Raw genomic sequence first — 115,004 nt, forward strand, 5'->3', positions numbered from 1 at the left:
GGGGGGGGGGGGGGGGCCGATGGGGGGCGACGGTGGTCCGAGGGGGCGTGCCGGGGTCGGCGGCGGAAAATTTGGAATGCCGCAAAAGGGGCGGCGCTTCGAAACCCGCATGCCGGTCGGTATGTCGATCGCCTTCCGATGGTCGGATCCCGAGGACTTCATCTGCTGTTCACAAAGCGAACGTCCTGAATTGCCCGTCGAATCAAAGGAGACCAGGGGGAGGGCTCTCGGATTTCGGCGCTCCGGATGTGGAAACCGCAGGGCCTAACGTCCTGCCCATGAGTGGGTTGGACACACGGCCGGCAGCGCAGGTCTCGGACACGGTGGGAGGAGTCCCCGACGGGGACGGCGTACGCGGCAAGGGGCTGAGCGGGAACTCCGTCGGGCTGCTCGGCAGCGCCGTCATCGGTCTGTCCACGGTCGCTCCCGTCTACTGCCTGACCTCCACGCTCGGCTCCACCGCCGGGGAGGTCGGCCTCCGGATGCCGGCCGTCTTCCTCGCGGGCTTTCTGCCGATGCTGCTGGTCGCCTTCGCCTACCGCGAGCTGAACAAGGCCGTCCCGGACTGCGGCACCTCCTTCACCTGGACCGTGAAGGCGTTCGGGCCCCGGCTGGGCTGGATGTGCGGCTGGGGCCTCGTCATCGCCACCATCATCGTGCTGTCCAACCTCGCGGGCGTGGCGACCTCGTACTTCTGGCTGCTGGCCGGGGAGCTGACCGGCAGCGAGCACGTGGCGGCGCTGGAGGGGAACAAGGCCGTCCACATCGTCACCTGTCTCGCGCTGATCGCCGTCGCGACCGCCGTCAGCTACCGCGGGATGCAGGCCACCAAGGGCGTCCAGTACGCCATGGTGGGGCTCCAGTTGGCGGTGCTCGCCGCGTTCGTCGCCATGGCGTTCGCCAAGGCCGGCTCGGGCGGGCCCGACTTCTCCACCGGCGCCCACTTCTCCCTCTCCTGGCTCAACCCGTTCGCGGTGCAGTCCTTCGGCGCCTTCACGGCCGGGCTCTCGCTGTCGATCTTCATGTACTGGGGCTGGGACACCTGTCTGACCGCCAACGAGGAGACGACCGGCAGCGCGCGCACCCCCGGCCGCGCCGCCCTCATCGCGATGGTGGTCCTCGTCGGCTCCTACCTGGTGACCGGTGTGGCCGCGCAGATGGCCGTCGGCTCCGGCACCCGGGGTCTCGGCCTGGCGAACCCGGACAGCTCCGACAACGTCTTCGCCGCGCTCGCCGGACCCGTCATGGGCCCGGGCCTGGGCATCGCGCTGTTCGTCGCGGTGCTCGCCTCCGCCGTCGCGAGCCTCCAGACGACGTTCATCCCCGTGGCCCGCACCGTGCTGGCCATGTCCGCCTACGAGGCGCTGCCCGCCTCCTACGCCCGGGTCCACCCGCGCTTCCGCGTCCCCGGCCGGGCGACCGTCACCGCCGGGGTGGCCACCGGCGTCTTCTACACCGTCATGACCCTCGTCTCCGAGCACGTCCTCACCGACACCATCTACGCGCTCGGCCTCATGATCTGCTTCTACTACGCGCTCACGGCCTTCGCCTGCGCCTGGTACTTCCGGGCCGAACTGCGGCGCTCCGCCCGGGATCTCGCCTTCAAGGGGGTCTTCCCGGTGCTCGGCGGTGTGCTGCTGACCGCCGTCTTCCTCAAGACGCTGACCGACATGTGGAACCCGGCCTACGGCAGCGGCTCCGCCGTCTTCGGGGTCGGTTCCGTCTTCGTCATCGGCGTCGGACTGCTCGTGCTCGGCTTCGTCCTGATGCTCGTCATGCGGCGGCGCAGCCCGGCCTTCTTCCGCGGCGAGGTGCTCACCCGGCAGACGCCGGCGCTGGTCGTCGAGGAGTGAACCCCGGCCGGGCGCCGCGCTGTCCGCGCACGGCGGGGAACGCGCGGCGCCACCGGCCGGCACAGGCCCCACCCTCCGCGTTGTGGGGGCGGGGGGTGGGCCGCACGCTCAGTGCTCGTGGCCCGTGCCGCGCAGCTCCGCGAGATCCTGGGCGGCCTGGGCCAGCAGCCGGCGCATCGCCGTCTCGGCGCCCCGCGGATCCCGGGCGCGGACGGCGTCCAGCACCGCACGGTGGCTGGGCACCGGGTCCACCGGATGGTGGCCGGGGCCGTGCACCAGCCGGTCGCGCGCGGCCAGCCCGGTGGTGATCACCCGCTCCATGCGCTCCAGCAGTTCGTTGTGGGAAGCGGCCAACAGGGCGCGGTGGAAGGCGAGATCGGCCTCGACCGCCTCCTGCGCGCCGTCGTCCGCCGTGCCCATGGCCGCCAGCGCGTCGTCCAGCGCCGCCAGGTCCTCCGCGGTGCGGCGCTGTGCCGCCAGCCGCACCGCGGCCGGTTCGACGATGCCGCGCACCTCCTCCAGATCGCGCAGCAGCGGCAGGGCGGCGGACGTCTCCGCGCCGGCGCCCGGAGCGGCCCCCGTGGACGCGCCCGCCGAGGCCGTCGCGATCTGGAACTGCCAGCGCAGTACGTCGGCGTCGAGCAGATTCCAGTCCGTGCGCGGCCGTATGAAGGTGCCCCGCTTCTGCCGGGCGTCGATCATCCCCTTGGCCGCGAGCACCTTCAGCGACTCGCGCAGCGCCGTGAGGCTGACGCCCAACTCCTGCTGGAGCGCCGTCAGATCCAGCGTCGTGCCCTCGGCGAGCGTCCCGCCCAGCACCCGGTGCGCGAGGGCCTCCACGGTCTGGCCGTGCACTCCCCGGCGCGCATAGCCCGGCATCGGGCACCTCTCCTTCTGATCCTGCTGTTCCCGCCGTCCGGCGCGGTTCCGGACGCCGTCAGGCCGACGACTTTACGACGCTCCAGCCGCCGTCCACGACCAGCGAGGCCCCCGTCACGAACGACGCCTCGGGCGAGGCGAGATAGGCGACGGCCGTGGCCACCTCGGCGGGATCGCCCAGCCTGCGGGCCGCCGTCTGCGCGGCGCTCGCCCTGCGGGCCTCCTCGGGCACCCTGTCCCACAGCCGGGTGAGGACGGGCCCGGGCAGCACCGTGTTGACCCGCACCTCGGGCCCGTACTCGACGGCGAGCTGCGAACCCAGCGACAGCAGCCCGCCCTTGGCCGCGGCGTAGGCGGGATGGCCCGGGATGCCGTGCCGGGCGTGCACGGAGGAGACCAGCACGACGCTGCCCGCCGTCTCCTCCACCGCCCACCCCGTCCGCAGATCGGGCAGGCACGCGCGGAATCCGAGGAAGGCGGCGGTCAGGCCGACGTCCAGCTGGCGGCGCCAGGAGTCCGGCGGGGTCTCGTGCGCCGGGGCCACCTCGACGGCGACCGCGTTGGAGACCAGCACCGAGACCGGCCCGGAGGCGTGCGCGGCCCCCAGGATCCGCGCCCAGCCCTCCTCGTCGGCCACATCGGCGGCGACGGCGACGGCGCTGCCGCCCTCCTCGGCGACGGAAGCGGCCACGGCACGGGCCCGGTCCGCCGCGATGTCGGCGACGACGACCGTGGCGCCCTCGGCGGCCAGGCGGTGCGCGGTCGCGGCGCCGATGCCGGCCCCCGCGCCGGTGACGACGGCCGTGCGCCCCGCGAACCGCCGGGCGTGCGGCGGAGTTCCGGAAGAAACCATGAGGTCGAGAGTGCGGCGCGGAAACGAGGCCGTCAAGAACTATTCATAAATAACGAGTTCTTGTACGGTGCGGCGTCATCACCGACGAGTCGCGAGGGGCAGGCACCCATGACCGCAGACCGCACCCGCATCCACTTCGGTGGCGACTACAACCCCGAGCACTGGCCCGAAGAGGTCCGCGCCGAGGACATCCGGCTGATGAAGGAGGCCGGCGTCTCGATGGTGACGGCCGGGATCTTCTCCTGGGCGCTGGTCGAACCCCGGCCCGGCGCCTACGACTTCGACTGGTTCGACCGCGTCATGGACGACCTCGGCGACGCCGGTGTCCGCGTCTGCCTCGCCACCATGACCGCCTCACCGCCCCCGTGGCTGACCGACCGGCACCCCGAGATCCTCCCGGAGACGACGGAGGGCGTACGCAAGTGGCCCGGCTCCCGCCAGCACTGGTGCCCCTCCAGCCCCGTCTACCGCGAACACGCCGTCCGGCTCGCCACGCGGGTCGCCGAACGCTACGGCACACACCCCGCGTTGGACACCTGGCACGTCGGCAACGAGTACGGCTGCTCCAACCCGGTCTGCTACTGCGACGTCTCCGCCGAGGACTTCCGCCGCTGGCTCGGCGCACGCTACGGCGACATCGACGCGCTCAACGCCGCCTGGTCCACCACGTTCTGGTCCCAGCGCTACGGCTCCTTCGCCGAGATCCAGCCGCCGCGCACCACCCCGACCCACGCCAACCCCGCCCAGCGGCTGGACTATCTGCGCTTCTCCAGCGACGCCCTGCTGGAGTGCTACCTGGCGGAGAAGGAGGTGCTCGACCGGATCACGCCCGGGGTGCCGGTGACCACCAACCACATGCCGCTGCACAAGCCCGTCGACCGCTTCGCCTGGGCCCCGCACGAGGACGTCCAGGCCCTCGACTACTACCAGGACCCCTTCGAGGACGCACCGCAGGTACGCGCGGGCCTCGCCTTCGACGTGGCGCGCTCGGCAGGCGGCGGGCGCCCCTGGATGCTGCTCGAACAGGCACCGGGTGCCGTCAACTGGCGGGCCCGCAACAGCCCCAAGCCGCCCGGCACGATGCGGCTGTGGAGCTGGCAGGCGGTGGCGCAGGGCGCGGACGCCGTCCTGTACTTCCAGTGGCGGCAGTCCCGGGGCGGCGCCGAGAAGTTCCACTCCGCGATGGTCCCGCACGGCGGCACCGGCACCCGTATCTGGCGCGAAGTGTGCGCACTGGGCGGCGAGTTGGGCTCGGTCCCGGAGCTGGCCGGCACCCGGCAGACGGCGCACACCGCGCTGCTGGCCGACTGGAACAGCTGGTGGGCGCTGGAGCAGGGCTCCCACCCGTCCTCCGCCTTCGACCACAGCGAGACGATGCTCCGCCACTACGAGCCCCTGTTCTCCGCCGGGGTGTCCTGCGACGTGCTGCCGCCCGACGCCGACCTCAGCGGCTACCGGCTGGTCGTCGTGCCGAACCTGTATCTGATGAGCGAGGAGACCGGCGCACGGCTCACCGCCTACGTACGCGGCGGCGGGCACCTGTTCGTCTCCTGCTTCTCCGGCATCAGCGACACGTGCGACCGGGTGCACCCCGGCGGCTATCCGGCGCCCCTGCGCGAGGTGCTGGGCCTGCGCGTCGAGGAGTTCTGGCCGCTGGACGAGGGCGCGGTCACGGCGCTGCGCGGCGACTTCGCCGGCGAGGCCGACCTGTGGTCGGAGGTCATCGACCTCGAAGGGGCCGAGGCCGTCGCCGAGTTCGACGGCGGCGAGCTGGCCGGCCGGCCGGCGCTGACCCGGCACGCCCTCGGCGACGGCGTCGCCTGGTACGCCGGTACCCGGCCCGCGCCCCGGCTGATGCGCGCCCTGCTGGACCGGGTCCGCGCCGAGGCCGGTGCGGGCCCCGTGCTCGACGGGCTGCCCGAGGGCGTCCAGGCCGCCGTCCGGGAGAGCACGGACGGCGCGCGCCGGTTCGTCTTCCTGCTGAACCACACCGAGGCGCCCGTCGAGGTGCCCCTGCCGTACGCCTGCCGGCGGCTGGTGCCGGCCGGTCCCGCGGCCGTCGAGGAAGAGGCCACCGCGGTGCCGCTGCCCGCCCGGGGCGTCGCGCTGCTGCGCGCCTGAGCGGTGCGGCGGCGCCGCGGACATGTGACAAGGAGGTCAGATGCCCACCCGAAGAAGGCTCCTGGCGTGGGGCGCGGCGGCGGCCGCGGCCGGGCCCGGGCTCGCCGCCTGCGGTGAGACGGCCGGCGCCGCGCGCATGACCAGGGCGAGCCGGCGCAGGCCCGGACAGCGGGCACACCTGGTGATGTGGACGTGGGTGCCGCTCCGGAAGGCCGTCGCGCTGTGGAACCGGAAGCACCCCGACATCCAGGTGACGGTGCAGATGGTGCCCGCCAACACCTCGGGCGGATACCAGAAGATGCACTCGGCGGTGCAGGCCGGTAACCCGCCCGACCTCGCCCAGATCGAGTACTGGGCGCTCCCGGAGTTCATGCTCTCCGGCGCCCTCACCGACATCAGCGCCTACGGGGCCGACACGCTCAAGGACCGCTACGTCGACTGGCAGTGGCAGCAGGGCGTCTTCGCCGGCGCCACCTACGCCATGCCGCAGGCGTCCGGCCCCATGGGGTTCTTCTACCGCAAGGACCTCTACGAGAAGTGGGACGTGGAGGTGCCGCGCACCTGGGACGAGTTCCGCGCCGCCGCGCGCAAGATCAAGAAGCGCAGCGGAGGCTCGTACATCAGCGCCTTCCCGCCGGCCAACGCCCAGTGGTTCTCGTCCTTCCCGTGGCAGGCCGGGGCGCGCTGGATACGCACCGAGGGCGACACCTGGATCGTGGACCTGACCGGCGAGGAGTCCCGGCGCGTCGCCGACTTCTGGAACGGGCTGCTGCGGGACGGACTGGTGCTCCCCACCCAGGATTCGCAGAGCGCGTTCTTCAAGGCGCTCCAGACCGGGCGGCTCGCCAGCTGGCCCGGAGCCCAGTGGCAGGACGCCCTCATCCGCGGCAACGCGCCCGGCACCACGGGCAGATGGCGGGTCACCGAGCTGCCGCAGTGGGAGCGCGGCGCACACGCCTCGTCCAACTGGGGCGGCTCCGCCACCGCGATCATGCAGGGCACCCGGTACCCGCGGGAGGCGCTGGAGTTCGCGCACTGGCTCAACAGCGCCCCGGAGAGCATCGATCTGCTGGTCGCCGCCGGCTACGGCTGGCCCGCGGCGAAGCTGGAGCTGGCGGGCTCGGCGCTGGGCAGACCCGACCCGTTCTTCGGCGGCCAGCGCTACAACGACGTCTTCCAGCGCTCCGACCGCCATGTCGACACCAGCTGGCGCTTCTCCCCGACGACCACCCAGTCCTACGCGCGCATCCAGGACAACTTCGGCCGGGTGCTCGCCGGGCACGGGGGCCTGCGGGACGCGCTGCGGGACGCCGAGCGGAGCTTCGTCGACGATCTGCGGGCCAAGGGGCTGAAGGCGAGGGCCGCCTCATGACGACGACCGGCCGACCCGCGCGGCGGCGTTCGGGGCGCACCGCGCGGCCCGACGGCAGGGCGTGGCGGTTCCTCGCCCCGTTCCTGCTCGTCTACGTCTTCGCGATGATCCTGCCGATCCTCTACGCCGTCTACCAGAGCATGCTCACCGTCGAGCGCTCCGGCCCGACGGGTCTGGGCAAGCCGTCCATCGGCTTCGCCGGGCTCGACAACTACGCGCTCGCACTGGACCAGACGGCCTTCGTCGAGAGCTTCGCACGGGTGCTGCTGTTCGGCATCGTGCAGGTGCCGGTGATGCTGCTGCTCGCGCTCGTCCTGGCGCTGCTGCTCGACCAACTGCCCGACCGCTGGGCGGGGTTGCTGCGCTCGGCGTACTTCCTGCCGTACGGCGTGCCCGGCGTGATCGCCACCATCCTGTGGGGCTTCCTGTACGTGCCCGGCATCAGCCCGATCGGCGAGGTGCTCGGCGAGTTCGGGTTCCAGCCCGACTTCCTCGGCTACGACAACGTGCTGTGGTCCATCGCGAACATCGTCGTGTGGGAGTTCGCCGGCTACAACATGCTGATCATCGTCGCGCAGCTGAAGTCCATCCCGCAGGAGCTGTACGAGGCCGCGAGGATCGACGGGGCCGGGCCCTGGCAGACCGCGCTGCGCATCAAGATCCCGCTGGTGCGGCCCGCCCTGATCCTCACCTGCGTCTTCTCCATCATCGGCACCATGCAGCTGTTCTCCGAACCGCTGGTGCTGAAGAAGATCGCCCCCGCCGTCACCCAGGACTACACCCCGAACCTCAGCGCCTACTTCGACGCCTTCGCCAACGCCAACATGTATCTGGCCGCCGCGAAGTCGGTGCTGCTCGCCGTCGCCGCGATGGTGCTGTCGTTCGGCTTCCTCAGCCTCGTCAACCGCAAGCAGAGGAGCGAGCGGTGAACGCCACGACCGCGCCCCGCACCGGGCCCGCAGCGCCCGCACCGGCCGCCTCCCGACCCGCTTCGCGCCCGGCCCCGCGCCGTACGTTGCGGCCGGGGCGCATCGTGCTGGTCGGCGTCGTGACCCTGGCGGCGCTGTACTTCCTGCTGCCTGTCTACTGGCTGGTGATCGCCGCCACGAAGTCGAACGCGAGCCTCTACGGCAGCTTCGGCCTGTGGTTCGACGCGCCCCGGCTGCTGGACAACCTCGGCAGGGTCTTCTCCTACGGCGGCCACATCTATCCGCGCTGGGCGCTCAACTCCCTGCTGTACGCGGGGGTCGGCGCCGTGCTGGCCACCCTGCTGTCGGCCGCCGCCGGGTTCGCGCTCGCCAAGTACCGCTTCCGCGGCCGGGAGGCCGTCTTCAAGTTCGTGCTGGCCGGGGTGCTGCTGCCGTCCACCGCACTGGCGCTGCCGCTGTATCTGATGTTCAGCAAGATCGGTCTGACGGACACCTACTGGGGTGTGCTGATCCCCAGCGTCGTCAGCCCGTTCGGCGTCTATCTGTGCCGGATCTACGCGGAGTCGGCGGTGCCCGACACCGTGCTGGAGGCGGCCCGGGTGGACGGGGCGGGGGAGGAGCGGATCTTCTTCACGGTGGTGCTGCGCCTCATGACGCCCGCGCTGGTCACCGTCTTCCTGTTCCAGTTCGTGCACATCTGGAACAACTACTTCCTGCCCCTGGTGATGCTCTCCGAGGACGACAAGTACCCCATCACCCTCGGCCTGGTGACCTGGCAGCAGGCGGCCGACCGGGTCCCCGAACTGACGCAGTACACCATCGGGGGCGCCTTCGTCTCCGTCATCCCCCTCGCCGTCGCGATGCTCGTCCTCCAGCGCTACTGGCGGACCGGACTGACCGAGGGCAGCGTGAAGGAGTGAGCAGTGAAGATCACCCGGGTCGAGACCTTCGCCGTGCCGCCGCGCTGGCTCTTCTGCCGCGTCGAGACGGACGACGGCCTCGTCGGCTGGGGCGAGCCGGTGATCGAGGGCCGCGCCGAGACCGTCCGTACGGCTGTCCACGAACTCGCCGAGCAGTTCCTGATCGGGGCCGAGGCGCTGCGCATCGAGGACCACTGGCAGCTGATGACCAAGGGCTCGTTCTACCGCGGCGGGCCCGTCCTCTCCTCCGCCGTCGCCGGCCTCGACCAGGCGCTGTGGGACCTGGCGGGCAAGGCGTACGGCGCGCCCGCGCACCAGCTGCTGGGCGGGCCCGTGCGCGAGCGTGTCCGCGCCTACTGCTGGGTCGGCGGCGACGAACCGGCCCAGGTGAGCGAGCAGATCACCGCCCAGCGCGAGGCCGGGTTCACCGCCGTCAAGATGAACGCGGCGGGCCGCACCGGCCGGCTGCCGGACGGCGCCGAGCTGCGCGCGCTCACCGCCCGTGCCGAGGCGGCCCGCGAAGCCCTCGGCCCGGCGGGCGACTTCGCCGTCGACTTCCACGGCCGGTTCTCCGTCGCCGGCGCGCTGAAGGCCGTGAGGGCGCTCGAACCGTACGGCCCGCTGTTCGTGGAGGAGCCGGTGCTGCCCGAGTACACCCATCTGCTCGGCCGGGTCGCCTCCGCCACCGGTACGCCCGTGGCCACCGGGGAGCGCCTGTACTCGCGTACGGAGGTGCTGCCCGCCCTCCAGGCCGGGGTCGCCGTGCTCCAGCCCGACCTCTCGCACGCCGGGGGGCTCTCCGAGTGCCGCCGTATCGCCGCCCTCGCCGAGACCTGGGACGTGGTGGTGGCCCCGCACTGCCCGCTGGGCCCGCTCGCCCTCGCGGCCTGTCTCCAACTCGCCTTCTGCACCCCCAACTTCCTCATCCAGGAGCAGTCGATAGGCATCCACTACCACGGCGGAGCCGAGCTGCTGGACTACGTCGTCGACCGGGAGGTGTTCCGGTTCCACGAGGGGCATCTGCTGCGGCCGACGGGCCCCGGCCTCGGCGTCGAGGTGGACGAGCGGGCGGTGCGCGCGGCGGACGGCCGTGCCCGGCCCTGGCACAACCCGGTCTGGCGGCAACCGGACGGCTCTTTCGCCGAGTGGTGAGGACGGTTCCGTCGCCGAGTGGTGAGAAAGGGGAGAGGGGAGGAGGGGACGGAAAAGAGGGGCGCGATTTCGATGCACCGCCAAGGAATCGGATCTTCAACTTCCGGAAAAATTCTTCGTTGTGATATGCGCCACAGTGAATGTTCTTGAGAGTCGCCGGTGCGCTGTTCCTATAGTGGCCGCGACGAGAAAAGATCAGTGTGCCCGAGGATTTCCGGATCCTTCCCTATGGCGGGCCGGTGACGTGCCGTTTCGCGTCGACGACCTGCCGGGTCCGGGAAACCGCGGTGCAGAATTCGGGATTCCGTTCTCCGGAGCGGACGCCGGAATCCGCGGTTGTTCTCCGTGCCGCTGAAACGGCCGGGAAAACCCGTGGGCGCCCGGGATTTCCTCGTCGCCGCCCAGGGGAGGGGCCGTCGCGTCCGGGACGGGTCCCGACCGCCGTGGGGTACGCCGCACACGGCGGCCCCGCGCCCCTGTCGCCGGGCGAGAGCGTCAGGGAGGGCCCGTGACCGACCACCGCACCCGAACGCCCGTCCCGCTCGCCGTGCGGAGCGCCGCCTGGTACCTGCCGGAGCGCGAGGTGCCGGTGGACGAACTGGCCGTACGGGACGAGACCGAACGCACCACCCGCGCCGCCATGGGGATCGAGACCGTACGGGCGGACGAACAGCTCGGCGCCGTCGACCTGTGCGAGCGGGCCGCCCGCACGGCGCTCGACGGCGCCGGGATCGGGGCGGACGCGCTGGACGCGCTCGTGATGGTCGAGTCCCGCGCCCCCGAGACCCTGCTCAGCTCCGAAGTCACCCGGCTCCAGGACACGTTGGGCGCCTCCCGCGCCACGTCCTTCACCGTCGGCGGGCTCGGCTGCGTCTCCGTGACGCCCGCGCTGCTCGCGGCCCGCGGGCTGCTCGCCGCCGACCCGGACGTGCGGTACGTCCTCGCCGTGCACGGCAGCAAGCCCGCCGCCGCGACCCGCTACCGGCATCCGGTCACCGTCAACGGCGACGGGGGACAGGCGCTGCTGCTGGACCGCGGGCCCGGCCGCGTCCGCGTCCTGGACCTCCTCCAGCGCACCGACGGACGCTACTGGGACCTCTTCCACGTCGCCTACCGCGATCTGCCCACCGAGCAGTGGCGCGAGGAGTGCACGGACGCCGGCACCTACTCCTTCCGGCTCGCCCTGGAGACCCGCAGCCGGTTCGCCGCCCTGCTGGAGGAACTCCTGGGCCGCAACGGGCTCGGCCGCGCCGACATCAGCGGCTACGTCAGCCACAACCTCTCGGCCGGCAGCTTCACCTTCACCGAGGAGTCCCTGGACATCGCGCTGCACCCGGTGTGCCGGGAGAACCTGCGCCGCTACGGGCATCTGGGCCCCAACGACGTCTTCCTCAACCTGTACACGGCCCTGGAGCGCGGGGAGTTCGCGCCGGGCGACCGCGTCGTCCTCCTCAACGCGAGCCCGGTGGCCGCCTGGAGCCTGGTGCTCGTCGAGGTCGGCCCGGAGGGGCCGGGGGGATCGCGCGGTCCGGGGGAGGGCGCGCGGTGAGCGCCGCGGGCGACACCGCCGTGGCGGCCGTGGCAGCGGCGGCCGAACTGGCCGCCGAGGCAGGCGGGTCGGCCGCCGCCTGGGACAGCGCGGGGCGGCTGCCCGTCCCGGTGCGCCGCCGGATGGCCGAGGCGGGGCTGTTCGCACCCGACGTGGCGCCCGAGTACGGCGGCGCCGGCCTCGGCCCCGCCGAGCTGGGCGAGGCGGCCGCCTCGCTGGGCGGGGTGTGCTCGGCGCTGCGCGGCCTGCTGACGGTGCAGGGCATGGTCGCGGCGGCGCTCGCCCGCTGGGGCACCCGCGCCCAACGCGCCGACTGGCTGCCCGCGTTGACGAGCGGCGCGCTGACGGCCGGGTTCGCCGCCACCGAACAGGGCGCCGGCAGCGCGCTGGGCGAGGTCGGCACCCGGATCGAGGAGAGCGGGCCGGGCCACCTGACCGTCACCGGCCACAAGAAGTGGATCACCTTCGGCGAGGACGCCGATGTCCTCCTGGTGCTGGGCACGCTCGACGGCAGGCCCGCCACCGTCCTGGTGGAGGCCGACCGGGGCGGCGTGACCCGCGAGCCGGTGCGCGGCCAACTGGGCATGCGCGCCGCCGGGATCGCGCACGTCACCTTCGACCGGACGAGGGTGCCGCGCGACCGGCTCGTCGCACCGCCCGGCGCCGGCCTGAGCCATGTCGCGGCCACCGCGCTGGACCACGGCCGGTACACCGTCGCCTGGGGCTGCGTCGGCATGGCCGAGGCGTGTCTCGCGGACGCCGCCGCACACGCCGCGAGCCGCCGGCAGGGCGCCGAGCGCCTCGCCGACCACCAGCTCGTCCGCTCCCTGCTCGCCCGCGCCGCCGTCCGCACCGCGGGCGCCCGCGAACTCGCCGCCCGCGCGGGCCGCTCCAGGGCGCCGGGCCCCGGTCGCGGGGTCACCGAGACCATCGTCGCCAAGTACGCGGCGGCCGAGGCGGCAGCCGACACCTCCCGGGACGCCGTGCAGATCCTCGGCTCCGCCGGCTGCGAGCCCGACAGCAGGTGCGGGCGCCACTTCCGGGACGCCAAGGTCATGGAGATCATCGAAGGAGCACAGCAGGTGTCCGAACTCCACATCGCCGAGCGCCTCCTGCGCCGGCACGGGTCGGGCGCGCGGCCCGCCGCGCCGGACGCCGCCGACGGACGGAGGCCCGTATGACCGCCGCCGACGCCCCCGCACCGGCCGCGCCGCCCGTCGTCAAATGCCTCGTATGGGACCTGGACGACACCCTCTGGGACGGCGTCGTCCTCGAACAGGACGAGCCGGAGCCCTTCCCCGAGGCCGTCGGCACGCTCCGCGCCCTCGACGAGCGCGGCATCCTGCACGCAGCCGCCAGCCGCAGCGACCCCTCAGCCGTCTCCCGGCACCTGGCGGGACACGGGCTCGACGACTGGTTCTGCGCGGTACAGGCCGGCTGGGGCGCCAAGTCCGAGGCGGTGCGCCGGATCGCCGAGGCGCTCAACATCGGCCTGGACACCGTCGCGTTCATCGACAACGACCCCGCCGAGCGGGCCGAGGTCGCCGCCGTGCTGCCGATGGTCCGCTGCTATCCGGCCGAGGACGCCGGACGCCTGCCGGAGCGGCCCGAGTTCCGGCCGGAGCACGTCACCGCCGTCGCGGCACAGCGCCGCCGCCTCTACCGCACGGAGTGGGAGCGCCGGCAGGCCGAGGAGGACTTCGCGGGCAGCAGGCAGGAGTTCCTGGCCACGCTCGGCCTGGTGATGGAGGTCCGGCCGGCCGGCGAGGAGGATCTGGCCCGGGCCAGCGAACTGACCGTGCGCACCCACCAGTTGAACAGCACCGGGCTCACCTACGACGTGACCGAGCTGCGCGAGCTGAGCGGCTCCCCCGACCACGAGGTGCTGGTGGCGCGGCTGAGCGACCGGTTCGGCGACTACGGCGTCATCGGCCTGGCCGTCACCCGGCTCGACGGGGACGACGCCGTGCTCCGGCTGATGCTCATGTCCTGCCGGGTCGCCTCGCGCGGCGTCGGCGGCGTGCTGCTGGGGCATCTGGTGGGCCGCGCCCTGGAGTCGGGCCGCCGGCCCGTCGCCCACTTCGTGCCCACGGACGTCAACCGGAACATGCTGGTCACCCTGCGCTTCGCGGGCTTCGCACCGGTCGGCGAGGAGGACGGGCACACGGTGCTCGCCGTGGACCCGCGTGGCGCGGTGCCCCGCCCGCCCGGCCACACCCGGATCGTCGAGGCCCGGTGACGCGGCGGCACCCGGCCACCCGGCCGGCCGAGGACATCCCGAGCGGACGGAAGGAGCCCGGCGTGGGCGAATGGACGGACACCACGGACAGCACGGACAGCGGGGCGGCGGTGCCGGTGCCGCGGACCATCGGCGTCGTCGGCGCCGGAACCATGGGGGTCGGCGTCGCACAGTGCTTCGCCGCCGCCGGGCACACCGTGGTGGTCGTCGACCCGGTGCAGGAGGCGCTGCGCAGCGCGCCCGGCCGGCTGCGCGACGGGGTGCGGGCGGCCCGGCTGCTGCGCCGGCGCGACGCGGCGGCCGGTGCCGCGCCCACCGCCGACCCGGAGCGGGTGACCTGGTCCGGCGAGCTGTCCGTGCTCGCCGACGCCGGGTTCGTCGTGGAGTGCGCCCCGGAGAAGGAGCCGGTCAAGGAGAAGGTGCTGCGCGAACTCGACGCGGTGTGCGGCCCGGAGACGGTCTTCGCCTCCTGCACCTCGTGCATCCCCGTCGCCCGGCTCGCCTCCTTCACCGGACGGCCCGACCGGGTCATCGGCACCCACTTCATGAACCCGGCGCCCCTCAAGGACGCCGTCGAGGTCGTCCGCGGCCCGGAGACCGCGGAGCGGACCCTGCGGCTGACGCTGGCCGTCCTCGACGGTCTCGGCAAGCACGGCCTGGTCGTCCGCGACGCCCCCGGCTTCGTGACCAACCGGGTGCTGATGCTCACGCTCAACGAGGCCGCGACCGTGCTCGACGAGGGCACGGCGGACGCCGACACCGTGGACCGCGTCTTCCAGGACTGCTTCGGCCACCCGACCGGCCCGCTGCGCACGGCCGACCTCATCGGCCTGGACACCGTGCGCGATTCGCTGCTGGTGCTGCTGGAACACACCGGCGACGAACGGTTCCGGCCGTGCCCGCTGCTGTCCCGCCTCGTCGCGGACGGGCGGACGGGACGCAAGAGCGGGCACGGCTTCTTCTCCTACCCGGTGCGCACGCCGCGCCCGGCGTGACCGCTCAGGACCGGGCGTCCTCGGCGGCCGCCCGGTCCTGTTCCTCCTGAGCGGCCAGCAGCGGCGCGAGGAGCGCGGTGATCTGCTCCTCGGCCGCGTCCTTGGTCACACCGAGGCCGCTGAGCACCCCCGTGCCGTCCTCGAACTCCAGCAGCGCCAGCAGGAGATGCTCGGTGCCGACGTAGTTGTGGCCCAGCCGCAGGGCCTCCCTGAAGGTGAGTTCGAGCGCCTTGCGCGCACCGGCGTCGAAGGGGACGAGCGCGGGCGGCTTGCCCTCCTGCACCGGCGGCAGGGCGGCGGTGGCCGCTTCCCGCACCCTGTCCGGCGGGATCTCCAGGGCGTCGAGCGCCTTCGCGGCGAGGGAGCCCCGGTCGGCCAGCAGGCCGAGGACGAGGTGGGCGACGTCGATCCGGTGGTACCCCTCGGCGTGTGCGGCTTCCTGGGAGGCCACCACGGCCTCCCGCGCCCGCGTGGTGAACCGGCTGAACCCCTGCGAGGGATCCAGCGTCTCGGCGGGATCGGACTCCTTGGTGACGAAGCGCTTCTGCGCCGCCTGGCGGGTGACGCCCATGCTCTTGCCGATGTCCGTCCAGGAGGCCCCGGAGCGGCGGGCCTGGTCGACGAAGTGGCCGATCAGATGGTCGGCGACCTCGCCGAGGTGCTCGGCGGCGAGGACCGCGTCGGAGAGCTGTTCGAGGGCGTCGGTGTGGACCTTCTTGATGGCCTCGATCAGTTCGTCGAGGCGTACGGGATACGGGGTGCGAGTCGATTCGCTCATGCCGCAACCGTAGGTTGACAGCAGGACCACCGTCAACCCTTGGTTGACATGTGCTCAGTCCACTTCCGCCCCGGCGAACACCGCGTCGATCTCCGCCCGGTGCGCGGTCCCGCCGGCCGGGGCGGGGGACGGACCGGCGCCGGGTGCGACGCCGAGCAGAAAGGCCGCGTGCGCCGCGTCCACGGAGACCAGCGTCAGCCGGAGCGTTCCGGTGCCGCCCCGGCCGTCCCGGGTGCGCAGGGTCACCGTGTGCGCGCGATGCCCGTCCACCTCCGTGCGGTGCGAGGAGAGCGGCCGGGAACCGCCGTCGGGGAAGAAGAAGGCGGCGTTCGAGCGGGCGGCGCGCTCCGCGGCCGAGCGGAGCCGTTCCCCGGACACCGCGGGGGAGCGGCCGGCCGCGACGAGACCGCCCGGGTCCCCGCGCCCGCCGGCCGTGACGGACGAGGTGAAGGCCGGCACCAGGTCGTCCGGCGCACTCCGCGTCCAGCCCTCCGGGACCGGGTAGGAGAGCCCGGCCCGGCCGTCCGTCACCCGCGGCCGGTCCGCGAGCGGGCCCCGCTGCTCGCCGGCCACCAGCCACCGGCCCAGCGTGACGGCGCCCGCCAGTGCGAACACCACGGCGCCGACGACACCGGCCACCGCCGCCCGCCGCCTGCCGTGCAGCACCCGCAGCAGCGCCGGGCCGTCCGCCTCGGGGCCGCCGCCGGTCCCGGCGGGCGCACCCGGCGCGGGCTCGTCGGGCGCGGTGCCGTCGGGCGCCGGGGCGCCCGGTACGGGATCGAGGGGTGCGGGCGCACCGGACGCGGCGTCGCCGGGTACGGGCGTGCCGGGTGCGGGATGTGCGTGTGCGCACGGGTGCGGTGCGGGCCCGTGGGTGTGCGTGCCCGGGAGCGGCGCGGGGGCCACGGCGGTGCGGCCGTGCCCCGGTGCCGGTCCGGGGGCGGGGACGAGGACCTCCGGGTGGGCGAAGCCGTGTCCCGCCGTGGTCGGGCACCGGCCCCGGTCCGGCGCGTAGTCGTGCACCGGTGCCTCCGGGTCCGCCGCGGCCCCCGGCTGCCGTGCCCCGGGCGCCGCTCCGTCCGCGCGGCCGTGCGCCGGGGGCGGCGGTCCGGGGTGCGGCGGGTACGGCGGTCCCGGAACCTGGCCGGGCGGCGGGGACGTGGACATGGCTCCAGGGTCCCCGGCGCCGTCGCTCAGCGCCTGAGTCGGACTACTCAGCGCTCCTACTCAATCGGCCTGCCCCGTAAGGGAGTTCAGGATCCGCCGCGCCGACCGGCGGCCCGCGCGGCGACGGCCGGTACCGCGCACACGGCCGCCGCCGTCGCGGCCCGCGCGGCGCGGCGGCCGGCGCCGGGACGCGGCGCCGGACTCGCGAACACCTCCTCGGGCGGGGTGTCCGCCGGCCGCTCCTCGCCCCGGTGCGCCGCCCTCATCAGCTCCGCCAGATGCAGGGCGGCGCGGCCCGTGCCGGCGTGGTCGAGCTGGGTGCGGCAGGAGAAGCCGTTCGCCACCACGGCCGTGCCGGTGTCCGCCTCGCGGACCGCGGGCAGCAGCGCCTGTTCGCCGCACTCCAGGGAGATGCCGTACTTGCCGTCCTCGAAGCCCCAGGAGCCGGCCAGCCCGCAGCAGCCGCCGGCCAGGTCGCGGGTGCGCAGGCCCATGCCCTCCAGCAGTTCCCGTTCGGCGGCCACACCGCCGGTGGCCCGCTCGTGGCAGTGCCCCCACAGCAGCGCGGTGCCGCCCTGCGCCATCCGCGGCGGCTCGATGCCGAAGTCCCGGAAGAACTGCGCGAAATGGCGTGCCCCGGCCCGCAGCCGGCGTGCGTCGTCGTCGTGCGGGAGGACCGAGGACAGCTCGTCCTTGAAGACGGCCAGACAGCTGGGCTCCATGCCCACGACGGGCGTGCCGGCCCGCAGATGCGGACGCAGCACGTCGACGACACGGCGCAGATAGCGCTCGGCGGCGTCCAGGAAGCCGTAGTCGTACAGCGGGCGCCCGCAGCACAGATGCCGGTCCGGCATGAGGACGCGGCCGCCCGCCGCCTCGATCGCCTCGACGGCCGCGACGCCCACCCCGGTGTGGAAGTGGTTGGTGAAGGTGTCCGGGAAGAGCACCACGGGACGGCCGTCCGGGTTGGCGGTGCCGCGCCGCCGGTACCAGGAGCGCAGCGTCGTCGGCGCGAACCCCGGCAGCGGGCGCCGCCGGTCGATACCGGCGACGGCGCGGGCCAGCCGGGCGGCGCCGGGCGCGTGGGTGGCCGCGTCGGCCAGCTCCGGCAGCCACGAGGCGGCCCGGGCGGCCTGGTCGATGAAGCCGAACGCGTAGGCGTACCGGGGGCGCCAGCGGCGCAGCGACCGGTAGTGGTGGTGCAGGAACTCCGCCTTGTAGCTGGGGATGTCGACGTCCACCGGGCAGTCGCTGGTGCACCCCTTGCAGGCCAGACAGAGATCGAGCGCGTCGGCGACCTCCGTGGACTGCCAGCCGTCGGTGATCACCTCGCCGCGGAGCATCTCGTACAGCAGCCGCGCCCGGCCGCGGGTGGAGTGCTTCTCCTCCCGGGTGACCTGGTAGCTGGGGCACATCGTCTGCTGGTCGGCGGCGCGCGGATTGCGGCAGGCGCCGACGCCGACGCAGCGCTGGGTGGCGTGGGCGAAGTCGTCGTCGTCCGCGGTGAGATGGAGCGTCGTGCGCGGGTGCGCGTGGTGCGTGTCGGGGCCCAGCCGCAGATCCGCGTCCAGCGGGTAGGGATCGACGACCTTGCCCGGGTTCATCCGCGCCTGCGGGTCCCAGATCAGCTTGAACTCCCGCATGGCGTCGAGGAGTTCGCCGCTGTACTGCCGGTTCAGCAGCTCGCCGCGCTGCTGCCCGTCCCCGTGCTCCCCGGACAGGGAACCGCCGTAGGAGCCGACGAGGGCGGCGGCCTCCTCCAGGAAGGAGCGGTAGCGGGCCACCCCCTCGGCGTCCCGCAGGTCGAAGCCGATCCGGGAGTGGATGCAGCCCTGCGCGAAGTGCCCGTACATCGCGCCCCGCAGCCCGTACCGCTCCATCAGCCCGGTCAGCTCGCGCACATACGAGCCGAGCCGCTCGGGCGGGACGGCGGAGTCCTCCCAGCCGGGCCACTGTTCGCCGGACGGCGGGAAGGCGGTCGAGCCCAGCCCGGCCTCCCGGACCGCCCACAGGTCCTGGGCCGGCACCGCCCCCGCGGGGTCCTCGTCGGCCACCGTGATCCGGTCGCCGGCGAACCCCTCGGTCCGGCGCAGCCACGCCGCGAACCCGCGCGCCTGCTCCGTCGCCTCGTCGTCGGTGTCGGCGCCGAACTGGACGAGCAGCCAGGCGCCGCCGCCCGGCTCCGGCAGCTCCCGCAGCGAGCGCGGATTCATGTTCTGCCGCTGCTGATCGGTGATCAGCTCCTTGTCCAGGGCCTCCAGGCCGACCGGGGCGAAGTGCTCCATGAGCCGCGGCACATGGTCGGCGGCCTCCGCGATCGAGCCGTACTCGACGGCGACCAGCCTGCGGCACAGCAGCGCCGGGGTGAGCAGCAGTTCCGCCTCCAGCACCGTGGCGCAGGTGCCCTCCGTGCCGGCGAGGGCCCGTGCGACGTTGAAGCCGTTCTCCGGCAGCAGCTCGTCCAGGTTGTAGCCGGAGACGCGGCGCGGCATGGTGCGCACCGAGGGGAAGCCGGCCCGGATCGCGTCCGCGTACCGGTCGCGCAGCGCACGCAGCCGGGCGTAGATCTCGCCCTTGCGGCCCCCGGCGGCGATGATCGCGTCCAGGTCCCGCTCCTCGTCCACCCCGACCCGGAACCGGTCGCCGCCGTAGGTGACCACCTCCAGCGCGTGCAGATTGTCGCTGGTCCGCGGCCCCGGGCCGTACAGCTGCGACTGGACGGAGTGGATACCGCAGGAGTTGTTGCCGATGTTGCCGCCGATCGCGCAGCGGGAGTGCGTGGAGGGGTCAGGGCCGAACACCAGCCCGTGCGGCCCGGTGTGCCGGTTCAACTCCTCGTTGATCACGCCGGGTTGGCAGGTGACGCGGCGCGCCCGGGTGTCCAGCCGGCCGATGCGCGTCAGATACTTCGAGTGGTCGACGACGACGGCGTGGTTGACGGTCTCCCCGGACAGGCTCGTGCCCCCGCCCCGGTCGAGGACGGGCGCGCCGTACCGGTGGCACAGCCGGTGCACCGCCACGACGTCCTCGGCGGTGCGCGGCACGACGACACCGATCGGCACCTGTCGGAAGTTGGAGGCGTCGTGCGCGTACAGCGCCCGCGAACCCGCGTCGAAGCGCACCTCGCCCTCCACCTCCGCGCACAGATCGCGCGCGAGCCGCCCGACGGGCAGCACCGTCCGGCCGCCGGGCGGCCCGGGCTCGGCCGGCTCCACCTCGACGGGCACCCGCAGCGTGCCGTCCCGCGGCCCGTCGTCGCCTTCCGCTCCCGTGAACCTGGCCATGCGCTGCCTCCTCCTGCTCCTGGCGGGCCTCCGGTTCCCCGGCGCCCCCGGCCGTCGCTGTGCCGCCTGCCGTCCGGCTCAGCCGGGGCGTCTGCCGTGCACCCGGTAGGGCTCGGCGTCGGACCAGCGCACCTCCAGGCCCAGCCCCGGGCGGTCCCGCGGCGGCCGCAGCACCCCGCCCTCCGGCCGCGGTACGCCGTCGAACAGCAGGGCCTCGATCCGTACGTGGTCGTGGAACCACTCCAGGTGGCGCAGCCGTTCGACCGCGCAGAAGCCGTGCGCGGAGACGGCGGGCGCGCAGTGCGCGGACAGATCGACACCGCGCGCGGCACACAGCCCCGCGACCCGCAGCAGACCGGTGACGCCGCCGCAGCGGGTGAGGTCCGCCTGGAGGCAGTCGACGGCGCCGGCGTCCAGCAGCGCCGTGAAGTCGCCCAGCACGTTGCCGTACTCGCCGGCGGCCACCTCCTGACCCGGCGGCCGCGCCGCGCGCACCTGCCGCAGCCCCTCCGGGTCCTCCGAGCCCACCGGCTCCTCGAACCAGCGCACATCCCACTCGTCGGCCAGCCGCACCGCCCAGCGCCGCGCCTCCCGGCGCCCCAGACCGCCGTTGGCGTCCACGAACAGCTCGGTGTCCGGGCCGATCGCCGCGCGGACTGCCGTCAGCCGCTCCGCGTCCCGCGCCGGATCCCGCGCGATCTTGAGCTTCACCCGGGGCACGCCCTCGTCCGCCCAGCCGGCGAGCTGCTCGGTGAACCGCCCGGTGGAGTAGTTCGTGAAGCCGCCGCTGCCGTAGACGGGCACCCCGTCGTGCACGGCGGGCAGGGCGCGGAAGAGCGGCACGTCCAGCAGCCGGGCGCGCAGATCCCACAGGGCGATGTCCACGGCCGACAGCGCCATCGCGCCGGCGCCGGAGCGGCCGGCGTTGCGGACCGCGGCGTTCATCCGGTGCCAGAGGGCTGCCGGCGCCCGGGCGTCGCCGCCGCGCACGGCCGGCGCGAGCAGCGAGGCGGCGAATCCGGCCACGGCCGGCCCGTCCCCGTAGGTCCAGCCCAGCCCGCAGCGGCCCGCGGCGTGCACCCGCACGAGGACCGCCGTCGTCGCCTCCCAGCGCAGCGTGGCGTCCTCCTCGACGCCGTCCGGGCCGTCGGTCGGCACCCGGAAGGCGTGCACGTCCATGCCGTCGACCGGTACCGGGCCCGGGGCGTCGTCCCGGAGCTCGGCGGTGTCCGCCGGCGGCGGTCGTGTGCTCGGCGCCAGGGGTCACCCTCCGTGGTTCTGTGTGGTTCTGTGTGGTTCCCGGTGGTTCCCGGTGGTTCCCGGTGGTTCCCGGTGGTTCCCGGTGGTCTTCCGGGGTCCTTCGTGCTCCTCGGTGGTCGCGCCCGGTGTGCGCCCTGCGTGACGCCGGTGCGGGCGTCCGCGGGCGGCGACGAGCGCCCCCGGCTGGCGGGGTACCTCCCGACCGCCGGACGAAACGGCGTCCTGTTTGCGCCGTGCGGCGCCGTGGGACCCGGGGCACCGGACCGAACGTCACCGTGCGGATGGGGAGCACCATGGCCCAGCAGGTAGCCGACTACGTTCTCGAACGCCTCAGCGACTGGGGGGTGCGGCGCGTCTTCGGATACCCCGGGGACGGCATCAACGGCATGCTCGGCGCGTTCGACCGGGCGGACGGGGACCCCGAGTTCATCCAGGTGCGGCACGAGGAGATGGCCGCCTTCATGGCGTGCGGGCACGCGAAGTTCACCGGCGAGGTGGGCGTGTGCGCGGCCACCTCGGGGCCCGGCGCCATCCATCTGCTCAACGGGCTGTACGACGCGAAGCTGGACCACCAGCCGGTGGTGGCCGTCGTGGGCCAGCAGAAGCGCATCGCGCAGGGCACCCACTTCCAGCAGGAGGTGGCCCTGGAGCATCTGTTCGCGGACGTCAGCGAGTTCTGCCAGATCTGTATGGACCCCGGGCAGGTGCGGCACGTCATCGACCGCGCCTTCAAGACGGCGCTGACCACCCGCGGTGTCGCCACGATCATCCTGCCCGAGGACGTCCAGGAGGCCGAGGCACAGCCCTCGCCGCCCAAGGAGCACGGCGCGGTCTTCTCCAGCGTCGGATGGTCCCGGCCGCGGGTGCTGCCCAACAAGGACGAGCTGCACAAGGCCGCCCGCGTCCTCAACGAGGGCAGCAAGGTCGCCCTGCTGGTCGGACAGGGCGCCGCCGACGCGGAGGAGGAGGTTCTCCAGACGGCGGACCTGCTCGGCGCCGGTATCGCCAAGGCCCTCCTCGGCCGGGACGTCGTCCCCGACGAACTCCCGTACGTCACCGGGCCCATCGGCCTGCTGGGCAGCAAGGCCAGCGACGACATGATGCTGAACTGCGACACGCTGCTCATGATCGGCAGCAGCTTCCCGTACGGCGAGTGGCTGCCGGACGAGGGCAGTTGCCGCGGTGTGGAGATCGACATCGACGGCCGCATGATCGGGATCCGCTACCCGATGGAGGCACACCTCGTCGGCGACTCCAAGGAGACCCTGCGGGAGCTGATACCCCTCCTGGAGCGCAAGGAGGACCGCTCCTGGCGCGACCAGGTCGAGGAGAGCGTGCGTACCTGGAACACCGTGCTGGAGAAGCGGGCCGCGCAGAGCTTCCAGAACACCATCAACCCGCAGGCCGTCGCGCACGAGGTCTCCCCGCTGCTGCCGGACGGCGCCATCCTCACCGCCGACTCCGGCTCCGCCACCAACTGGTGGGCCCGGCACATCAAGCTGCGCAAGGGCATGCACGCCTCGCTCTCCGGCACCCTCGCCACGATGGGCCCGGGAGTGCCGTACGCCATCGCCGCGCGCTTCGCCCACCCGGACCGGCCCGTCATCGGGTTCATCGGGGACGGCGCGTTCCAGATGAACGGCATGAACGAGATGCTCACGGTCAAGCGGTACGCGGACCGGCTCACCGGCTCGGCGCCCCTGATCTTCTGCGTCTTCAACAACCAGGACCTCAACCAGGTCACCTGGGAACAGCGCGCCATGGGCGGCGACCCCAAGTACCCGGGCTCGCAGGACATCCCGGACTTCCCCTACGCGCAGTACGCCGAACTCGCCGGGCTCAAGGGCATCCGGTGCACGGAACCCAAGGAGGTCACCAACGCCTGGCAGGAGGCGCTGGCCGCGGACCGCCCGGTGGTGCTGGAGTTCGTCGTCGACAGCGAGATCGCGCCCATTCCGCCGCACGTGATGAAGGACCAGGCCGTCAAGACGCTCAAGGCCGGGGTGAAGGACCCGCAGCGCGCGGGCATCGCCGCCCGCGGCTTCCGGCAGAAGCTCACCGAGATGTACGAGAACCTGCCGGGCCGCAAGAGCGACTGAGGACGCCCGAGGACGCTGAGGAGACGGAGAGGCGTCCGGGCCGCACCCACGGCCCGGACGCACACAGGGAGGAGCAGCACCATGGCGGCCACGCGGAAGGGCGAGGGGCGCCGGGTCGTCGTCGTGACGGGCGCGAGCGCCGGCGTCGGCCGGGCCACGGCCCGCGCGTTCGGCCGGCGGCACGACGCCGTCGCGCTGCTCGCACGCGGCGAGCTGGGACTGCACGAGGCGGCGCGCGAGGTGCGCGAGGCCGGGGGCACGGCGCTCGCCGTGCCCACCGATGTCTCCGACCCGGACGCCGTGGAGGCGGCGGCCGACCGGATCGAGCGGGAACTCGGCCCGCTCGACGTCTGGGTCAACACCGCCTTCAGCACGGTCTTCGCGCCCGTCACCGACATCCGGCCCGAGGAGTTCCGGCGGGCGCTGGAGGTCACCTTCCTCGGCACCGTCAACGGCACCAGGACCGCGCTGCGCCGGATGCTGCCACGCGGCCGGGGCACCGTCGTCCAGGCCGGCTCGGCCCTCGCCTACCGGGGAGTCCCGCTCCAGGCCGCCTACTGCGCCGCCAAGCACGCCATCCAGGGCTTCCACGAGTCCCTGCGCTGCGAACTGCTGCACGAGCGCAGCCCGGTCCGGGTCACCATGGTGCAGCTGCCCGGGCTCAACACCCCCCAGTTCGACTGGGTGCTCTCCCGGCTGCCCCGCGCCCCGCGCCCGGTGCCGCCCGTCCACCAGCCGGAGGTGGCCGCCCGCGCCCTGGTGCACGCGGCCGCGCACCCCGGACGCCGCGAGTACTGGACCGGAGCGGCCACCGTCGCCACCCTGCTCGGCGACAAGTTCGCGCCCGGACTGCTGGACCGCTCCCTCGCCCGCACCGGCTACGCCTCCCAGCAGCGGGAGCACCCGCCCGCACCGGACCGCCCCGTCAACCTGTGGGAACCGGCCGACGGCCCCGGCGGCACCGACCACGGCGCACACGGCGCCTTCGACGACGAGGCCCGCACCCGCAGCGCCCAGTCCTGGGCCTCCCGGCACCACGGCACCCTCGCGGGCCTCGCCCTGGCCCTCACCACCCTCGGCGGCTACGCGGCCCGGCAGCTCAACAGGGCCCGCAGCGCCGGGGGTTGACCACCGCGCTGGCGCCCGGCGGCGTCGCCGGGCGGCGAGGGGAAGCGCAGGGGGAGCCGCTCCCGGCCATCGCGCTGAGGACTCAACCAGCGCCGAGGCTTCACCGGTGCCGGGGCTTCACCCGTGCTGGGCGTTCACCAGCGCCGGGGCTTCACCAGCGCCGGCTGGCTTCACCCGTGCCGGGGGCCCACCAGCGCCGGGATTTCACCATCCCGGGGACGTCGTCAGCCCCGGGGATGTCGTCAGCCCCGGGGATGTCGTCAGCCCCGGGGATGTCGTCAGCCCCGGGGATGTCGTCAGTGCCCGGGCTTCACCGGGTGCCCGCCCCGCCGGGGGGTTCCGCCAGGCCGGCGGCGGACTCCAGGAGCGCCGCGTGCACGAACGCCTGCGGCAGATTGCCGCGCAGCTGCCGCTGCCCCACGTCGTACTCCTCGGCGAACAGTCCGGGCGGACCGTGCGCCGACCGGGTGCGCTCGAACCACCGGGCCGCCGCGACCGGCAGGCCCTCCCGGTGCGTGGCCAGCGCCATCGTGAACCCGCACAGCAGAAAGGCGCCCTCGGCCTCGCCCAGCGGCCGTGCGTCGTGCCGGAAGCGGTAGACGAACCCGTCCCGCGTCAGCTCCCGTTCGATCAGCCGCCGGGTCCTCCGCGCTCCCGGATCGTCCTCGCCCAGCCCCCGCCGGGCCAGCGGCGCCAGCACCGAGGCGTCGGGACCCGCGTCGTCCGCCGCCCGGCCCCAGGCGCCGTCGGTCCGCAGACAGCGGCGGGACGTCTCCCGCAGGATCGTCGTGGCCAGTTCCTCCCAGCGCCCGGCCGCCGGGCCCGGCACCTCTCGCGCCAGCGCCCGCAGCCCGGTGACGACGCTCAGCCGCGAATGCGTCCACCAGCGCTCCTCCAGCTCCCACAGGCCCGCGTCCGGACGCTGCCAGTACCGCTCGACGGAGGCCACCGCCACCTCGGCGGCCCGCAGCGCGTCCTCGTCGAGCCGGTCGTGGCGGGCGGCGGCGGCCAGCAGTTGGAGCACCTCGCCGAAGGTGTCCAGCTGGAACTGGCGTGCCGCCTTGTTCCCCGCCTCGTCCCCGCCGCCCGGATAGCCGGGCAGGCCCAGATGCCGCTCGTCGGGGACCTCGCCGCCGTCGGTGGTGTACGCCGGGCGCAGGGCCTCGCCGTCGTCCAGCACCCGTGCGGTCGCGAAGCGGACGGCGTCGTCCAGCAGCGGATGCGGTCCGTGTGCCGCGACCGCCAGCCCGGCGTACGCCTGGTCGCGCAGCCACACGTACCGGTAGTCGTAGTTGCGCTGCGCGTAGGCGCGTTCGGGCAGCGAGGTCGTCGCGGCGGCGACCATGCCGCCGCCCGCTGCGGTCAGCCCGGTCAGCACGGCACACGCGTGCCGGGCCGCGCCCGCCGGGGTCAGCCCGGTGCCGCACGGCGCCCTGTCGCGCCACCAGCGTTCCGTCGCCGCCCACCACCCGGCCGCGTCCAGGCCGTGGCCGCCGCCGGGCGCCGGCCGGTTCCGTGCGGTCAGCTCCAGCACGAGATCGTGTTCCTCGCCGCGCGCCAGGACCCGCTCGGCGCACAGCCCGCCCCCGGGCCCCGGCCGTGCCTCGGGCAGCCCCGACCAGCGCACCGTCAGGGACTCGCTCCGCGCATGCCACACCCCGCCCTCCAGCCGAGGGACGGAGAGCGCCTCACGGCCGAAACCCGGCCGCGGGTCCAGCTCGACCCGCATCCGCGCCTCGCCCTCCACGACCCGCAGCCGGCGCAGCAGCACCACCCGGGCCGGGTCGGCGGGCACCGCCAGCGCCTCCCGGCACTCGACGATGGCGTGCGTCGTCACCCAGCGGCTCACATGGACGAGCGTGCCGTCCTCGTAGTAGCCGCCCCACACGTGCCAGTCGTCCGCCGGCCGCACGGTCCAGACCCCGGGGCCGCCGAGCAGCGCGGAGAACACGGCCTCGTCGGCCCAGCCCGGCGCACACAGCCACACGATCTCCCCGCGCGGTGAGACGAGCGCTCCCCGCTCCCCGTCCCCGAGGAACGCGTAGTCGCGCAACGCCCAGGGCGCCGGCGCCCCGGGAAACGGTTCGACCGCCGCACCACCCGCCGTACGCGCCCCACGCGCCAGACGCCGCATCCTCACCTTCCCGTACTCGCCTGCACCTGCTGCACGCCCGTGCACCCGCGGCCCGCGGCGGCGCACGGCCCGGCATCCGGGGCCGACGACGTGCGCCGCCCGCCGGGGGCACGCGGCACGCCGTCGCGCACCGGAGGCCCGGGGCGCGCTGTCTCACGCCGAGACCCGCCGGCTCGGGCCCGCACCCATGGGGGTACGGGCCCGCGGCCGAAGCCCGTCGACGGGTGTCCGGTGCCGCCCCGGCGGCCGGGGCGGCGGCAGCGCCCGGGAGCGGGGGGCACGCCCGGGGGCGCCGTCCGCCGCCGCCGGTCACCGACGGCCGTCGCCGGGTACCCACCGTCCGGTACGGGACACCCGCTGTCGGTGCGCGCCGTCCGCACGGGACAGCGGCTGTCGGCGGGAGGCCGCAGGGGGACGCCGCAGGGGGACGCCGCCGGGGACGAGGAGCGTGGGTGAGGAGCGCGGGCGAGGAGCGCGGCCGGGGTTGGCCGTGCCGCCTGCGGGTTTCCGCGTCCGCCGCACCGGCTACGCACGTTCCCGCCGACGACGGGTACCCGGGGCCCGGACCACGGGTACCCGGGCCCCGAACGAAGGAGGCGAGCGATGCCACCCGAGAACGCCGAGCACGCCGAACGCCCCGAGCGCCCCGAGCCCGCCGAGCGGAGGGAACACGAGCCCGTGCCGCCGCGCCGCGGCTGGGACGAGCCCAAGCTCGGCAAGGCCGACACCCAGAACGTGTCCGGGACCGACGCCCAGCAGCCCGAGATCGCTCAGGGCCCGGCAGAGGGGCTCGAACCGGGGGAGCGGGTCGCACGCGGGGCCTGGCAGCCCCCGGTGGCGGAGGACGCGCCCCCGTCCCCGGGCGGCGCACCCGACGGGGAACCCTTCACCGACGCCGAGCCCGCCGGCACCCACGACCCGGGCGTCAGTCCGGAGGACGAGGGCATCCCCAACCTCCAGGACGGCACCCCCGAGCAGCAGTGGTCGAGCGACCCGCAGCAGGAGTCGGTGCCCGGCGACCTGCCGACGGCGGGCACCCGCGCCGCCCCGACACCGGCCGAGTCCCGCGAGGGCGAGAGCCTGGACGAGCGCCTCGCCCAGCAGGAACCGGAGGCCGACCCCCGCGCCGCGGCCGAACCGGGAGCCGGACGGGACATCGGCACTCCGGGCGTCCCCAGCGAGACCTCCGGCCGGCTCTACGAGGAAGCCGAGGCGATGCCGCCCCGGCGGCAGGACATCCACGCGGAGGAGACCGGCAGCAACGGCCTGTCCGCCGAGGAGGAGGCGACCCGCACCCTCAGCGAGGACGAGGCCGAGGCGCCCGTCGCCGAGGACGAGACCACCGGCCCCGTGGGCGAGGGCCCCCGCGAGACCCCCACCCGCAACCCCTGACCCGGGGTCTCCCACCGCCCGTTCGGCCTCCTGCACCGGGACGCACGGCCCGGCGCGGGCGTCCCGGGCCCGGTCGTCCCGGCGTCCCGTTTCGCCGATCACCGCCCGGGCACCCGGCAGCGACACCGGCTCCCGAGCCATGACCCCGATCCGCAGGAGGACGTATGTCCGTCCGCACCGTCGAGCGGCGCACCCCGGGCGTGGCCCGGTGCCTCGGCGCGGCCGACACGGCCCGGGTGCTGACCCGGGTGCTGCTGCCGACCGTGCTCGAAGGGCCGGTGCTGCGCCGGCGCTGGGCCATGGCGCTCGCGGAGCGCTTCCAGTGGGAGGCGACGGCCGTCGCCACGGTGCGCGGCCTGTTCGCGCGGCGCGGTTCGGGACCGCTGCTGATGCGGGCGTTCGGCCGTCGTCTGGCGCTGGTCGGCGATCCGGACCATGTACGCCGTGTACTGGAGGGGACGCCCACGCCGTTCAGCCCCGCCTCGGCGGAGAAGCGTGCCGCGCTGGACCAGTTCCAGCCGCACGGCTCGCTGATCTCCCAGGGGCGGGTCAGGCAGGAGCGGCGCCGGGCCAACGAGGCGGCGCTGGAGCCGGGGCGACCGCTGCACCGGGCCGCGGGCCGGATCGCCGCGGTGGCCGGTGCGGAGGCGGCGGCCGTCACCCGGCAGGCCGCCGGGCGCGGCGTGCTGGACTGGGACACGTTCGCGCGGGGCTGGTGGCGGGCGGTCCGCTCGATCGTGTTCGGCGAGGCCGCCCGGGAGGAGGCCGAGCCGGTCCGCACCCTGGAGCGGCTGCGCGCGGCCGGGAACTGGGCCTACCTGTCGCCGCGCAGGCGTGCCCTGCGTGACCGCTTCGTGGCCGGGCTCCGGGAGGCCGTGGGCCGCGCCGAGCCGGGCAGCCTGGCGGCGGCGCTGCCGGATCCGGCCGGTACGGAGCCGGACGTCGACCCCTACGGCCAGGTCGCCCACTGGCTGTTCGCCTACGACGCCGCCGGCATGGCGACCTTGCGGACGCTCGCCCTCCTCGCCACACACCCGGACGCCGCGGCCCGCGCCCACCGCGAGGCGGCACAGGCGGTACGGGGAGCCGGGGCGGGCCCGGCGGCGCAGTCGGCGGGTCAGCCCGCTGAACTGCCGTTCCTGCGGGCCTGTGTGCTGGAGTCGGTGCGGCTGTGGCCGACGACGCCCCTGCTGCTGCGCGAGAGCAGCGACGAGACGGACCTGGACGGCGCCCATCTGCCGGAGGGCACGGCGCTCGTCCTGTTCACGCCCTATCTGCACCGCTCCGTACCGGCGGGCGCGTACGCGCACAGCTTCGCGCCGGACATCTGGCTGGACGGCACGGCGGCGGCCAACCCCGCGCTGGTGCCGTTCAGTTCGGGGCCCGGCCGCTGTCCCGGCCGCGACGTCGTGCTGTCGACCGCGAGCAACTGGCTGGCCGGGGCGCTCACCGCGGGCCCGGCACACGGGCTCGTCTCCCGGACGCGCCCCGTCCCCGGAGCGCCCCTGCCCGCGACCCTGGACCACTTCGGCCTCCGCTTCACCGTCCGCGGCTGAGCAGCCCGAGGGCGCCGGCGGAATCGCTCACGGGACCGGAGGCATCGGTCCGGGACCGGAGGCATCGGTCGCGGACGGCACCGAGTTCACGGACGGCGCCGAAGTTCACGGACGGCGCCGACGGGGAGCGGTCAGCGACGGGGAGCGTGTCGGCGCAGGTCCGCCCGGCCGACGCGCGGTGCCGCGCCGGTCGGCCGGGCGGTTCAGTGGAGTCCGGCGGTTCAGTCGGCTCAGTCCGCGGAGAGTGCCGCCAGCAGTTCGCCCGTGTCCGGGGTGGGGAGCGACCGGGCGACATCGGCCTGGGCGACCATGCCGACCAGTGTGGTGCCGTCGATCACCGGAAGGCGCCGCACCTTGTGCTCGGTCATGGTGGCCATGGCCTCCTCTGCCGAGTCGTCCGCCCCGACGGTGACGGCCTCGGCCTGCTGGAGTTCGCCGGCCTTCGTCGTCGCGGGATCCTTGCCGGCCGCGAGCACCTTCACCACGACGTCGCGGTCGGTGAGCACGCCCTTCAGCTTCTCGTCGGTTCCGCAGATGGGCAGCGCGCCGACGCCGAGCTGCGCCATCCGCTCGGCCGCCTGCTGGACGGACTCCTCGCTCCCGACGCACTCGGCGCCGGGGCTCATGAGATCGCGGGCCGTCGTCATCTCGCTCATCCTTTCGTGCCGTTCGGTGTCCGTACGGGCGTCGCACGCTCAGCTGCCACGCTCACGTACGCGGCCACGCGTCCCGGGTCTCCGCCGTCGCGCCCCTTTAAAACCGGCGCGCGCGGCGGAAAGCGGCGCGCGCGGCGTCCCGGGCCGGGGCCCGCGGGGGACGGTGCACCGCGGCCGCCGGGCCGACGCGGACGGCCGGGCGGGCCCCGAGGCAGGGGCCGTGCACTCGAAAGGATGAGGAACGGACGGAGGGATGGCGCGGTTCCTGCCGGTGCCCTCATCCTCACAAAGGGAGCACCCCGGTACGCACGACGCACCTTCCCGACCGGCGGTGCACCACCGGAAGTTCGGCAGGGCGCCGCCGGACCCGGCCCGGCACGCACTTCCCTTTCCCCACGTGATCCCGCACACCGCGTCCCCGCACGGGCAAGGCCGCCCGCGGGTGCCGACAGCGAAGCACTCCCCGGCCGGTGCCGCGAGCGGATGCTCCTGCGGGCGTGCCGACAGGGGGCAGCACCGACGCCTCCACCGCACGCGGCGAACGGAGGTGGCACGGCGTGGAACCCCGGCTCCTGGCGGCGCTCGTCCTCGCGATCCTCACCGTCGTGGTGATCGTGCTGCGCACCCGCCTCGACGCCTTCTTCGCCCTGCTCTTCGCGGCGCTGGTGACGGGGTTCGTCGCGGGCGCGCCGGTGGCGGAGGTCGTCGAGGCGGTCACCACGGGCTTCGGGGACACGCTCGGGTCGATCGGGATCGTCATCGGACTCGGGGTGGGCCTCGGCAAGATCCTTGAGGTGTCGGGCGCGGCCGACGCGCTGGCCCGCGCCTTCGTACGGGCGCTGGGCACGGGCCGGGAGGACTGGGCGATGGGCGGCACCGGTGCGCTGGTGGCCATCCCGGTCTTCTGCGACTCCGGGTTCGTCATCATGAACCCGCTCGCCCGCTCCATCGCCCGCAGCAAACGCGCCGGCTACGTCACGCTCGCGCTCACCCTCGGCTGCGGCATGACGCTCACCCACCATCTGGTGCCGCCGGCTCCGGGCCCGCTGGGCGTCGCGGGCATCCTGGGCGCCGACGTGGGCGGCCTGGTGCTGGCCGGGCTGGCCTTCACCGTGGTGCTGCTGCCCGTCGTGGTCGGGTACGCGCGGTGGATCGGGCCGAAGCTGGAGGGCTCGCTGCTGCCGGAGGTGCGCAGAGCGGTGTACGGCCGGGCACCGTCGGGCGGTTCGTGCGCGCCGGCCGGGGAGGGGGAGAAGGAACCGGACGGCGGGCCGGCTCCCGCGCTCGGTACCCCGCCCCGGGACGGTAAGCCGCACCGGGTGGGGCCCCTGCTGGCCATGGTGCCCCTGCTGGTCACTCTCCTGCTCATGATCGCCAACACGGTGGTGACCGCGGTCGGCGAGCGGGGTGCGGAGTCCGGCGGGGACACCCCGCCCTCGGCCGCGCAGTCGGTGGTGATGTTCCTCGGCAGCCCCGTCGTGGCGCTGCTGGTCGGCCTCGTGCTCGCCGTCTATGTGCTGCTGCCGCGCTGGACGCCCCGCAGCCAGGTCGACAACTGGCTCTCGGAGGCGGCGTCCTCGGCCGGGCTCATCATCCTGGTCACGGGGGCGGGCGGGGCGCTCGCCGAGGTGCTGCGGGGGTTCCACGTCAGCGACACCCTGGCGGCGGTGATCGCCTCCTGGGGGCTGCCGGGCGTGCTGGTGCCCTTTCTGGTGGCCAGCCTCGTCCGGCTCGCGCAGGGTTCCGGAACCGTCGCGATGATCACGGCGGCCTCGGTGTCCGCGCCCCTCGGCCCGGAGCTGCACGTCTCTCCGCTGCTGGCGGCCATCGCGTGCTGCACGGGCGCGATGGTCTTCAGCTACTTCAACCACTCGTACTTCTGGGTGGTCACCCGGCTCACCGGGCTCGACGGCACGGCGGCGCTGCGCGGCTGGTCAGGCATCACCACAGCGGTCTGGCTCGCTTCACCGCCGCTGCTCCTGGCGGCCGGGACCTTCGTGTGACCTGCCGGCGGGCCGCCCGCCGCCCTCCCGCTACGGAAGAGACGCCCCGCCCGTCGCGTTGAGGATCTCGCCGGTGATGTACTGCGCGTCCTCCGAGGCGAGGAAGACATAGCCGGGCGCCATCTCGGCCGGCTGCGCGGGGCGTTCCCAGGAGCTGCCGGCGCCGAACTGAGAGGTCGACGGGAGCGTCGAGGGGATCAGCGGCGTCCACACCGGGCCGGGCGCCACGGCGTTCACCCGGATCCCCCGGTCGGCCACGTCGGCCGCCAGGCCGTGGGTGAAGGTGACGATCCCGCCCTTGGTCATGGCGTAGTCGAGGAGATGCGGCTTGGGCCGGTACGCCTGCACCGAGGTGGTGTTGATGATGCTGCCGCCCTGGGGGATGAGCGGCAGCGCCATCCGGCACAGCCAGAACATGCCGTACAGATTGGTGCGCACCACCCGGTCGAACTGCTCGGTGGAGATCCCGTCGATACCGTCCGGCTGCGCCATCTGGTACGCCGCGTTGTTGACGAGCACGTCGATCCGCCCGAACTCCCGCTCGGCGCGCTCCACCAGCCGCCGGCACGCGGCCTCCTCCCGGATGTCGCAGGGGACGGCGATCGCCTGCCGGCCGGCCGCGGTGACCAGCCGGGAGGTCTCCTCGGCCTCGCCGGTCTCCTCGGGCAGGTGGGTGAAGAGCACGTCGGCGCCCTCGCGGGCGAAGGCCAGGGCGACGGCCCGGCCGATGCCGGAGTCGCCGCCGGTGACGACGGTACGGCGGTCGGTCAGCCGTCCGCTGCCGCGGTAGCTGTCCTCGCCGTGGTCGGGCCGGGGCCGCATCTCCTCGGTGCTTCCGGGATGCGTCTGCTCCTGCTCGGGGAAGCCGGGCCGGGGGTGCCGCTCGGAGGGGTGGGATTCCGGGTCGCGCGGGGTCATGGCGTGCTCCTGTTCTCCGGGGTCTCGGTACGGCTTCTTCCGGGTTCCCGGACGGCTTCTCCGGGGGACGTGGACGGCTTCTCCGGCCCTTGCTGTGCCTGCTGCGGTGGCGCCGCGCGGCCCGGTGCGGGCCGCCGCCGGGCGGCGTGCGGCGCGGGACCGGCGGCCGGGGGCGCGGCACGGATCGCCCCCGCCGCGGCGGCCCGCACCGCCGGCACCCGGTCGGGGTCGGGGCACGGTTTCAGGACACGGGCTCAGGACACGGGCTCAGGACACGACGGCAGCGGCGGGGAAGCGGTCCCACACCCGGTGCCGGGAGAGCAGCTCGACGATCTCCCCGAGCACCGCGCGCGGGTCGTCGTCGGTCACCACGCCCGCCGAGCCGGCGGCGCAGCCGGCCGCGGCCAGCACGTCGGCGGCGCCCGCGCCCCAGCCGCCGAGCGGCTTCGCGTGCCGGTACGCCTCCGAGAGCAGGTGCAGCACCCGCGGGTCGGTGTTCGCGCCCTCGCCGCCGCCGGTCGCCGGGCCCAGCCCGGCCTTGGCGTCCCGCGCCCCGTAGGCGTCGGAGCCGCGGGCGGGCGCACCGGCCACCAGCAGCGCGTCGAACTCGGTCGAGCGGGCGTTCGCGAACGTCCGCTGCACGGTGACCGGTTCGCCCCCGTCACCGTCGAACCGGCCGCCGGCCGGCGCGATGACGAGCGGCACCATGCCGCCCGCGTCGACCGCGTCCCGGACGGTCCGCACGGCGTCCAGGCCGGAGCCGCCGTCGGTGATGATGCCGATGATCCGGCCCTGCGTCGGCCAGCTGTTGCCGACCTGGGAGAGCGCCGGGCTCGGGTCGACCTCGGCGAGGCGTCCGGACGGGTCGGGGGCGGGCAGCCCGAGCCCGTCGGCGACCTGGGAGCACAGCACGGGGTCGATGTCGGCCAGCGTCCGCAGCACCCGCTCCTTGACGGTGTTCTCGTAGCACTTGCTCAACTCGAAGGTGTAGGCCGCCACCACGTGCTCCCGCTCGACGGGGGTCAGGCTCAGCCAGAACCGGCGGGGCTGGCTGGTGTGGTCGGCGAACGAGGCGGGCACCTCGCGCACCTTGGCCGCCTTCGGCGTCTCGACGGGAACCTCCACGTAGCCGCCCTGGGCCGCCGCGGCCTGGAACGGGCAGCCGCCGTCCAGGGAGTTGGGGTGGTACGGCGCCACGCCCTGGTGCACCCCCGTCTGGTGCAGCCCGTCGCGGAGCATGTCGTTGACCGGTGCGTGGGTCCGGTTGACGGGGATCTGCGCGAAGTTGGGGCCGCCGAGCCGGGTGAGCTGGGTGTCGAGGTAGGAGAAGAGCCGGCCGGCCAGCAGCGCGTCGTCGGTGATGTCGATGCCGGGGACGAGGTGGCCCGGGTGGAAGGCGACCTGCTCGGTCTCCGCGAAGAAGTTCGACGGGTTGGCGTTCAGCGTCAGCAGCCCGATGGGCTGCACGGGCGCCCACTCCTCCGGGACGATCTTCGTCGGGTCGAGCAGATCGATGCCCTCGAAGGTCTGCTCGGGGGTGTCGGGGAAGGTCTGGATGCCCAGCTCCCACTCGGGGTGGGCGCCCGCCTCGATGGCGTCGGCCAGGTCCCGCCGGTGGAAGTCCGGGTCGACCCCGTTGATGATCTGGGCCTCCTCCCAGGTGAGGGAGTGCACGCCCAGCTTGGGCTTCCAGTGGAACTTCACCAGGGTCGTACCGCCCTGCTCGTTGACCAGCCGGAAGGTGTGGACGCCGAAGCCCTCCATCATCCGGAACGAGCGCGGGATGCCCCGGTCGGACATGTTCCACAGCGTGTGGTGCGCGGCCTCGGTGTGCAGGGAGACGAAGTCCCAGAAGGTGTCGTGCGCGCTCTGCGCCTGGGGGATCTCCCGGTCGGGGTGCGGCTTGCCCGCGTGGATGATGTCGGGGAACTTGATGGCGTCCTGGATGAAGAAGACCGGGATGTTGTTCCCGACCAGGTCGAAGACGCCCTCCGTCGTGTAGAACTTGGTTGCGAACCCGCGGGTGTCGCGGACCGTGTCGGCGGAGCCGCGCGAGCCGAGCACCGTCGAGAAACGGACGAAGACCGGGGTCTCGACGTCCTTGCCGAGGAACGCGGCCTTCGAGACCGAGGTGGCGGACCCGTAGCCGCGGAAGACACCGTGCGCGGCGGCGCCGCGGGCGTGCACGACCCGCTCGGGGATCCGCTCGTGGTCGAAGTGCATGATCTTCTCGCGCAGGTGGTGGTCCTGCAACAGCACCGGGCCGCGGTCCCCGGCCTTGAGCGAGTGATCGGTGTCCGGCAGCCGCAGCCCCTGCGCCGTCGTCAGATACGGGCCCGTCTGCGCGCGGACGTTCGCGTCGGTGTCCACTTCCTCGCCGGTGGCCGAGTACGGCTCCGGCTTCGTCTGGTCGGCCTTCGGCGGCAGGGGGCCGCGCGGCTCGGTGGGCTCCTCCAGCTGCGGTGGCTCGACGCCGGGCCGGCCGGGGATCTCCGGCTCGGAGCCGTTGCCACCTGCGCTGTGCTGTCCGTGGGGCGGGCGCGCTGCCATGGCGGTTCCTCCTGCTGCGGTGCTGATCGGACCCCGCAGGGGTACCGCCGGGTGCCGGGCTGAAACGGGGCGCGCCCGGGGATACGCCGCGCCGGGTGACGGCACGACTCAAGCGGCGTACCACCACGGGACCTCCGGCACCCGGCCGCGGCTACGGCAGCCGTACCTCCAGGCCGCCGTCGTCCGCCGTCCTCGTCTCGAAGACCGGCTGCGGCGCGGTGGCGGGGCCGCCCACGTTCGCCCCGTCGGCGAGCCGGAAGACGCTGCCGTGCAGGGGGCAGGTGACGCAGCCGTCCGCGACGCGGCCCCCGGACAGCGCGCCCGACTGGTGGCTGCACCGGTCGGCCAGCACCCGCACCCGGCCCCCGGCCTCGTCCGGCTCCCGCACCACCAGCAGCGGCACCTCGCCCAGCAGGAACCGGGACGGCTCACCGACGGGGAAGTCGGAGACCGAGCCCAGCCGGTGCCAGCCCTCCGGGACGACGTGCGGCACCGGCTCCGCCTTGTTGACGCCGACGGCCTGACGGTAGGCCAGATGACCGCCGATCATCCCGCCCACGCTCGCCGCCGTCATGCCCGCGTAGCCCAGCGCCCGGCCCCGCCACCGCCGGCCCCGCAGCCGTGCCACGAACGACGCCGCGTACAGGCCGACGGCCAGCGAGTTGGCCGCCGCGTGCACGACGCCGGTGCGCTGCTGTTCGGGGCGGGTGTCGGCCCAGTCCGTCCAGCCGGCGAGCGCCGCCGGCAGGGCCGCCAGCACGCCGGTGCCGACGAGCACCCGCCCGGCCCGTTCCGTTCCCGGCAGCAGGTCGAGCACCCCGGCCGACAGCCAGGCGCCCATCGGCACCTGCACCAGCAGGGGGTGGAGCGGATGCCCGAGCCAGCGGCCGCGCAGCAGGTCGCGGACGGTGCCGAGGGGCAGCGCGTGCACCGCGTCCCGCAGCGGGCCGGTGACGGAGTCCAGGGCGTCGGCCCGCGCCAGCGCGTCGACGGGGGCCGAGAGCGGCAGCTGTTCCAGCCGCCCGGTGAGGGTGTCGGCGCCGGGCGCCCCGCAGGCCCCGGCGGTGTCGGTGGTGTCGGCTGTGTGGTCCTTCGTGTCCTCGCGTGCTGTCGGATGCATATCGCTCCGGTTGCCTCACCCGGCGGGCGACAAACGGGCCGCACCCCGAGCCACTCGGTCGGCCCCGGGCCGCCGGAGGCCGGTGCGGTGCCCCGGGGCCGGGCTCCGTACGCCGTGGGCAAGTACGCGCGGTGCCGCCGGAGTTCGGCGGGCGCGGCGCGTAAAGGGCGCGCGCCGTTCCGCTCCGGGTGGTTAGCGTCGGGCCCATGAGCGAGCAGCAGGAGCACGGCTCCGGAGGACGTGCCGGGACCCACCCGGCCCACCCGGCCCCCGAGGCCGACGAGGCCCGCGCGGTCCCCGAGGTCTCCGGGACCCGCGAAGCGCGCGAGGCCCGCGAGATCAACAGGGCCAACTGGGAGGACCGGGCGGACGTGCACGCCCGCAGCGCCTTCTACGACCTTCCGGGGTTCCGGGCGGGCGCCTCCACCCTGCGCCCCTACGAGCCGGGCGAGGTGGGCGAGGTGGCGGGCCGCAGCCTGCTGCACCTCCAGTGCCACATGGGGCAGGACACGCTGTCGTGGGCCCGGCTCGGCGCGCGGGTGACGGGCCTGGACTTCTCCGCCCGGGCCGTCGCCACCGCGCGCCGGCTGGCCGCGGACACCGGGCTCTCCGGGCGGGCCCGCTTCGTCGTCGCGGACGTCCACGAGGCCGCCCGTGCGCTCGCCGGGGAGCGGTTCGACATCGTCTACACCGGGATCGGCGCTCTGGTGTGGCTGCCCGATCTCGACCGCTGGGCCGGGACCGTCGCCTCGCTGCTGAAGCCCGGGGGCTTCCTCTACCTCGTGGAGCTGCACCCGGTGGCCGAGGTGCTCGGCGACGACGGACGCACCGTGGAGTACGACTACTTCGACCGCCGCGCCCAGGAGTTCGACTCCCCGCACAGCTACACCGGCACCGACCACGAGCTGACCAGCACCCGGTCGGTGCAGTGGCAGCACGGCGTCGGGGACGTCGTCACCGCGCTGGCGCGCGCGGGGCTGCGCGTGGAGTTCCTGCACGAGCGGCCCAGCACCCTCTTCGCACGCTTCCCGGTGCTGGAGCGGGACGGCGGCGAGTACCGCTACCCGGCGGGCGTGCCCGGCGTCCCGCTCTCCTACTCCCTTCGCGCGAGCCGCTGAGGACGGCCGCCCGGCCGCGGGGGCGCGGCGGGGCGGCCGGGCGTGCTCAGGCCACCTGTTCGAGCGTCCGGTCGCGGGGCGCGAAGAGCCAGTACAGGGCGGCGGGGACGGCGAGCCCCACCAGCCAGGAGATGTCGGCACCGCCGAGCGGGGCGACGAGCGGGCCGGTGTAGAAGTTCGTGGCCAGGAACGGGAATTGGGCGGCGACGCCGATCCCGTAGATCGCCAGTGCCCGCCACCGCCAGGCGCCGTAGCGTCCCTCGGGGTCGCTGAGCGCGGGCAGGTCGTAGCGCTCCTTGGCGACGAGGTAGTAGTCGACGAGGTTGATGGCCGACCACGGGGTGAACGCCGTGAGCAGGAAGAGCAGGAAGTCCTTGAAGGACGACAGGAAGCTGTCCTTGCCCAGCAGCGCCACGATCGTCCCGGCGATCATGATGCCCGCGATGTAGGCGGCGCGTCCGGCGGGGGAGAGGGTGCGCCGGCCACGGAATCCGCTGACGCCGGTCACCACCGACATGAAGCCGCCGTAGGTGTTGAGCACGTTGATGGTGAGCTTGCCCAGCGCGATGACGAAGTACAGACAGGAGGTCGCCAGCGTGCCGGTGCCGCCGAGGCCGACGATGTAGCCGACCTCGTGCCCGACGAACGCGTCACCGGCGGCAGCGGCGGCCAGCGCGCCGAACGTCATGGACCACTGCGAACCGAGCGCCGAGCCGCCCAGCGTCCACCAGAACGTGGCGCGGGAGGAGGTGGAGCGCGGCAGATAGCGCGAGTAGTCGGCGACGTACGGGCCGAACGCCAGCTACCAGGAGGCGGACAGCGAGATCGCGAGCAGGAACATCGGCAGCGAGAAGGAGTGGTCGTCCAGCAGCGTGCCCAGGTCGGCGCGCTGGAGCAGCCGGATGCCGAGGTAGACGAAGGTGAGGGCGCACACCAGCCCCGCGATGCGGCCCAGCGCGTGGACGACCCGGTAGCCGATGGCCGCGGCCACGCCGGTGATCAGGGCGAAGAGGACGATCCCGGCGGTGTCGCCCAGGTGTGTCAGTTCGCCGACGGCCTGCCCGGCCAGCACCGTGCCGCTGGCGAAGAACCCGATGTACATCACGATGACGAGCAGCAGCGGGACGACGGCGCCGCGCACCCCGAACTGCGCCCTGCTGGAGATCATCTGGGGCAGGCCGAGCCGTGGGCCCTGCGCGGAGTGCAGGGCCATCACGGCGCCGCCGAGCAGATTGCCCATCAGCAGTCCTATGAGGGCCCAGAGGGCGCTGACGCCGAACACGACGGCCAGCGCCCCGGTGACCACGGCCGTGATCTGGAGGTTGGCGCCCAGCCACAGCGTGAACTGGCTGAACGCCGTGCCGTACCGCTCCTCGTCGGGCACGACGTCGATCGACCGCCGTTCCACCACACCTGACATGCGCAGCCTCCACTCGCCCCCCGGAACCCCCTTGCATGGATCCATTCAGACTGGGGGTCGAGTGAATGCACGTCAATCACAGGACGGTAAAACCCGACGTCGCGGAGGCGTCCGGCCATTCAGGCCCGGTGCACGATCCGCCCGTCGACGACCGTCAACGTGACCGGCGTCTCCGCGAGTTCACCCGGCGGGACGGCCAGCGGGTCGGCGGCGAACGCGGTGAGATCGGCCCGGAATCCCTCCCGGACGCGGCCCGCCCGGTCCTGCTCGCCCGCGACGAGTGCGGCGGTGACGGTCATCGCCTCCAGCGCCTCGCGCGCGGTCAGCGCCTGGTCCGGGGCCACCGGATCGCGGTCGCCGTGGCCCGGCAGCCGGCGCAGCCGGGCGGTGGCCAGGACCTCGCGCGGGTCGAAGTGCGCGATGGGCCAGTCCGAACCCAGCACCAGCGGCGCACCGGCGTGCAGCAGATCCGCGCACCGCCAGGCCCGCGACGCCCGCTCGGTGCCCAGTCGGGTGGACCAGTTGTCGCTGTGGTCGGCGCGGGTGTACTGCACATGGCTCGGCTGCATCGAGGCGACGACGCCACAGGCGGCGAACCGGGCGATCAGCTCGTCCGGCGCGGTCTCGATGTGCTCGATGCGGTGCCGCGAGGCGCGGCTGTCCGGGGAGCTGTGCGGCGCCAGGCAGTCGAGCGCGTAGCCGACGGCCGCGTCGCCGATGGCGTGGGTGGCGGTGGGCACCCCGGCACGGGCGAGGGTGTCGACGGCCGCGGCGTACTCCTCGGGCGGCAGCCAGAACGGCTTCGTCGACTCGCCGTGGCAGTCCGGGTGGTGCAGCCACGCGGTGCCGTTGTCGATGGTGCCGTCCATGAACAGCTTCACCCCGGCGACCTGCCACAGCCGGCCGCCGGTGCCCTGGAGCCGGACGATCTCGGCCAGCCCGTCCGCGTCGACACCGGGCTGTGCCCAGGGCGCGCACCGCAGCCGGAGCGTCAGCCGGTCGCGCTCCTCCAGCAGGCGCAGGGCGGGCAGGCTGCCGTCGGAGAGGTCCATGGCGTGCCCTGCGGTGAGGCCGCAGGCGTTCATCCGGGCGGTCAGCGCGGCCAGTTCGGCGGCGACCTCCTCCGGCGCGAGGGAGGGCGCCGCACGCTCGACGCACTCCTTGGCCGGGTCCTCCAGCAGCTCGCCGGTGGGCACGCCGTCCGCGTCGCAGACGATCTCCGCGTTGCCGGCGAGCGCCACAGGACCGGTCACACCGGCCAGTTCGAGCGCCCGGCCCGAGGCGAGCGCGGCGTGCCCGTCGAAGAGGGTGAGCAGCGCCGGGGCACCGTCGAGGACGTCGTCGATCAGGTCGCGGTGCGGGCGCCGGCCGCCCAGGATGTTGGGGTCGAGGCCGAAACCGCGGATCCAGGCGCCGGGTTCGGCGGTGCGCCGCGCCTCGGCGAGCGCGGCACGCAGCGCGTCGGTGTCCCGGCACACCGACAGATCGAGGCCCCGGGCCATCAGGGCGCCGTGCACGGGGTGCATATGGCCGTCGGTGAGCCCGGGGGTCAGCGTCGTGCCCGTCCCGTCGATCACCTCGGTGCGGGCGTCGCACGCCTGCCGGACCTCCGCGTCGTCGCCGACGGCGATCAGGACGCCGTCGCGCACGGCGAGCGCGGAGGCCGCGGGGCGGCCGGGGTCGAGGGTGTGGACGGTGGCGCCGAGGACGGCGAAGTCGGCACTGATGCGGGACACGTTGCTCCTTGCTGTGGTGCGGGGCGGCGCCGGGCCGGCGCCGCCGTGGGTGACGGCGGAACCGCCGTCCGGTCAGGGGGCGTGCGGCGGCCGGGGCCCGGCGGCGGTGCCGGCCGGGTCCGTGGCACGCGAGGGGGAGGGGGCGGCCGGCGCGGAGGCGTCCGCGTCCGCGCGGGAGCCGTCCTGGGCGGGCGCCTCGCCCAGCCCGAGGGCGCTCAGATCGCGTCCCGGGCGGCGGGCGAAGGCCCAGGCGCCGAGGGCGGCGAGCGCCAGGACGAGGGCGGTGCAGACCCAGTAGGTGTCGCCGGGCGGCGGCTGGTCGGGCCGGACGTTGCCGTAGACGCCCCAGCCGATGACGGCGACGCCGACGAGCGGCACGCACAGATGGCGCACCGGCCGCAGCCCCCGGCGGTCCGTGCGCCACAGGTACAGCGGCAGCCCGACGAGCGTCACCAGCACGCTGATCAGCAGCGGGACCGTGCCCATGCCCGCCTCCCAGGAGGAGACGGTCGCCGGGGGCGCGTCGGTCACCAGCGGCGGCACGGCGATGCACGCGCCGATCATCCCGACCCACAGCAGGGTCGCACCGACCGGGACACCGCGCCGCCGCGACGCCCGGCCCAGCGCGCCCGGCAGCATCCCCGCCCGCGCGGCGGTGAACGAGATCCGGGACATCGCGGTGAGCGCGGCGACGAGACAGGCGACCGAGCTGATGGCGCCGACCGCGGCGAGCACCGCGTGCGCCTGCGGCAGGTAGTGGCCGGCGAGTTCGAGGAACGGCGCCTCGTTGGCGGGGTCGCCGAACCGGTCGGCGCCCGGCCCCGCGCCCTTCCAGCCCGCGTAACCGGCCAGCCCTGCCCAGGTGGACAGCGTGTACGTCACCCCGACGACCAGCACGGACACGAGCACGGTGACCGGCACCACGCGGCGGGGGCTGCGCAGTTCGGCGGCCATGCTCGCGGAGTTGTCCCAGCCGACCATGCCCGCGACGGCGAGCGGGAAGGTGAGCCCGCTGAGCCCGGCGAGCCCGCCCGGGTCGCCGCCGTCGGCGTGCAGCGGAACGGTCGCGGCGGAGCCCGAACGCACCAGCAACAGCGCGGCGAAACCCAGCAGTACGGCGATCTGGACCGCGGCCAGCACCGAGGAGACCAGGCTGGAGGCGACGATTCCGCGCAGCACGACGGCGGCCGAGAACACCAGCACGGCGAGCGAGAGCACCAGCCACCAGGCGCCGCCCAGCCCGAGCGAGGCGGTCATCCAGTGCCCGGCGAAGACGGCGACGGCACCGATGGTCAACGGCCCGGAGAAGAGCGTGCAGTAGAAGACGCCGCTGGAGAGCCGGACCCCGAGCCCGGGCGAGACGGTGCCGAAGGCGTGGTACGCGTACGCGACGAACGAGCCCGGGGAGACGATGCGCCGGGCGAACTCCGCGACCGTGACGGCACCGGCCAGCAGCCCCAGCGTGGCGAGGAGGAAGGCCCACGGTGCCTGGGTCCCCATGGCCGCGACGACCGCGGGCGCGGTCAGGAACGCCCCGTTGACGGGCGCCATGTTGGAGAGGGTGACACCGAGCGCGCCACCGGGCCCGATGGCGCCTGCCCGCAGCCCGCCGTCGCCCTCGGGCGGGGGCTCCGCCGCGGTGCCGGTGGCGGCGGCGCCGGACGCACGGCCGGGCCCCGGGGCGATGCCGGACGGCGGTGCGGGGGTGACGGGTTCGGCGGCTGGGGTGGGGTCGGGGTGTCGGTTGCCCACGGGTCCTCCGGGTTCGGTGCGGCACACGGTGCGGAGGGGCTCGTGCGCCGGAGGGGCGGCGGGAGCGGCGCCACGGCGGGAGCGCGGCGAGCCGGCCGGCCAACATCGTTAGTTAGCCTGATTAGCTTTGGGGGAACGTACCCCCACGACCGTCGCCAGGGAAGAGGTCGGCATGAATTTCCGTTGCGGATCGAAGGTGTGACGACGGAACCATCCGGCGATCGCGTGCCCGACAACGGAATCCGCAGAACGGTACTTCTGCGGGGCGGCGGTGGTTCCCCACGGGGGCTCCCTACAATCGCCTGGCCCGCCGTCCCCTCCCGTCAGGAGCAACCGTGCCCCGCCCGCCCCGGCTCTCCCGCACAGCGGCGGTGACCACGGCGCTGCGCATCCTCGACGAGGAAGGCCCCGGCGCGCTGTCCATGCGCCGCCTCGCCCAGCGCCTCGACGTCACCAGCCCCTCGCTCTACAAGCACTTCCGGGACCTGGACGACCTCCTGGACGCCGTCGCCGACGCGGTCGCCCGCCGGATCAACGCCGCCATCACCCGCGAGACCGAGCACCTCGACGGATGGCGTGCCGAACTGTCCGTGGTGGCCCGCTGCTACTGCCTCACCTTCCGGCGCCATCCGCACACCCTGGCCCTGGTGATGCGCCGCCCGCTGCGCAGCCGCGCCTCGCTCGCGGGGATCGACGACATGCTGGCCGTCCTGCTGGGCCGGGGCTGGGGCCTGCCCGAGGCGACCCGGGCCCTGCTGCTCGTCGAGTCGTACGCCATGGGCGCCGCGTTCACCGCCGCCAGCGCCGGTTTCGCCGCCGACTCCGCCGAACTCGCCCGCCACCCCGCGCTGTCCGCCGCACTGAGCGGCTCCCACCCCGATCTCCGGCTCGGCACCGACGACTTCGAGCACGGCCTGACGATGCTCCTCGACGGCATCGCCCGCGACCTCGCCCCGAAGGCCGCCCGGGAGACCGCGCCGGATGCGGGCACTGCCCCTGGAACCGCGCCGGACACCGCCCCGGCCGACGGCCTCTGAATCGCCGGGCCGTGCGTTCGTCCGACGGCGACCGGCAGGCCGGGCCGCCCCGCCGTCCGAGGTCCCGGGCCGAACGGCGGCCCCCCGCACGGTGGTTGCGACGACGGCTGCCGGGTACCGTCTCTTGCTCCGGCCGTTCAGGTGTGCGGGGACGGGGAGATGCGCGCCCCGGCTCCGTGCGCCCTCGTCCGACCGACGGCCCGAGCCGAGAAGGAGCAGCATGGCCCCGGAACCCCGCGCCCACGAGGCCGCCGACCTCGTGGACACCACGGTCCCGCACTCGGCGCGCATCTGGAACTACTGGCTGGGCGGGAAGGACAACTACCCCGTGGACCGGTTCGCCGGCGACGAGTTCGCCCGGATCTTCCCCGGCATCGTCGACGCCGCCCGCGGCGCCCGGCACTTCCTCGCCCGCGCCGTACGGCACCTGGCGGGCGAGGTGGGCATCCGCCAGTTCCTCGACGTCGGCACCGGACTGCCCACCGTCGACAACACACACGAGATAGCTCAGCGCGTCGCGCCCGAGTCCCGCATCGTCTACGTCGACAACGACCCGCTCGTCCTGGCCCACGCGCGCGCCCTGCTCACCTCCACACCGCGGGGCGCGACCGACTACATCCACGCCGATCTGCGCCGGCCGGCCGACATCCTCGAAGCGGCGGCCAGGACCCTGGACTTCGACCGGCCCGTGGGGCTGATGCTGCTGGGCGTCATGGGGCATGTGCCGGACGACGCGCAGGCGCGTGCCCTGGTCGCCGAGCTGGTCGAGGCGCTGCCGCCCGGGAGCCATCTCACGCTCAGTGACGGCACCGACGTCAGCGCCGAGCGCCGCAAGGCCCACAACCGCTACAACAGCAGCGGGGCGGCCCCCTACGAGCTGCGCTCGCCCGGAACGCTGCGTGAACTCTTCGACGGGCTGGAGCTGTTGGAGCCCGGTGTGGTGCCGGTCACCGAGTGGCGGCCCGACCCCGACCCGGCCCCACCGGCACCCGTCACCACCTACGGCGGGGTCGCGCGCAAGCCCTGAGCTGTTCCGGCGGCGGGTGTGCCCGGCCCCGGCAGGGCCGGGCACACCGAACGCGCCGGTTACCAGCTGGACTTGCGGACCCCCGGCAGAAAGCCGGCGTGCGCCTGCTCGCGCAGCCGGATCCGGGACAGCCCGAAGGCCCGCAGATGCCCGCGCGGCCTGCCGTCGACCGAGTCCCGGTTGCGTACCCGGGTGGCGCTCGCGTCCCGCGGCTGGCGGGCCAGCTCCCGCTGCGCCGCCGCTCGCCGCTCGGGCGGGGTGTCCGGCCGGCGCACCAGCTCCTTCAGCTCCGCCCGCCGCTCGGCGTACCGGGCGACCACCGCCCGGCGCTTCTCGTTCTTCACGATCTTGCTCTTCTTCGCCATCAGACCTTCTCCCCGCGTGCCCGGATCCGTGCCACGGCCCGCTCGATGCCCATCGCGTCCACGGCCCTGATCGCCTTGGCGCTCAGGGTGAGCCGTACGTGCCGCCCCTCGCTGGGCAGCCAGTAGCGCTTCGTCTGGATGTTGGGGTCGAAGCGTCGCCGGGTGCGCCGGTGGGAGTGGGAGACGTTGTTGCCGAACGTGGGCCGCCGGCCGGTCAGTTGGCAGTGCGCTGCCAAGGGGGACCTCCTCGCTAGATGAAAATGGTTCCCGTTTCTGTGTATCGTAGCGTTCGCGGCGACCACGCGGGACCGGCCCCGTCCGGCCGGCCCGCCCGCACACCGACACCCGCCACCGACCGCGCCCGGAGCACACGATGAAACCCGGTATCCATCCCTCCTACGGCCCCGTCGTCTTCCGCGACGCCGCAGCGGACTTCGCCTTCCTCACCCGCTCCACGGCCACCAGCGACCGCACGATCGTCTGGGAGGACGGCCACACCTATCCGGTGATCGATGTGGAGATCTCCTCGGCGAGCCATCCCTTCTACACCGGCAGGCAGCGCGTCGTGGACACCGAGGGACGCGTCCAGCTCTTCGAGCGGCGCTACGGGAAGCGCGGCCGGGCGTAGCCCCACCGACCGGCGACCAGGCATGCGGTCGCCTGCCGTGTCCGGCGACGTGGCGCCGGCGCGGCCGACGGGAGCGGGCCGAACCTCGGCCGGCCCGCTCCCGTCCCTCCTCCGCGCGCTCTGCCGCCTTCTCCGCGACGCGTCCCTCCCGCACGGCCGGTGAATCCGCTGGGCCTCCGCCGCCCGACGGGGGACACTGCGGACATGTCCACCGACCTTTCGGAGTCCGGCGCTTCGGAGCACCGCGCCTCGGGCTCCGGCGCGTGCAGGGAGCCGCGTGGCCCGCTGTGCACCCGCGCCTCGCTCGTCGCCGCACTACGAACACTCGGGCTGCGCCCGGGGGACACCGCCTTGGTGCACACCTCGCTCAGCGCGCTCGGCTGGGTGTGCGGCGGGGCGCCCACCGTGGTCCGGGCGCTGCTCGACGTCCTCGGCGACACCGGCACCCTCGTCGTACCGGCACACTCCGGCGACAACAGCGACCCCGCGGAGTGGAGCGCCCCGCCCGTCCCGGAGTCCTGGTGGCAGCCGATCCGGGACGCGATGCCCGGGTACGACCCGCACACGACGCCCACGTACGGCGTCGGCATCGTCCCCGAGACCGTCCGCACCTGGCCCGGCGCCGTCCGCAGCGCCCACCCGCAGACCTCGTTCGCGGCGCTCGGGGCGCGCGCCCGCACCGTCGTCGACGGCCACGCGCTCGACTGCCGGCTCGGCGAACGCAGCCCGCTGGCCAGGCTGGAGGAGGCCGGGGCGCGCATCCTCCTGCTCGGCGCGGGCTACGCCTCCTGCACGGCCTTCCACCTGGCCGAATACCGGGTCCCGGCGCCCCGTACCGAGGTGTCGTTCGCCGTGGCCACCCCGCTGGGGCGCCGCTGGACGACCGTTCGCGACACCTCCGTCAGCGCGGACCGCTTCGACGAACTCGGCGCCGCGTTCGAGGCCGTCCGCCCCGTCGCCCGGGGCCGAGTGGGCGCCGCCGACGCCCGGCTGTTCCCGCTGCGCGACGCCGTCGCCTTCGCCCGCGACTGGCTGGCGGAGCACCGGGCGAGGGGCTGAGCGCGCCGCGGGGCCCGGCCTCGGTCTGCCCCCGGCTCGTCCTCGGGCGGGGCCTACTCGCCGAGCAGGCAGAAGAGGGCGCCCGCAGGGTCGCGGAGGGTGGCGGCGCGGCCCTCGGGGGCCTCGCGGGAGGTGGAGATGACCTCGCCGCCGGCGCGGACGGCGGCGGCCAGCGCCTCGTCGAGGTCGGCGGAGCGGAAGAAGACGTCCCAGCGGGTGCGGACGTTCGGGTCGGGGGCCGCCTCGACGCCGCCGCCGCGCAGCCCGGCGACGGTCTGCCCGTCCACCAGCAGGTGCACCTCGTCCTGCGCCTCCTCGTAACCGACGCCCTGGTTCGCGTTCTTGGACCACTCCAGGGCCTCGCCGTAGAAGACGGCCGCGGCGAACGCGTCCGGGGTGCGCAGCTCCAGCCACGCGGGTGCCTGGCCGGCGCCGACCGTCCAGCCCTCCGGCACCTCGCCCTCCCACAGGCCGAAGGGCGCGCCGTAGGGGTCCGCGGCCACGGCGGCCCGGCCGTCGCCGACCCGCAGCGGGCCGACGGCGACGGTCGCCCCGCGCTCGTTGACGCGTTCACCGGCCCGGTCGGCGCTGTCGACGGAGAAGAAGACGGTCCAGCGGACCGGCAGTTGACGGGAGACGGACGTCTCGTTGAACCCGGCCACCGGCTGGCCGTCCCGGGTGGCCACCCGGAACTCCGGGCCCAGCTCGCTGTCCTGGAAGGACCAGCCCAGCACCGGCCCGTAGAACTCCTCGGCCGCCCGCTGGTCCCCCGTGGTGAGACTGACCCAGCAGGGCACCCCGTGGGTGCCGGGGACGGAATCCATCGGTTGCCACCTCTCAGTCGCCTCGCCGGCCCGGCACGTCGCCGGGACGTACGGCCCGGGTACGACGCTCCGTGCGCGGCGCGCACCGTATGTGACGACGGTCGGTCCGGCAGCCCGGCGCCCGCGGCCGGGGGACGCGTCGGGGCACCCGGACGGAGCAGCCGCGGGCTCGCTGCCCGCGCGCCGGGGTGCCCCGGGCGGCGCGCGGCGAAACCCGCCGACGGCCCGGGCCCGGCGGGTGTGACGCCGGTCCGGTGCGGCACCCGGGAGGGCGGGCCGGGTCGCTCCGGGTCGCCGTGCGGCGGCGGGGGCGGCACGGTGGGAACGTCCCGGAGGAGAGGCCCCGGGAACCGACCGAGGAGGAGTCGTGGCCGCAGGGAGGAGCGCAGGCGCCGGCCGGACACGGGAGCGCCGGTTCGAGCTCTTCAGGAAGGGCGCGCGGAACCAGGGCGTGCCGGCCCGTCGCGCGAAGGAGATCGCCGCCCGCGCGGTCCGCAGGGCCCCGGCGTCGGCGGACGGAGGCGCTCCGGAGGAGGTGCTGCCACCCGGAGCCGGGGCGGAACAGGCACCCGGAGCGGGTGCGGACCGGGCGGCGCGGCAGCAGCCGGGCGGGCCCACCCGGGACGAGCTGTACGACGAGGCCAGGCAGCGCGGCGTCCGGGGCCGCTCGCGGATGACGAAGCGGCAGCTGCGCAGGGCGCTGGGCCGGTAGCCCCGGCGTACGGGCGGACGGCCCCGCCTCGCCGAGTCGGCCGCCGCGGAACCGCCGCGGAACCGGCGCGGTGCGGACGCAGAACCGGCGGGGCACGGACACGGAACGGCGCCGCGAGGCGCCTCGGACGACCCCCTGGACGACCCCTGACGACCCCCGGACGACCCCCGGATGACCCCCTGGATGAGAGGTGCCGAGGACATGATGGCTCACCCCGACACCCTGCGAGAGCTGCTCGCACGCTACGAGGCCCTGCGGATCCACATCCGGCGGCGGCCCGAGGACCCCGAGCGGCGCCGCGAGATCGACGACGTCTCCTACACGCTGTGCGTCTCCACCGCGACGTGCGACATCCGGGAAGCCCTGGCCGCGGCCCGTCGGCACATCGGCGCTGCCGAGCCCACCTGAGCGGGCCCGGCCCGGACAGCGGCCGGTACCGAACGCGGGCCGCCCCGGGGCCCGTCGGCCGTCAGCGCCGTCGGCCGTCGGCCGTCAGCCGTCAGCCGTCGGCCGTCAGTCGTCGGCCGTGGGACGTCGAGGGTGCTGCACCAGCGCCTCGCCCGCCGCCGCCACGACCGCGTCGGCGGTCGCCGCCAGGGCGGGGGAGTCCAGCTTCCACTGCTGCCAGAACAGCGGTACGTCGATGGTCCGGTCCGCGTCCAGTGCCGTCAGCGTGCCGGCCGCCAGCCGGGGCAGCGCCTGCGGTTCGGGTACGAGGCCCCAGCCCATGCCGGCGGTGACCGCGTCCACGAACCCCTCCGAGGTGGGGACGTGGTGCCGCAGCCGGCTCGCGCCGCGCCGGCCGCCGGTCAGCCGTCGTACGAACCGGTCCTGGAGGCTGTCGCGGCGGTCGAAGCAGACGACGGGCGCGTCCGGCAGCAGCCGGCGCAGCGGGGTGCCGGGCCGGCCGGCCAGATGCCGCTCGACGAACGCGGGGGCGGCGGCGGGCAGATAGCGCAGCCGGCCGAGGCGGCGGACGGAGCAGCCGGCGACCGGCTGCGACGAGGACGTCACGGCGGCCATGACCGCGCCCTCGCGGAGCAGCGTCAGGGTGTGGAACTCGTCCTCGCGGTGCAACTCGAAGCAGATGTGCAGCTCTTCGGGCACCCGGGTCAGCGCGTCGAGGAACCAGGTGGCGAGCGAGTCGGCGTTCACCGCGACCGGCAGCGGGGCGGGCTCGGCGGGGTCGCCCGCGCCGAGTTCGGCCCGCGCGTCCCGCTCCAGCCGGGCCGTCTGGCGGGCGAGGCGCACCATCACCTGCCCGGACTCGGTCGGGCGCACCGGCTTCGTACGCGTCAACAGGACCCGGCCGGTGCGCTGTTCGAGGGCCTTGACGCGCTGGCTGACGGCGGACGGCGTGACGTGCAGCGCGGCGGCCGCAGCGTCGAAGGTGCCCTCGTCCACGACCGCGAGCAGGGTGCGGACCTGGTCGAGGGGAAGCTCCGGCATGCTCATCGTGCCAGGCTATCCGCCCACGGAGTTCAGCAGAGCTTAAGCAGCATGAGAATCTTTAACTGTACTCAGCCTGTTCCGCTCCTTAGCGTCGCCGGTATGGGAACAGCACTGGCCTCGGCCGCCGCCGGATTCGGCACCGGACTCTCGCTCATCGTCGCCATCGGCTCGCAGAACGCCTTCGTCCTGCGCCAGGGCATCCGCCGCGAGGCGGTCCTGCCCGTGGTGGCGCTGTGCACCGTGTCCGACGCGGTGCTCATCGCGGCCGGGGTCACCGGGATGGGAGCGGTGGTCACCGCGTGGCCGCCGATGCTGACGGTCGTCGGCCTGGCGGGCGGGGCCTTTCTGCTCGGCTACGCCGCCCTGGCCGCGCGGCGCGCCGTGCGCCCCTCGTCGCTGACCGCCGAGGGCGGCGCGGCCGTCTCCCGGCGCCGGGCCGTGCTCACCTGCCTCGCGCTGACCTGGCTCAACCCGCATGTGTACCTGGACACCGTGCTGCTGCTCGGCTCCGTCGCCGCCGGACACGGCCAGGCACGCTGGACGTTCGGGGTGGGCGCCGCGCTCGGCAGCCTCGTGTGGTTCTGCGCGCTCGGATACGGGGCCCGGCTGCTGAGCGGCTTCTTCGCGCGCCCGGGCGCCTGGCGGGTGCTGGACGGGCTGATCGCCGCGACGATGGCCGTCATCGGCGGCACGCTCCTCGTCGGCGCCCTGCGCTGAACCCGCGGTGCCGAACCCCGTCGCGAGCACACCGCGTTCCGCCGCACGGCCCGGAAGAACCGCGCGGGACCGGGGAGTTCGCCCCCGCGCCACGTACCGGCGGACCGGCCGGGATACTGACACGATGCACGCCGATGACTCAGCGCCCCGAGACCAGGACGACGGCGGGCCCGGCCTGTACGCCGTCAGCGATCTGCACATCGTCTACGACCAGAACAAGGAGTTCCTGGAGAGCATCAGACCCCGTACGCCCGAGGACTGGCTGATCGTCGCGGGTGACGTCTCGGAGACGGCCGACGAGATCGCCTGGGCCCTGCGCCTGCTGGCCGCCCGGTTCGCCCGGGTGATCTGGGTGCCGGGCAACCACGAACTGTGGACGCCCAAGGGCGATCCGAACCAGCTGCGCGGCGAGGAGCGGTACCGGCATCTCGTCGCCGTGTGCCGGGAGGCGGGGGTGGTGACGCCCGAGGACCCGTTCCCCGTCTGGGAGGGCGCGGGCGGACCGGTGACCGTCGCGCCGCTCTTCCTGCTCTACGACTACTCGTTCCGGCCCGAGGGCACCTTCTCGAAGAAGGAGGCGCTGGAGTACGCCTACGAGACGGGCGTGGTGTGCACGGACGAAGTGCTGCTGCACCCGGACCCGTTCGCCACCCGGGACGACTGGTGCCGGGAGCGGGTACGGGTCAGCCAGGAGAAGCTCGCCCGGCTGCCGCAGGGCAGTCGCACGATCCTGGTCAACCACTGGCCGCTGGTGCGCGACGACACCCGGATCCTGCGCTACCCGGAGTTCGCGCAGTGGTGCGGGACGACGCTCAGCGCGGACTGGCACGTGCGGTACTCGGCGGCGGCCGTCGTCTACGGCCATCTGCACATCCCCCGGACGACCTGGCACGACGGGGTGCCCTTCCACGAGGTCTCGGTGGGCTACCCGCGGGAGTGGACCCGCTCCTGGCACCCGGACCCGGCCCTGCGCAGGATCCTGCCGGCCGGATGAGCCGCGCGGGTGCGCCCGCCGGGCGGGCGGGCGCACGGCCGTGCGGACCGACGGCACGCCGCCGGTCCGGTCAGCGGCGCGCGGGGGTGCTGACCGCGCCCAGCAGCGCGCCGGCCATCGCCTCGTGGCCGAGCGCGTTGGGGTGGACGCCGGCCGCGTCCACCGCCTGGAGCGGCTCGATCCACCGGGTGCCCTGCGGCTTGCACATGTCGTGGCCGACGGTGGGCCCGTAGGTGTCCAGGTACTCGGCGCCGCCCGCCGCCGCCCGCTCGGCCAGCATGCCGTTGAGCCGCTTCTCGGTGTCCCGCAGCCAGGGGGTGTCGCCCTTGGCCATCGGGATCGTCTCCGGGCAGTTGGTCCCGTCGTCCGGCAGCAGATCCGGGTAGCCGACGACCACCACGCGGGCGTCCGGGGAGCGTTCGTGGATGCCGCGCAGCACCTCGTCGATCCGGGCGGCCTTCTCCTGGATGCGGGCGGCCAGCTCGTCCTCGCCGCCGAGCGAGTAACTCGCCTTGCAGGGCGACCCGTTGGGCACGAGGGCGCCGAGCACCACACAGCGGGCGACGATGCCGCCGAACCCGATGTCGTTGCCGCCGATGGTCACGCTCACCAGGTCCGTGTCCTCGGTGAGGGCGTCGAACTGCGGCGGCGCCGTGCCCTGCGGTCCCGTCATGTTCTCGGTGGTGGCCCCGCCGCAGGTGACATCGGTGAAGGAGCCGGGCGCGAGCTGTGCCGCGACGAGCGACGGGTAATTCCGGTCGGAGCGTGCGCAGTTCTGGTCCGTCTGCTCCGGGATACCGGCGCCGGAGGCGTAGGAGTCGCCGAGGGCGACGTAGTGGGCGTAGCCGACGGCGGCACCGTGCTGCGGCGCGGAGCGCGCACCGTCCGGCTGCGCGGCGGCTACCGCCGAGGTCACAGAGCCGCAGGCGAGCGCCCCGGCGGCGACCCCGGTCGCCCCGGCCCGCACCGCGAGGCGCAGCCGGCCCCGGGAGCGGCGGGCGGGGGAGGGACGAAGAGAGGCGGAGCCGGTGCGCACGGATCTGGAGCCGGGCATGAGGCACCTCACGGTCTCGTAGCGGTGGACAGGGGGGTACCGACCGGCCGGTAGCTGTACCGAGCAGTAAGCCTGGCCATGCGGACGACGAACCGTCAAGAGGCGTGCACCGTACGTGTATTGTGCCGTGCGGGCGCGAACAGCGCCGCCCGTTGGGCGCGTTGGGCGCGGGCGAGCGGCAGCGGGAGCGCATCCCGAGAGCGTGGCGGGAGGCGGGGCCGGCGTCCCGACCGGGGCGGGTCCGTCAGGGCGCCGGGGCGACCAGCGCGGTGCGCAGCCGGTCGACGGTCCGCCGATCGAGACCGAGGCCGCGCGTCACATAACGGTCGAAGCCGCCCCACTCCGTGTCGACGGCGTCCAGCGCCGCGGCCAGATAGCCGGGCAGCACCTCCGTGACCGCCGCGGCGATGCGCGGATCGCCGCCGCGCGCGGTGAAAGCGGAGACGTACGGGGCGAAGGCGGCCCGCACGGCCGGGTTGACGGCGAGATGGGCGGCGCGCGCCGTCGCCCGGTCGGCGCCGAGCAGCAGCAGGACGACCGTGGCGCCCCAGCCGGTGCGGTCCTTCCCCGCCGAACAGTGGAACAGCAGCGGGCGCCGCCGTTCGTCGGCCGCCGCCTCGACCAGGGTGCGGTAGGCGGCGCAGGCCCCGGGCGAGAGCACCATCTCCCGGTACGCGGCGGCGAAGACCTCCTCGACCCGGCCGCCGCCCAGCTCCCGCCCCGCCGCCGCCGGGTCGGCCAGCAGACTTCCCAGGCGGGCCGGTGCGCTGCGCCGGGCCGCGCCGAGCACATCGGCCGTGACGAGCCCGGCGCCCCGAGGCAGCACGTCCGGTGCCGCGCCGCGCTCCTCGTCCGTGCGCAGATCGACGACCGTACGGATGCCGAGCCCGGTGATGCCGGTGTCGCCCGCGGGGTCGAAGCGGTCCAGGGCGCCGGAGCGCAGCAGGAGGCCCGGGGCGACGACCCGGTCCGCACCGGCGTGGACGAGCGGGATGCCGCCCAGGTCGCGCACGTTGGCGACGGTGAGCGCGGACAGCGGGGTCCCGGTACGGACCTCGGGGCCGGGGCCGCTTTCGTGGTGCCGCGGCTCCTCCGAGCCGGAGCGGGCGCCCGGCATCAGCGCCCCTCCCGACCGGTTCCGCCGCCCCCGGCGTCCGACCCCTCGTCCGCGCCCTTCTCCGGCCCCCGTGCCTCCCGCGTTTCCTGCGTCTCCCGCATGTCCGTCGTCTCCTGCGTGCCGTCCGCCCCGCCCGTCTCCTCCGCTCCGTCCACGAGGTGGGGCAGGCCCTCGGGCAGGACGTCGCCGGGGGCGGGTGCCGGGGCGGCGGCCTCCTCGGGCGGGACCCTGCGGAGGGTCAGGATGGCGATGTCGTCCTGCGGTTCCGCGTGGGTGTAGGTCCGTACGTCGTCTCGCAGCTCGCGGGCCAGTCGGCCGGGGGAGGGGCACGCCTCCGAGGTGAGGGCGGCCAGCCGCTCCGCCAGCGGATAGAACACGCCGTCCGTGCCGCGTGCCTCGCTCAGCCCGTCGGTGTACAGCAGCAGGGTCGCCTCCTCGGGGAAGTCGAACCAGAAGGCCGCGCGCTCCTCCTCGACCAGCGAGGCCAGGCCCAGCGGGACGTGTGCGTCGCCCAGGTACACCTTCTGGGGGCCGTCGGGCGCGCCCACCCGCCACGGCAGCAGATGACCGCAGTTGACCGCCTGCGCCCGGTCGTCGCCCTCGTCGTCGACACAGATGATCAGCGCGGTGACGAAGCGTTCCGGCTCGCCGGAATGCCGGGCGTAGGCGTTGTAGCGCAGGACCGAGGTCTCCAGCGCGTCCGCCAGCCCGGACAGCGTGGGCTGACGGTGCGCCGCCTCGCGGAAGGCACCCAGCACGGCGATCGCGATGCCCACCGCCGACAGGCCCTTGCCCTGGACGTCCCCGATGAGGACGCGGGTGCCGTACGCGGTGTCGGCGGCGTCGTAGATGTCCCCGCCGAACAACTTGTCCTCGTGCACCGGCTCGTAGACGCCGTCCACGACGATCCGGCTCGTCAGCTCCGGCAGCGGGTGCAGGATGTGCTGCTGGATGACGGCCGCGGTCGAACGCAGCCGGATCAGTTCCCGCTCGTGCATCAGCCGCCAGCGGCAGCCGTACACCGCCAGCACACCGAAGACGACGGTGAGGAGCACCAGGAGGATGCCCTCGATGTCGTGCTGCGGATCCCGGCCCAGCGAGACGAGGGCGCCGGCGGTCGCCCACACCGAGGCGGCCACCGTCTGCCGGACGGTGCCGACGCCCGCGCCGATCGCCGGCAGAAAGATCAGCAGCCCGATCAGCCGGACCTCCGAGCCCGCCACCAGGCTGGGCAGGAGGACCAGCACGGTCAGGCCGACGACCCACAGCAGGAAGGCGCGGGTGGAGAGGGTCCGGGGCTGACCGCCCGGCGAGCTGGGGTCCGGAACTGCTGCTGCCACCAGCCCACCTTGACCCGGCACCGGTTCACCGTGCGAGCCGACACCGGCCCGGGGCCCGCGCTTCGCTCTGCTGCACGGGCCGCCCCTCCGCCTCGGGGCCGGACGCTCCCCGGACCGTCAGCCTCCCGGGGGCAGCGCCTCGCGCAGGGCCCTGTCGAGGCAGACGGCGAGCGCCGCATCGGTGGCCGGGCGGCGGCACGCGCTGCTGCCCCCGGCCGCCGCGCTGCCCGGTTCCTCGCTGCCGTCCCCGAACAGCGGTCCGAGCCGGGCCGCGAACGTGCCGGTGAAGGCGCCGTACAGCGGCGTGCGGGGGCGCTGGACCGCGTGTTCCAGCGCGGGCAGCAGCGTCCGGGCCGCGTACGCCGGACGGCCGTCCCCGTCGAGCGGCATCCGGCTGGTCCGCTCGCCCCGCGCCCCCGGCGACCCGCCGCCGCCCTTGCCGGCGCCCCGCCCGGCGTCGTCGTCCTTGCCCGCGTCCGCGCCCGCCCGCGTGCCCGTGCCGGCGCGCGTGCTCGGGTCCGGGTGCGACCGGGGCGCGCGGGCGCCGCACTCGATGTTCGCGTCCGTGTAGGCCGAGCGGCGTGTGGCGGCGAACCCGGCGTCCAGCAGACAGCGCTCGCTGACCTTGTCGGTGAGGAAGCGGATGAGGTCGGCGGCGGCGCCCGCGCGCGGCGAGTCGCTGCTGACGGCGAGGTTCTGGCCGCCGAGCACCGCCTTGCCGGGCAGCGGCGCGACACCCAGCCGGGAGGCGGGCAGCGCCTGGTGCAGCGTGCGGTAGGCGTACGGCCAGTGGCGCAGGAAGGCGGTGCGGCCGGCCTCGAAGTCGTTGAGTGTGTCGGCCTCGTAGGAGCTGGTGGCGTCCGCGAGCGTGTAGGCCCCGTCGGTGCGGTCCTTCAGCTCGCCGAGCCCGTCCTCGATCCGGTCGGGGTCGGAGGCGTAGCGGCCCTCCGCGTCGACGAGGCCGCCGGCGCCGACGGAGGCGAAGGCTTCGACGGCGTTGACGGTCCGGCCCTCGTAGGGCGCGAGCTGTGTCGTCCACCCTTTCGTGTAGGAGTCCGGCAGACCGTCGGCCGTGTCCACCGTGCGCACGAGCGACCTGAGGCGGTCCCAGGTGCGCACCGTGCCGCCGAGATCGGGGTCCTTCACGCCGGCCTTCGCCAGATAGTCCTTGCGGTAGTACAGCAGCCCGACATCGCTGTTGAAGGGGACGGCGACGACGTCGTCCTTCCAGCGTCCGGTGCGGGCGACGGCGTCGATCATGTCCCGGTCCAGCAGTTCCTTCGCCAGCGGACGGATCACCCCGGCGGCGGCGAACTCCGGTACCCAGGTCACGTCGAGGTTCACCACGTCGTACTCGGCGCTGCCGGACTGGAGCGCGCCGAGCAGCTGGCTGCGCTGCTGGTCGGCAGCGCCGGGCAGTTCGACGAGCCGGGCCGTCCAGCCCGTCCGCCGCTCCTCCTGGCGCTCGTTCCACGCGCCGATGAGCTGCTGGCGGATGCCGCCCTTGCCCGTGACGTCCCGGCCGCTGGCGATCACGATCTCGCCCGGCGTCGCCGCACCCGGCGCGCCGCTCGCGCCGCCGCCGGACCGGCCGTCCGCCGTGCAGGCCGCGGTGAGCAGCGTGAGCAGGGCCGGCAGCAGGACGCACGCCACGCGGCCGGGACCGGTGCGGGCGCCCCGCCGACGGGAGCCCCGCCCTCGTCCGTGTACCGGTCCCCGTCCCCGTCCTCTCATCGCCGTCCCCCCGCCGTCCCCCGTCGCCCCGGTCGTCTCATCCCGTCTCCCCCGAACCCGTACGGGCCACCTCGTCGCGCAGCCGCGCGGCCAGATCCGTGCTGCCGCCCGGGTCCAGGCAGCGCCCGCCCCCGGCCGCGGCCAGGCGCGCGTCCGGCTCCCCGGGGGCGCAGCCGGTCTGGTCGAGCGTCGCCACGACGAGGGGTACGCCCTCGTCCTCGACGGCCTGCTCCAGACCGCGCAGCCGTGCGTCGTCGGTCAGCCGCCCGTTGTCCTCACCGTCCGTCAGATACACGACGGCCTGCGGATGGTCGTCGTCCCGGCCGCGGTCGGCCAGCTCCCGCACCGCTGCCTCCAGCGCGCGGTCGGGCTCCGCCTCGTGGTCGGTGACCCGGGCCCGGTCCAGCGCTTCGGCGCCCTCGGCCCTGGTGTGGCTGCCGAACGACAGCAGCTCGCGGTACGGGCGGTCGCCGCCGGGAGCGGTGGAGACGGCCCACACGCCGAACCTGTCCTTGGTACCGAGGGCGGAGAGCGACTGCTTGAGGATGCCCGGCGCGCCGCCGGGGCCCTCCCACAGATCGCCCATCGACCCGGAGGAGTCCAGCAGATACAGCACCCGGCCGGGCCCGTTGGCGCTCCGGTAGCCGCGCAGCGCGGTGTCCAGCGCGGCGGCGTCCGGCGAGGCCGACGGCGGCACGGGCCGCCGGAGCGTTCCGGGCGCCGGGGCCCGGCCGCCGTCCCGGTCCCCGCCCGGCGGCGGCCGGAAGCCGTCCTGGCGCAGGACCCGCGCGCCGCCCCGGCCGGTGAACCAGTCCTCGAAGCGGCGGATCGCGGCGTCGCGCTCCGCGCGGTCCCGGTCCGCGTGGTCCCAGTGGACCGGGACGAGGACCGGGGCGAGGGCCGGCACATCGTCCGGGTAGGCGGCCACGCGCCGCTCCCGTGTGGTGGCCGAGCAGTCCGTCGCCGTACGCAGCAGATGCTCGGGGACCAGCACGGCGGTGCGCGCGTCGGCACCGCCGTCCTGCGGCAGCGCGCACATCAGCGCGCGCCCGGTCCGGGACGGCGGCCCCGGCTGGGCGATCCGGCGCTCGGCACGCGCCGGGGGCTCCCCGCTCCCGCCGTCCGCGCCCCCGCCGTACAGCGCGACCGTGGCGAGCAGCGCGGCGTCGGTGAACTCCGGGTCGGGCCTGCGCACCTCCGTCCGCTCCGAGGTGCCGCCGTCCGCCGGCGGGGCCTCCAGAAGCTGGGCCAGCGGCCCGGTCCGCCGCTCCGGCGCCGGTGCCCGGTCCTCGGGGAACGCGAGCACCACCGGCGAGCGGGCGAGCGGCTCGGAGACCCGGCCGAAGGAGGCGGCCTGCGGCGCCGTGCCGCGACGGGCGCGGTCGACGTCGGCGGCCGACCCGGGGATCCACACATCGGGCTGCGGGCCGACGTCGCGCTGCGGATCGAAGTCGTCCCGGCCGGACGGCTCCTGCCAGGCGCGGGACATCTCGCCGAAGGCCCGCACGGTGTCGCTCGCCTTCGCCGCGTGCACCGAGATGCCGCTGCGCCGGCACCCCGCGTCGGTGAGGTTGCCGTCCGAGGTCAGGAACGCGTCCGCCGCCCTGCGGACGGTCGGCTCCAGATCGGGGTCGGTGAGCACCCGCAGCTCCAGCGGCGGGGAGCAGGCGCCCGCCTCGCCGGTGCGCGCCAGCAGCAGCCCGGCACCGACGGCCAGCGCGGCGACGACGGCGGCCCCGGTGAGCAGGACGGCGGTGTACCGCGGCGTCCGCCGCCCCGCCCGCGCCGCGAGACCGCGCGGCAGCCCCCTGGCACGCCGCCACAGCCTGCCCGGCCACACCGCCACCGCTCCCCGGAACCGGCGGCCGGGCCGCGCGTCGGCGGGCGCCCGGCCGGCGGCCGGTGGCAGCGGCCGGTCGGTGGCCAACAGGACGTCGCGGTCCGGGGTGCCCAGCCAGGTCCGCGGCTCCCACGGGGCCTTGCGCAGGGTGGTGTGCCGGCGCGGCATGCGCTGCGACAGCTCCGCCGCCAGCGTCCGGAACGACACCTCGGCGCCGGGGGAGGGGCCGTGGGCGTCCCGCACCCCGTGGGTGAGCACGTCGACGAGTTCGCGGGTGAACGGGGTCGGCGAGTCCGGCCCGCCCGCGTCGACACGGTGGTTGGCCTGGACGCCCGCGAGCAGCGAGAACCGCTGGTTGCGCTCGTGCGCTTCCAGCACCAGGGCGGCGTTGCCCGCGAAACAGCAGTCGAGGACGATCACGATGTGCTCGGCCCGGGAGGTGGACAGCACCCCCAGCACATGGCTGAAGGAGAGGGCTCCGGGGAAGACCGAGCCGGCGCCGGGGATGGTCCGCGCCGGCGGCGTCTGGAGCCACAGCTCGTCGCCGCTGTTGGGCACGGCGCCGTGCCCCGCGAAGTAGAACAGCAGCAGCCCCTCGGCCGACCGGGCCGCGTCGTCGAGCTGCTCGCCGAGATCGTCCACACCGTGCGGCCGGAAGTCGCAGATCTGCGCGGCGGTGAAGACGTTGCCGCCGGCCAGGGCCTGACGGAGCTGCGCGAGATTGTGCCGGACGGCCAGGAGATTGCCGGGGACACCGCCCTCGACATCGCCCGCGTGGTTGTCGTACCGGGGGACGCCCACGAGCAGGGCCCGGTTCCTGCGTCCCCTGGGGTCGTACGGCGCCACCGGACTACTCCTCGCCGTCGGCTCGTGCGGCCCCGTCCTGTTCGGTGTCGTCGGCGTCGTGCGGAGGCGGGTCGACGGTGACCTCGGGCGGCTCGCCGGGCTCGACCGATCTGCGGTTCGCCCGCCAGGCGCGGACGCCGTCCACGACCTTGCCGTACAGGTCGTTGACCGCGGGCTGCGCCGCCAGCGTGAGAAGGACGATCACGATCTCGGAGCCGGCGCCCATCGCGGTGCCGGGCGCACCGGCGGCCGGGCGCACCTCGATCCGCAGCCGCTGCTCACCGGCGTCGCCCCGGGTCAGCGGCTCCAGCCCCGGTTCACGCTCCAGCCATCTCTTCAGGGCCTCGACATCGCTGTCGGCGACCGTCTCCTGATCCAGGGCGACCCGGATCGTACGGTGTTCCCCACGCTCCCCCTGCGTCATAACTCACCATGATGGCACCGGAGTTGACAGATCGGCAGGTTCCGGACGCCGTCGTGGCCGTACCGGGACCGGACGGGCGCGCGCACCGCACCGGCCGGGGCAGGGCCCGGCGGCGGAAGGTCAGCGGTCCCGGCCCGGCGGCAGGTGCGGGTTGTCCTCCCGCTGCCAGGAGGTCTCCAGCGGCTCGGGGCTGTGCAGCGGAATGCCGGGATGGGTCTCGCCGGTGGGCGGCCAGTCGGGGCGCTGCTCGGCGGGCAGGGAGCGCAGGGCCTCGCTGACGCTGGTGTGGACGGGCAGCACCTCCGTGCTGCCCGTCAGCGCGAGGACGGAGGCCAGGCGGCGCCCCACGCAGGCCAGCATCAGCCGTCCCTCGCGGCGGTGCAGCAGCCAGCGCAGCGCGAGCAGGCAGTTGAGCCCCCGGGAGTCGCAGAAGACCAGCGCCGTCACGTCCAGGACGAGATAGCGGTAGCCCGACGCCACCACGGCGCCGATCCGGTCGAGATAGAACTCCTCCGATGCCCGGTCCAGCTCGCCGCTGAACCGCAGCACCGCACACTCGTCCTTGACAGCGAGCGGGGTGATGGCCAGCCGGTCGTCTTCCCGCGACCTCACTCCTCCTCCGTCCCCCGACGCGCTGCCGGTGATCCGTCGCCCACCCGGGTGGCAGGTGACAGCCCGAGTATCCCAAACCCTCCCGGGGGAACCGGCCATCGCCTCCCGTTCCGGACCGGCCGGTACTTCGGCATGTACGCGTCCCCTTCCTCCGGTGCCGACGTTTCCTGCGTGAAATACCGGCGGGCCCCGAAGAGGCATGAAGGGGAAACGGCCGGGTAACTGAGACCACATCCGTTCGGGCGTGCCACCCGGGAGTCGCCCGACGGACGGTGCGGTGTCGCGAGCCGTCACCATCGCCCACAGAAAGCCCCCGATTCGTGGGCCCGGCCACGGGATTGGTGTGGTGAACGTCTCAGCGAGGCGTGCGCTTCGGATCCGCTCCCGCGGCAATTCACCTTACGAAGACGGGAGAAGGACATGGATCAGGTAATGGCTCTGCGCGACAACGGGCGTCCCCCGTTGGTCACCACTCGGACACAAGGTCTTCACAGCAGCGGCCAGGCCCGCCGGATCACCAGGGCTTTTCTGTCCTCCCTGTCCCCGCCTCCGCCGGCGGAGTCCGCCGAGTCGGTGCTGCTGGTGGTGTCCGAGCTGGTCACCAACGCGCTGCGGCACGCGCAGGGTGTCACGGAATTCCGGCTGGGCGCCGCGCACGGAACCGTCACCGTCGAGGTCGCCGATCCGAGTTCCGCGCTTCCGGCGGAACGCGCGCCGGGCTCTCTCGACGAGGCGGAACAGGGGGGTTTCGGCTGGCCCATCGTGCGCCACCTGGCGAGCGACATCACCATTCGGCTGCGGCACGGCCAAGGAAAGATCATTCACGCCGGTATTCCCCTGCTGGATCCGGCCGTTTGACGGAGCGAAAGATTCCGGCCGACCCGGTTTCCTGCCTCCGGAAAATGCAGGCGCGGAATTCCGTCCGGCCCGGTGAAGACCGGGGGAATATGCCGGACGAGGGGCCGTGGCGGGACGGATTCCCCGGTGGGGCGAGCATCCCCGGATCAAACCTCCGGTTGCGGCCCGTGTCGAATACCGGGGATTTTCCCGCCGCCCGCGACGGATTCACGCCCCCGCCGCCCCGGCGGGCTTCCCCCGTCCCCTGCGCCGCGGGGGCGTCCTCCGCGGGGCCCGCGTGGGGCCCGGGCCGGCACCGCGCCGCGGGTGGGCGGCCGCCGGCCCGGCCGCCGGCTCAGCGCCGGGAGTTGCCGAACAGCAGCCGGTAGACGATGAGCAGGACGAGCGCGCCGGCGATCGCGACGCCCCAGGTGGTCAGGTCGAAGAACTGCCGCTCCACCGGGCGGTCGAAGAACGTGGCGGAGAGCCAGCCGCCGATGAACGACCCCGCGACCCCGATCAGCGTCGTACCGATGAGGCCGCCGGGATCGCGCCCCGGCAGGATGACCTTGGCTATGGCGCCGGCCAGCAGGCCGAGGATGATCCAGCTGATGATGCCCATGGGAGCCCCCCGTTCCGTAGGAGAGATGCGTTTCTACTTATCTGTAGAAGCTAACAGGCCCTCCGGTGGTTCCCTCCCGGCGCCCGACCGCCCCCGGACGCACGTACGTTGCCCGCCGCCGCGCGGGCGCCGCCCCCCGGCACCGGCCCCGCGAGTGCACCTGCTGGGCCGGATGGCCGGGTTCCCGGGGCCGTGCCGGGCGGCAGCGGCGACGGTGGCTCTGCGGTGCGTTTATCGCACCAATGTCGAGCGACCCGGGAGAGCCCATGAGCAGACCCACCGTCAGCAAACCCTGTAGCAAAGCCGTTACGTGCCACCGCACCACGCGGCGCCTCCGATACGCCGCGGCCCTGGTGGCCGCCGCGACCGCGCTCGGCGGACTGGCCGGGTGCGGCGAGTCCGGCCGGTCCGCTCCCGGCGCGGGCACCGGGGGCCACGCCGAGGCGGGCCGGGAGGGGAGCGGCGCGGTGCGGCAGGAGCAGCAGCAGGCCCGGCACGGCTTCACCCTCGTGGCCACCGGCGACCTGCTCGTGCACGACTCGATCATCCGGCAGGCCAAGGCCGACGCGGGCGGCTCGGGCTACGAGTTCGGCCGGATGATCTCCGCGGCGAAGCCCATGGCCTCGGGCGCCGACCTGGCGATCTGTCATATGGAGACCGTGTACGGGCCGGACGGCGGGCCCTTCTCCGGCTACCCGCTCTTCGAGACGCCCCCGCACCTCGCCGCCTCCGTCAAGAAGGCCGGATACGACTCCTGTTCGACCGCGTCCAACCACACCCTCGACGCGGGCAGCAAGGGCGTCGGCCGGACCTTGAAGGCGATGGGCGCCGCCGGGCTCCGGCACGTGGGCTCGGCACGCAACCCGAAGGAGGCCGCCGCACCCGTCATGCTCCGGGCAGGCGGCGCGAAGGTCGCACAGCTCGCCTACACCTACGGCACCAACGGCATCCCTGTGCCCAAGGACAAGCCGTGGCTGGTCAACCTCATCGAGCCGCGCCGCATCATCGCGGACGCCCGGGCCGCGCGCCGGGCGGGTGCCGACGTCGTGGTCGTCAGCATGCACTGGGGAACCGAATGGCAGCAGGAGCCGGACGCCCTCCAGCGGTCGGTCGCCAAGAAGCTCACCGCCGCACGCTCCGGCGGACGCCGGGACATCGACCTCATCCTGGGCACCCACGCGCACGTGCCGCAGGCGTACGAGAAGGTGAACGGGACGTGGGTCGTCTACGGCATGGGCGACCAGATCGCCGGAAAGATGAACGACCCGCGCGGCACGATGGGCTCGGCGGCCCGCTTCCGGTTCGAACCGCCGGACGAGCGGGGCGGCGGCGACGCGAAGCGGAACGGCACCGGCGGCGGGGCCTGGCGGGTCACCAGGGCCGGGTTCACCCCGTTCCTGATGGAGACCTCGCCCCGGCACACCCTCGTCAACCTCGCGGCGAAGGGCAGCCGGGCCGCGGGGAACGCCGAGCGCGAGCACGCCTACCGCACCATCCGGAAGGCCGTGCTGAGCCGGGGCGCCGCGCGGGACGGGCTGCGGATGATGCCGTAGGCGGGGCGCACCCTGACGGGAGGACGAGGCGCCGACCGCGCCGGCGTCCCGCCTCTCACCTGCCGCCTCGTGCGCCGCGCCCCGGCCCGGCGATCGGCGGGGATCCGCCGGGGCCGGAGCCGGGGCGGTGGCCGGGGCCCGGGGTCAGGCGCCCTTCTCGCGTCTCCCGTCGTGCCCGTCGTGCCCGTCGTCGCCGTCCTGCCCGCGGCCGGTGTCCGGCTCGGCCTGCGCGCCGTCGGGCGGTGCGGTGCCGGGCGGTGCGGTGCCGAACGCCTCGACGAGGCGCTGGGCGGCCAGGGTCGCGGTCAGCGTGCCCTCCCTGACGTGCTCCTCCAGCAGCGGCGTCAGCCGCCGGACCTCCGGGTGCCGGTGCAGCCGGCCCAGCAGCTCGTCGTGGACCATCGACCAGACCCACTCGACCTGCTGGTCCCGGCGTCTGGCGGCCAGCTCGCCCGTCGACTCCTGTGCGGCGCGGTGCCGCTCCAGCCGGTCCCAGAGCTCCTCCAGGCCCGTGCCGTCCCGGCCGCTACAGGTGAGGACCGGCGGGTTCCAGGTACCGGCCGGCTCGCCCGTGCCCGGCGGGGCGCCCCGGGGCGGCTTCGGTGCGGGAGGCCGCATCAGCCGCAGGGCGCCCGCCAGTTCGCGGGCCGCCGAACGTGCGTCCCGCTCGTGCGGGCCGTCCGCCTTGTTGACGGCGACGACGTCCGCCAGCTCCAGCACGCCCTTCTTGATCCCCTGCAACTGGTCGCCGGTGCGGGCCAGGGTCAGCAGCAGGAACGAGTCGACCATCTGCGCGACCGTGGCCTCCGACTGGCCGACGCCGACCGTCTCCACCAGCACCACGTCGTACCCGGCGGCCTCCATCAGGATCATCGTCTCCCGGGTGGCCTTCGCCACGCCGCCCAGGGTTCCGGCGGTGGGGGAGGGCCGCACGAAGGCGTTCGGGTCGGCGGACAGCCGCTCCATCCGGGTCTTGTCGCCCAGGATGGAGCCGCCGGTACGGGTGGACGACGGGTCGACGGCGAGCACCGCGACGCGGTGCCCCCGGCCCGTCAGCAGGGTGCCCAGCGCGTCGATGAACGTCGACTTGCCGACACCCGGCACCCCGCTGATCCCGATCCGGCGTGCCCCGCCGGCATACGGCAGCAGCCGCGTCAGCAACTCCTGGGCCAGCTCCCGGTGATCCTCCCGGCGGGACTCGACGAGGGTGATGGCGCGGGCGATCGGGGCGCGCGAGCCGTCCAGTACACCCTTGGCGTAAGCATCGATGTCGATCTTCGGCGGCATGCGCTCACCACTCGTGACCGAGCGAGACCGCCAGCTCGCGGACCAGGTCGTAGGCGGCGTCCGGGATCACCGTGCCGGGCGGGAAGACCGCGGTGGCGCCCGCCTCGTGCAGGGCCTGGACATCGGCCGGCGGGATCACCCCGCCCACGACGATCATGATGTCGTCGCGGCCGGCCGCCGCCAACTCCTCGCGCAGCGCCGGGACCAGCGTCAGATGCCCGGCCGCCAGCGAGGAGACGCCCACCACGTGCACATCCGCCTCGACCGCCTGGCGGGCCACCTCGGCCGGCGTCTGGAACAGCGGGCCGACGTCGACGTCGAAACCGAGGTCGGCGAAGGCCGTGGCGATCACCTTCTGGCCGCGGTCGTGGCCGTCCTGGCCCATCTTGGCCACCAGCAGCCGGGGGCGGCGGCCCTCCGCCTCCTCGAAGGCGTCCACCAGTTCACGGGTACGCGCCACGCTCGACGCCTCTCCTGCCTCCTCGCGGTACACACCGGAGATCGTACGGATCTGGCCCGCGTGCCGCCCGAACACCTTCTCCAGGGCGTCCGAGATCTCGCCCACCGTGGCCTTCGCCCGTGCCGCGTCCACCGCCAGCGCCAGCAGATTGTTCTCAGGACCGCTGCCCGGACCCGCCTCCGCCGCGCGCGTCAGCGCCTCCAGTGCGCCGCGGCAGGTCGCCTCGTCGCGCTCCGCGCGCAGCCGGCGCAGCTTGTCGATCTGCGCGGCACGGACCGCGGAGTTGTCGACCTTGAGGACCTCGATCTGCTCGTCGTCGTCCACCCGGTACTTGTTGACGCCGATCACCGGCTGGCGGCCCGAGTCGATCCTGGCCTGGGTGCGGGCCGCGGCCTCCTCGACCCGCAGCTTCGGGATGCCCGCGTCGATGGCCTTCGCCATGCCGCCGGCCGCCTCGACCTCCTCGATGTGCTGCCAGGCGCGGGCCGCCAGATCGTGCGTCAGCCGCTCGACGTAGGCGCTGCCGCCCCACGGGTCGATCACCCGGCAGGTGCCCGACTCCTGCTGGAGCAGCAGCTGGGTGTTGCGGGCGATCCGCGCGGAGAAGTCCGTCGGCAGCGCGAGCGCCTCGTCCAGCGCGTTGGTGTGCAGCGACTGCGTGTGGCCCTGCGTGGCGGCCATCGCCTCGACGCACGTACGGGTGACGTTGTTGAAGACGTCCTGCGCGGTCAGCGACCAGCCGGAGGTCTGCGAATGGGTGCGCAGCGACAGCGACTTGGGGTTCCGCGGGCCGAACTGCCGGACGAGCTTCGCCCACAGCAGCCGCGCCGCGCGCAACTTGGCGACCTCCATGAAGAAGTTCATGCCGATCGCCCAGAAGAACGACAGCCGGGGCGCGAACGCGTCCACGTCCATGCCCGCGTCCAGGCCCGCGCGCAGGTACTCGACGCCGTCGGCCAGCGTGTAGGCCAGCTCCAGGTCGGCCGTGGCCCCGGCCTCCTGGATGTGGTAGCCCGAGATGGAGATGGAGTTGTAGCGCGGCATCTTCTGCGAGGTGTACGCGAAGATGTCGGAGATGATCCGCATCGAGGGCTGGGGCGGATAGATGTAGGTGTTGCGGACCATGAACTCCTTGAGGATGTCGTTCTGTATGGTCCCCGCCAGCTTCTCGGGCGGTACGCCCTGCTCCTCCGCCGCGACGATGTAGAGCGCCAGCACCGGCAGGACGGCGCCGTTCATCGTCATCGACACCGTCATCCGGTCCAGCGGGATCCCGTCGAACAGCTGACGCATGTCGTAGATCGAGTCGATGGCCACGCCCGCCATGCCGACATCGCCCGTCACCCGGGGGTGGTCGCTGTCGTAGCCGCGGTGCGTGGGCAGGTCGAAGGCGACCGACAGCCCCTTCTGGCCCGCCGCCAGGTTGCGGCGGTAGAAGGCGTTGGACTCCTCGGCGGTGGAGAAGCCCGCGTACTGCCGCACCGTCCAGGGCTGGTTGACGTACATCGTCGGGTACGGGCCGCGCAGATACGGGGCGATGCCCGGATAGGTACCGAGGAAGTCCAGCCCCCGCAGATCCGCCTCGGTGTACAGCGGCTTGACGGTGACGCCCTCGGGGGTGTGCCAGGCCAGCTCCTCGACGCTGCGCCCCGTGCGCTCCTTGACGGCGGCGCGCCAGCGCTCCTCCGCCCCCGGCGGCGCGGCCGCCGGCCCCTCCCCGGTCTCCAGCGGGACGGTCGTGAAGTCCGGTACGGCGTCCGGCTGCTGCGCCGCGGACGATCCGGTCATGACACCTCCAGGAGGTCGAGAAGGGCGGAGAGGACGGCCACCGCGTCGCCCCCCGCGTGGAGATACGTTCCGATGCCGGCCGCCCGGTACTCCTCGGCCCGGTCGGCGGCCGGACGCCCGGCCAGCAGGACCTCCCGGGCACCCGCGGCGCGCAGCGCGGCGGCCGTGGCCGCGGCCTCCCGCCCGTACCGCTCGTCGCCGCCGCACAGGCATGCCGCCTTCGCCCCGCTGCGGGTGAACGCCTCGCCGGCGTCGGCCGGTTCCACCGTCACCGGATCGTGTACGGGTTCGATGCCGCCGGCCCGCAGCAGATTGCCCACGAAGGCCGCGCGCGCGGTGTGTTCGGCCGCCGGGCCCAGCGCCGCGAGGAACACCCGCGGCCGGGAGCCGGTCGCCGCCAGATGGGCGTCGGAGCGGGCCCGCAGCGCCTCGAACGCCTCGTCCCGGCGCACCCGCGGCAGACCGCCCGAGGGCGGGGCCGGGGCCGGCTCACGGACCGGCAGCTCCTCCTCCAGCAGCGGGAACTCGCTGACGCCGGTGACCGGTTCACGGCGGTGGGCCAGCGCGGCCGACCGCGCCGCCCAGCTCTCCTCCAGCCGCTCGGCCACCAGCCCGTCGCGCAGCGCGGCAGCGGCGCCGCCCGCCCGCTCGATCTCCTGGAACCAGGCCCAGGCGGCCCGGGCCAGCTCGTCGGTGAGCGACTCCACGTACCAGGAGCCGCCCGCGGGGTCGATCACCCCGCCCAGATGGGACTCCTCCAGCAGGATGCCGGAGGTGTTGCGCGCGATCCGTCGGGCGAACGCGTCGGGCAGGCCCAGCGCGTGGTCGAAGGGCAGCACGGTCACCGCCTGTGCGCCGCCCACCCCGGCGGCGAGCGTCGCCACGGTGGTCCGCAGCATGTTCACCCAGGGGTCGCGGCGGGTCAGCATCACCGGCGAGGTCACCGCGTGCTGCCGCTGCGCCCCGGCGCTCTCCGGGCCGCCGCAGACCTCCACCACCCGGGCCCACAGCCGGCGCGCGGCGCGCAGGGCCGCGACGGTGGTGAACTGGTCGGCCCCCGCCGCGTAGCGGAACTCCAGCTGCTCGCAGGCTGCCGCGACCGTCCATCCCGACGCGGTCAGATCCCGCAGATAGGCCACGCCGGTGGCCAGCGCGCAGCCCAGCTCCTGTGCGGGGGAGGCGCCGGCCTCGTGGTAGGGGAGGGCGTCCACCACATAGGTCCGTACGCCCGGTCTCGTCCCGGCGCACTCCCCGGCCAACCGGGCCGCCGCCTCGCGCAGTCCGGCCACCCGCGCGTGCTCGCCGGTGCGCGCCGCCCAGCCGAGCGGGTCGGCGCCCAGCGCGCTCCCGGCCGCCGGGGGAGCGGCCGTGCCCAGCGCGTCGTGCAGCGCGAACAGTTCGCGCGCCGCCGCCTCGAACGCGTCTCCCGCGTCCAGGACGACGGGCGCCAGATCCAGGTACACACCGTCCAGCGCCGCCGCCAACTCCCGCACGGGAAGGCCGCCCTGGCCGAGCGTCAGCCAGACGGAGGTGGCGCCGTTCTCCAGGTCGGCCAGCACGGCCTCGCGGGTGCCGGCGGCGTCGGGCCGCGCGTGGCGCTGGCGGACGTCCCAGCCGTGTGCGGCGTTTCCCTCCGGCGTCGCGGCCCGGGTGAAGGGCCCGCTGCCGGGCAGCGGGCCGGGCGTGCCGGCGGGGGCGTCGTCGCGGGTGTAGAGCGGGCGTACGGTGATGCCGTCGGACAGTGCGGTGGTCAGGGCCGATTCGGGCGCGGAGTCGTCCGGCTCCTTCCCCGACTTGCGCAGGACGCCCGCGACGAGCTGCTGCCACTGCGCGTATGTGGCGTCGGGGAAGTCCGTGGCCAGGGAGAGTCCTTGTTCAGGCGGGACCGTCATGGCCGCAGATTAGGAGAGCACCGCACACCGTCGCAGCGGCCCCACGCTGTGACCTTGGACTCTTTGACGGCCGGGCGGCGCCGGTACGCCCGGATGCAGCACGGTTTCCGCTGGTCGTCCGGGCATCTCGCGCAGGTGTACGGCCGGGCCGTCCGGGCCGGGGCCCGAACCGCGGCTCAGCCCGCGGAGTTCTCCCCCGCGAGGCGGCCCCACACCAGCGCCGAACCGATCGTAGCGCCGGGCGAGACGATGGGCGGGCCGATGACGGCCCCGGTGGCGTTGCCGGCGGCGAACAGCCCCGGCACCGGCTCGCCCGTCCAGCGCAGCACCCGGGCGTGGTCGTCGGTGCGCGGCCCGCCCTTCGTCCCGACGAGCCCGGGCAGCACCGGCACCGCGGCGAACGGCGGCTCCGCGACCGTCCCGAGGTTGGGATGCGGCGCCCGAGGGTCCCCCGAGCAGCGGTCGTAGAGGGACGAGCCGCGCTGGAAGTCGGGGTCCGTGCCGCGCTCGGCGTAGGCGTTGAACCGCTGGATGGTGCCCGCCAGCCCGCCGGGGTCGATCCCCAGCCGCTCGGCCAGCTCCGCCTGGGTGTCCGCGGCCACGGCGTGCGGCGGCAGTTCCTCGCCGGGCCGGGCGCCGGCGAACGGGTAGCGGGCGCGGTGCTGTGCGTCGGCGATCGCCCAGGCCGGGACGTTGCGCAGCCGGCCCGTCGTGGGGTCCGTCTCGGCGAAGGCGAGCGCCGCGTTGTGGCTCGACTCGTCCACGAACCGCCGCCCGGCCGAATTGACCCAGATGACGTGCGGCAGCATCCGTTCGCTCAGCACGAGTTCGGCGCGGGGCGTGCCGTCCGCCCAGGCGGCGCCCGGGTGTTGGAGCACCGGCCAGCTCCAGCTCTCGGCGGGGTGGGCGAGCGCCGCGCCCGCCGCGCCGGCCAGCCGCAGCGCGTCCCCGCGCGCGACGGGCGGGGTGACCGGGTGCGCCTCGGGGCCGCCCAGCAGCCGGGCCCGGAGCGCCGGGTCGTGTTCGAAGCCGCCGCAGGCCAGCACGACGCCGCGGCGGGCGGAGAAGGTGCGTCCCCCGGCCCGGACGCCGGTGACCCGGCCGTCGCCCCCGGCCGGTCCGCCGGGCCCGCCCGGCCCGTCGCCCGGGACGCTCCCGCCGTCCTGGAGGAGGCCGGTCACCCGGTGGTCGCGCAGCAGCGTCACCCCGGCCGCGAGGCAGCCGCGCAGCAGGCCGGTGACCAGACCCTGGCCGAGCGCCACCAGGCCGGCCGCGGTGCGTTCGGCGATCAGCTCGGCGGGCGGGGTGCCCCCGGTCAGCAGCCGCAGCCGGCCGATCTCCTCGTTGGTGAGGACGGGCCGGAAGAACGGCGGCGGCCAGTACAGCTCCTCCGGGGAGCCGAGGCCTGCCAGCTCCACCGGGGCGACCTCCACGTTCCGCCCGTTCGCCCGGCCGCCGGGCGCCTCGGCGAACGAGTCGGGCAGGTCGATGGTGCGGAACTCCAGTGGTGCCAGCTCCTCCAGGAGCCGGATGGTGCCGGGCGCGGCGCGGACGAACGCCTCGGCGAGATGGGGTTCGCGGCCCCGGGTGTGGCCGCTGAGGTAGGCGAGGGCGTCCTGGTGGCTGTCCTCGATGCCGAGCGCGGCCATGTGGTGGTTGCCGGGCGCCCACACCTGTCCGCCGGAGACGGCGGTGGCGCCGCCCCAGCGTGCCGAGCCCTCCAGCACGGTCACCCGTGCCCCGGCCGCGGCGGCCACCAGGGCCGCGCTCAGCCCGGCGGCACCGGAGCCCACGACGACGACATCGGTGTCCGTTTCGCTGTCCATCGCTCGCCTCCGAGGTGATTGCCCGGTGCGTCCCGGTACCAGCCCGTCCGGAAATTCCATCCCGAAAGTCCGTCCCGAAGTCCGTCCTGAAAGTAGCACCGGGACCGGCTGCCGGGCGGTTGCGCGGATCCCGCCGCCCCGGTCCGCTTCCGGCCTTCTGCTAGTAGGCTGCAATTGCGAAATATGGGCAACAAGTGCAAGCGGGCAGGCAGTGAGCAGGCCGGCGAGTGGGAGAGGTGAGCGATGGGAGCGAAGGCACCCGTCGTGCTCGGCATCGAGTCCTCGTGCGACGAGACCGGCGCCGGGCTGGTGCGCGAGGGCAGGCTGCTGGGCCAGGCGCTCGCGTCGAGCATGGACGAGCACGCGCGGTTCGGCGGTGTCGTGCCCGAGATCGCCGCCCGGGCCCATCTGCACGCACTCGGCCCCGTCGTCCGGGCCGCCCTGGACGACGCCGGGCTGGCGCCCGAGGACATCGGCGCCGTCGCCGTCACGACCGGGCCCGGGCTGTCCGGGGCGCTCCAGGTCGGCGTCGCGGCGGCCAAGAGCTACGCCTACGCGCTGGACGTCCCGCTGTACGGCGTGCACCACCTCGCCGGACACGTCGCCGCCGACACCCTGGAGCACGGGCCGCTGCCCGACCCCTGTGTCGTGCTGGTCGTCTCCGGCGGTCACACCTCGCTGGTGCTCGTCCGGGACCTGGTGCGCGAGCCGATCGTGCACCTGGGCGACACCGTGGACGACGCGGCGGGGGAGTGCTTCGACAAGGTGGCGCGCGTCCTCGGCCTCCCCTACCCCGGGGGCCCGGCCATCGACCGTGCGGCCCGCGACGGTGACCCGCGGGCCCTCGCCTTCCCCCGGCCGATGACGGGCCCCCGGACCCCCGCCGCGCACCGGTACGCCTTCTCCTTCTCCGGGCTCAAGACGGCGGCGGCCCGCTGGGCCGAGCGCCACCCCGGCGGGAGCGTGCCGGACGCCGCCGCCTCGCTCCAGGAGGCGGTCGCCGACGTGCTGACGCGCAAGGCGCTGGACGCCTGCCGCGCCCACGGCGTCGGCACCCTGGTGGTTGTCGGCGGAGTGGCCGCCAACTCGCGGGTGCGCGCGCTCGCCGAGGAGCGGTGTGCCGCAGCGGGTGTGACGCTGCGGGTGCCGCCGATGCGGCTGTGCACCGACAACGGCGCCATGATCGCGGCCGTCGGCGATCTGCTGGTGCGGGCCGGGGCACCCGCTGTCCCGCCCGGGGTGTCCATCGACCCGTCGGCGCCCCTGGAGCGCGCGGCGCTCGCCCCCGGCGCGCCCGCACCGGCCGCCGCCTGAACCCGCGCGCCGGGTCGCGCCGCCGTGCGCCGTCCGGTCCCGCGTGGTCCGCCGCGCGCCGTTCGTCGTGCGGGAGTGCGGGCGTGCGGGAGTGCGGGCGGCGTGGTGCGGTGGCCGTGCGGGCGCCCGGCCGCCGCCCGAGCCGTCCCGTCCTCCGAGCCGTCCCGTCCCGCCGCCGAGCTTCCCCGGCCCGCCCCCGACACCGGCCCGCCGCCCCCGCCGTCCCTCCGAGCCCCCGCCGCCTGCCCGTCGACTCCCTTCCCGTCGTCTCGCCGCCCGTGTCTCCCCGCCCGCCGCCCCCGTCCGTACCGGAGTACGCCTTGCTCACCGCCGAGATCCGCCGCCGTTTCCTCGACCACTTCGCCGCGCGCGGGCACACCGTCGTGCCCTCGGCGCCGCTGCCGACGCCGGACCCGACGCTGCTGTTCGTCAACGCCGGCATGGTGCCCTTCAAGCCGTATCTGACGGGTGAGACGACGGCGCCCTGGCCGCGCGCCGTCAGCGTGCAGAAGTGTGTGCGCACCCTCGACATCGAAGAGGTCGGCAAGACCACCCGGCACGGCTCGTTCTTCCAGATGAACGGCAACTTCTCGTTCGGCGACTACTTCAAGGAAGAGGCCGTCGCGCTCGCCTGGGAGCTGTCCGTCACGCCCGTCGCCGACGGCGGTTACGGGCTGGACCCCGGCCGCATCTGGGTCACCGTGCACCACGGCGACGACGAGGCGGCGGCCCTGTGGCGGCGCGTCGCCGGGCTCCCCGACGCGCGCATCGTGCGGCGCGGGGACGAGGACAACTTCTGGTCCATGGGCGTGCCCGGACCCTGCGGGCCCTGCTCCGAGCTGTACTACGACCGGGGCCCCGCGTTCGGCCCGGACGGCGGGCCCGACGTGGACGAGGACCGGTTCATGGAGTTCTGGAACCTCGTCTTCATGCAGTACGAACGCGGCGAGGGACCCGGCAAGTCGGGCTATCCGGTGCTGGGCGAGCTGCCCCGGCGCAACATCGACACCGGCATGGGCCTGGAGCGGATGGCGGCCCTCCTCCAGGGCGTCGACAACATCTACGAGACCGACGAGATGCGGCCCGTCCTCGACCACGCCGCCGCGCTCGCCGGCACCCCGTACGGCCGCGACGCCGCGTCCGACGTCCGGCTGCGCGTCGTCGCCGACCATGTGCGCACCGCGCTGATGCTGCTCGCCGACGGCACCGCGCCCGGCAACGAGGGCCGCGGCTATGTGCTGCGCCGCATCCTGCGCCGGGCCGTGCGCGCCGTGCGGCTGCTCGGCCACGAGGACCCGGCGCTGCCCGAACTGCTGCCCGTCGCACGGGACCGCATGGCGCCCGGATACCCCGAGGTGGCCGACGACTTCGAGCGGATCTCCCAGCTCGCCTACGCCGAGGAGGACGCGTTCCGGGCGACGCTGCGGTCCGGCACCACCGTGCTGGACACCGCCATCGGCGAGGTCAAGTCCCGCGGCGGGCGCACCCTGCCCGGCGAGCGGGCCTTCCTGCTGCACGACACCTACGGCTTCCCGCTCGATCTGACCCTGGAGATGGCGGCGGAACAGGGCGTCGAGGTGGACCGGGAGGGCTTCACCGCGCTCATGACCGCACAGCGCGAGCGCGCCCGCGCCGACGCACGGGCCCGCAAGTCCGGCGGAGTGGCCGACGCCGCCGCCTTCCGTCCCGTCCTGGACGCGCACGGGCCCACCGACTGGCGGGCCTGGGACGAGCTGACGACCGACTCCACCGTGCTGGCCGTGCACGGACCCTCCGGCGCCGCGCTGCCCCTGGCCCGCGAGGGCGAGATCGTCACCGTCGTGCTGGACCGCACCCCCTTCTACGCCGAGTCCGGCGGGCAGGAGAGCGACGCCGGGCACCTCGTGGCCGCCTCCGGCGAGGCCGAAGTGCTCGATGTGCAGCGGCCGTTGCCCGGGCTCGTCGTCCACCAGGTGCGGATCACCGCCGGCGAGCTGACGCCCGGGGAGACCGTGCGGGCCGCCGTCGACCCCGAGTGGCGGCTCGGCGCGCGTCAGGCGCACTCCGGTACGCATGTGCTGCACGCGGCGCTGCGGCAGGTGCTCGGGCCCGCCGCGCTCCAGTCCGGCTCCTACAACCGGCCGGGGCATCTGCGGCTGGACTTCCCCTGGCGCGGGGCGCTGAGCCCGGCCGTGCGCTCCGAGGTCGAGGAGGCGGCGGCGCGGGCGCTCCGCCGCGATCTGCCCGTCGGTGTGCGGTGGATGCCGCTGGCGCAGGCCAAGGAGGAGGGCGCGCTGGCGCTGTTCGGGGAGACGTACGGGGAGCGGGTGCGCGTCGTCGAGATCGGGGGCGCCTGGTCGCGGGAGCTGTGCGGCGGCACCCACGTCGAGCACGCCTCGCAGATCGGGGTGATCGCGCTGACCTCCGAGGGATCCGTGGGCGCCGGGATGCGCCGGCTGGAGGCGGCCGTCGGCATCGAGGGCTTCGCGTATCTGGCGCGCGAGCGGGACCTGGTCTCCCGGATCGCCGAGCAGCTCCAGGCGCCCCGTGCCGAACTGCCCGAGCGGATCGGCACGTTGCTGGACCGGCTCAAGGCCGCCGACCGCGCCTCGGCCGAGCTGCGCCGCCAGGCCGTGGAGGCCCGCGCCGCCGAACTGGCCGCCGCGGCCCGTGAGGCGCACGGCGTCCGTCTGGTCACGGCCACGGCGGACGGCGGTGCGGCCGAGGCCCGCACCCTGGCCCTGGCCGTCCGGGACCGGCTGCCGCAGCGGGCGCCCGGGGTGGTGGCCATCGGCGGCAGCACGGGCTCCGGCGGCGCCGAGGGCGGCTCCGGCGAGGACCGGGCCGCGCTCGTCGTCACGCTCAACAAGGCCGCGCAGCAGGCCGGTTGGTCGGCCGCCACGCTGGTGAAGCGGCTGCTGCGGGGGCGCGGTGGCGGCTCGGCCGAGACGGCGCAGGGCGGCGGCATCACCGCGCGGCAGCTCCCCGCGACCCTGGAGGCGGTCCCGGGCGCCCTCACGGAAGGCTGACCCCGGCACGGGCGGCTGACGTCCGCCGGGCGTCAGCCGCCCGTGCCGGGTGCCGGGCGGAGCGCGGCGAGGCGTGCGCCGGCCAGGTGGTCCGCGCGGCGGGTGGTCTCCGGCTGGCGGTAGCGCGGGGTCAGCCGGAGCGTGTGCGCACAGGCGTTGTCGAGGCCGATGCCGCTGCCGATGGAGACGAAGACGGGCTTGACCCCGTCCCGGGTACGCAGGGCGCGGCCCACCTCCTCGGTGCCGGAGCCGTCCCGCATCGTCAGCGGGGAGGAGGAGCCGCGTGCGGTGCCCGGCGGCTCGTGGTCGAAGAGGAACGGGGTCTTCGCCACGCCGAAGCAGGGGATGCCGGTCAGCACACCGAGGTGGACGGCGAGCCCGGCCCGGCGCGGGTGCGCGCGCCCGTAGCCGTCGCAGACGACGAGGTCGGGGGTGCGGGTGAGGCCCTCCAACGCGGCCATCACCGACGGCAGTTCACGGAAGGCCAGCAGCCCGGGAACGTAGGGGAAGTCCGTGCGGCCCACGTGCACGGACTCCTCCAGCACGGCGAGGCTGTCCGCGTCCAGCACGACCGCGGCGGCGGCCAGGGTGCCGTCGTCGCCGTAGGCCACGTCGACCCCGGCCACGGTGGCGATCTCGCCGACCGCCGGGCCGGGCGACCCGTGGTCGGCCGCGGCGCGCAGGCGTTCCTGCTCGGCGCGGGCCTCGGCCTCGGTGGTGGGCCACTGGTGCATGGGCTGTCACTCGCTTTCGTCGGGATGCACCCGCACCCTCCGTGACCGGGGCACACCCGCGCAAGCCGCCGCCGCTGCGTAGCCTGGGGCCCTCTCGTCCGGGGAGGGCGCGCGGACGGGTCCGCCCGGGCGCCCGTGGAGGCGACCACTGATCCGACTGCTGATCCGACCGCTGAGCCGACCGCTGAACCGACCGAGGAGGAGCAGGTGGCAGAGACCGGCACCGCCGGGGACGGTGTGCTGCGGTCCGTCGATCTGGCCCGGGCGGCGGGGCTGTCGACCCAGCAGGTGCGCAACTACGCGGACATGGGCGTGCTGCCACCGGCCGAGCGCACCCCGGCCGGATACCGGCGGTTCGGGCCACGGCACCGGGAGGCGCTGCTCGTCCACCGTGCGCTGGCACGCGGGCACGGCGTCGTCGCCGCCCGGCGGATCATGCACGCCGTGCACACCGGGGACGTGCCCGCCGCGCTCGCCCTCGTCGACGCCGGGCACGCCGGACTGCACGCCGAGCGGGAGGCGTTGGAGGAGACCGGCGCCGCACTCGCCGCCCTCACCGAGCAGTCCGGGGAGGGGGAGGGGGAGCGGCGTCCGGTGCGCGGAAGCCTGCGGATCGGTGAGGTGGCCGCCGTGCTGGGGGTGCGCGGTTCGGCGCTGCGGGTGTGGGAGGCCGCGGGGCTGATCCGCCCGCCCAGGGAGCCGGTGACGGGGCATCGCCGCTACGGGGCGGCCGAGGTGCGGGACGCGCGGGTGATCCGGATGCTGCGGCTGAGCGGCTATCCGCTGCCGCAGATCCGCCCCGTGCTGGACGAACTGCGTGCCTCCGGCGGCACCGAGGCCCTCCGCGCCGCCCTCGCCCGCCGGCGCGCCGAGCTGACCCGCCGCACCGCGGCCCTGCTGGAGGGCGGGGGTCTGCTGCACGCCTATCTGGCCGCGTACGGCGGGCTGTGAGCGGGCCCGGCCTCCGCGTCGGCCGGGCCGTTCCGAAGTCCGGTGCCGGGTCGCCCGAAGTCCGGAGCCGGGCCGGGCCGAGGTCCTGAGCCGCGCCGCGCCGAAGTCCGACAGCGGGCCGAGCCGGGCCGCTCCGGGGCCGGGGAGTGGGGCCGGTTCCGGGCCGGGCCGTCCGTCCGGCCCGGGACGCCGCCGGTGCGGCGCGCCGGGTGCCCGACGGCGGTGCTGTGCAGGTGTCTTGACAGCCGGGAAGCGGGGCTGCGTAACTGACGCGGGACCGAATGATCGGTCGGCGCGGGGCGGGTGCGGCCCGGCCCGCGCGCTACCGGCGGAGGGAGCGTGCGGTGCGACGGTACGTGCAGGCCGGCGGGGCGGCGGCGCGGGTGGGGTCCGCCGTCCGGAGCGGTGGTCCCCACGGGGCGGCGGAGGTCCCGGCGTGAGCGCCGCGGCAGTGCCGGGCTCCCTCGGCCCCCGGCGGCCCCGGCGGCCTCGGCGCCCCCGGGAGCTCGGCGAGCCGCTGCCCGCCGCGCTGCGGGACGCGGCCGAGCGGATGAGCACCGACGAACTGCGTGCGCTCCAGCTCACCCGGCTCAGGGCCACCCTGCGGCACGCGTACGAGGATGTCCCGCTCTACCGCCGGAAGTTCGACGAGGCCGGGGTGCACCCCGAGGACTGCCGCACCCTGGAGGACCTGGCGCGGTTCCCCTTCACGACGAAGGACGACCTGCGCGAGAGCTACCCGTTCGGGATGTTCGGCGTCCCACGGGAGCGGGTGCGCAGGATCCACGCCTCCAGCGGTTCCACGGGCCGGCCGACCGTCGTCGGCTACACGGACGCCGATCTGGACTCCTGGGCGGAGATGGTCGCCCGCAGCATCCGCGCGGCCGGCGGCAGGCCGGGAGATCTGGTGCATGTGGCGTACGGCTACGGGCTGTTCACCGGCGGGCTGGGCGCGCACTACGGCGCCGAGCGGGCCGGCTGCACCGTCGTCCCCGCCTCGGGCGGGATGACGGCCCGCCAGGTGCAGCTCATCCAGGACTTCCGGCCGGACGTCATCCTGGTGACGCCCACCTACATGCTCACGCTGCTCGACGAGTTCGAGCGCCAGGGCATCGACCCGCGCCGTACCTCGCTCCGGGTGGGCATCTTCGGTGCCGAGCCGTGGAGCGAGGAGATGCGCCGGGAGATCGAGGAGCGGTTCGCCCTGCACGCCCTGGACATCTACGGGCTCTCCGAGGTCATGGGCCCGGGCGTCGCCCAGGAGTGCGTCGAGAGCAAGGACGGGCTGCACGTGTGGGAGGACCACGTCTACCCGGAGATCGTCGGCGCGCCGGACGGTGCGGCGTCCGGTGAAGCGCCGGACGCAGCGGGGGAGTTGGTGCTCACCACGCTGACGAAGCAGGCGCTGCCGGTGATCCGCTACCGCACCCGGGATCTGACGCGGCTGCTGCCGGGGACGGCCAGGCCCGCGTTCCGCCGTATCGAGCGGATCACCGGGCGCAGCGACGACCTGCTCATCGTGCGCGGCGTCAACGTCTTCCCCAGCCGGATCGAACAGCTCGTGCTGCGCACACCCGCGCTCGCCCCGCACTTCCGGCTCCAGCTGGTCCGGCAGGGGCGGATGGACGGGCTGCGGATCGTCGTCGAGGCACGCGCCGGGGTGCCGGCGCACGAGCGGGAGGCGGCCGGTGCGGCGCTGATGCGGGCCGTCAAGGAGGAGGTGGGGGTCTCGGTGCGGACCCGGGTGGTGGCGCCTGGCACGATCGAGCGGTCGGTCGGCAAGTTCCGCCGTGTCCAGGATCTGCGCGAGGCCCCGGCGGCGGTGCACGCCGAGCCTGACGCGCCCGGGGAGCCCGCACGTTGACGGAACCTCCGCACCCCTCGCCGCCCCCGCACCCCGTGCCTCCGCTGCACGGAATACCGCCCACCCGCGCCTCGTTCGACCTGCACCCGGAGGCGCCCGCCCGCCCGCCGCGGGACGCCGCGGGCGCCGAACCGGCGCGCTTCGGCGGCGAGGGGCCGGGGCCCGTCGTCTCGGGGGAGCGCGCCGCGCTGCCGGCGTGGCTCACCGGCCGGGACGACGGCGCCGGGCCGGCGGTCACGCAGGGTGCGCTTCCCCGGCCGCGGGCCCGGCTGCAACCGGTCCGTACGGCGCGTGCCGCGTCGTGCGGGGCCCGACGACTGGGTGGCGCAACATCCCACGGCATCTGTCCGTCATGTGGGTTTTACTCGCGGTATGTGCGCAACTCAGCCCTCGGCACCCCCGACGACAGCGGCGTCCCCTCCCCGCGGCCGCGCCCGGACGCGGCCCGCGCCGCGCCCCTGGCCCGGCCGCGTCCTGCCCTTCCGCTCGCGGCTGCACCGCACCGGCGTCCGCAGCTTCCACCGGGTCGAAAGCGGCCTCACCGGTGTCTCGGGCCCGGGCGTCCCGGGCGACAACGAGGCAGGCGTGATCGGCTGGGGCGCCTCCTGGCGGATGCAGGGGTATCTGCTGATGGCCGAACGGACCGGCGACCCCGCCTATGCGCGCCGGCTCGCCGAACTCGTCGACGGGGTGCTGGCCGCCCGCGACGAGGTCCGCGGCGTGGCCGACCACCGCGGGGTCAGCGGCCCGGTGTGGAGCACGGCCGGCAAGTTCACCGCGGCCACCGCCCGGATCGAGGACACGGACGGCAACCCGGCGTTGGAGGTCACCGTCTGCCCGCCGCGTGCCGTGCAGGCCGAGGTGACGGTGGAGCCGCAGGGCGAGGGCCGGTTCTCGCTCGCGGTGACCGGGCAGGGCCGGGCGCCCTTCTCCGTCGAGGGACTCGCCCTCGACCCGCACGACGAGCGCCGGGCCGACCGGGTCGTCTACGCGGCACACGACCAGCGCACCGCCGTCACCGCCCGGCTGGTGCCCGCGCCGGACGGTGCCGCGGGGATACGCGAAGTGCGCCCCGGCACCTACCCCGTCGAGCCGGCCCGGGTGGCGCTCGCCGCACAGACCGGGATGATCACCTACCCCATGGCGGGCCTCGTCCGGCTCGCACGGGAGCGGCCCGCCGCGGTGCCCCGCGAGGTGCACGCCCGGCTGGAGGGCTGTCTGGACGCCGTGCTCCGCGCCGTACGGGCACACGAGTACCAGTGGACGGCGGTCTCCGGCGGCCGGGGCTGCTACCGGTGGCTGCGGGAGGAACCCGTCTCCTTCGCCGGCGCCGAGCTGCCCACCAACGAGTTCCTCGCCGTGGCCCGCACCCTGGTGCATCTGGCCGTCCTCACCGGGGACGAGGAGCACGCCGAGCGCGCCGCCGCCATGGCGCGGGCGCTGCGCGGGGATCTGCGCCGGGTCGGCGGTGCGCGCGGTGCCGGGGAGACGGGCGACGGGGGCCTCGCGGGCGACGTGGCGGTGTGGCCGTACTGGCCGGGCTTCGGCCGGGTGTACAACGGCTGGTCGCCCACCGGGTCGCCGGAGGGAGACGGTTCGCTGTACCGGCCGCTGTACGCGCCGGTCACCGTCCCCGAGGACGTCACCCACGCCCTCATCGACCTGGACTTCCTGCACCTGTACCACCGCACGCCGGGCCTGCCGCCGGTCTTCACCCGGGACGATCTGCGCGCGGTCGCGGCCACGTTCACCGGGCACGTGGTCGAACGGCACGGCCGTGCCTGGCGGATGCGGCACGACGTCGGCGGCGCCGGCCGCCCCGGCACCGACCGGCAGCAGGCGCACGTCGCCGCCTGGATCCCGCTGCGGGAACACAACCCCCGGCTGCCGGTGCTCGTCTCGGCGATCCACCCGTCGCCGCCGCCCGCCCCGTACCAGGGAGTGGACAGCTACTGCGGTGCCCTGCTGGCCCGTTGGAGCTGACGGCCGCCGGGCCGGGCGGGGTCAGCCGGCAGAGGGCTTGAGCAGCGTCTTCACCATCCCGTCCTCCTTGCGCTGGAACGTGCCGTACACCTCCGGCGCGTGTTCCAGCGCGAGGGTGTGCGTGGCGAAGTCGTCGACCCCCAGCGGGTCCTCGTCGGTCAGCAGCGGCAGGATGTCGTCGACCCAGCGGCGCACATTGGCCTGGCCCATGCGCAGCTGGATCTGCTTGTCGAACATCGTCATCAGCGGCAGCGGGTCGAGGGAGCCGCCGTAGACGCCGGAAACGGAGACGGTGCCGCCGCGGCGCACCACGTCGAAGGCCGCGTGCAGCGCGCTCAGCCGGTCCACGCCCGCGTTCCGCATCAGCTTCTCGGCCATCGCGTCGGGCAGCACACCGACCGCCTGCTGTGCCGCCTTGGCGACGGGCGCCCCGTGTGCCTCCATGCCGACCGCGTCGATGGCGGAGTCCGTGCCCCGGCCGTCGGTCAACTCCCGTACGGCGGCCCCGAGATCCCGGGTCTCCCGCAGGTCCAGGGTGTGCACCCCGCGCTGTCGGGCACGCTCCAGCCGCTCGGGCACCAGATCGACGCCGACGACGAGTTCGGCGCCCCGGTGCAGGGCGATCCGGGCCGCCATGTCGCCGATCGGCCCGAGCCCGAGGACGGTGACGCTGCCGCCCCGGGGGATGTCCGCGTAGGCCACCGCCTGCCAGGCCGTCGGCAGGACGTCGGAGAGGTAGACGAACCGCTCGTCCGGCGGCCCGTGGTCCACCTTGACGGGCAGCGTGTCGGCGAACGGGACCCGCAGGAACTCCGCCTGCCCGCCGGGCACCTGCCCGTACAGCTTGCTGTAGCCGAACAGCGAACCGCCCGTGCCCTGGCGGGTGTTCTGGGTCGTCTCGCACTGCGACTGGAGGCCGCGCTCGCACATCCAGCAGGTGCCGCAGGAGATGTTGAAGGGCATCACCACACGGTCGCCGGGCGCGAGCGACGTCACCTCGGACCCGACCTCCTCGACGACACCCATCGGCTCGTGCCCGAGCACGTCGCCCGGCTCCATGAACGGGCCCAGCACCTCGTACAGATGCAGGTCGGAGCCGCACACGCCGGTCGAGGTGATGCGGACCAGCGCGTCGTCGGGCTCCTTCAGCTCCGGATCGGGGACGGTCTCCACGCGGACGTCCCGCTTGCCTTGCCAGGTCACGGCCCTCATCGGGTCCTCCGTTCGTCGGGTGTCCGGCTCCGCGCCGCTGCCACCGGCGGTGCGCCCGGTGCGGGGCCGTCAGGGGCGGCGGGTCGTGGGGCGGTGCGCCTCGTGCCCGTCGGTCTCGTTGAGCTGCTCGGCCGCCCGGTCGTTGAGCGCGCTCACCGTGGCCTGCCAGCGGGCCCGCCCGTCGTCGCGTGCCGCGACCCGGCGGCCCTGCACGGTGCCGGCCGTCTCCCTCCCCGCCGCCGGCATCAGCCGTCCCACCAGCGCGTTCGCGCGGGTGACCAGCGAGGGCGCCAGCCCGTAGGCGGTGGCGCCCAGCCGGGCGGCGGGCGTGAGGATCAGCCGGGGCCTGCCCCGGTCCACCGCGTCGACGATGCGCTCGGCGGCGCGCCGGGCGTCCATCGACAGCAGCGGCAGCCCGGCCAGGGTGGAGAACCAGGCGTACTCGCGTCCGGCGTCGCCGGCGAACTCGGCCTGGAGGTGCGAACCGGTCCGCATCAGCCCCGGGTGGATCGCGGTGACGCCGACCCCGTGCTCGCTCTCCTCGGCACGCAGCCCGTCGGCGAGCGCCGCGATCGCCGCCTTGGCGCACGAGTACGGCAGCAGATGCGGGACGGGCAGCAGCCCGCCCACCGAGCCGATCAGCCCCAGCCGGCCGCCGACGGGGCTGCGCCGCAGATGCGGCAGCGCCTCCATGGCGGTGTGCAGCGCGCCGAAGAACATCGTCTCCATCGCCGCACGGAACGCCTCCGTGCCCGCCGCCTCGGCCGGCCCGACCTGGATGATCCCGGCGTTCGCCAGCACCACGTCCAGGCCCTGCCGCTCCTCCGCCGTGCGCGCCATCAGGTCCCGTACGGCGGTGCGGTCCCGGACGTCGCACACCCGCGAGGAGACCGAGGAGTCCGGGGCACCGTGCGCCCGCGCCCGGCGGCGCAGCAGGGCCACGGCCCGGTCCAGTTCGGCCTCGTCACGGGCCACGATCGTCACCGCACAGCCGCGCTCCACGCACTGCCGGGCCAGCAGCAGCCCGAGACCGCGCGACCCACCGGTCACCAGGACAGACGCTCCGCCGATCCGCTCCATCCCTGCTCCACCACCTTCGGCCCCGGGCGCGCCCGGGGCCTGCCGTCCGCACCACCGTGCGCGCCCGGGCGGACGCGCCGACGGATGTCCGGTATCCGGCGGTTCCCAGCATTCGCTCCCTCACACCCCGGGGGCCGCTGGGGCTCCCTCCGCCCGGCCCCCCGGCTCCCTCCACCCACCCTGCGCATCCCCCCACCCACCCTGCGGCCCCCTCCACCCACCCGTCTGCCGCGCACAGCCCGCGAAGCCGGGCCGGCGGGGGAAGTGTGCAAGGGCATGCCGGGAAACCCGAGGGGGGTCCGCGAGCGAAAGGCGAGGCAGAGATGCAGATCGGCTACAAGCTGGCAACCGAGCAGTACGGGCCGGGCGAACTGATCCGGCAGGCGGTGGCCGCCGAGGCCGCCGGGTTCGACTTCGTGGAGATCAGCGACCACTACCACCCGTGGCTGGACGAGCAGGGGCACTCGGCCTTCACCTGGACGGTGCTCGGCGCGATCGCGGCGAAGACCTCGCGCATCGAGCTGGTCACCGGCGTGACCTGCCCGATCATGCGCTACCACCCCGCGATCGTGGCCCAGGCCGCCGCCACGCTCCAGCTCGTCTCGGACGGCCGGTTCGTCTTCGGTGTCGGCTCCGGCGAGCGGCTCAACGAGCATGTGATCGCGCCCGGCTGGCCCGCGGTGCGCGAGCGGCACGCGATGCTGCGCGAGGCGCTGGAGATCATCCGGCTGCTGTGGAGCGGGGGCTACCGCTCCTACGAGGGCCGTTATCTGCGGCTGGAGGACGCCCGGGTGTTCGATCTGCCGGACCGGCTGCCGCCCATCGCCGTCGCCGCGGGCGGCCCCGAGGCGGCACGGCTCGCGGCGGAGCTGGGCGACGGGCTGTTCGCGACCGAGGAGAAGCCGCAGCTGGTGCACCACTACCGGGCGGCGGGCGGCAGCGGGCCCCGGTACGCCGAGGTCCCGATGGCGTGGGCACCGGACGAGGCCGACGCCGTGCGCAACGCGCACACCTACTTCCGGTGGGCGCTCAGCGGCTGGAAGGTGATGAGCGAGCTGCCCAACCCGGTCAACTTCGAGGCGGCGACGGCGACGGTCCGCGAGGAGGACATCCGGGGGCGGTTCGCCTGCGGCGACGACCCGGGCCGCTTCGTGGAGGTCGCCCGGCCGTTCGCCGACGCCGGCTTCGACCGCCTCGTCCTGATGAACGCCGGCCCCGACCCGGACGGCTTCATGGACTTCTACCGCACCCGACTCGACGCCGAACTGCGCGCGTTGGGCACCTGAGCCCCCCTCGGCTCCTCCTGTGGGGGCCGTACGTTCCCGGGCCGCCGCACGGACCGGGAGCGTACGGCCCGGGCGCCCCCGCCGCCGAGGGAGGGCGCGGCGTGCGGCGGAAAAGGGTTTGCACACGGTGAGACCATGGCCAGGAGTTGACCGATCCGTGTGTTCCACGAACCGAGGTGATCCATGGCCGGCGCCGTGACCCTGATCCGCTCCCGCTCGCTGAGCGACGTCGCCGAGTACGCCTACGCGGCGACCGCTCCCGCCGGGGCCCGGCTCGTCTTCCTCGCGGGCGCCTGCCCGTTGGACGAACACGGCGCGACCGTCGCCGTCGGCGACTACGCCGGGCAGGCCGCCCGCGCCGTCGAGAACCTGCGCACCGCACTCGCCGAGGCGGGCGCCGGGCTCCAGGACCTGATCAGCACCCGCGTCCTGGTCGCCTCGGACCGCCAGGCGGATCTCGTCGCGGCCTGGGAGGTCTACCGCGACGCCCTCGGCGCGCACGACGTGCCCAGCACCCTGATGGGCGTCACCGTGCTCGGATACGACGACCAACTGGTCGAGATCGAGGCCGTCGCCGCCGTCCTCGACTGAGCGTGCTCCCGGGCTGCGCCCGGCGACGCGCCTGCCCGCCCGCCTGCCCGACGCACCCGTCCGAAGCGCCTCGTCCGACACACCTGCCCGAGGTCCCTCGCCCGACAGACCCCGGCGTACGCGCCTCACGCCTGTGAGGGAGCGCGTTTTGTCGGGGTCTCGGGCGCCCTGCGAAGCTTGCCCCTCCAACGGCAGGGAGCGGTGACCGGCCGCTGCCGCCGGTTCCGGGAGGTGCGATGGAGTACGGACGCAGGCTGCGCGAGGCGATCGCGGAGCCGGGGACGACACCGCTGATCGGCATCCACGACATGTACTCCGCCTCGCTGGCGGCACGCCACGACGACGGGCTGTTCGTCTCGGGCTTCGGCTTCGCCGCCTCGTACTACGGACTGCCCGACATCGGCTTCGTCGCCTGGCCCGACATGGTCGCGTTCGTCGAGCGGCTGCGGCCCGCGTTCCCCGGCCACCACCTGCTGGTGGACATCGACGACGGGTACGCCGACACCGAGGTGGCCTGCCACGTGGTGCGGCGCATGGAACGCGCCGGGGCCTCCGGCGTCGTACTGGAGGACCAGCGCAGGCCACGGCGGTGCGGGCACGCCGACGGCAAGGAGATCCTGCCGCTGCCGGAGTACCTCGACAAGCTGCGCCGGGTGCTGGAGAGCCGGAAGGACCTGCTCGTCGTCGCCAGGACCGACGCGGTGGACGAGGCCGAGATGCTGCGCCGGGCCGAGGCGCTGGCCGGCAGCGGCGCCGACGTCGTCCTGGTGGACGGGGTGCCCGGGGTGCAGACGCTGCGGCGGATCCGCCGCGCTGCCGGGGCGACGCCCCTGCTGTTCAACCAGATCGCCGGCGGCAGGTCCCCGCAGCTGTCGCTGCCCGAACTGGCCGGGCTCGGCGTCGACATGGCGATCTACAGCACCCCCTGTCTGTTCGCCGCGCACGAGGCGATCGAGGCGGCGCTGCGGGCGCTGAAGGCCGCCGACGGCCGGCTGCCGGCGCCGGAAGCGGGAGCGGCCGGTGTGGCGGAGTCCACCCGGCTGCTGGAGCGCAACCTCGCGCCGGCGCCCCGTTCGCGCGGCACCCGCACGCCCGCGCCGCGCGATCCGGCGGGGTGAGCGTCAGCCCGGCAGCCGGAACGGGACGGTGTTCCCCGGGCTGTCGGACGCGTCGGTCAGCGCCCGGTGGGCCGCCGGCACCGTGGTGTACCGGTCGCCGAACCGCTCCTCGTCGAAGTGCGGACAGCGGCCCATGACGCAGACGGCCGGGAACTCGTCCCACGAGGCGTACCGCCGCCGCACGGCGGCGCTCGTCCGCTCCAGCACGTCGCACGTCTCCGCCCGCGTCGCACAGCGGGCGCCCCGCCCCCAGCGGGCCGTCTTCGAGGCGCGGCCCGGGTCCCGGGCGGCGATCGAGCGCACGGCCCCGTCCGGGCCGAGCAGACCGTCCGCCCGGCACCGGCACCGGCGTCAACTGTCCCGCGCGGCCCGCAGATCGAGCGCGATGTCGGTGAGCATGTCCTCCTGGCCGCCCACCATGCCGCGCCGGCCGGCCTCCATCAGCAGCTCGCGGGGCCGCAGCCCGTACCGCTCGGCCACGTCCTCGGCGTGCCGCAGGAAGCTGGAGTACACGCCCGCGTAGCCCAGCGTCAGCGTCTCCCGGTCGACGCGTACCGGCCTGCTCTGCAACGGGCGGACCAGGTCGTCGGCGGCGTCCATGAGCCGGAAGGTGTCGGCGCCATGCCGCCACCCCATCAGGTCGGCGACGGCGGCGAACGCCTCCAGCGGGCAGTTGCCCGCGCCCGCGCCCATCCCGGCCAGCGACGCGTCGACGCGGGTGACCCCGTGCTCGACCGCCACCACCGAATCGGCCACGCCCAGCCCCAGGTTGTGGTGCGCGTGGATGCCGATCTCCGTGGCCGGGTCCAGCGCGTCCCGGTAGGCGCGCACCCGCTCGCGGACGCCGTCCATGGTCAGCCGCCCGCCGGAGTCGGTGATGTACACGCAGTGCGCGCCGTAGGACTCCATCAGCCGTGCCTGGCGGGCCAGTTCGGCCGGCGCGGCCATGTGGGACATCATCAGGAACCCGGCCACGTCCATGCCCAGCTCCCGGGCCGCGCCGATGTGCTGGGCCGCGATGTCCGCCTCGGTGCAGTGCGTGGCCACGCGCACCGAACGCACCCCCAGCGCGTGGGCGCGGCGCAGCTCGGCGACGGTGCCGATGCCCGGCAGCAGCAGCGTGGTGAGCCGGGCCCGGGTGACGACCTCGGCCGCCGCGGCGATCCACTCCTCGTCCGGGTGCGCGCCCACGCCGTAGGTGACGCCCGAGCCGGCCAGCCCGTCGCCGTGCGTCACCTCGATCGCGTCGACCCCGGCGGCGTCCAGCGCACCGGCGATCGCGCGCACCTGATCCGTCGTGTAGCGGTGCCGGATGGCGTGCATGCCGTCGCGCAGGGTGACGTCCTGGAGGAACAGCCGCGGGCCGGGCTCCCCGGCACGGTGCGTCCCCTGGGCCGGTTGCGTCCGCTGCGCCGTCTGCTCCGTCGTCTGTCCTGTCGTCTGCTTCGTCATCGTGTGGCCAGCCTTTCCGCGACCCGCAGCGCGGCGGACGTCATGATGTCGAGGTTGCCGGCGTAGGCGGGCAGATAGTGGGCCGCGCCCTCCACCTCCAGGAAGACGGAGACGAGTCGGGCGCTCCCGCTGCCGCCGCCGAGTGCGGCCGTCGGATCGCCGGCGGGCAGGGCGCGCAGCTGCACCTCCTGCTTGAGCCGGTAGCCGGGCACATACGCGGCCACCTCCGCCACGGCGTGCTCCACCGCGGCGCACACGGCCCCGCCGTCGGCCTCCGGGCCCACGACGCAGTGCACGGTGTCCCGCATCAGCAGCGGGGGCTCGGCCGGGTTGAGGACGATGACGGCCTTGGCAGCGGCGGCGCCGCCCACCTCCTCCAGGGCGCGCCGGGTCGTCTCGGTGAACTCGTCGATGTTGGCGCGGGTGCCGGGGCCGGCCGAGCGGGAGGAGAGGGAGGCGACGATCTCCGCGTACCGGACGGGAGTCACCCGGGAGACGGCCGCGACCACCGGCACCGTGGCCTGACCGCCGCAGGTGACCATGTTCAGGTCCGGCGCCGCCAGATGCTCCTCCAGATTGACCGGCGGCACGACGTAGGGGCCCAGCGCCGCCGGGGTCAGGTCCACCAGCCGGACGCCGTGCGGCAGCAGCACCTCGGCGTGGCGCCGGTGCGCGCCGGCCGAGGTGGCGTCGAAGACGAGGCCGACGTCCGCGAAGCCGTCCAGCTCCAGCAGCCCCTCGACGCCCCGGTGCGTCGTCGGCACGCCGAGCCTGCTGGCGCGGGCGAGGCCGTCCGAGCCGGGGTCGATACCGGCCAGCGCGGCCATCTCCAGCACGTCCGAGGTGCGCAGCACCTTGATCATCAGGTCGGTGCCGATGTTGCCGGAGCCGAGCACGGCCACCCGGGTGCGGGCACGTTCCGCCATCTCAGTCCTCCTGTCCGCGGGCGAAGAAGCGTGCGGCGTTGCCGCCGAGCAGCAACTCCCGCTCGGCGTCGTCCAGTCCGGGGCACTCGCGGATCACCGTGCCGGGCCGCTGCTCGCCCAGCGGGAAGGGGAAGTCGGAGCCCAGCATGACCCGATCGGCGCCCATCACATCGACCAGCAGCCGCAGGGCGCGCGGATCGAAGACGGCGGAGTCCACATGGAAGCGGCGCACATACGCCGAGGGCGGATGCGGGGAGTCGGCCCGCACCAGGTCCCGGTTGTGCCAGGCGTTGTCGGCCCGGCCGAGCAGGAAGGCGAAGCTGCCGCCGCCGTGGCAGAAGCACAGCCGCAACGAGTCGGGCAGCCGCTCGAAGGCGCCGGAGAGGATCATCCCGAGGACGGACAGCTGCGTCTCGGCGGGCATGCCCACCAGCCAGGGCAGCATGTGGTGCGTCATCCGCTCCCCGCCCAGCATGTCCCAGGGGTGGACGAGGACGGGCAGCCCGAGGGAGTCGCAGTGCCGCAGGAAGGCCAGCACGCCCTCGTCGTCGAGGTCGCGCGGCCCGATGTGGTTGCCGAGGTGCACCCCGCGGTGGCCCGCCGCCGCCGCGTCGGAGGCGATCCGGCAGGCGGCCTCCGGGTCCTGGAGCGGCACCTGGCAGATCGGCAGCAGCCGGCCGGGCGCCTGCGCGCAGTGCTCCAGGATGCGGGAGTTGACCAGCTCGCACCACTCGGCCGCCGCCTCGGGCGCCGCCCCGTAGCCGAACAGCAGCGGGGTGGAGGAGACGGCCTGGACGTCGACGCCGTGCGCGTCCATGGCGGCCACCCGGCGCTCGGCGTCCCACAGGGCGTCGTGGACGGGGCGGTAGGCGTCGTCGCCGCTCATCATCATGCCGGTGCCGTCGCCGTGTTCGCGCAGCCACGGTTCGCCGGCGCCGGCCAGCAGCCGGGCCTCGGCGCGGGAGATTCTCGGGAAGACGTGCGTATGGACGTCGATGACAGACAAGTCGGTGCTCCGTGCGAAGTGGTGTACGCGGCGGCGCGCGTACAAAGGGGCGTACGCGGGGTGCGTACGGGGTGGGCCGCGGGCCGGAGGGGCCGGGCCGTGCGTCAGGCGTCCGGCCCGGTGCGGGGCGCGGTGTCCGGCCGCAGCGCCTCGGGCCAGGTGCGCCCCGGGTGGACGGCGCCGCAGTGCGGGCAGATCCGGTCGCCGTCGTAGAAGGCGTCGAAGACGGGCGGCAGGTCCCGCACGATCGACTCCAGCTGCAACTCGGCCCGGTGGACGAGGCGGTGGCACTCGGTGCAGTACCACTCCACGCCGTCGCGCTGCCCGACCGCACGCGCGTACTCGACGACCATGCCGATGCTGCCCGGCTCGGGCCGCTGCGGGGAGTGCCGCACATGCGGCGGCAGCAGGAAGACCTCGCCCTCGCCGATCCGTACGTCCACCGGGGGCCGGCCCTCCTCCTCCATGACGCGCAGCACCATGGCGCCGCTGATCTGGTAGAAGAACTCCTCGATCGGGTCGTCGTGGAAGTCGGTGCGCTGGTTGGGCCCGCCGACGATCGTCACCATCAGGCCGGCGTCCTCCCACAGCTGGATGTTGCCCACCGGCGGCTTCAGCAGCTCGCGGTGCTCCTCGATCCAGCGCTGGAAGTGGAACGGCTGTCCGTTGGTCATCCGGGGCAGGGTCATCGCACACGCTCCAAGGGGGAGTCGGACGCACCGCGCGGCACATACGCCACGCAGGCGATCTCGATGAGCAGATGGGGATGCGGCAGCTGGTGCACGGCGACGGTGGTGCGGGCCGGGCCCGTCTCGTCGAAGTGCTCGGCGTACACCTCGTTGTAGCCGCCGAAGTCGTTCATGCTGACCAGATAGGCGGAGACGTTGACGACGTCCCGCAGCGAGCCGCCCACCGCGTGCAGCAGGTCGGCGATGTTCCCGATGACGGCGCGGGTCTGTGCGCGGATGTCCAGGCTGGCGGTGCCGAGCGCGTCGGAGCTCGCGCCCACGATGCCGCCGTCCGGCCGCCGGGCGCTGGTGCCCGAGACGTAGACGAAGTCGCCGGCCCGCCGCACATGCGGGAACCGGCCGCGCGGCACGGCCTTGCCGGGCACGAGCACGGCGGGCCCGGAGGGGGCGGACGCGTCGGACGTGGCGAGCCCGTCGGAAGGGCCGCACCGGTCCTTCGCGTCCGTAGGAATCTCCGGGCTCTCCGGACTCTCCGGGTTCTCCGGGTCCGTCGTGTCCCTCGGGTCCACGGGGCCCGTGCCGCCCGCCGGTTCCAGGGAGGCGTTCACCGTGCCGTCACCTCCACCCGGCCCAGACCGGCCGCCGTCACCCGGGCGTGGGTACCCGGCGGCAGCGCGACCGCGGCCGTCGCGGCCCCCGCGAGCACCACCTGCCCCGGCAGCAGCGGCGTACCGGCCTCCTCGGCGAGCCGGGCGGCGGCGATCAGCGAGCGGACCGGGTCGCCGAGCACCGCGGCGGACGAACCGACGGCCGCCGTCCGCCCGTCCAGCTCCAGGACCATGCCGAGGGTGCGCGGGTCGAGCCCGTCGGCCGGCAGCCAGCGGCCCACGCCGAAGGCGGCGGCCGAGGCGTTGTCGGCGACGACGTCCGGCAGCGTGAAGGAGAAACCGTCGTAGCGCGAGTCCAGCACCTCCCAGGCGACGGCGACCCCGGCCAGCGCGCGCTCCACATCGGCGGGGGAGAGCGGCGAGGACGGGCCGCCGCCCGGGGGCGTGCCGATGAGGAAGGCGACCTCCGGCTCGATACGCGGATGGGCGAGGGCGGAGACATCGAGGGTGCCGCCGTCCTCGACGGCCATGGCATCGGTCAGCAGCCCGTAGATGACGTCGTCGACGCCCATCTGGGCCATCTTGGCCCGGCTGGTGAAGCCCATCTTGACGCCGGCGAGCCGCTCCCCGCGCGCCAGCCTCCGCTCCACGAGGGCCCGTTGGACCCGGTAGGCCGCGGGCACGTCCAGCCGGACCGCGTCGGTGAGCCGGGGGACGGTGCGGCCGGCCAGCGCCGCCTCGTCCAGCCGCGCGGCGAGCCGCGCCACCTCCTCGTCGGCTGCCGTACCCTCCCGGCCCTGCTCCGCCGTCCCCGGCAGCTCGCTCATCGTGTCGCTCCTTCCGCGCTGTTCGGGTCGTCGCCGTCGCCGTCGGCGCCCTCGGGTGCGGGGGCGAACGCCACCCGGACGGTGCCGAGTCCGTCCACCCGCGCCTCCAGTGCGTCGCCCGGGGCGACCGGCACGACCGGGCCGAGCGCGCCGGTCAGCACCGTGTCCCCGGCCCGCAGCGGATGGCCCAGCCGGGCCAGGGTGTCGGCCAGCCAGAGCGCCGCGTGCAGCGGATTGCCCAGGCAGGCGGCGCCCGCGCCGGTGGACACCTGTGTGCCGCGCCGCTCCAGCACCATCCCGGCCAGCCGCAGGTCCAGCGCGTCCAGGGGGACGGGCCGGGTGCCGAGCACATAGCGCCCGGCCGAGGCGTTGTCCGCGACGGTGTCGGCCAGTTCGATGTCCCAGTCGCGGATCCGGCTGCCGACGATCTCGATGGCCGGCAGCGCGAACGCGGTGGCCCGCAGCAGATCGGCGACGGTGTGCCGCTCGTGGGTGAGGTCGGCGTCGAGCACGAGCGCGACCTCGGCCTCGGCACGCGGCTGGCAGACCGCGCCGTACGGGATCTCGTCGCCGTCCGGCACCGCCATGTCGGCGAAGAGCGTGCCGTAGTCGGGGGTGTCGATGCCGAACTGGGCCTGGACGGCGGGGCTGGTGATGCCGATCTTCCGGCCGGTGATCCGGGCGCCCTCGGCGAGCCGGGCCGAGGTGAGCCGGTGCTGGACCGCGTAGGCCGCCTCGACGTCCGTGCCCAGCAGATCGCGTACCGGGGCGCAGGGGACACCGCTCGCGCCGGCCTCCGCCAGCCGGCCGGCGGCCCGTGCGACGGCGTCCGGGCCGCCCGGCGGTGCCGGGGCGGACGTCACGGATGACGTGACTGACACGACGTCACTCTCCTATGCTCACACAGACGTTGGTCGGTTCGGAGAAGAAGTCCAGCGAGTGGGTCCCGCCCTCGCGGCCGATGCCGGACGCCTTGACGCCGCCGAAGGGCGTGCGCAGATCGCGCAGGTTCCAGCAGTTGACCCACACCATCCCCGCCTCCACCCGCGGTGCCACCCGGTGCGCGCGGGACAGATCGGTGGTCCACAGCGTGGCGGCCAGCCCGTAGCTGCTGTCGTTGGCCAGCGCCAGGGCCTCCTCCTCGGTGTCGAACGGCGCGACGTGGCAGACCGGGCCGAAGATCTCCTCCCGCACGGTGCGTGCCGTCGGCGGCAGCCCCGTCAGCACCGTCGGCTCGACGAAGAAGCCGCCGTCCCGCGCGCCCCCGAACGCGGGCACGCCTCCGCCGGCGAGGACCTCTGCGCCCTCCTCGCGGGCCAGCCGGTAGTGGCCGAGCACCTTGTCGCGGTGCGCCGCCGAGATCATCGGTCCGTAGTCGCGCAATGCGCGGGCCCGCCCGGCCAGCCGCGTCACGAACTCCTCGAACAGCGGGCGCTGGACGTAGACCCGCTCGGTGCACAGACAGATCTGGCCGGAGTGGGTGAAGGCCGAGCGGACGGTGCCCTCGACGGCGGCGTCCAGGTCGGCGTCGGCGAACACCAACGCCGGGTTCTTGCCGCCCAGTTCGAAGGAGACGGGGGTGAGATGCTCGGCCGCGCCGCGCATGATCGCCGTGCCGGTCGCGGTGGACCCGGTGAAGGCGATGGCGTCCACGTCCTCGTGCGCGGTGAGGAACTCCCCGGCGCCGCCGGGGCCGTGGCCGTGCACCAGGTTGAACGCGCCGCGCGGCAGCCCCGCCGCGTGCACGACCTCGGCGAGCAGTGTCGCGGTGGACGGCGTCTCCTCGGAGGGCTTGGCCACCACCGCGTTGCCCGCGGCGAGCGCCGGGGCGACCTTCCAGGTGAGCAGCAGCAGCGGCAGGTTCCACGGGGAGACCACGGCGACCACCCCGAGCGGGCGGCGCACCGTGTAGTTGAGCGCCTCTCCCGCGCCGCCGCTCCAGCCGGGCACCGCGGTGCGGTAGGACTCCTCGTGGCGGCCGGCGATCAGATCGGCATAGGCCCGGAAGTTGCCGGCGGCGCGCGGGATGTCGACCTGCGCCGCCAGCGGCCGGGGTTTGCCCGTGTCGGCGCACTCGGCCGCCACGAACTCCTCGAAGCGGGCGTCGATTCCGTCCGCCACCGCGCGCAGCGCCGCCGCGCGCTCCGCTGCCCCGAGCGCGCCCCAGGGGCCGCGCAGTGCGCCCCGGGCGGCGGCGACCGCCTCGTCCACCGTGGCCCGGCCGGCCTCCGGCACCCGGCCGGTGACCGTGCCGTCCACGGGGTCGATCAGGGGGAACGTGTGCGAGTCGTCTGCCGCGGGCGCCCGGAAGGCGCCGTCCACATAGTGCGCCGGTGTCATCGTCGGCTTCAGCCCCTTTCCCTTGCCTCAGCAGGAGCATTCACCCGGGCAGATATGACTGTCCAATACTGATCAGGCCCGGTGATATACCGGTGCTGTTATGACTCGGTCGCTCCGGAGGACGGACCATGGACCTGCTCAGCGGACGGTTGAAACTGCGGCACCTCGTGCTGGTCGTCGCCATCGCCGAGCACGGCAGCGTGCTGCGCGCCGCCGAACATCTGCATCTCGCCCAGCCCGCCGTGACGCGCAGCCTGCGCGAGGTCGAAACCCTGCTCGGCGTCGAGCTGTTCACGCGCGGCCCGCGCGGGACGGTCCCCACCGTCTTCGGCGAGGCGTTCCTGGAGCACGCGCGCGGCGTCCTCGCCGAACTGCGGCACGCCGGCGAACGCCTCACGGGCCTCGCCGACGCCGCCGTGGGCACGGTCACCGTCGGCACCCTGCTGGCCGGCTCCGGCGTGCTGCTGCCCCGCGCCATCGCGGCGCTCAAGCGCGACCGGCCGGGCGTCACCGTCGTCGTCCGCGAGGCCACCTTCGACTTCCACGTCCCCCGCCTCCTCGACGGCGGCACGGACCTCGTCGTCGGACGGCTCAACCCCATCGACGACCAGCCCGGACTGCGGCAGATCGGACTGTGCGCCGAACCCGTCCGGCTCGTGGCCCGCCCCGGTCACCCGGCGCGCACCGCCGAGCGGCCCACGCTCGCCGCGCTGCTCGCCCACCCCTGGGTGCTGCCGCTCGAACAGACCTCCCTGCGGCGGGAGTTGACCGCCGTCTTCCGTGCGCAGGGCCTGGGGACGCCGGAGAACCTCGTCGAGTGCACCTCGATCCTCACCGTGTGCGCCCTCGTCCGGGAGACGGACATGATCGCCGCGCTGCCCGAGCACGCCACCGCCACCGACCCGGGCGTCGTCCCGCTCCCCGTCGAACTGCCCGGTGTGCACCAGGAGATCGGCGTCACCCTCCCCGAACGCCGCCGGCTCACACCCTCCGCGCACCTGCTGCTCCAGCATCTGCGGCGCGAGGCCGAGCGGTACGCCGAGCAGTACACCGCGTCCGCCGTACCGGGGCAGGGGGCGGGGGCGTAGCGGGCACGGCCGCCGGGCGCGCGGCCGGGCACGCCCGGCGCGGGGGAAAACCGGATGCGCCCCGCCGTGCCGGTGCATAGCGTGCGGCTCCGGCGGTGCGAGGCCGCTGACCAGGTGGAACGAGAGAACGGCGGAGGCCATGGACGGCGGCGGGAACATCGAGATCACCACGGTTGCCGAACGGCCCGAGCTGACCGGCCCGTTGACCGCGATCGACGACGACTGGCCGGTCTTCGTCGTCCAGGACCCGGTGGCCTGCGCCCTGTGGGACAGCGTGCCGGTGGACTTCGCCGCCTACTGCGTGGTGGCCACCGAGGGCACGCGGGTCGTCGCCCGGGGCTTCGCGGTGCCCTTCGACGGGGAGTCCGCCGGCCGCACACCCACCCCGGACGGCGGCTGGGACACCGTCCTCACCTGGGCGCACGCCGACCGCAGGGCCGGCCGCCGGACGCCGACGGCGAGCGCGCTGGAGGTCACCGTCGACCGGGCGCACCTCGGCCGCGGGCTGTCCTCCCGGATGGTCGCGGCGCTGTGCGAGGCGGCGCGGCGGCAGGGGCACGACGCCCTCTACGCGCCGGTGCGGCCGACGCACAAGCATCTGCGCCCGCGGCTGCCGTTGGACGCCTATGTGCGCGAGCGGCGTGCCGACGGGCTGCCCGTCGACCCCTGGCTGCGTGTGCACGTCCGGGCGGGCGCGACGATCGAGAAGGTGGCTCCCGCGTCGATGACGGTCAGCGGCTCGCTGGCCCAGTGGCGGACGTGGACGGGCCTGCCCTTCGACGCCGACGGCCCGGTGGAGGTGCCCGGGGCGCTCGTGCCCGTCCGCTGCGACACGGCGCACGACCAGGCCGTCTACGTCGAACCCAACGTCTGGCTGCGGCACGGCGGCGACGGCGCCGCCCGCTGACCCCCGCACACAGGAGCGCGCCCCGGCGCCGCTGGGGGGAAGGCGGCACCGGGGCGCGCGGGGATCCCCGCGGACGGGGTGGCTCTAGACGACGAGGGACAGCAGCAGGACGAAGATCAGGGAGACCACGGAGATCACCGTCTCCAGCACCGACCAGGTCTTGATCGTCTGGCCGACGTTCATCCCGAAGTACTCCTTGACCATCCAGAAGCCCGCGTCGTTGACGTGGCTGAAGAACAGCGAGCCGGCGCCGACCGCGAGGACGAGCAGCGCGGTGTGCGTGGTGCTCATGTCGGCGGCCAGCGGGGCCACCAGGCCGGCGGCCGAGATGGTCGCGACGGTGGCCGAACCGGTCGCCAGCCGGATGCCGACGGCGATCAGCCAGCCGAGCAGCAGCGCCGAGATGTTCCAGTCCTTGGCGAAGTCCATGATCATGTCGCCGACGCCGATGTCGATCAGCGTCTGCTTGAACCCGCCGCCCGCGCCGACGATCAGCAGGATCCCGGCGATCGGCAGCAGCGACCTGTCCACCGTGGCGGCCAGCCGGCCCTTGCCGAAGCCGGCGGCGCGGCCGAGCGTGAACAGGCCCACCAGGACGGCGGCCAGCAGCGCGATCAGCGGCGAGCCGACCACGTCCATGACGCGCTGGACGGCGGCGTCCGGGTCGTCGACGACGATGTCGGTCAGCGCCTTGGCCAGCATCATCACCACAGGCAGCAGCACCGTCGCGAGCGTCGCGCCGAACCGGGGCCGGCGCTCCAGCTCCTCCGAGGGCCGCTGCGGTACGAGGCCCTCCGGCGGCTCGACGGTCACCCACCGGTCGGCGAACCGGGCGAAGACGGGACCGGCGATGATCGCGACCGGGATGCCGATGAGCACCCCGAAGGCCAGGGTGACGCCGAGGTCGGCGTGGAGCCCGTCGATGGCCGCCAGCGGGCCCGGGTGCGGCGGCACCAGCCCGTGCATCACCGAGAGACCGGCCAGCGCGGGAATGCCGATCCGCATGAGCGAGTGGTTGCCGCGCCGGGCGACCAGCAGCACCACGGGGATCAGCAGCACGATGCCGACCTCGAAGAAGAGCGGCAGCCCCACGAGCCCGGCGATCAGCACCATCGCCCAGGGCATCGCCCGGGCCCCGGTCCGGGCGAGGATCGTGTCGACGATCTGGTCGGCGCCGCCGGAGTCCGCCAGCAGCTTGCCGAGGATCGCGCCCAGCGCGATGAGCACGCCCACGCCCGAGACGGTGTCGCCCAGCCCCTTGGTGAAGCTGGCGATCGTGTCGTCCGGCGCGGCGGCGGCCACGGAGCCCAGCACCAGCGACCCGAGGGTCAGGGCCAGGAACGCGTGCAGCTTCCACCGGGTGATCAACAGGACGATGACGGCGATACCGACGAGAACGGCGATGCCGAGCTGAGCGTTTCCGGCGGAGGTGATCGGCTCGGACTCCGCTGCCAGCATCTCGACACTGAGATGGTGCACGAAGGCTTCCTTACGGGCTGGGAGGACGGGGGTGCTTGTCGCCGGAGGCCCGCCTGAGGGACCGCCGGCGCGGTACCCCGCTCAGGGAGCGGGATGCGCGAGAGGCTCCGCGCATCCCGCGCGGGCCGCCGTCGCGCTCCGCAGCGCGTCCACCGCGCGGGAGGCGACGGCCTCGGGCCCGGCGTCGACGCGGACGACGGCCCCGCACTCGTCCGGCTGGAGCGGCTCCAGCGTGGCGAACTGGGAATCGAGCAGCGCCGTGGGCATGAAGTGGTCCCGCCGCTGTTCCATGCGCCGGGAGATCAGGGCCCTCTCGCCGGTCAGATGCAGGAAGAACAGCTCGGGGTAGCCGGCGCGCAGCCGGTCCCGGTAGCCGCGCTTGAGCGCGGAGCAGCTGACCACGCCGCCGTGGCCGAGGCGCCCGGCGGCCCAGGCGCCGATGGCGTCGAGCCAGGGGGCCCGGTCGGCGTCGTCGAGGGGGGTTCCGGAGCTCATCTTGGCGATGTTCGCCGGGGGATGGAAGGCGTCCGCCTCCGCGTAGGGGACGCCGAGACGCCCGGCGAGCAGCTCGCCCACCGTCGTCTTGCCCGTCCCCGCGACCCCCATGACCACCACCACGGGTGCGGTGTGCGTGGTACTCACCGCGCTCATCGGAACCTCACTGTCGTCGTCGACCTCGGTGCTGTCGTACTCAACCTCATTCATGTCATCTATTCAATGGGTGGTCCTTAAAAAGTCATACGTAATCACCGTGACGGTCACCACGCGTGACAGCGACCACGTAGGCTGGCGCGGTCGGCGCGTACACACGGAACGGGAGCGCACGGGCGAGATGGCCAGCCAGGCGGACAGCCGAGACGAGACGGGCACCGGCGCGGTCACGGCCGGCCCGAGCGGAGCGGGGCGCACCTCCGCCGGACTGCACGCCCGGCTGCTGGCCGCGCTCGGCCCGGCGATCACCGCGGGCGAGCACCCACCCGGCACCGTGCTGCGCACCGACGAACTCGCCGAGCGCTACGAGGTCTCCCGCACCGTCGTACGCGAGGCGGTGCGGGTGCTGGAGTCCATGCGGCTCGTCGAATCCCGCCGCCGGGTCGGTGTGACGGTGCTGCCGCTCGACGAGTGGAACGTCTACGACCCGCAGGTCATCACCTGGCGGCTGGCCGGCAGCGACCGGCCCCGCCAACTGCGCTCCCTCACGACGCTGCGCTCCGGCGTGGAGCCCGTGGCGGCCCGGCTCGCCGCCGAGCACGCCACCCCCGAACAGGCGGCGGCGGTCACCGAGCACGCGCTGGGCATGGTGGCCACCTCCCGCGGCGGCCGGCTGGAGGAGTACCTCGTGCACGACATCGCCTTCCACCGGGCCGTGCTCTGCGCCTCCGGCAACGAGATGTTCGCCCGGCTCGGAGAGGTCGTCGCCGCCGTCCTCACCGGCCGCACCCACCACGACGTGATGTTCAGCGACCCGCGGCAGAAGGCGGTGACGCTCCACGTACAGGTCGCCGAGGCGATCCGGGAGCGCGACGGGGAACGCGCCGAGGCCGCGATGCGCACCATCACCGTCGACGCCATGGCCGAACTGGACGTCCTCGTACCGCAGAACGGCGAGGGGGGCGAGCGGTCGGACGCACGCGCGGGGGAGAAGCGCCAGGGAGTGTCTTCCACGTAGCGGCGTCGTCCGCCGCGAGCGGACGGGACCTTCTCGGACACGACCCGGCGGGCTCCGGCCACCGGCGGCCGTGCCGCCCCTGCTCTCCGGCCGCGGGCCGGGCCGCCGGCTCAACGGGAACCGGCGGGCCCCCGCTGCCGGTCCCGCGCGCGGTCGGCCTCGTAGCGCGGACGGCGCTCCAGGGCGCGGCGCTCCCGGGCCAGACGGGCCACGTCCGCCGCCTCCCGCAGTACACCGAAGCGGCCACGTGCCAACAGCCGGGCGACCGCGCCGAGAACGCGCGGCCCGGTGAGCACGTCGGAGGGCCGGGCCCGGTGGTTGACGAGATCGAAGAGCCGGTCGGCGGTGCCGGCGCGGCGCATTCCGCGCAGCACCTCCGGCAGCACCGAGGGCAGTGGGTCGAGGCTGCCGATGTCCACCGCGAACCAGTACGGCTCGGCGAACTCCCGGTCCCGCCAGGCGCCCCAGGACGCGAGCGCCGCATCGAGCCGCCGCGCCGAGGCGTCGCCGCCGCCGGTGTCGTCGCCGTCCACGGGCAGGTGCCCGGCGAGGACCTCGGCGAGCGAGCCCGCCTGGAGGAAGGCGTCCCCGATACCGCGGCCGGCCGTCGGGTCCTTGAAGTGGCCGGCGTCGCCGACGAGCACCCAGCCGGGGCCGGACGCCTCGCGGAAGCAGCCCTTCCAGTGCGTCACCGCGCCCGGCTCGCCCACCGGTTCCGCTCCCCGCAGCGTCTCGGCCACCGGCGGGCAGGACCGCGCGTACTCCAGCAGGCTGCCGGGCAGGCCCGCGCGGAACTCCCGGACGCGGGCCGGGTCCACACCGACCTGCACCTGGTACAGGCCGTCGTCGGTGGGGCAGCCGAGGACCACGCGGTCCGCCCAGCGGTGGAAGGTGAACGTCGGCTCACCGATCCGCGCATGGGCGAAGTAGCCCCAGAACAGCGCGAACCGGTTGGGGGAGACGTGGTAGGCCCGGGCACCGCAGGCACGCGCGACGGTGGAGCCGCGCCCGTCCGCGCCGACCACCAGCCGGGCCCGCAGCTCCCGTTCGGTACGCCGGGCACCGCCGCCCTGCGCGAGCCGGACGCCCTCGACCCGGCCGTCGGGCGCGCGCAGCACATCCGTCACCGCCGTCTCCGTCAGCAGCGTGGCCCCCGCCGCCTGGGCGGCCCGGGCCAGCACCGGGTCCAGCCGGAAGCGCCGGACGGACATCACCCCGCCCGGGTCGCCGGGGCGCACCGGCCAGGTGACGGGCCAGCGCACGTCTCCCACCCGGGCGTCGGCCCGTGCGACCAGGGGTGCCCCGAGGCCGCGCAGTTCGTCGAGCACGCCCAGCTCGTCCAGGAAGGCGAGGGCGTCCGCCTCGAAGATGTGGGTCGAGGGGGTGTCCTCGGACGGGGCGGCCTTGTCCACCAGACAGACCGACAGCCCCCGTCGGGCCAGCAGGGTGGCGAGGGAGGCCCCCGCGCACCGGGCGCCCACCACGATCACGTCGAAGCCGCCGGCCGCGGCCGTGCTCTGCTCGTCCTTGCCGCTCATCGCCAACCTCACGCTCTCCCGCCGGGACCTGCCTGTCGTGCCGAGTGCCGTGCCGGTGTGCCGCTGCCGTGTCTGCGCCCTGCTGCGTCTGTCGCGTCTGCTGTGGCTGCTGTGTCTGCTGCGCCCGCCGGGCCCGCTGTGCTTCCGGGTCCGGCGCCCCCCCGGCGCGCCTGCCGTGCTTGTCGTGGTGCCGGTACCCGCCTAACCTAATCGCGATTAGGTTGTGTTTCCACCGAAGCCGAGGACCAGCAGCGTGTCAACCGGATCGGAGCGGCCGCGCAGACGGCTGAACGCCGCCGAGCGCCGGGCCGTCATCGAACAGGCGGCGACCGAGGTGTTCGCCACGCACGGCTACCAGCGCGCCTCGATGGAGGAGATCGCCCGCCGCTCCGGCGTCTCCGCCCCGGTCGTCTACGACCACTTCCGCTCCAAGCGCGAACTCCACCGCAGGCTGCTGGAGCGGCACTTCGCCGATCTGCGCGAGGTGTGGCGCTCCCAGCTCGGCGCCGCCGGTGCCGCGACGGAGGGTGGAACGGAGGGCCGGAAGGAGGGTGGGGAGGGCGCCGCCGGGGAGCCCGCAGGGGAGTTGCGGACGGCCGATGTGCACCGCGCGTTCGACGCCTGGTTCCGGTACATCGAGACGCACCCGTACGCCTGGCGCATGCTCTTCCGGGACACCACGGGGGACGCGGCCGTGCGCGCCGACCACGCCGCCGTGATCGCCGAGAGCCGCACGGCGCTGCTCCCGTTCTTCGCCCGGCTGCTCGGCCTCGACCAGGAGCCGGGCGGCGAGGGCGGGTTGGCGGCGGAGCTGGCCTGGGAGGCGTGCCGCAGCGCCCTCCAGGGGCTCGCCCTGTGGTGGCTGGAGCGGCCCGAGGTGCCGCGCGAGCGGATGGTCGCCGCCGCCCTGGACGCGGTCTGGACGGGCTTCGAGCGCTCCCGTGAACAGGGCTTCGGGCGGTCCTGCGCACAGCGCGGCCGGGGCCGCTGAGACGGCCGGGCCCGTTCCCCTCTGTCGCTGTCGCCCCGGCGTGGCAAGATGGAACTGCCGTGAAGATCCGGTCGGTTGACGGGTGAGGAGGGGGCTACAGGTGAGCAGTCTGAACAAGGAGCCGGGCGCCGGGCTCAGCAAGGGGCTCGACAAGGTGGAGATCGCGCTCAAGTGGGATCCCAGCCCCCTGGGCGCCCCCGATCACGACCTGGATCTGGTCGCCGCCACGTACACGGCCGAGGCGCCGCACGGCGAGCCGGACTACCTGGTGCACTTCGACAGCCGCTCCCCGGACGGCACCATCACCCTCAACCGGGACAGCCACACCGGTCAGGGCTTCGGTGCCGACGAGGTGATGACGCTGGAGCTGGAGCGGCTGGCCGACACCTACGCGCGGGTCGTCGTCGGCGTCGCCATCCAGCAGGCCAACGGGCGCAAGACCTTCGGCGACGTCCCCGGCACCTCGGTGCGGATCCGCCAGGGGTACGACGATCTCGCGCAGGACGACTTCGCCTCCGTCGCCTCGGCGACGGCCGCCGTCGTCGCCGAGTTCGTGCGCTCCGACTCCGGGGAGTGGCGGCACCTGCCCGCGGTACGCGGATTCGACGGCGCGCCGGACGAGTTCGCCGCCGCCATGGGCCGCGGCTGATCCGCCCTCGATCCCCGGCCGATGCACCGCCGGCCCGTTGCGGGGGCCGCTGTCGGACCGCCGCCGGGGCACCCCCGGGGTACGCGGAAGCGCCGCCCCGGGGTGGGGCGGCGCTCCCGTGCGTTCAGTGCTGCCGGTGCCGCGGCCGTGGACCCGACGGCCCGGCGGTCACAGCGGTTTGATCCGCACGTCGCGGAACGAGGTGACATCGGAGGTGCTGTGCGTCTGGAGCCCGATGTATCCCTCGGCCCAGCGCCGGCCGTCGGTGCCCGGGTCTCCGTCCCGGGGCGGGTTGAAGGTCTGGCCGGGCGTGTTGTCGAACTCGTTGAGGAGCTCGCCGTTGCGGTAGATCTCGAAGTGCTGGCCGATCGCCCGGATCTCGTAGTCGTTCCAGGTGCCCTTCGGGGTCACGCCGGCGCCGGCGAGCCCCACCCGGTCGAAGCCGTACACGGAGGCCGTCTTGTACATGTCCCCGTCCGGGCGGTCCAGGATCTGGATCTCGTGGCCGTAGGAGATCGCCACCCACTCCGGGCGTGACTCCTCGGGATGGCCGTGGACGTCGGGGAAGCGGATGAAGACACCGCTGTTGGCGTTGCCCTCGCCCGGAGCGTCGTCCCGGAACTGGAGCTTGAGCGAGAAGTTCCCGTACATCCGCCGGGGATACCAGAGCATGCCCATGCCCTCGGTCGTGTCGCTGCTGGTCATGGTGCCGTCCTCGTTCAGCGCGAAGGCGCCGCCGCCGACGTGCTCCCAGCGGTCGAAGGATTCCTTCGTCCCGTCGAACAGCGGGGTGTAGCCGGTGTTCTGGCCGGGGGTGCCGATGCCGGACTGCCGGGCGGCGCGGTTGATCAGCTTGCGCTCGCGGGGCACCAGCACGCCCTCGTCGGTCAGCTTCGCGGTGACGCCGCGCACATGCTTGAGGAACAGCGCCTGGGACGTCCACTCCTTCTCGTCCTCGATCAGTTCGTTGACCGTGCAGCGCCGCTGCGTCATCCGGTTGGGCACACCGGTGTCGACCGTGCCGACGAAGACCGTGGCGCGCTCGTCGTACTCCGGGCAGTCCGGTGCCGGCACCCCGCCGCCGGGCACGATCCGCAGCGAGATCCGCTCCGGCTCGGAGGCGTTGCCCGCCTTGTCGGTCGCGCGGTAGGCGAGGTCGTGGTGGCCGGCGCGGTCGAGGACGAGCGGCTCGGTGTAGGCCAGATACGGGCCGCCGTCCAGCGAGTACTCGACCGAGGCGACACCGGACTTGTCGTCGGTGGCCGTCACCGTGACCGTGGCCGAGCCGATGAAGTCGCCGTCGGAGTTCTTCTTCCCCTCGGCCTTGCCCTCGGTGACCGGCGGGGTGGTGTCGACGTCGGGTGGTTCGACGACGGTGAACTCCACCGACTTCTCCTCGGCGGCGTTGCCGGCCTTGTCCTTCGCCCGGTAGCGCAGCGTGTGCGTGCCGGTCTCCTGGACGGTGACCGGCTCGGTGTAGGGCTGGAACTCCCCCTCGCCCAGGGCGTATTCGATCGACTCGACACCGGAGCCCGCGTCCGAGGCGGTCACCGTGACCGTGGCGCTGCCCTGGTAGTTCCCGTCGGCGTCCTGCTCGCCGTCGACCGTCGCCGAGGTCTCCGGCGGAGTGGTGTCCTCGCCCCCGCCGTCCCCGGTGACCACCAGCGTGCCCTGCATCTGGAGGTGGCCCGGGATGGTGCAGTGGTAGCGGTACGTGCCCGGGGTGAGGGTGACCTCGGCGGTGTGCTTGCCGCCCTCCGCGTCGGACGGGGTCGCCAGGATGTTGAGGTCGACGTCCTGGTTGTAGTCCGGGTCCGAGGTGTCGAACGTGAGGGTGTGCGCCATGCCGGAGGTGTTGCCGGTGGCCGCGCTGTTCTCGAAGACGATGGTTGCCTTGCCCGCGACGGCCGTTGCCGGTGCGGAGGCGTACTTGGTCATGTCGTCGTCGGCGGTCCAGGTGAGCACCTGCTCGGCGCGCGCCCCCGTGTCGTCCGGCCGCTCCGGGGCGGCGCCGGAGCGGCCCCAGGCTGTCGCCGAGGTCAGCCCGAGCACCAGCAGCAGCGCCGTCAGCGCCGCGCCGATCAGCCTGCCGCGCCGTGCCGGTGCGCGTCGTGCGCCCGTGCGTCTCATCGCGCCGCCCCCTTCCGCAGCGCCGGGTCGGCCAGATCGTCGGCCGCCGGAGTGGGCTCGCCGCCGTCGTAGGTGACGCGCCACAGCGCCGACTTGTCGTCCGAGGTGAAGAAGCCGCGGCCGTAGTCGAGGACGTACAGGGCGCCGTCCGGGCCGAACTTCCAGTCCATCAGGTTGCGGATGCCGCCCTCGCCGACCGGCACGATGCCGTCCAGGCTCTCGGCGTGCACGGGCAGCGCGCCCGCCGTGTCGCCCTTGGGCATCAGCAGCGCGTGGCGCGGCTGTTCACCGTCGTACAGGTCGCCGACGAACCACTTGCCGTCCCAGTACGAGGGCCACTTGCCGGGTGCGTCGCCGTCCTCGTCGAAGCGGTAGACGGGCCCGTTCATGGCGGCCTGGCCGCCGCCCTTGAGCCAGGGCAGGGTGAGCTCCTGCTCGTCGAGTGCGTAACTGGGCACGCCGTTCTCGTCCCGCGGGAAGTCCGGGCCGCCGCCCTGCGGCGAGTACCAGATGTTGTTCGGGCGTGCGGGCGGGATGTTCACCAGGCCGTCGTTGTTGGGCGACTCGTTCTTGAGGTTGTCGCAGTCGTACCAGCCCAGCGGCTTGTCCGGGTCCGGCAGATTGCGGTCGCGGTAGGGCTGGTTGTTGCCCATGCAGAACGGCCAGCCCTGGTTGCCCGCCTCGGTGATCTTGGCGAAGGTGTCGTACTTGGCCGGGCCCCAGGTGCTGCTGGGCTCGGTGGCGTCGGGGCCGACCCAGCCCGCGTAGAGGGTGTCGGTCTCCTTGTCGACGGCGATCCGGGCGGGGTTGCGCACGCCCATCACATAGATCTCGCCGCGGGTCTTGCCGCCGCCCTCGTCCGGCTCCTCGCCGGTGAACAGATTGCCCTCCGGCAGGGTGTAGGTGCCGTCGTCCTCCGGGTGGATGCGCAGGATCTTCCCGTTGAGGTTGTTGGTGTTGCCCGCGGTGCGGCGCGCGTCGGCGAACGAGACGCCCTTGAACGAGGGTTCCGGGTTGTTGCCGGAGTAACCGTCGGTGAACTGCGAGGAGTTGTTGTCCCCGGTGGCGATGTACAGGTTGTCCTTCGAGTCCCAGGCCATGCCGCCGCCCGCGTGGCAGCAGCTGTGGATCTGCACCGGCCACTTCAGGAGCACCTTCTCGGAGTCCATGGCCAGCTTGTCCGTCTCCGGGTCCAGGGTGAACCGGGAGACGCGCCGCTCGGCCATGTGGGCGTCCCGGTCGATCGTGCTGTGCGGCGTCCAGTGCAGATAGACCCAGCCGTTGCGGGCGAAGTCCGGGTCCAGCTCGATGCCGAGCAGGCCCTCCTCGTTCTTGACCAGCTCGTCGCCGCCGCCCTTGTTGCCGAAGACGGTCAGCTCGCCGGCGAGGGAGACCTTCTTCGTCTCCGGGTCCCAGATGTGCACCTGGCCCGTGCCCTTGCCGACGTCCGGGTCGTTCCAGTCGGTCACGACGGGGGCGCTCGCGTCGCCGCCGCCGCGGCCGATGTAGAACACCCGCCCGTCGGGCGCGGGCACCACCCCGTGCGGCTCCCCGATCTGGTCGGACGTGCCGGGCTGGTTGGGCCGGGTGAGGCGCTCGGCGGTGTAGTTCGCCGAGATGCCCGCCTGGCAGTCGGCGCGGGCCAGCCGGCTCGTCCACAGCAGGGCTCCGCGCAGATGGGTGCGGAAGTCCGCCTCGGCGTAGGAGGAGGCCGTGCCGCCCATGGCGGTGTAGAAGGAGCGGCCGCCGTCGTAGTCCCGGCACCAGGAGACGGGGTGGTCCCAGCCGCCGGCGTTCTCGCCCGGCCGGTAGCTGTTGGTGCGTACCCGGGCGACGGTGTGCACCGAACCGGACGGGTTCTTCTGCCAGTTGAACCAGGTGTCGGGCCGCTTCCACTCGACGGGCAGATCCTTGGTGGCCGGGTGCTGCCGGTCGCCGGTCTCGACCACGGCACGCTGGACGTCCGCCGGGCTCTTCGGGTCGGGCCGGGCGCCGATCAGCCCGGTGAACCACTCCGAGTACGGCTCGGCGCGTGCCGCGTCGTGGATGCCGAGGAAGCCGCCGCCGGCTTCCATGTACGCCTCCAGGCCGGCCTCCTGCTCGGGATCGAGGACGTCCCCGTCCCCGGTGAGGAAGACGACGGCGTTGAACGTGTTCAGCCTGGGCTTGGTGAAGACCGCCGGGTTGTCCGTCGCCTGGACGGTGAAGTGCTCACCGGCGGGGCCCTGTTGGCCGATCTTCTCGATGGCCGCGATGCCCGGGTTCACGGTCGGCGACTCCTCGCCCGTGGCGCCGTGGAAGACCAGGACCTTGGCGTCCTCGCCGCCGGGCGGCCCGGACAGCTCCAGCTTCTCCGCCATGCGCTCGACGAGCGCGGCCCGCTCGGCCCGGTCGTGCCCGGGGTCGGCGAACGCGGGGGCGCCGAGCAGCCCGGCGGCGAGCGCCCCGGTCAGCAGTGCGGCCGTGCGTCTGCGCCGGGCCGCCGGTCTGCGGCGCGTCGGGTTCCGGCCCGGTGTGCGGGGCCCTCGCGGTAACGAGGGCCTGTGGTGCGGTGTGAGCCGCATACGCGATCCACCCCTCTTCTGTCCCGGAAATGCCGCTGAAGCTAGACCTCTTTCGGTGGTTCGCCAAGGTCTATGACCGCAACTCGACGAACTTTGTCCTGAGTGTGGATAAACAAAGATCCCGGCGCTACCGTCCCGGAGGACCGGTTCACCCGTCCCGCAGCCGCCCCGTATCCCTACCGGGACGGCGCGCCACGGCGAGCACGCCGAACGCGCCGCCCCCGCACGGCAGTTCGCGCACCGTCCGCATCCGAGCGTCCGCATCCGCAGCGTCCGCATCCGACAGCGCCCGCATCCGCGGCGCCCGTAGCGTCCGCATCCCGTGAGCCCAGCGCTCCACCGATCCGCCGGGGGAGAACCATGACTTCACGCGCCAGCGACCACACCCGACGCACCTTCGGCCGGCGCCTGCTCGCCGGCGGCGCCGTCGCCGCGCTCGGCGGCACGGCGCTGACCGCCCCGGCCGCATCCTCCGCCGCCTCGGCGGCCGAGACCGCGGCGGCCGGCGCCTCCGCCGGCGTCCGCCGGGCGGGCAAGGGCGGTGAGACGAAGCGGATCACGCTGTACGCCGAGAAGCTGGCCGACGGCCGGATGGGCTACGGCCTGGAGAAGGGCAAGGCGACCGTCCCCGGCCCGCTGATCGAGCTGATCGAGGGCGACACCCTGCACATCGAGTTCGAGAACACCATGGACGTCGCCGTCAGCCTCCACCCGCACGGCGTGGACTACGACATCGCCAACGACGGCACCAGGATGAACAACAGCCATGTCGAACCCGGCGGCACCCGCACCTACACCTGGCGGACGCACGCGCCCGGCCGGCGCGAGGACGGCACCTGGCGCCCCGGCAGCGCCGGCTACTGGCACTACCACGACCATGTCGTCGGCACCGACCACGGCACGGGCGGCATCCGCGCGGGGCTCTACGGCCCGCTCGTCGTCCGCCGCGAGGGAGACGTCCTGCCCGACCCCGGGCGGCAGTTCACCATCGTCTTCAACGACATGACGACCAACAACCTCGACAAGGGGCCGGACTTCGAGGCGACCGTCGGGGACCGCTGCGAAATCATCATGATTACGCACGGCGAGTACTACCACACCTTCCATGTGCACGGTCACCGCTGGGCGGACAACCGCACCGGCATGCTGACCGGCCCCGACGACCCCAGCCCCGTCATCGACAACAAGATCACCGGCCCCGCCGACTCCTTCGGCTTCCAGTTCCTTGCCGGGGAGGGCGTGGGCGCCGGGGCGTGGATGTACCACTGCCATGTGCAGAGCCACTCCGACATGGGCATGGCCGGTCTGCTGCTGATCGCCAAGCCGGACGGGACCGTTCCGGGGCACGGAGAGCACCACTAGCGCCCCCCCCGGCGCCGGGGAGCCGACGGGTGCGAGGGGCGGCCCGTCAGCCGTCGGCGCCGGTGGCCGGCCGCGCCTCCAGGACGAAGAACAGAAAGCAGGGCCGGGTCGACAGATCACGGAAGCCCTCGGGGAACAGCTCACGGGCGGCCGGATCGGGCTGCGGCTCGCTGAGGGCGCTGAGGCGGAAGCCCGCGGCGGTGAACGCCTCGGTCATCGCGTGCAGAGGCTTGCGCCAGAACGTCATCGGGACGAGCCGCCCGTCGAAGGACCACTCGAAGGAGTAGCTCGTCGTGGCGGAGTAGTCGGGCCGGGGCTCCTGGAGCGTGTAGGCCACGAAGGGGTGATCCACCGAGGCGATCAGCCGGCCGCCGGGCCGGAGCACCCGCCGCAGTTCGGCCAGCGTCGGGCCCCAGTCCTCCAGGTAGTGCAGGACCAGCGAGGCGACCACGTCGTCGAACGCGCCGTCCTCGAACGGCAGCGGGTCCCTCAGGTCGGTCACGTGCAGGGGCACGCCGTCACCGAGCCGCCGCTCGGCCAGCGCCACCATCGCGGCGCCGGCGTCGACGCCCGTCACCTCGGCACCGCGGTCGCGCAGCTCGGCGGACAGGGCTCCCGCGCCGCAGCCGGCGTCCAGGATCCGGCGGCCGGCCACGTCCCCGGCGAGCGCCAGCATCGCGGGCCGCTCGTAGTACGCGTTGACGAGGCTGTCCTCGTTCTGGGCCGCGTACGCCTCGGCGAAGCTGTCGTAGTCGTTCGGCCGGGCCCGGTCGGCGGCCTGAGCAAGTGCTGCGGGCGCGTCGGTCATCCGTTCCATCGAGGCAGCCTAGCCGCGTACACCGGACGGCGGGGCCGGATCCGGCCGTCGCCCCCAGGCCGAGATCATCGGCGAGGTGGCGAGATCCAGGCGGCCGGCCGCGACATGGGAGAGGTGCCGCTCGATCTCCTCGTCCGTGGCGAGCCCCGCGGCGACGAGCCTGTCGCGCACCTGTTGCACGGTGGCCGTCTCCAGCGCGTCGCACGCCGGAGACGCCAGGGGGAAATACGCGTCAGCGCCGACCTGTTCGAGGCCGGCCTCGCGCAGCAGCCGCGGCAGCTTGCGCCCGTAGGCGAGATCGGCGCCGCGGTCGCGCAGCAGCCGGCGGAAACCGTGCCGCAGCCGGTTCGCCAGCTCCTGTTCGGGGCCGTACTCGTCCGGGCAGATCAGCGGCTGCATCGCCGGGTCGGCGTCCTCGACGAGCAGCCGGCCGCCGGGACGCAGCGCCTCGGTCATGGAGCGCAACGCGGCGTCGCGGTCGGCGACATGGACGAGGACGAGGCGGGCGTGCACCAGGTCGAAGGGCCCCTCCGGCGGGGGATCGAGGGCCACGTCGTGCCGGCGCACCTCGACTCCCTCGGCGGCGGCCGCACCGGCCCGGGACACATCGATGTCGGTGGCGAGCACCCGTCCCCGGGGGCCGGTCCGGCGGGCGAGCCAGGCGGCGACGGCCGGCCCGCCGGCGCCGACCTCCCAGCACCGCCATCCCTCGTCGACGCCGAGCCGCTCGAAGTGCCGGAACGTCGAGGCGTCGAAGAGCGCGGACAGCGCGTCGAAGCGGGCGCCCGCCTCGGCCTGCCGGTTGTCCAGAAGGTAGCCCTCGTCCTGTGCCATCCGGCGATGATGGCACGGTCGTCCGGGCCTGCCGGGGCCTGCCGGGCGGCTCCCGGGCGGGCCGCCGAGCGCGGACGCGCGGGACGCGGACGCGGGGCGGCCGGAACGGACCCGGCTCCGGCGGGGCCGTCGCGTCAAGGCAGCATCCAGGCGAGGCCGTGCGACTGGGCGAACACCAGGAGGCACAGGACCAGGAGCAGCAGCAGGCTCCAGGCGATCGCCTTGCGGAACAGCTCGGACTCCCGGCCGGTCAGCCCCACGGCGGTGGCCGCGATGGTCAGGTTCTGCGGGCTGATCATCTTGCCCACGACACCGCCGGAGGTGTTCGCCGCCACCAGCAGCGTCGGATCCAGCCCGGCCCTGCCCGCAGCGGACTGCTGGAGCGTCGCGAAGAGCGCGTTGGCCGAGGTGTCGGAGCCGGTGACGGCGGTGCCCAGCCAGCCCAGCAGCGGCGAGAGGAACGCGAAGGCGGCGCCCGCGCCCGCGATCCAGGTGCCGACCGTCACGGTCTGCCCGGAGAGGTTCATGACGTACGCCAGGGCCAGCACACAGGCGACCGTCAGCAGCGCCCACCGCAGCGAGACGACGGTGCGGGCGAACTCCCGTGCGGCGTCCGCGATCCGCAGCCGGTAGGCGGCGGCCACCAGCACCCCGCACAGCAACAGCAGCGAGCCCGGGGAGGACAGCCACGGGAAGGCGTAGACCGTGGTGGAGGAGCGTTCGCCCGCGGCGGTCAGCACCTGCCCGTCCAGCCCGGGCCAGGCCACTTGGACATCGGTGCCCGCCAGGAACTCCTCGGCCGCGTCCCACAGTTTGGCGACGGAGAAGACGGCGATGACGACGAGGTACGGCAGGAAGGCCAGCAGCATCCGCGCCGTGCCGAGCCGGGCGCCCTCGCCGTCCCGGGCGCCGTCCCGCGCCGCCCCGGCCCCGGCGTCCGACGGCTCCGGCCCGTCCGACCGGGCGTCGGCACCCTCCCGAGCGGCGGCCGTGCGCAGGCTCTCGCGTACCCGGGCGCCGCCGGCGGGCCGCCACAGCCGCAGAAAGCCGACGACGGCCGCGAGGGAGACGAGCGAGGCGATGATGTCGGTCAGTTCGACGGAGACGAACGAAGCGCTCACGAACTGCGCCAGCGCGAAGGCCGCACCGCACACCAGGGCCACCGGCCAGGTCTGGCGCATCCCGCGTACCCCGTCCACCAGCGCCACCAGCAGCAGCGGGACGAAGAGCGCCAGCAGCGGGGTCTGCCGGCCCACATACGCGCCGATGTCCTCGTAGGAGATCCCGGTGAGCGAGCCGGCGGTGATGATCGGCGTCGCGACGGCGCCGAACGCGACGGGTGCGGTGTTGGCGACGAGCGCGGTCACCGCGGCACGCACCGGCGAGAACCCCAGCGCCATGAGCATCACCCCGGTGATCGCGACCGGCGCGCCGAAGCCGGCCAGGGCCTCCAGCAGCGCGCCGAAGCAGAAGGCGATGAGCAGCGCCTGTACCCGCGGATCGTCGCTGACGAGGTTGAACGAGCGCCGCAGATCCTCGAACCGGCCGCTGAAGACGGTGAGTTGGTGCACCCACAGCGCGGCGACGACGATCCACATGATCGGGAACAGCCCGAAGGCGGCGCCCTCCGCCCCGGCCAGCAGCGCGAGCCCGGGCGGCATGCCGTACGCCGTCACCGCGACGAGCACGGCGACGGCCAGCGCCGCCAGCCCGGCCCAGTGCGCCTTCAGCCGTACCGCGCCGAGCAGGACGAACAGCGTGAGCAGCGGCAGCGCTCCCGCCAGCGCGGAGAGCGCGAGGCTGTCCGCCACAGGAGAAAGGTCCGGACGGTACATGCTCCCTACCCCCGATCGGGACGCGCGCGAGAACTGATCGTTCCGCAAGGGTGTGCGGGGGCGGTCCCCCTGTCCAGACCACCGCACGCCCGGCGGGTGGCGAGTGTGCGTCAACTTCCGTACGGGGCAGTCTTCCTGTGGTGTTGCCGCGGTCCTCCCGTGGGTCTCGTGCGGTCCTCGTGCGGTCTCGTGGGGTCCTCGTGCGGTCCGGTGCGCGGGACCCGGCCGGACGCGGGAAGAGGCGGAGGAGCGGCGGGCCGCGCGGGGAGAGGCGGACGCACCGGGGAACGGGACGGGCCGGGAGAAGGGGAGGGGCCGGATGGCGACGGTGGTGCTGGCGGGCACGCTCGACACCAAGGGCGAGGAGTACGCCTGGATGCGCGAGCGACTGCGGGCGCACGGCTGCGAGGTGGTGCTGGCCGACACCGGCGTGCTGGCGGCGCCCGGCCGGCCCGGGTGCGACATCACGGCGGAGGAGATCGCCCGCGCGGGCGGCGCCCGGCTGGAGCGGTTGCGCGCGGACGGCGACCGGGGCGCAGCCGTGGCCGCGATGGCCGCCGGGCTGGAGCGCGTCGTGTGCGGGCTGCACGGGCGCGGGCGGCTGCACGCGCTGCTGGCGGCCGGCGGCAGCGGCGGGTCGGCGATCGCGGCACGCGCCATGCGGGCCCTGCCGTTCGGTGTGCCGAAGCTGCTGGTGAGCACCATGGCCGGCGGGGACGTGCGCGCCTATGTGGGCAGCGCCGACGTCACGCTGATGCACAGCGTGGCGGACATCGCCGGCCTCAACTCCCTCTCGACGCGGGTGCTGGGCAATGCGACGGCCGCCGCCGCCGCCATGGCCCGGGGGTACGCGGACCGCGGCGCCGCTGCCGCCCGCCCCTCGCGGCCGGTCGTCGCCGCCACGATGTTCGGGGTGACGACGCCCGCCGTCGACGCGGCACGTGCCCGGCTGACCGGACGCGGCTACGAGGTGCTGGTCTTCCACGCGACCGGCGCCGGCGGCCGGGCCGTGGAGAAGCTGGCCGCCGACGGCGCACTGGCCGGAGTGCTCGATCTGACCACCACCGAACTGGCCGACGAACTCGTCGGGGGAGTGCTCAGCGCCGGGCCGGACCGGCTCACCGCTGCGGGCGCCGCCGGGGTGCCGCAGATCGTCGCGCCCGGCGCCCTCGACATGGTCAACTTCGGCCCGCGGCCCACCGTTCCGGCCCGCTTCGCCGGCCGCCGGCTGCTGGAGCACAACGAGACGGTGACGCTGATGCGCACCACCGCCGAGGAGATGGCCGCGCTCGGCGCCGCCATGGGCCGCAAGCTCGCCGCCTCGGCCGGACCGGTGGAGGTGCTGTGGCCGCTGCGCGGCGTCTCCGCCGTGGACACGGCCGGCGGCCCCTTCGAGGACGCGGCGGCCGACGCCGCGGGGCTCGCCGCCCTCCGCGACCGGCTGGCGGGCACCCGGATCCCCGTCCACCTCCTGGACGCCCATCTGAACGACCCGGGGTTCGCGCACACCGCGGCGGACCGGCTGCACGCACTGATCACCGCCGGCTGAACGGCCGGTGCCGGACCGGAGATTCCAGCAGACGAGGAGCCGCCATGGACCGCGAACACGCACTCGCCCGGCTGCGCGCACAGGCCGCCGCCGCACGTCCGATCATCGGCGCGGGCGCGGGCACCGGACTGTCCGCCAAGTGCGCCGAGGCCGGGGGAGTCGATCTGCTGATCGTCTACAACTCGGGGCGGTTCCGGATGGCCGGCCGCGGCTCGCTCGCGGGAATGCTGCCCTACGGCGACGCCAACGCCATCGTGGTGGACATGGCCCGCGAGGTGCTGCCCGTCGTCCGGGACACCCCGGTCCTCGCCGGTATCTGTGCGACCGACCCGTTCCGTGACATGGGCCGCTTCCTGGACCAGCTGGCGGCGCTGGGCTTCACCGGGGTGCAGAACTTCCCCACGGTCGGCCTGATCGACGGCCTCTTCCGGGTCAACCTGGAGGAGACCGGCATGGGGTACGGGCTGGAGGTCGACGCCGTCCGCCTCGCCCGGGAGCGCGGCCTGCTCACCGCGCCGTACGTCTTCGACCCCGAGCAGGCGGCCGACATGGCACGGGCCGGCGCCGACGTCCTCGTCCCGCACATGGGGCTCACCACGAAGGGCGCGATCGGCGCGGGCACGGCGCCCACCCTGGACGAGGCCGTCGAACGGGTCCAGGCGATGCACGACGCGGCCCGGCGCGTCGACCCGGACGTCCTCGTCCTGTGCCACGGCGGTCCGATCGCCGAACCGGAGGACGCCGCCTATGTGCTGCGGCACACCCGGGGCGTCGCCGGCTTCTTCGGCGCCTCGTCCATCGAGCGGCTCCCCACGGAGCGGGCCATCGCCCAACAGACGCGCGCTTTCAAGGAGATGGCGACGGACTGATAGATTCGAGCGCCTGGCTCTACGTAGGTGTAGAGGCCTCCTATGGGTCACGGCACAGGTCAACTGCCCCCGACAGAAGGAACCTTCATGGCTTTGTGGGACCGGCTCAAGGATTCCGCCGCGACGATGCAGACGCAGCTCAACGCGAAGAAGAACGACCTCAAGAGCGGCGCGTTCCGGGATGCGAGCATGGCCATGTGCGCGCTGGTGGCGGCGGCCGACGGCTCCGTCGACCCCGCGGAGCGGCAGCGGGTCGCCTCGCTGATCGCCACCAACGAGGTGCTCCAGAACTTCGAGGCGGACGATCTGCGCCGCCGCTTCGAGGACTACTGCCAGAAGCTGATGACCGACTTCGACTTCGGCAAGGTCAGCGTCCTCCAGACGATCGGCAAGGCCGCCAAGAAGCCCACCGAGGCACGGGCCGTCATCCAGATCGGCATCGTCATCGGCGGCGCCGACGGCGACTTCGACAAGGACGAGCGCGCCGTCGTCCGCGAGGCGTGCTTCACCCTCCAGATCCCGCCGGAGGAGTTCGACCTGTGACCCGCCGCTGAACCTGTCAGCGCGCCCGCTCTCGCGCACACCGGGCCGGGGGCCGCAGCACAGTGAGTAGGATGCGGCCTCCGCACCCGGCTGCCGAGACGCGCCGGGACAGGCGAGCGAGGAGAGGGAGGTGACCGCCGCCGTGGCAGGCAACGACAGCGGCGCCGGACGGCGCGGGCGGCCCGAACGCCGCACGGGGGCGCGCAGGCGC

The 115,004-nt window shown here is 74.6% G+C and carries 91 protein-coding genes and 3 pseudogenes (1 of these 94 running past the window's edge); 44 read left to right on the top strand and 50 right to left on the bottom strand.

The genetic code is table 11. From position 1 onward, the window contains the following. Positions 1–278: 278 nt before the first annotated feature. Positions 279–1,853: an APC family permease gene (locus tag SCA03_RS00005; protein ID WP_030886397.1), complete on the top strand. Its 1,575-nt coding sequence runs from the start codon at positions 279–281 to the stop codon at positions 1,851–1,853. A gap of 108 nt (positions 1,854–1,961) precedes the next feature. On the opposite strand, the gene SCA03_RS00010 is transcribed toward SCA03_RS00005, so the two are convergent. Both SCA03_RS00010 and SCA03_RS00015 read right to left on the bottom strand, forming a co-directional pair. Continuing rightward, complete coding sequence (locus SCA03_RS00010) at positions 1,962–2,732, bottom strand: FadR/GntR family transcriptional regulator (RefSeq protein WP_086815466.1); 771 nt, start codon at positions 2,730–2,732, stop codon at positions 1,962–1,964. Positions 2,733–2,790: 58 nt separating this feature from the next. Then, positions 2,791–3,585, bottom strand: coding sequence for an SDR family NAD(P)-dependent oxidoreductase (locus tag SCA03_RS00015; RefSeq protein ID WP_086815465.1), 795 nt, complete (start codon positions 3,583–3,585; stop codon positions 2,791–2,793). A gap of 108 nt (positions 3,586–3,693) precedes the next feature. Between SCA03_RS00015 and SCA03_RS00020 the strand changes: the two genes are divergently transcribed. The 9 genes from SCA03_RS00020 to SCA03_RS00060 all read left to right on the top strand — a co-directional run bounded on the left by SCA03_RS00020 (position 3,694) and on the right by SCA03_RS00060 (position 14,862). Continuing rightward, positions 3,694–5,706 carry a beta-galactosidase gene (locus SCA03_RS00020; RefSeq protein WP_086815464.1) on the top strand — a complete coding sequence of 671 codons (2,013 nt, stop codon included), beginning with the start codon at positions 3,694–3,696 and terminating at the stop codon, positions 5,704–5,706. A gap of 40 nt (positions 5,707–5,746) precedes the next feature. Continuing rightward, positions 5,747–7,078 carry an ABC transporter substrate-binding protein gene (locus tag SCA03_RS00025; RefSeq protein WP_030886381.1) on the top strand — a complete coding sequence of 444 codons (1,332 nt, stop codon included), beginning with the start codon at positions 5,747–5,749 and terminating at the stop codon, positions 7,076–7,078. After that, positions 7,075–8,007: a carbohydrate ABC transporter permease gene (locus tag SCA03_RS00030; RefSeq protein WP_030886378.1), complete on the top strand. Its 933-nt coding sequence runs from the start codon at positions 7,075–7,077 to the stop codon at positions 8,005–8,007. Before SCA03_RS00025 ends, SCA03_RS00030 begins: the two co-directional genes overlap by 4 nt. Positions 8,008–8,093: 86 nt before the next feature. After that, positions 8,094–8,927 (top strand): carbohydrate ABC transporter permease, encoded by an 834-nt coding sequence (locus SCA03_RS00035; protein ID WP_030886374.1) that lies wholly within the window; start codon positions 8,094–8,096, stop codon positions 8,925–8,927. Positions 8,928–8,930: 3 nt separating this feature from the next. Further along, a complete protein-coding gene (gene dgoD, locus SCA03_RS00040; RefSeq protein ID WP_086815463.1) occupies positions 8,931–10,079 on the top strand; it encodes a galactonate dehydratase in 1,149 nt (382 codons plus the stop codon). Positions 10,080–10,587: 508 nt separating this feature from the next. Further along, entirely contained in the window at positions 10,588–11,628 is a 1,041-nt protein-coding gene (locus SCA03_RS00045; protein ID WP_230988414.1) for a 3-oxoacyl-[acyl-carrier-protein] synthase III C-terminal domain-containing protein, read from the top strand. Then, positions 11,625–12,809 carry an acyl-CoA dehydrogenase family protein gene (locus tag SCA03_RS00050; RefSeq protein WP_211293530.1) on the top strand — a complete coding sequence of 395 codons (1,185 nt, stop codon included), beginning with the start codon at positions 11,625–11,627 and terminating at the stop codon, positions 12,807–12,809. Before SCA03_RS00045 ends, SCA03_RS00050 begins: the two co-directional genes overlap by 4 nt. Beyond that, entirely contained in the window at positions 12,806–13,867 is a 1,062-nt protein-coding gene (locus SCA03_RS00055; protein ID WP_086815462.1) for an HAD-IIIC family phosphatase, read from the top strand. Before SCA03_RS00050 ends, SCA03_RS00055 begins: the two co-directional genes overlap by 4 nt. 62 nt (positions 13,868–13,929) lie before the next feature. Continuing rightward, positions 13,930–14,862, top strand: a complete 933-nt coding sequence (locus SCA03_RS00060; protein ID WP_230988415.1) for a 3-hydroxyacyl-CoA dehydrogenase family protein — start codon at positions 13,930–13,932, stop codon at positions 14,860–14,862. 4 nt (positions 14,863–14,866) lie between these two features. Here the strand turns inward: SCA03_RS00060 and SCA03_RS00065 are convergent, their stop codons facing one another. The 4 genes from SCA03_RS00065 to SCA03_RS00080 form a co-directional block, all read right to left on the bottom strand. After that, entirely contained in the window at positions 14,867–15,640 is a 774-nt protein-coding gene (locus SCA03_RS00065) for a Clp protease N-terminal domain-containing protein (protein ID WP_030890956.1), read from the bottom strand. A 54-nt stretch (positions 15,641–15,694) separates the two neighbouring features. Beyond that, complete coding sequence (locus SCA03_RS00070) at positions 15,695–16,807, bottom strand: hypothetical protein (protein ID WP_141275142.1); 1,113 nt, start codon at positions 16,805–16,807, stop codon at positions 15,695–15,697. Positions 16,808–16,893: 86 nt separating this feature from the next. Further along, on the bottom strand, positions 16,894–20,091 hold the full coding sequence (locus SCA03_RS00075) for an FAD-binding and (Fe-S)-binding domain-containing protein (RefSeq protein WP_086815460.1): 3,198 nt from the start codon (positions 20,089–20,091) through the stop codon (positions 16,894–16,896). A gap of 78 nt (positions 20,092–20,169) precedes the next feature. Beyond that, a complete protein-coding gene (locus SCA03_RS00080) occupies positions 20,170–21,270 on the bottom strand; it encodes an enolase C-terminal domain-like protein (protein WP_086815459.1) in 1,101 nt (366 codons plus the stop codon). Positions 21,271–21,644: 374 nt separating this feature from the next. On the opposite strand from SCA03_RS00080, the gene SCA03_RS00085 reads away from it, so the two are divergent. Next, positions 21,645–23,450, top strand: a complete 1,806-nt coding sequence (locus tag SCA03_RS00085; protein WP_030886344.1) for a thiamine pyrophosphate-requiring protein — start codon at positions 21,645–21,647, stop codon at positions 23,448–23,450. An 81-nt stretch (positions 23,451–23,531) separates the two neighbouring features. After that, on the top strand, positions 23,532–24,578 hold the full coding sequence (locus SCA03_RS00090) for an SDR family oxidoreductase (protein ID WP_086815458.1): 1,047 nt from the start codon (positions 23,532–23,534) through the stop codon (positions 24,576–24,578). 310 nt (positions 24,579–24,888) lie between these two features. On the opposite strand, the gene SCA03_RS00095 is transcribed toward SCA03_RS00090, so the two are convergent. Continuing rightward, positions 24,889–26,712 carry a glycoside hydrolase family 15 protein gene (locus SCA03_RS00095; RefSeq protein ID WP_086815457.1) on the bottom strand — a complete coding sequence of 608 codons (1,824 nt, stop codon included), beginning with the start codon at positions 26,710–26,712 and terminating at the stop codon, positions 24,889–24,891. A gap of 603 nt (positions 26,713–27,315) precedes the next feature. Here SCA03_RS00095 and SCA03_RS00100 point away from each other — a divergent pair. Together SCA03_RS00100 and SCA03_RS00105 are read left to right on the top strand one after the other, a co-directional pair. Then, complete coding sequence (locus SCA03_RS00100; protein ID WP_063764667.1) at positions 27,316–28,104, top strand: hypothetical protein; 789 nt, start codon at positions 27,316–27,318, stop codon at positions 28,102–28,104. Between the two features lie 164 nt (positions 28,105–28,268). Further along, positions 28,269–29,660: a cytochrome P450 gene (locus tag SCA03_RS00105; RefSeq protein WP_086817697.1), complete on the top strand. Its 1,392-nt coding sequence runs from the start codon at positions 28,269–28,271 to the stop codon at positions 29,658–29,660. Between the two features lie 230 nt (positions 29,661–29,890). Here the strand turns inward: SCA03_RS00105 and SCA03_RS00110 are convergent, their stop codons facing one another. Beyond that, positions 29,891–30,307, bottom strand: a complete 417-nt coding sequence (locus SCA03_RS00110; RefSeq protein ID WP_030886336.1) for a CBS domain-containing protein — start codon at positions 30,305–30,307, stop codon at positions 29,891–29,893. A 566-nt stretch (positions 30,308–30,873) separates the two neighbouring features. Here SCA03_RS00110 and SCA03_RS00115 point away from each other — a divergent pair. After that, on the top strand, positions 30,874–32,319 hold the full coding sequence (locus SCA03_RS00115; protein WP_170298207.1) for a GntP family permease: 1,446 nt from the start codon (positions 30,874–30,876) through the stop codon (positions 32,317–32,319). Positions 32,320–32,349: 30 nt separating this feature from the next. On the opposite strand, the gene SCA03_RS00120 is transcribed toward SCA03_RS00115, so the two are convergent. The 3 genes from SCA03_RS00120 to SCA03_RS00130 form a co-directional block, all read right to left on the bottom strand. Continuing rightward, positions 32,350–33,237, bottom strand: coding sequence for an SDR family oxidoreductase (locus SCA03_RS00120; protein ID WP_086817696.1), 888 nt, complete (start codon positions 33,235–33,237; stop codon positions 32,350–32,352). 267 nt (positions 33,238–33,504) lie between these two features. Next, a complete protein-coding gene (locus SCA03_RS00125) occupies positions 33,505–35,787 on the bottom strand; it encodes a catalase (protein WP_078873998.1) in 2,283 nt (760 codons plus the stop codon). Positions 35,788–35,938: 151 nt separating this feature from the next. Further along, on the bottom strand, positions 35,939–36,907 hold the full coding sequence (locus SCA03_RS00130) for a Rieske (2Fe-2S) protein (protein WP_078873999.1): 969 nt from the start codon (positions 36,905–36,907) through the stop codon (positions 35,939–35,941). 206 nt (positions 36,908–37,113) lie between these two features. Here SCA03_RS00130 and SCA03_RS00135 point away from each other — a divergent pair, with 206 nt between their 5' ends. Further along, positions 37,114–38,025, top strand: a complete 912-nt coding sequence (locus tag SCA03_RS00135; RefSeq protein ID WP_086817694.1) for a class I SAM-dependent methyltransferase — start codon at positions 37,114–37,116, stop codon at positions 38,023–38,025. Positions 38,026–38,071: 46 nt separating this feature from the next. On the opposite strand, the pseudogene SCA03_RS00140 reads toward SCA03_RS00135, so the two are convergent. From SCA03_RS00140 to SCA03_RS00150, 3 genes and pseudogenes are all read right to left on the bottom strand, one after another. Continuing rightward, positions 38,072–39,445: pseudogene (locus SCA03_RS00140) on the bottom strand (purine-cytosine permease family protein). A 119-nt stretch (positions 39,446–39,564) separates the two neighbouring features. Then, positions 39,565–41,181 (bottom strand): amidohydrolase, encoded by a 1,617-nt coding sequence (locus SCA03_RS00145; protein WP_086817692.1) that lies wholly within the window; start codon positions 41,179–41,181, stop codon positions 39,565–39,567. A 72-nt stretch (positions 41,182–41,253) separates the two neighbouring features. Further along, a complete protein-coding gene (locus tag SCA03_RS00150) occupies positions 41,254–42,933 on the bottom strand; it encodes an APC family permease (RefSeq protein ID WP_141275143.1) in 1,680 nt (559 codons plus the stop codon). 335 nt (positions 42,934–43,268) lie between these two features. Between SCA03_RS00150 and SCA03_RS00155 the strand changes: the two genes are divergently transcribed. Next, positions 43,269–43,970: a TetR/AcrR family transcriptional regulator gene (locus tag SCA03_RS00155; protein ID WP_141275144.1), complete on the top strand. Its 702-nt coding sequence runs from the start codon at positions 43,269–43,271 to the stop codon at positions 43,968–43,970. 220 nt (positions 43,971–44,190) lie between these two features. Next, the gene (locus tag SCA03_RS00160) at positions 44,191–44,997 is read left to right on the top strand and encodes an SAM-dependent methyltransferase (protein WP_086818187.1); all 807 of its coding nucleotides are present in this window, start codon (positions 44,191–44,193) and stop codon (positions 44,995–44,997) included. A 59-nt stretch (positions 44,998–45,056) separates the two neighbouring features. Here the strand turns inward: SCA03_RS00160 and rpsN are convergent, their stop codons facing one another. Both rpsN and rpmB read right to left on the bottom strand, forming a co-directional pair. Continuing rightward, positions 45,057–45,362 (bottom strand): 30S ribosomal protein S14, encoded by a 306-nt coding sequence (gene rpsN, locus SCA03_RS00165; RefSeq protein ID WP_030890255.1) that lies wholly within the window; start codon positions 45,360–45,362, stop codon positions 45,057–45,059. Continuing rightward, positions 45,362–45,598, bottom strand: a complete 237-nt coding sequence (rpmB, locus tag SCA03_RS00170; RefSeq protein WP_030890258.1) for a 50S ribosomal protein L28 — start codon at positions 45,596–45,598, stop codon at positions 45,362–45,364. The genes rpsN and rpmB overlap by 1 nt, the downstream gene beginning before the upstream one ends. Before the next feature lie 137 nt (positions 45,599–45,735). Between rpmB and SCA03_RS00175 the strand changes: the two genes are divergently transcribed. Together SCA03_RS00175 and SCA03_RS00180 are read left to right on the top strand one after the other, a co-directional pair. Continuing rightward, entirely contained in the window at positions 45,736–45,990 is a 255-nt protein-coding gene (locus SCA03_RS00175; RefSeq protein WP_030890260.1) for a type B 50S ribosomal protein L31, read from the top strand. A gap of 204 nt (positions 45,991–46,194) precedes the next feature. Then, on the top strand, positions 46,195–47,049 hold the full coding sequence (locus tag SCA03_RS00180) for an AAC(3) family N-acetyltransferase (RefSeq protein WP_086818188.1): 855 nt from the start codon (positions 46,195–46,197) through the stop codon (positions 47,047–47,049). Positions 47,050–47,102: 53 nt separating this feature from the next. Here SCA03_RS00180 and SCA03_RS00185 read toward each other — a convergent pair whose 3' ends face one another. Then, a complete protein-coding gene (locus tag SCA03_RS00185; protein WP_030890268.1) occupies positions 47,103–47,873 on the bottom strand; it encodes a VOC family protein in 771 nt (256 codons plus the stop codon). Positions 47,874–48,324: 451 nt separating this feature from the next. Between SCA03_RS00185 and SCA03_RS00190 the strand changes: the two genes are divergently transcribed. Both SCA03_RS00190 and SCA03_RS00195 read left to right on the top strand, forming a co-directional pair. Continuing rightward, the gene (locus SCA03_RS00190) at positions 48,325–48,585 is read left to right on the top strand and encodes a plasmid stabilization protein (RefSeq protein WP_212767746.1); all 261 of its coding nucleotides are present in this window, start codon (positions 48,325–48,327) and stop codon (positions 48,583–48,585) included. 201 nt (positions 48,586–48,786) lie between these two features. Further along, positions 48,787–48,993: a DUF5133 domain-containing protein gene (locus tag SCA03_RS00195; RefSeq protein ID WP_030890274.1), complete on the top strand. Its 207-nt coding sequence runs from the start codon at positions 48,787–48,789 to the stop codon at positions 48,991–48,993. Between the two features lie 105 nt (positions 48,994–49,098). On the opposite strand, the gene SCA03_RS00200 is transcribed toward SCA03_RS00195, so the two are convergent. Continuing rightward, positions 49,099–50,034, bottom strand: coding sequence for a LysR family transcriptional regulator ArgP (locus SCA03_RS00200; RefSeq protein WP_086817539.1), 936 nt, complete (start codon positions 50,032–50,034; stop codon positions 49,099–49,101). 102 nt (positions 50,035–50,136) lie between these two features. On the opposite strand from SCA03_RS00200, the gene SCA03_RS00205 reads away from it, so the two are divergent. Both SCA03_RS00205 and SCA03_RS00210 read left to right on the top strand, forming a co-directional pair. Next, entirely contained in the window at positions 50,137–50,754 is a 618-nt protein-coding gene (locus SCA03_RS00205; protein ID WP_086817533.1) for a LysE/ArgO family amino acid transporter, read from the top strand. A 124-nt stretch (positions 50,755–50,878) separates the two neighbouring features. Further along, entirely contained in the window at positions 50,879–51,748 is an 870-nt protein-coding gene (locus SCA03_RS00210; RefSeq protein ID WP_030890283.1) for a metallophosphoesterase family protein, read from the top strand. A gap of 70 nt (positions 51,749–51,818) precedes the next feature. Here SCA03_RS00210 and SCA03_RS00215 read toward each other — a convergent pair whose 3' ends face one another. From SCA03_RS00215 to SCA03_RS00245, 7 genes are all read right to left on the bottom strand, one after another. Then, positions 51,819–52,802, bottom strand: coding sequence for an SGNH/GDSL hydrolase family protein (locus SCA03_RS00215; RefSeq protein WP_078874971.1), 984 nt, complete (start codon positions 52,800–52,802; stop codon positions 51,819–51,821). A 244-nt stretch (positions 52,803–53,046) separates the two neighbouring features. Then, complete coding sequence (locus SCA03_RS00220; RefSeq protein WP_086817535.1) at positions 53,047–53,919, bottom strand: tyrosine-protein phosphatase; 873 nt, start codon at positions 53,917–53,919, stop codon at positions 53,047–53,049. Beyond that, on the bottom strand, positions 53,919–55,259 hold the full coding sequence (locus SCA03_RS00225; RefSeq protein WP_230988416.1) for a PP2C family protein-serine/threonine phosphatase: 1,341 nt from the start codon (positions 55,257–55,259) through the stop codon (positions 53,919–53,921). Before SCA03_RS00225 ends, SCA03_RS00220 begins: the two co-directional genes overlap by 1 nt. 117 nt (positions 55,260–55,376) lie before the next feature. Continuing rightward, complete coding sequence (locus SCA03_RS00230) at positions 55,377–56,912, bottom strand: extracellular solute-binding protein (RefSeq protein WP_230988417.1); 1,536 nt, start codon at positions 56,910–56,912, stop codon at positions 55,377–55,379. 118 nt (positions 56,913–57,030) lie between these two features. Next, on the bottom strand, positions 57,031–59,679 hold the full coding sequence (locus SCA03_RS00235) for a vWA domain-containing protein (RefSeq protein WP_141275146.1): 2,649 nt from the start codon (positions 59,677–59,679) through the stop codon (positions 57,031–57,033). A gap of 4 nt (positions 59,680–59,683) precedes the next feature. Continuing rightward, positions 59,684–60,103: a hypothetical protein gene (locus tag SCA03_RS00240; RefSeq protein ID WP_086818309.1), complete on the bottom strand. Its 420-nt coding sequence runs from the start codon at positions 60,101–60,103 to the stop codon at positions 59,684–59,686. A gap of 120 nt (positions 60,104–60,223) precedes the next feature. Then, on the bottom strand, positions 60,224–60,715 hold the full coding sequence (locus SCA03_RS00245; RefSeq protein ID WP_030890303.1) for an STAS domain-containing protein: 492 nt from the start codon (positions 60,713–60,715) through the stop codon (positions 60,224–60,226). Between the two features lie 420 nt (positions 60,716–61,135). Between SCA03_RS00245 and SCA03_RS00250 the strand changes: the two genes are divergently transcribed. Continuing rightward, on the top strand, positions 61,136–61,573 hold the full coding sequence (locus SCA03_RS00250) for an ATP-binding protein (protein WP_030890306.1): 438 nt from the start codon (positions 61,136–61,138) through the stop codon (positions 61,571–61,573). 334 nt (positions 61,574–61,907) lie between these two features. Here SCA03_RS00250 and SCA03_RS00255 read toward each other — a convergent pair whose 3' ends face one another. Beyond that, a complete protein-coding gene (locus SCA03_RS00255; protein WP_030890309.1) occupies positions 61,908–62,174 on the bottom strand; it encodes a GlsB/YeaQ/YmgE family stress response membrane protein in 267 nt (88 codons plus the stop codon). Positions 62,175–62,440: 266 nt separating this feature from the next. Between SCA03_RS00255 and SCA03_RS00260 the strand changes: the two genes are divergently transcribed. Then, the gene (locus tag SCA03_RS00260; RefSeq protein ID WP_086814355.1) at positions 62,441–63,727 is read left to right on the top strand and encodes a CapA family protein; all 1,287 of its coding nucleotides are present in this window, start codon (positions 62,441–62,443) and stop codon (positions 63,725–63,727) included. Positions 63,728–63,871: 144 nt separating this feature from the next. On the opposite strand, the gene meaB is transcribed toward SCA03_RS00260, so the two are convergent. From meaB to SCA03_RS00280, 4 genes are all read right to left on the bottom strand, one after another. Next, positions 63,872–65,014, bottom strand: a complete 1,143-nt coding sequence (gene meaB, locus SCA03_RS00265) for a methylmalonyl Co-A mutase-associated GTPase MeaB (protein ID WP_078874968.1) — start codon at positions 65,012–65,014, stop codon at positions 63,872–63,874. A gap of 4 nt (positions 65,015–65,018) precedes the next feature. After that, entirely contained in the window at positions 65,019–67,262 is a 2,244-nt protein-coding gene (gene scpA, locus SCA03_RS00270; protein WP_086814353.1) for a methylmalonyl-CoA mutase, read from the bottom strand. After that, positions 67,259–69,154, bottom strand: coding sequence for a methylmalonyl-CoA mutase family protein (locus SCA03_RS00275; protein WP_030890870.1), 1,896 nt, complete (start codon positions 69,152–69,154; stop codon positions 67,259–67,261). The genes scpA and SCA03_RS00275 overlap by 4 nt, the downstream gene beginning before the upstream one ends. A gap of 176 nt (positions 69,155–69,330) precedes the next feature. Continuing rightward, positions 69,331–70,980, bottom strand: a complete 1,650-nt coding sequence (locus tag SCA03_RS00280; RefSeq protein ID WP_158102242.1) for an FAD-dependent oxidoreductase — start codon at positions 70,978–70,980, stop codon at positions 69,331–69,333. Positions 70,981–71,223: 243 nt separating this feature from the next. On the opposite strand from SCA03_RS00280, the gene tsaD reads away from it, so the two are divergent. Beyond that, a complete protein-coding gene (gene tsaD, locus SCA03_RS00285) occupies positions 71,224–72,294 on the top strand; it encodes a tRNA (adenosine(37)-N6)-threonylcarbamoyltransferase complex transferase subunit TsaD (protein ID WP_086814349.1) in 1,071 nt (356 codons plus the stop codon). A gap of 320 nt (positions 72,295–72,614) precedes the next feature. Beyond that, a complete protein-coding gene (alaS, locus tag SCA03_RS00290) occupies positions 72,615–75,302 on the top strand; it encodes an alanine--tRNA ligase (protein ID WP_141275147.1) in 2,688 nt (895 codons plus the stop codon). 32 nt (positions 75,303–75,334) lie between these two features. On the opposite strand, the gene SCA03_RS00295 is transcribed toward alaS, so the two are convergent. Continuing rightward, positions 75,335–76,036, bottom strand: coding sequence for an endonuclease V (locus SCA03_RS00295; protein ID WP_141275148.1), 702 nt, complete (start codon positions 76,034–76,036; stop codon positions 75,335–75,337). Between the two features lie 207 nt (positions 76,037–76,243). On the opposite strand from SCA03_RS00295, the gene SCA03_RS00300 reads away from it, so the two are divergent. The 3 genes from SCA03_RS00300 to SCA03_RS00310 all read left to right on the top strand — a co-directional run bounded on the left by SCA03_RS00300 (position 76,244) and on the right by SCA03_RS00310 (position 80,834). Further along, a complete protein-coding gene (locus SCA03_RS00300; RefSeq protein WP_030879161.1) occupies positions 76,244–76,987 on the top strand; it encodes a MerR family transcriptional regulator in 744 nt (247 codons plus the stop codon). 550 nt (positions 76,988–77,537) lie between these two features. After that, on the top strand, positions 77,538–78,851 hold the full coding sequence (gene paaK / locus SCA03_RS00305; RefSeq protein WP_086815141.1) for a phenylacetate--CoA ligase PaaK: 1,314 nt from the start codon (positions 77,538–77,540) through the stop codon (positions 78,849–78,851). A gap of 372 nt (positions 78,852–79,223) precedes the next feature. Next, a complete protein-coding gene (locus SCA03_RS00310) occupies positions 79,224–80,834 on the top strand; it encodes a hypothetical protein (RefSeq protein ID WP_141275149.1) in 1,611 nt (536 codons plus the stop codon). A 21-nt stretch (positions 80,835–80,855) separates the two neighbouring features. Here the strand turns inward: SCA03_RS00310 and SCA03_RS00315 are convergent, their stop codons facing one another. Together SCA03_RS00315 and SCA03_RS00320 are read right to left on the bottom strand one after the other, a co-directional pair. Then, entirely contained in the window at positions 80,856–82,046 is a 1,191-nt protein-coding gene (locus tag SCA03_RS00315) for a zinc-dependent alcohol dehydrogenase (RefSeq protein ID WP_030879154.1), read from the bottom strand. 69 nt (positions 82,047–82,115) lie between these two features. Next, positions 82,116–83,126 (bottom strand): SDR family NAD(P)-dependent oxidoreductase, encoded by a 1,011-nt coding sequence (locus SCA03_RS00320; RefSeq protein ID WP_169729623.1) that lies wholly within the window; start codon positions 83,124–83,126, stop codon positions 82,116–82,118. A gap of 323 nt (positions 83,127–83,449) precedes the next feature. On the opposite strand from SCA03_RS00320, the gene SCA03_RS00325 reads away from it, so the two are divergent. The 3 genes from SCA03_RS00325 to SCA03_RS00335 all read left to right on the top strand — a co-directional run bounded on the left by SCA03_RS00325 (position 83,450) and on the right by SCA03_RS00335 (position 86,121). After that, complete coding sequence (locus SCA03_RS00325) at positions 83,450–84,412, top strand: TIGR03557 family F420-dependent LLM class oxidoreductase (RefSeq protein WP_030879151.1); 963 nt, start codon at positions 83,450–83,452, stop codon at positions 84,410–84,412. A 183-nt stretch (positions 84,413–84,595) separates the two neighbouring features. Beyond that, positions 84,596–85,003, top strand: coding sequence for a RidA family protein (locus SCA03_RS00330; protein ID WP_030879148.1), 408 nt, complete (start codon positions 84,596–84,598; stop codon positions 85,001–85,003). Positions 85,004–85,239: 236 nt separating this feature from the next. Next, positions 85,240–86,121: an isocitrate lyase/PEP mutase family protein gene (locus SCA03_RS00335; RefSeq protein ID WP_086815335.1), complete on the top strand. Its 882-nt coding sequence runs from the start codon at positions 85,240–85,242 to the stop codon at positions 86,119–86,121. A gap of 3 nt (positions 86,122–86,124) precedes the next feature. Here the strand turns inward: SCA03_RS00335 and SCA03_RS00340 are convergent. The 9 genes and pseudogenes from SCA03_RS00340 to SCA03_RS00380 all read right to left on the bottom strand — a co-directional run. Further along, positions 86,125–86,448, bottom strand: a pseudogene (locus SCA03_RS00340) (DUF1266 domain-containing protein); the annotation flags it as partial. Positions 86,449–86,472: 24 nt separating this feature from the next. Next, positions 86,473–87,573, bottom strand: coding sequence for a 4-hydroxy-2-oxovalerate aldolase (dmpG, locus tag SCA03_RS00345; RefSeq protein WP_086815334.1), 1,101 nt, complete (start codon positions 87,571–87,573; stop codon positions 86,473–86,475). Next, the gene (locus SCA03_RS00350; protein WP_086815333.1) at positions 87,570–88,499 is read right to left on the bottom strand and encodes an acetaldehyde dehydrogenase (acetylating); all 930 of its coding nucleotides are present in this window, start codon (positions 88,497–88,499) and stop codon (positions 87,570–87,572) included. The genes dmpG and SCA03_RS00350 overlap by 4 nt, the downstream gene beginning before the upstream one ends. Before the next feature lies 1 nt (position 88,500). Next, a complete protein-coding gene (locus SCA03_RS00355; protein ID WP_086815332.1) occupies positions 88,501–89,505 on the bottom strand; it encodes an amidohydrolase family protein in 1,005 nt (334 codons plus the stop codon). Positions 89,506–89,609: 104 nt separating this feature from the next. Beyond that, positions 89,610–90,179, bottom strand: coding sequence for a 3-hydroxyanthranilate 3,4-dioxygenase (locus tag SCA03_RS00360; protein ID WP_086815338.1), 570 nt, complete (start codon positions 90,177–90,179; stop codon positions 89,610–89,612). A gap of 11 nt (positions 90,180–90,190) precedes the next feature. Next, positions 90,191–90,625, bottom strand: a complete 435-nt coding sequence (locus SCA03_RS00365) for a RidA family protein (RefSeq protein WP_030890825.1) — start codon at positions 90,623–90,625, stop codon at positions 90,191–90,193. A 173-nt stretch (positions 90,626–90,798) separates the two neighbouring features. Further along, positions 90,799–91,629: a 2-keto-4-pentenoate hydratase gene (locus SCA03_RS00370; protein ID WP_086815331.1), complete on the bottom strand. Its 831-nt coding sequence runs from the start codon at positions 91,627–91,629 to the stop codon at positions 90,799–90,801. Further along, positions 91,626–92,510 carry a 2-keto-4-pentenoate hydratase gene (locus SCA03_RS00375; RefSeq protein ID WP_371863880.1) on the bottom strand — a complete coding sequence of 295 codons (885 nt, stop codon included), beginning with the start codon at positions 92,508–92,510 and terminating at the stop codon, positions 91,626–91,628. Before SCA03_RS00375 ends, SCA03_RS00370 begins: the two co-directional genes overlap by 4 nt. A gap of 4 nt (positions 92,511–92,514) precedes the next feature. Further along, positions 92,515–93,969 carry a 2-hydroxymuconic semialdehyde dehydrogenase gene (locus tag SCA03_RS00380; RefSeq protein ID WP_037850669.1) on the bottom strand — a complete coding sequence of 485 codons (1,455 nt, stop codon included), beginning with the start codon at positions 93,967–93,969 and terminating at the stop codon, positions 92,515–92,517. A gap of 128 nt (positions 93,970–94,097) precedes the next feature. On the opposite strand from SCA03_RS00380, the gene SCA03_RS00385 reads away from it, so the two are divergent. After that, positions 94,098–95,057: a LysR substrate-binding domain-containing protein gene (locus tag SCA03_RS00385; protein WP_051846405.1), complete on the top strand. Its 960-nt coding sequence runs from the start codon at positions 94,098–94,100 to the stop codon at positions 95,055–95,057. Between the two features lie 139 nt (positions 95,058–95,196). Continuing rightward, entirely contained in the window at positions 95,197–95,964 is a 768-nt protein-coding gene (locus SCA03_RS00390) for a GNAT family N-acetyltransferase (protein ID WP_030879128.1), read from the top strand. A gap of 84 nt (positions 95,965–96,048) precedes the next feature. Here the strand turns inward: SCA03_RS00390 and SCA03_RS00395 are convergent, their stop codons facing one another. Together SCA03_RS00395 and SCA03_RS00400 are read right to left on the bottom strand one after the other, a co-directional pair. Next, on the bottom strand, positions 96,049–97,443 hold the full coding sequence (locus SCA03_RS00395) for a GntP family permease (RefSeq protein WP_086815329.1): 1,395 nt from the start codon (positions 97,441–97,443) through the stop codon (positions 96,049–96,051). An 81-nt stretch (positions 97,444–97,524) separates the two neighbouring features. Continuing rightward, positions 97,525–98,094 carry a gluconokinase gene (locus SCA03_RS00400; RefSeq protein ID WP_211293527.1) on the bottom strand — a complete coding sequence of 190 codons (570 nt, stop codon included), beginning with the start codon at positions 98,092–98,094 and terminating at the stop codon, positions 97,525–97,527. Positions 98,095–98,275: 181 nt separating this feature from the next. On the opposite strand from SCA03_RS00400, the pseudogene SCA03_RS00405 reads away from it, so the two are divergent. Beyond that, positions 98,276–99,040 (top strand): annotated as a pseudogene (locus SCA03_RS00405) (FadR/GntR family transcriptional regulator); the annotation flags it as partial. 182 nt (positions 99,041–99,222) lie between these two features. Here the strand turns inward: SCA03_RS00405 and SCA03_RS00410 are convergent. Beyond that, positions 99,223–100,650, bottom strand: coding sequence for an FAD-dependent oxidoreductase (locus tag SCA03_RS00410; RefSeq protein WP_051846403.1), 1,428 nt, complete (start codon positions 100,648–100,650; stop codon positions 99,223–99,225). A gap of 253 nt (positions 100,651–100,903) precedes the next feature. On the opposite strand from SCA03_RS00410, the gene SCA03_RS00415 reads away from it, so the two are divergent. Together SCA03_RS00415 and SCA03_RS00420 are read left to right on the top strand one after the other, a co-directional pair. Continuing rightward, positions 100,904–101,641: a TetR/AcrR family transcriptional regulator gene (locus SCA03_RS00415; RefSeq protein WP_158102283.1), complete on the top strand. Its 738-nt coding sequence runs from the start codon at positions 100,904–100,906 to the stop codon at positions 101,639–101,641. A gap of 100 nt (positions 101,642–101,741) precedes the next feature. Next, positions 101,742–102,290 (top strand): TerD family protein, encoded by a 549-nt coding sequence (locus tag SCA03_RS00420; protein WP_230988418.1) that lies wholly within the window; start codon positions 101,742–101,744, stop codon positions 102,288–102,290. A 168-nt stretch (positions 102,291–102,458) separates the two neighbouring features. On the opposite strand, the gene SCA03_RS00425 is transcribed toward SCA03_RS00420, so the two are convergent. Together SCA03_RS00425 and SCA03_RS00430 are read right to left on the bottom strand one after the other, a co-directional pair. After that, positions 102,459–104,420: an OmpL47-type beta-barrel domain-containing protein gene (locus SCA03_RS00425; RefSeq protein ID WP_086815325.1), complete on the bottom strand. Its 1,962-nt coding sequence runs from the start codon at positions 104,418–104,420 to the stop codon at positions 102,459–102,461. Then, positions 104,417–106,984: a ThuA domain-containing protein gene (locus SCA03_RS00430; protein ID WP_086815324.1), complete on the bottom strand. Its 2,568-nt coding sequence runs from the start codon at positions 106,982–106,984 to the stop codon at positions 104,417–104,419. The genes SCA03_RS00425 and SCA03_RS00430 overlap by 4 nt, the downstream gene beginning before the upstream one ends. Before the next feature lie 360 nt (positions 106,985–107,344). Between SCA03_RS00430 and SCA03_RS00435 the strand changes: the two genes are divergently transcribed. Next, a complete protein-coding gene (locus SCA03_RS00435) occupies positions 107,345–108,346 on the top strand; it encodes a multicopper oxidase domain-containing protein (RefSeq protein ID WP_030879108.1) in 1,002 nt (333 codons plus the stop codon). A 46-nt stretch (positions 108,347–108,392) separates the two neighbouring features. Here the strand turns inward: SCA03_RS00435 and SCA03_RS00440 are convergent, their stop codons facing one another. From SCA03_RS00440 to SCA03_RS00450, 3 genes are all read right to left on the bottom strand, one after another. Next, entirely contained in the window at positions 108,393–109,163 is a 771-nt protein-coding gene (locus SCA03_RS00440) for a class I SAM-dependent methyltransferase (protein WP_086815323.1), read from the bottom strand. Between the two features lie 9 nt (positions 109,164–109,172). Continuing rightward, complete coding sequence (locus SCA03_RS00445) at positions 109,173–109,997, bottom strand: methyltransferase domain-containing protein (protein WP_086815322.1); 825 nt, start codon at positions 109,995–109,997, stop codon at positions 109,173–109,175. A gap of 134 nt (positions 109,998–110,131) precedes the next feature. Then, entirely contained in the window at positions 110,132–111,832 is a 1,701-nt protein-coding gene (locus tag SCA03_RS00450) for an L-lactate permease (RefSeq protein WP_086815321.1), read from the bottom strand. A 319-nt stretch (positions 111,833–112,151) separates the two neighbouring features. Here SCA03_RS00450 and SCA03_RS00455 point away from each other — a divergent pair, with 319 nt between their 5' ends. The 4 genes from SCA03_RS00455 to SCA03_RS00470 form a co-directional block, all read left to right on the top strand. Next, a complete protein-coding gene (locus SCA03_RS00455) occupies positions 112,152–113,381 on the top strand; it encodes a Tm-1-like ATP-binding domain-containing protein (RefSeq protein WP_030890793.1) in 1,230 nt (409 codons plus the stop codon). Between the two features lie 44 nt (positions 113,382–113,425). Beyond that, complete coding sequence (locus SCA03_RS00460; RefSeq protein ID WP_030879099.1) at positions 113,426–114,250, top strand: phosphoenolpyruvate hydrolase family protein; 825 nt, start codon at positions 113,426–113,428, stop codon at positions 114,248–114,250. An 87-nt stretch (positions 114,251–114,337) separates the two neighbouring features. Next, entirely contained in the window at positions 114,338–114,793 is a 456-nt protein-coding gene (locus SCA03_RS00465) for a tellurite resistance TerB family protein (RefSeq protein ID WP_030879097.1), read from the top strand. Between the two features lie 142 nt (positions 114,794–114,935). Beyond that, a protein-coding gene (locus SCA03_RS00470) for a BlaI/MecI/CopY family transcriptional regulator (protein WP_030879096.1) crosses the window boundary here: on the top strand, positions 114,936–115,004 show its 5' portion. Its footprint extends 378 nt past the window's final position; only the first 69 of its 447 coding nucleotides appear in the window; the start codon lies at positions 114,936–114,938; the stop codon falls past the right edge of the window.

Source organism: Streptomyces cacaoi, assembly GCF_006539165.1.
Taxonomy (GTDB): Bacteria; Actinomycetota; Actinomycetes; order Streptomycetales; family Streptomycetaceae; genus Streptomyces; species Streptomyces cacaoi.

Bases quoted from the DNA above. Each gene is read 5' to 3' on its own strand.
- SCA03_RS00135 (WP_086817694.1), top strand. From the start codon at position 37,114: ATGAGCGAGCAGCAGGAGCACGGCTCCGGAGGACGTGCCGGGACCCAC.
- SCA03_RS00015 (WP_086815465.1), bottom strand. From the start codon at position 3,585: ATGGTTTCTTCCGGAACTCCGCCGCACGCCCGGCGGTTCGCGGGGCGC.
- SCA03_RS00195 (WP_030890274.1), top strand. From the start codon at position 48,787: ATGATGGCTCACCCCGACACCCTGCGAGAGCTGCTCGCACGCTACGAG.
- SCA03_RS00085 (WP_030886344.1), top strand. From the start codon at position 21,645: ATGGCCCAGCAGGTAGCCGACTACGTTCTCGAACGCCTCAGCGACTGG.
- SCA03_RS00275 (WP_030890870.1), bottom strand. From the start codon at position 69,154: ATGACGGTCCCGCCTGAACAAGGACTCTCCCTGGCCACGGACTTCCCC.
- SCA03_RS00255 (WP_030890309.1), bottom strand. From the start codon at position 62,174: ATGGGCATCATCAGCTGGATCATCCTCGGCCTGCTGGCCGGCGCCATA.
- SCA03_RS00110 (WP_030886336.1), bottom strand. From the start codon at position 30,307: ATGACGACGGCCCGCGATCTCATGAGCCCCGGCGCCGAGTGCGTCGGG.
- SCA03_RS00240 (WP_086818309.1), bottom strand. From the start codon at position 60,103: ATGACGCAGGGGGAGCGTGGGGAACACCGTACGATCCGGGTCGCCCTG.
- SCA03_RS00130 (WP_078873999.1), bottom strand. From the start codon at position 36,907: ATGCATCCGACAGCACGCGAGGACACGAAGGACCACACAGCCGACACC.
- rpsN (WP_030890255.1), bottom strand. From the start codon at position 45,362: ATGGCGAAGAAGAGCAAGATCGTGAAGAACGAGAAGCGCCGGGCGGTG.
- SCA03_RS00445 (WP_086815322.1), bottom strand. From the start codon at position 109,997: ATGGCACAGGACGAGGGCTACCTTCTGGACAACCGGCAGGCCGAGGCG.
- SCA03_RS00360 (WP_086815338.1), bottom strand. From the start codon at position 90,179: ATGACCAACGGACAGCCGTTCCACTTCCAGCGCTGGATCGAGGAGCAC.
- SCA03_RS00430 (WP_086815324.1), bottom strand. From the start codon at position 106,984: ATGCGGCTCACACCGCACCACAGGCCCTCGTTACCGCGAGGGCCCCGC.
- SCA03_RS00070 (WP_141275142.1), bottom strand. From the start codon at position 16,807: ATGTCCACGTCCCCGCCGCCCGGCCAGGTTCCGGGACCGCCGTACCCG.
- SCA03_RS00010 (WP_086815466.1), bottom strand. From the start codon at position 2,732: ATGCCGGGCTATGCGCGCCGGGGAGTGCACGGCCAGACCGTGGAGGCC.
- SCA03_RS00160 (WP_086818187.1), top strand. From the start codon at position 44,191: ATGGCCCCGGAACCCCGCGCCCACGAGGCCGCCGACCTCGTGGACACC.
- SCA03_RS00095 (WP_086815457.1), bottom strand. From the start codon at position 26,712: ATGCGGCGTCTGGCGCGTGGGGCGCGTACGGCGGGTGGTGCGGCGGTC.
- SCA03_RS00120 (WP_086817696.1), bottom strand. From the start codon at position 33,237: ATGACCCCGCGCGACCCGGAATCCCACCCCTCCGAGCGGCACCCCCGG.
- SCA03_RS00090 (WP_086815458.1), top strand. From the start codon at position 23,532: ATGGCGGCCACGCGGAAGGGCGAGGGGCGCCGGGTCGTCGTCGTGACG.
- SCA03_RS00410 (WP_051846403.1), bottom strand. From the start codon at position 100,650: ATGAGCGGCAAGGACGAGCAGAGCACGGCCGCGGCCGGCGGCTTCGAC.
- SCA03_RS00325 (WP_030879151.1), top strand. From the start codon at position 83,450: ATGCAGATCGGCTACAAGCTGGCAACCGAGCAGTACGGGCCGGGCGAA.
- SCA03_RS00425 (WP_086815325.1), bottom strand. From the start codon at position 104,420: ATGAGACGCACGGGCGCACGACGCGCACCGGCACGGCGCGGCAGGCTG.
- SCA03_RS00330 (WP_030879148.1), top strand. From the start codon at position 84,596: ATGGCCGGCGCCGTGACCCTGATCCGCTCCCGCTCGCTGAGCGACGTC.
- SCA03_RS00295 (WP_141275148.1), bottom strand. From the start codon at position 76,036: ATGCACCAGTGGCCCACCACCGAGGCCGAGGCCCGCGCCGAGCAGGAA.
- SCA03_RS00030 (WP_030886378.1), top strand. From the start codon at position 7,075: ATGACGACGACCGGCCGACCCGCGCGGCGGCGTTCGGGGCGCACCGCG.
- SCA03_RS00105 (WP_086817697.1), top strand. From the start codon at position 28,269: ATGTCCGTCCGCACCGTCGAGCGGCGCACCCCGGGCGTGGCCCGGTGC.
- SCA03_RS00185 (WP_030890268.1), bottom strand. From the start codon at position 47,873: ATGGATTCCGTCCCCGGCACCCACGGGGTGCCCTGCTGGGTCAGTCTC.
- SCA03_RS00380 (WP_037850669.1), bottom strand. From the start codon at position 93,969: ATGACACCGGCGCACTATGTGGACGGCGCCTTCCGGGCGCCCGCGGCA.
- SCA03_RS00250 (WP_030890306.1), top strand. From the start codon at position 61,136: ATGGATCAGGTAATGGCTCTGCGCGACAACGGGCGTCCCCCGTTGGTC.
- SCA03_RS00400 (WP_211293527.1), bottom strand. From the start codon at position 98,094: ATGAGCGCGGTGAGTACCACGCACACCGCACCCGTGGTGGTGGTCATG.
- SCA03_RS00465 (WP_030879097.1), top strand. From the start codon at position 114,338: ATGGCTTTGTGGGACCGGCTCAAGGATTCCGCCGCGACGATGCAGACG.
- SCA03_RS00020 (WP_086815464.1), top strand. From the start codon at position 3,694: ATGACCGCAGACCGCACCCGCATCCACTTCGGTGGCGACTACAACCCC.
- SCA03_RS00385 (WP_051846405.1), top strand. From the start codon at position 94,098: ATGGACCTGCTCAGCGGACGGTTGAAACTGCGGCACCTCGTGCTGGTC.
- SCA03_RS00450 (WP_086815321.1), bottom strand. From the start codon at position 111,832: ATGTACCGTCCGGACCTTTCTCCTGTGGCGGACAGCCTCGCGCTCTCC.
- SCA03_RS00055 (WP_086815462.1), top strand. From the start codon at position 12,806: ATGACCGCCGCCGACGCCCCCGCACCGGCCGCGCCGCCCGTCGTCAAA.
- SCA03_RS00390 (WP_030879128.1), top strand. From the start codon at position 95,197: ATGGACGGCGGCGGGAACATCGAGATCACCACGGTTGCCGAACGGCCC.
- SCA03_RS00215 (WP_078874971.1), bottom strand. From the start codon at position 52,802: ATGCCCGGCTCCAGATCCGTGCGCACCGGCTCCGCCTCTCTTCGTCCC.
- SCA03_RS00310 (WP_141275149.1), top strand. From the start codon at position 79,224: ATGTGCGCAACTCAGCCCTCGGCACCCCCGACGACAGCGGCGTCCCCT.
- SCA03_RS00100 (WP_063764667.1), top strand. From the start codon at position 27,316: ATGCCACCCGAGAACGCCGAGCACGCCGAACGCCCCGAGCGCCCCGAG.
- SCA03_RS00080 (WP_086815459.1), bottom strand. From the start codon at position 21,270: ATGGACGTGCACGCCTTCCGGGTGCCGACCGACGGCCCGGACGGCGTC.
- SCA03_RS00175 (WP_030890260.1), top strand. From the start codon at position 45,736: ATGAAACCCGGTATCCATCCCTCCTACGGCCCCGTCGTCTTCCGCGAC.
- SCA03_RS00370 (WP_086815331.1), bottom strand. From the start codon at position 91,629: ATGAGCGAGCTGCCGGGGACGGCGGAGCAGGGCCGGGAGGGTACGGCA.
- SCA03_RS00260 (WP_086814355.1), top strand. From the start codon at position 62,441: ATGAGCAGACCCACCGTCAGCAAACCCTGTAGCAAAGCCGTTACGTGC.
- SCA03_RS00180 (WP_086818188.1), top strand. From the start codon at position 46,195: ATGTCCACCGACCTTTCGGAGTCCGGCGCTTCGGAGCACCGCGCCTCG.
- SCA03_RS00320 (WP_169729623.1), bottom strand. From the start codon at position 83,126: ATGGAGCGGATCGGCGGAGCGTCTGTCCTGGTGACCGGTGGGTCGCGC.
- SCA03_RS00005 (WP_030886397.1), top strand. From the start codon at position 279: ATGAGTGGGTTGGACACACGGCCGGCAGCGCAGGTCTCGGACACGGTG.
- SCA03_RS00025 (WP_030886381.1), top strand. From the start codon at position 5,747: ATGCCCACCCGAAGAAGGCTCCTGGCGTGGGGCGCGGCGGCGGCCGCG.
- SCA03_RS00220 (WP_086817535.1), bottom strand. From the start codon at position 53,919: ATGCCGGGCGCCCGCTCCGGCTCGGAGGAGCCGCGGCACCACGAAAGC.
- tsaD (WP_086814349.1), top strand. From the start codon at position 71,224: ATGGGAGCGAAGGCACCCGTCGTGCTCGGCATCGAGTCCTCGTGCGAC.
- SCA03_RS00435 (WP_030879108.1), top strand. From the start codon at position 107,345: ATGACTTCACGCGCCAGCGACCACACCCGACGCACCTTCGGCCGGCGC.
- SCA03_RS00280 (WP_158102242.1), bottom strand. From the start codon at position 70,980: ATGGACAGCGAAACGGACACCGATGTCGTCGTCGTGGGCTCCGGTGCC.
- SCA03_RS00125 (WP_078873998.1), bottom strand. From the start codon at position 35,787: ATGGCAGCGCGCCCGCCCCACGGACAGCACAGCGCAGGTGGCAACGGC.
- SCA03_RS00440 (WP_086815323.1), bottom strand. From the start codon at position 109,163: ATGGAACGGATGACCGACGCGCCCGCAGCACTTGCTCAGGCCGCCGAC.
- scpA (WP_086814353.1), bottom strand. From the start codon at position 67,262: ATGACCGGATCGTCCGCGGCGCAGCAGCCGGACGCCGTACCGGACTTC.
- SCA03_RS00335 (WP_086815335.1), top strand. From the start codon at position 85,240: ATGGAGTACGGACGCAGGCTGCGCGAGGCGATCGCGGAGCCGGGGACG.
- SCA03_RS00075 (WP_086815460.1), bottom strand. From the start codon at position 20,091: ATGGCCAGGTTCACGGGAGCGGAAGGCGACGACGGGCCGCGGGACGGC.
- paaK (WP_086815141.1), top strand. From the start codon at position 77,538: ATGAGCACCGACGAACTGCGTGCGCTCCAGCTCACCCGGCTCAGGGCC.
- SCA03_RS00350 (WP_086815333.1), bottom strand. From the start codon at position 88,499: ATGGCGGAACGTGCCCGCACCCGGGTGGCCGTGCTCGGCTCCGGCAAC.
- dmpG (WP_086815334.1), bottom strand. From the start codon at position 87,573: ATGACGAAGCAGACGACAGGACAGACGACGGAGCAGACGGCGCAGCGG.
- SCA03_RS00210 (WP_030890283.1), top strand. From the start codon at position 50,879: ATGCACGCCGATGACTCAGCGCCCCGAGACCAGGACGACGGCGGGCCC.
- SCA03_RS00065 (WP_030890956.1), bottom strand. From the start codon at position 15,640: ATGAGCGAATCGACTCGCACCCCGTATCCCGTACGCCTCGACGAACTG.
- SCA03_RS00205 (WP_086817533.1), top strand. From the start codon at position 50,137: ATGGGAACAGCACTGGCCTCGGCCGCCGCCGGATTCGGCACCGGACTC.
- SCA03_RS00460 (WP_030879099.1), top strand. From the start codon at position 113,426: ATGGACCGCGAACACGCACTCGCCCGGCTGCGCGCACAGGCCGCCGCC.
- SCA03_RS00455 (WP_030890793.1), top strand. From the start codon at position 112,152: ATGGCGACGGTGGTGCTGGCGGGCACGCTCGACACCAAGGGCGAGGAG.
- SCA03_RS00315 (WP_030879154.1), bottom strand. From the start codon at position 82,046: ATGAGGGCCGTGACCTGGCAAGGCAAGCGGGACGTCCGCGTGGAGACC.
- meaB (WP_078874968.1), bottom strand. From the start codon at position 65,014: ATGCCGCCGAAGATCGACATCGATGCTTACGCCAAGGGTGTACTGGAC.
- SCA03_RS00200 (WP_086817539.1), bottom strand. From the start codon at position 50,034: ATGCCGGAGCTTCCCCTCGACCAGGTCCGCACCCTGCTCGCGGTCGTG.